This window comes from Chryseobacterium sp. DZ-32 (assembly GCF_059587025.1).
This window is the reverse complement of record NZ_JCAIOM010000013.1, coordinates 57,672-173,014: the sequence shown is the minus strand read 5'-3', so window position 1 is coordinate 173,014 and position 115,343 is coordinate 57,672. Positions and strand designations below refer to the sequence as shown.

Sequence of the window (115,343 nt, the reverse complement as noted above, 5' to 3'; positions counted from 1 at the left end):
CAGAAGATAAAACTCCTCTTTACAAAAACAGCTTTAAAGGAAGCGGAACTTTAAATACGGCTCAGCTTGCTGTTTCTTATAAAATCAATCAGGAATTATCCGTAGGAGCAAAAGCCAACCTTTATTTCGGAGACCTTAACGACCTTAATGAATTCCGCGCTTACAACAGTAACCTTGGGACTTATGTAGGTGAATATGTTAATGGCTATGAGACTAAAAACAGAGTCAGAAACTTTAATTTTACACTAGGTACAAGTTACCAGACTTTAAATACACGTACTGATAAGAAGTTCACATTGGGAGCTACTGCTACTTTTGGGAATACCAGTAATATGACGACACAGTACGTCAACAGTACCTACAGATATTCTGATGCTCAGGAAACCACCAAGCTTAGCGGATCGGAAACCATTATTGAGCAAAAAGAAACAAAATCCAAAAACCTTCTTCCGTTACAGGCTTCATTAGGGGTTGGATATGGTAGTGAAAACCATTGGTTTGTATCAGGGCAGCTGGACTATAAAAAAGGAGAAGACATCTCTTATTTCGGTAAGACTTTTGATTTCCAGGACACTTACAGAATTTCTGCCGGTGGATGGTACCTTCCTAACTATAATAACTTCAGAAACTACTTCTCAAGGGTGATCTACCGATATGGAGCATTCTACGAAAGAGGAAATCTTAAACTTGAAGGAAACAGCATTAATAAGTTCGGTATTTCAGCCGGGGTAATGCTACCGTTCAAGAACAGCAGTATCACAAGAATGAGTGGTCTTGAAATCGGATTGGAAGTGGGTAAAAGAGGAACTCTTAAAAACAACCTGATCAACCAGAATTTCGTCAACCTGAGAATCGGCTTTAATTTCGCTGATAAATGGTTCAGAAAGACTCTTTATAACTAAGATGAATTTTTCAGAAAAAATATCATATAAAAATATAGCATGCCTTTTTAGTTGTGCTATATTTTTTATATTGACATCCTGTGAGGAGGATCTTACCAAAAGAAATGGCAACCAAAGCAAAAATTTCCCTTCACAGATTATCAACAACGCCAATATTATACAGCGAGACTCCGGCTTTGTGACTTTAAAAGCCAAAGCCCCCATCATTGAAAAATACGAACTGATCGACAGCCCCTATGTGGTAGCCCGAAAAGGAATTGATATTGAGTTTTTTGATAAAAAGAAACCTAAAGTTCCGGGAAGAATTACCGCTAAATATGCCCGTATTTTCGAATATAAAAAGTTCTACGAAGCCAAAGGTGATGTAAGGATAAAAACGAATGAAGGACAGAGATTTGCCATGCAGAGTATTTATTGGGATCAGAAAAGAAACAGAATCTACACCAAAGATACGGTTTATGTTACCATGGAAGACGGTTCTACACTGGTAGGAGCCAATGGAATGACTGCCAAAGATGACTTTTCCGAATACACATTCTATAACAATTCCGGAGATTTCAGTTCCAAAAGAATTTCTGAAAATAAAAAATAAATCCAAAAAGAATGAAAGCTGTGGCTATTGGACTGATGTCCGGGACAAGTCTGGATGGTCTGGATATCTGTCTTGCTGAATTTGAAAAGCAGGACACATGGACTTTTAAAATCCTGAAAGCCGAAACACTCTCCTATTCTGAGGATTGGGAAACCCAACTTAGAAACTCCATTCATCTTTCGTCCGAAGATTTGCTGGAACTGCATTCAGCGTATGGTTTTTATCTCGGGCAGCAGGTTAAAGCATTTATTCATCAGCATCAGCTTGAAAATATCGACTTGATTGCCTCTCATGGGCATACGGTTTTTCATCAGCCTAAAAGAAAATTCACCCTGCAGATCGGTGACGGCAGAGCCATAAAGCTGGAAACCGGATTACCTGTTATCTATGATTTCCGAAGCCAGGATGTGTTGATGGAAGGAAACGGAGCTCCTCTGGTTCCTATAGGTGATGCATTACTTTTCTCCGGATACAGCGCCTGTCTGAATTTAGGTGGATTTTCCAATATTTCTTTACAATGGGATGGGAAAAGGATCGCTTTTGATATTGCTCCCGTGAATATTGTTTTGAACCATCTGGCCCAGCAGCTGCATAAAAATTTTGATGAAAACGGAGCGCTAGCCGCACAAGGAGAGGTAGATGAGACTTTACTGAACCAGCTTAACAGCCTGGATTTCTACCAGATTTCGCATCCAAAATCTTTGGGAATAGAATGGTGCCATCAACATATATTTCCCCTTCTTGAAAATATTGAAGCCTTAGATGCTCTGGCCACTTTTACAGAACATGCTGCCCAGCAGATTGCCAACGTCATCAATGAATATAGTATAAAAGACATCCTTATCACCGGAGGAGGCGCTTACAACACTTTTTTAATCGAAAAAATAAGAGCAAAAACAAAGGCCGAAGTGATCATCCCTGAAAAAGAGATCATCGATTATAAAGAAGCCCTGATTTTTGCCTTTATGGGCGTTTTAAAGATGAATAACGAGATCAATGTATTGTCTTCTGCCACCGGAAGTACAGCGGATCATTGTTCGGGAGTTATTGCATAAAAAAACTTTCCTGTAAAATAAAAAAACCTTCAAAAATGAAGGTTTTTATTATTTATAAGCTTCGATTTTATCCGTAAGCGTATTGATAAAGTTCTGTAGAGGCTTTTCTACCATCATTTTGATGAATGGATTGAATTTCCCTTCAAATAACATCTGAACTTCAGTCTGGTTTTCACTGATCGGGTTCAATGTCGCTGTTAATGAGAAGTCCAGACTTGAACTTGCAGATCTTAAAACAGCTTTCTGATCATCCACTTCATCTATTTTTAAAGCGATTTCAGGCATTCCCTGTAATCCAAATTTAAATCCGTTATCTCTTGTTTCAAATTTCTGAAGACCGTCCGGCATAAAATCTTTATAATTTTCAGGTGATTTCAGCAACTCTGTAAGTTCTTTAGATGATTTATTGACAATAATCTTTCGTCCTTCTAAATTCATTTTTTATTTTTGTATTTAAATTCTTAACTATTACAAATGTATAAAGTTTTTGTCAACGAAAAAAAATTATTACTATCTAAGCATCCTGAAGAACTTGAAAAAAAGCTTGGGTACGAAAATTATACCACTTTAGAGATCGCCCTGGATCTTCTGGAGAATACTTCTGTGCAGGAACTTAATGTGTATGGAGAGAATTTGGATGAAATCTGGCAGGAGTTTCAAAAGCTTTTCAGAATTATAGAGGCTGCAGGAGGTCTTGTTAATAATCCTGAAGGTAAGATTCTTTTCATCAGAAGATTAGGCAAATGGGATCTTCCAAAGGGTAAGATGGAAAAAGGAGAATCCAGAGAAGAGTCTGCCGTAAGGGAAATAGAAGAAGAAACAGGGTTGAGTGATGTTGAGCTTGTACAATTCATCAACACGACTTATCATATCTATGTAGAAAGAAACGGGGAGAAAATCTTAAAATGCACCCATTGGTTTGAAATGAACTTTGACGGCGAAGATACTTCCAAACCGCAGATAGAAGAAGGTATCACCGAAGTAGCCTGGAAAACGACCTCAGAAATTGAAAATGAAGTATTCCCGAGTACTTTTAAAAATATCAAACTGATCGTAAAAGAATTCTGGAATTTGAAGAAATCTTAAAAGCCGGAAGCTGGAAGAATGAAGCCGGAAGTTACTATCCGGCCAATTACTTCTTTAAGTTATTCATCAGTGAAATTTTATAAAGCTGAAGAAATAAGAGAACGGTCTTTAATTTCCTTCCTTCATGAACACTCCTCCCCCAGCGCCCAGCTTCCTTACTTTAAATAAAGTCGATCACTTTCTCCAGAGCAATTCCTCTGGAACCTTTCAACAATATATTGTCAGACTGAATGGTATTCTGCTTCAGGTATTCTGCTAATTCGGCCGTATTTTCAAAAGCAAACTCTGAATCATTAACCGCTTTAAAATGTTTTCCGACAGTAATGATCTCATCGAAATGAAGATCCTGAGCCAGTTTTAAGATGTTCTGATGCTCTTTCTCACTTTCATCACCCAATTCCAGCATATCACCGATGATAATGGTTTTGCTGCCTTCAAAACTGATAAAGTTATTTAAAGAAGCGGTCATAGAGCTTGGATTGGCATTGTAAGTATCAAGCACCAAAGTCCTGCCCTCTTTTTTCACCACCTGAGATCTCATATTGGTGGGGGTATACAGCTCCAGAGCATGTTTTATTTTTTCAAAGCTGATTCCGAAATGAAGGCCAAGACTGGCAGCAGCACAGAGATTGGTAAAGTTATACTCTCCTGTCAGTTTTGAAACGGCTTTTACGCCCTGATAGGTCAATCCTACAAAATGTTCAGCGGAAAAAGATTCAAAATTGTAATCCGATGTTTCTTTTCCAAAAGTAATTTTAGGTGAATAGTTTTCAGTCTTTTCAGCCTGGATCGGATCGTTTTCATTCACAACAATTGTTCTGTTGTTATTTTTAAGATAATCATACAGCTCAGACTTTCCTTTGATTACTCCCTCAAAACCTCCGAAGCCTTCCAGATGAGCTTTCCCAAAGTTGGTAATATACCCCAAATCAGGTTGTGAAATGGTACACAGGAATTCAATTTCCTTTTGATGATTCGCTCCCATTTCAATCACAGCCATTTCATGTTCCGGCTTAATGGAAAGGATTGTCAACGGAACTCCGATATGGTTGTTCAGATTTCCTGATGTATACTGAACGTTAAATTTTTCCGAAAGAACAGCATGGATAAGCTCTTTTGTAGTCGTCTTTCCATTACTTCCAGTAAGCCCGATAAAAGGAATATGAAGCTGGTTTCTGTGATAGATTGCCAATTGCTGTAAAAATTCCAGCGTAGACGGAACATAGAAAATGTTTTTATCTCTGTTTTCAAATTCCGGAAGTTCAACAATCACTGCCAGAGCTCCGTCATCAATGGCTTTTTCTGCCAGCGTAGCTGCATTGAAATTCTCACCGGAAAAGGCAAAGAAAATATCATTCTCTGCTATTTTTCTGCTGTCAATGGTTACTTTTGCCGCCTGCAGAAATAAAGGATAAAACTGTTCTATATTCATGTGGAAATATATATTTTTTTTAAGAATTGACATGCAACCGCCAAATCTACACGAGTATTTCAGGCTTTTCAGCCCAAGCGGTTTCATGGTTCAAAAATAAAAAAACCTTCCGAAAGTCCGGAAGGTTTTTTGTAAGTATTTTTTGATAAATATTATCTTCTAGTTCTACTCTTATCGCTGGCTTTAGCATCCTGTGCAACACGGAAACCTACCCAACCATAAGCTCTGTTTTGATTTTTATATCTTCTTTGTCCCGGATCCAGCCAGTATGCTGTATCCTGCCATGAACCTCCTTTTACTACTCTAACCTCGTTAGAGATTGCAGAAGTTCTGTCTTTGGTATCTTTTTGTAGTTTCACTCTACCGCTTCCATCTACAACGAAGCTTGTTTTAGGAGCGTTGTACATATCGAATCCGGCAGCAGAATCAGAAGCTCTGTAATATTCTAAAGAAGACTGTCTGTCACCATCTCTGTAGTTTCTGTAGTCAGCAATAGTTTGTCTTTCGAATTGTCCAGGAAGTCCTCTGTAAACTAATCTTCCATCCGCTAACGTATCATACTTGATAGTACCTTCGTCGATCATTTTATAAGTTCCGTCACCGTTTCTTACGATCGCCTGAGGCATGTTTCCTCTGTAGTAGTTGAAATCGTTGTAATCTTCATCGATGATAGGTCTGTAAACGTCAGCCGTCCATTCAGAAACGTTTCCGTACATACCGTAGATTCCTAAATCGTTAGATGGATATTGTCTTACGTCAGAAGTCTGAGCTGATCCGTCATTTTTCCAACCTGCGATACCAGAATAATCACCTCTACCCATTTTGAAGTTTTCAAGGAACATTCCTCTGTCTCTTCCTTTGGAACCTCTTAATCTTTCAATTTGAGGTTTTTTACCCAGATATTGGTTATATTCTCTGTTTTTAGCCATACCCAGAGCTGCATATTCCCATTCTACTTCAGTAGGAAGTCTGAACTTCTGTACCATTGCAGAATTCGGAGCTCTGTTAGCTGCAAGCAATCTCTGGTTTGTCGTTTTCATACCAGTTTTCTGCTGCATTCTTTTCTCATTGATATATCCCTGCATTTCAGGATCATTCGATTTGAATTTATCCATGTTGAAAGCAGTTCCTCCCTGGTTGTTGGATTCGTTGATATACAAATCTTTGGCAATAATACCAGCCTGCATCAAAGCTTTTTCATTGGCTCTGTCAGACAGCCATTCACAGTATCTGTTTGCCTGAGTCCAGGAAACTCCTACTACCGGATAGTAATCAAATTCCGGAGAACGCAGATACGTTTCGTTATAATCGTTTCTTGCTAATTTGTTGTCCCATAATAAGGTATCCGGCAAAGCACCGTTATAGATCTCCTTAAAACTCGGGTCACTTGGTGGGAATACATACTTCAACCATGTAAGGTATTCGCGGTATTCGTAGTTAGTAATTTCAGTTTCTCCGATAAAGAATGAACTTACCTGCATTCTGCGAGGTGTGTTATTCCAATCGTGCATAACATCATCTTTCACTAATCCCATTGTAAAAGTTCCACCTTCTACATATACCATCCCAGGCCAACCCTTCTGCTTCTGTTGCTTTCCTGCAAAAAACCAACCCTGTTTTTCGTTTGGTTTCCAACCTGTTTTGCTGACAAATTTTTTGGTACCGCCACCTTTGCTGGTTCCTGATCCGCCACAGCTGGTTAATGCAAGTGTAGAACTTAATGCTATTAATGAAAACAACTTTAGTTTTTTCATAGTCGATATAAATATTTTCAAAGTACAAAGAAAAAATAAATTATTCAATAAATCAAGTAAACATTTGATTTTTTTGAAAAACGTTAACAAATTAATTTTATTGTATCACAATTTAATTCTAAAATTTTCATTTATTTTGTAATTTAGCAATTTCAATAGTAAACATGAAACGAAAAATTACGATTTTATCTTTAATCGCTTTTGCATCAACACTTTACGCTCAAAGAAACACCATAGAATGGAATGGTTCTAAAATCCAGGATTTTGGTGACACAAAATTAAATCTTCCTAATTTTAAAAATGAAGGTTTTTCTTACAGCCAAAATAATGTTTTTATCGTAAGCAAGCAAAAAATCGGAGAAAAGCAATTAAAAATCTCAGACCTTGTCTGGGAAAGCGTTTCAAATCAGGATTTGTTTGAGCTGGATAAGGGCAGACTTCCTGATTATGATGTAGCAGATGTTTCCTATTATACTTTAGATGGTGAAAGCTATGCCAGCATTAGTATTGCTTTATTTAAAAATGTAAAAGGCCGTGTTCAGAGATTATCTTCGTTTAATGTTTCGGAAGCTTCTTCTTTTATCAATACAACAGGAACTGTTAATAAAATAGGAACCACCGGCAATCCTTTATCAAGTGGAAATTTTTATAAAATAAAGGTAGACAAGTCCGGAGTATTCAAAATCACTTCGCAGTTTTTAAAAGACAACGGAATCAATCCGGGTTCTGTAAATCCTAAAAATTTCAGAATTTATGGAAACGGGGGAATCATGCTTCCCGAATACAACCAGGATCCAAGATACGGTGCTTTACAGGAAAATGCCATTCAGGTGGTAGGTGAAGATGACGGGGTATGGAATGACAATGACTACGCTCTTTTCTATGCACAGGGTCCAGACGGATACAACCTTTATGATACTTCCAACGGGAACGGTTTTAAAAGACACGATACCCGGTTCAGTGAAAGAAGCAATAATGTCAAAAACATCTATGAGGATTTCTCCTATTATTATATCAACTTTGATAAAGGTGCGGGAAAAAGGGTTGCGACTGTAGACGGAAACCTTCCTGCCCAGCTGATTACAAGGTATGACAGTTACCAGGTGATCAACAAGGATCAGAAAAACCTGCTAAAAGTGGGTAGAACATGGGTAGAAGATACTCCTTTCACCAATGAAAAAACAGTAACATTTACTACCAATTCCCCGATACAGGCGAATGATGTCATACGATACAGAACCCAGGTGGTAGCGTACAATTCGCAGCAGAATACGATAGATTTTAAAATCAACAATTTAAATCCGCACCCGCTGCAGGTAATTCCTACAGACACCTCTTCGTATCAGTATACTTTCTATCCGGTAACTTATACTGGAACATTAACCAATCTTACCGGAAATCAGTTTACACTGGTTTATAATCCTGATATCTCCAAGAATCCGAATGGAACTTTCTATTTTGATTATGTAGAGGTTCAGTATAAGGAAAACCTTGCATTCAATGGTTCACAAATGAACTTCAGGGATTACTCAATTGTAAGTGGAAGCAATACAGACTATGGTTTCAGTATCAGTAATGCTGCTGCTATAGAACAGGTATGGGATGTAACGGATATTACAAACGCCAATAGAAGAGTGAATAAGGCAGGAGCCGGTTCCTTCAGCTTTGCGTACACTGCTGCTGATCAGAATTTCAACAATGAGTTTGTAGCTTTCCGTGCTGATGCGGCTTTCAGTCCGCAGTTTGTGGGAAGAATCTCGAATCAGAATCTTTCCGCAATACAAAACGTAGATTATCTGATCCTTACCGTTCCTGAAATGATGGGCCAGGCACAGAGAATTGCCAACTACCATCAAACCAAGAATAACTATAAGGTAGAAATTGTTGACATCAATAAAATCTACGAGGAATATGGCAGCGGAAGTAAAGATCTTACCGCGATAAGAGATTTCGTAAGTAAACTCAATACTCCACTGGGGAGACTTCAATATGTATTTATCCTTGGGGATGCTTCATACGATTATAAAAACAGGGTTCCGAATAATTCAAACGTTGTTGCCAGCTATCAGAGTGAGCAGTCTTCCGATTATGTATCCTCTTTTGTGACGGATGACTATATCGTAATGACCAAGCCGCAGAATACATTATTAATTGAAAACAACCTTCCGGATCTTCCGGTTGGCAGAATTCCGGCAGCCAATGCCAGTGAAGCCGGAGATATGATCAATAAAACACTGGCTTACTATAATTCCCTTCAGGGACAGTCGAGCCCGTTTGGAGACTGGCGTATGCGACTTGACTTTGTAGTGGATGATAACAACGAAGGGGGAAGCCCTTTCCACAATGTCATGAACAACTCCCTTGCCGGCATATTTGAACAGCCTGGCCAGCAGGAACTTAAAGAGTATAATGTTAAAAAATTATACATGGATGCCTTTACCGCCCAGAGTACTTCCGGGGGACGAAGATATCCGCAGGTAAACCAGGCCATTTCCAATGCTATCGGAAACAGCTTATATCTGTTTTATTTCGGACACGGAGGAATCAATGGCTGGGCACAGGAAAGAGTACTTACCAGCACAGAAGTTCAGAATGCCAACAATTTCTCTAATGTATACAGCAGATTCCCGTTTGTATCTACCATTACCTGTGAGTTTACATTATGGGACGAACCTTCAACCAACTCTGTAGGAGAACAGTTTATTAAGATGAAACAGGGAGGTGTTTCTACCATGATTACCTCCAGCCGTGCTATCGGGGTTGATTATGGACGTGATTTTACCAATACCTTTACTCAGAATATTTTTAAGTTAACCAATGACGACTTTAATACGCTGGGGAATGCCCACTTAATTGCCAAAAAACAAAAAGGACCAAACAGTAACCACTTAAAAGTAAACTTACTGGGTGATCCTGCCATGAAATTAAGCAGACCACAAAGACTCCTGGTTATTGATAATATTGAAACACCTGTTCCGGGACTGATCAGAGGGCTGGATTTTGTAAAAATCAAAGGACACATCAATAATCCGAACGGAACACTGAACAATACCTTCAACGGAAAGGTCAGCATCAATATTTTTGATAAGAGATTAAATAAAAAAACATTAAATAACAGTGGCGTTTTATCTCCGGTGTTAGAGTATACTGAGGAAGGAAGTGCTATTGTAAAATCTGCAGGAACTGCTGTAAATGGGGTTTTCACTGCTGAATTCTATGTACCTAAAGACATTAACTATGCTGTAGGCCAGGGAAGAATACTAGCCTATGCAGATAATAAGTCAACGGATGTTTTCAACAATCAGGCTGTACAGGTTGGCGATATTAATCCAAACGGAATCAATGATAATCAGCCTCCAAAAGTAAAACTGTATATGAACAACACCAACTTTGCAGATGGTGGAATTACCAATCAGAATCCAATGCTTCTTGCCTGTCTTACCGATGATACAGGAATCAATTCAACAGGATCCGGTGTAGGGCATGATATTACAGTATATCTTGACGGGCAGATTATCAATACTGTTGTTTTAAATGATTTTTATGCTCCGGGAGAAGGAAACGGATGTTTAAATCCTAGTCTTGCCGAATACCAGAAAGGAAATGTAACCTACCCTTTCAGAAATCTTGCAATAGGACAGCATCAATTAACATTTAAAGTTTGGGATATAAACAATAATTCTACAACTGCTACGTTAAATTTTGAAGTTAAAGATGAGTCTGACCAGCATCTGACAATAAACCGTCCGCTGAACTGGCCAAATCCATTTACCAACAAAACCTATATTCAGTTTGAACACAATTGTGATGATATTCTGGATGTGAACGTACAAATTTATACAATAACAGGAAGATTGGTAAGAACTTTGTCGCAGCCGGTGGTTGCAGAACCGTTCCTACAGGGCTTCAGAACCCCTCGTCAGGCCATAGAATGGGACGGAAGAGATGATTTTGGAGCTACTGTAGCAAAAGGTACGTATATTTTTAAGATATTTGCAAAAAGTCAAAATCAAGAAAAATGCAAAGGAAGTGCTACAGCTGTAGAAAAAATGGTACTTTTGAAATAATTAAACAGAACAATAGATAATAATATTAATAAAAAACTGATAATATATAAAAGACAACATATGAATTTAACTACTAAACTGCTATTAGGATTTGGTTTGAGTGCTGGTTTTTTAGGCTATTCGCAAGATTTAGGTAAAGTAAACCCAGTTCTTACCGGAGCTCCTTTCTTAAGAATTGCACCTGATGCAAGATCGGGAGGTATGGGAGATCAGGGGGTGGTAACCTCTCCGGATGCATTTTCACAATTCTGGAATGCGGCTAAATACCCTTTCAGCAGGACAAGTTCTTCCGTAGGTCTTAACTATACGCCTTACATGGGAAAACTTACCAATGATGTATTCTTATTATATGCTTCGTTCCATAAGTTTTTGGGGCAGGAAGAAAGATCTACAATTTCTGCGAGTATCTATTATTTCAATATGGGACAGGTAGACCTGACTCAATTGGTGGGTACAGAAATTGCTTCAATGGGTACATCAAAACCAAACGAATTCTCCATTGACGTTGCCTACGCTTTGAAACTTTCTGATTCATTCTCCGGAGCTGTTACCGGTAGATTTATCCGTTCAGACTTAGCCGGAGGATTCAACACAGATACAACACTTAAGGCTGCGAACAGTTTTGCAGTAGACGTTTCAGGATACTATACCTCTCCAAGATTCTCCAGTATTGGCGGATATGATGGTAAAATCAATGCAGGTTTAGCTATTCAGAACTTAGGTCCAAAACTGGATTATACAGGGAATGAAGAATCAAGATCTTATCTTCCTACTATGGCAAGATTAGGGGTTGGATACGATATGTACCTGGATGATATGAACAGAGTTGGAATTTCTGTGGAAGGTTCAAAACTATTAGTTCCTGGATCTGAGTATGCAGGAATAGACCCGAATACAAGACAGCCTATCTACCAGATCCCGAATGTAGGACCAATGGCTGGTATCGGAAAATCTTTCAAAAATAAAAACAGTATCATGTATAGTGGTGCTCTGGAATATTCTTATGACAATGCATTTTCTGTAAGAGGAGGTTACTTCCATGAAAGTGAAGAGCAGGGAGCAAGACAGTTTGCAACTGCAGGGGTTGGGCTAAGATACCGTTCTTTCGGACTTGATCTTTCTTACCTGATCAATATGTCTAAGATCAACAGTGCTTTGGATAACACGCTTCGTTTCGGTCTAACCTGGAACATCGGAGAAGAAACATCCAACAACGATCGTTAATAAAAGAAAAAGCGATAAAAAAAGCCTCATACATTATTGTATGGAGGCTTTTTTTATGTCAATTGTCAATGGTGAATCCGCTTCGCTTGTCAATTTTTTTATGCTGCAACCATTCACCATTCACTTTGCGAAGCAAAAATTCACTTTTGACCTTTAAATAATGTAATTGTATAGTCAAGAAGTTTTCCATCACCGTAGTCGCCATGGCCGGGAACTACAATTTTCACATCCGGATATTCTTTTTTTACTTTTTCAACGGTATTGGACCAGGCAAAAACATTGGCATCACCCAAATATCCTTTACCTGCCTCCAGCTCTTTTAACAAACAGCCTCCAAATAAAACATTCTCGCTTGGAAAATATCCCACAGCATTGTCTTTTGTATGCCCTTCGCCGAAAAATTTTGCTATGACATCTTTATCCCCGACTTTTAAAATAACAGAATCATTAAAACTGTTTTCAGGAATAACAAAATTATTTTCTCTGGCCAGCTCAATTGTTTTCACATAGGAATAGGATGAAATATTGTGCTTATGAAAAGTCATCAATCCTCCCAAACTGTCATCATGAAAATGGGTTGGAATAATGGCCTTAATTTTCGAATCAAGCTTTTCATTAATCCATTGTATCAGCTCTTCTGAACTTTTATCATTGGTAGGTGTATCAAAAACAACGGTTTCGTGATGATCTTTTACAATCAATCCATTACAGGGTACATTCCCGAAATCATTGGTCTGTTTAAAGGAGGTATGAATAAAAGAATTCTCTGAAATCTGAGTAATGATCAGGGTTTTTGATTCATATATTTTCTTTGCTTTAAAACTGTTTTTGCTCTGTGAGCTACAGCTTAACATGATCAAAGGAAACAAAATGGCCACTATATTTTTACTGATGAAATTCATAAAATGATAATTTACGCTTGAGATAAGCTAAGATAGGAATTCGTGGAACAGGATTTGTTAGCTGTTGTGTTAAAAAATGACGAATTGTAAGTGGCGAATCATTCATATGTTTCATCTGTCAATTTATTTTAAATAATACTACATCTTAATTAAAAAAAATATAATATTTAAGTTAATAAAAGTCTCTTATTTATGGCGATTTTCTTAAATTCAATAGCTATTTTTGTAATATGAACTATTCGGCGGAACTAAAAAAATTTGTAACCAGTCAGTATGTATATTCTGCGATCAGAATTACATTAGCTACTGTTCTGCCTTGTTTAGTCCTCGCCCACTTCGGGATTTTGAAAGAATACTTCCTTTTCCCACTAGGAACCAGCTTTGTAGCCCTTACCGACCAGCCAGGTCCATTTATCCGAAGAAGAAATGCTCTCACTTTTGCGATCTGCTGTTTTGTCTTTGTAGCACTTATTGCCAGTCTTGTGATGAATATTAAAGTGCTGGTCATTCTGGAAGTCATTGTCTTCGGGATGTTTTTCTCCCTGATTGGCGTTTATGGCCAGAGATTGGCTGCAGTAGGCTCATTATCTTTGGTAGTACTGGCCATCTTTATTGACGGGCATCTTACAGGAAGCAATATTTTTAAAAGTCTGCTGATATTTGCTTCAGGCTGTATCTGGTTTCTGTTGATATTCCTTATTGTAACTACCATTCGTCCTTATAAACTGGCAAGCCAGATGATTGGCGAAAATTATCTTCAGCTGGCTGAGTTTTTAAAGATCAAAGCCAATTATTATCAGAAAAATCCGGATTTTAATAAGCTGACCACTCAGGTTATTGCCAAGCAGATTGAAATAAAAAACCTTCAGGAAGATACCAGAGAAACCGTTTTCAAAACCAGAACTATTGTCAATGAATCTACGACCACCAGCCGCTTATTAATGCTGATGTTTCTTAATTCGATGGACCTTCATGAAAAACTGATGACCTCGGAAAGTGACTATCAAAAGTTACAGCAGAGCTTTGAAGACAGTATGATCCTGGTGAATATCCATGATTATCTTAACCTTCTGGCGGAAGAGATCACCAATATCGGAATCGCCCTGCAAAGTGGTACCAGAGCCAAGCCGATGTTTAATCTGGAAGAGGAATTAAAAAACTTAAATTATAATTATTTCGAACTCAGAAATAAACAGCTTTCTCCCGACAATCTGGAAAATTTCATGATCCTGCGCCAGATCCTGATGCGTATCTATGAAATCACGAAAGAAATCAACGAAATATATAAAGTATTTTCACAGGATATCAAGCTGGCGAAAAGTTTATCTACAGGGTTGGATCTTAAGAAATTTATGCCCAATGAACCTAAACTGAATGCTAAGGTTCTGAGAAATAATATTTCCTTATCATCTTCCCATTTCCGCCATGCTATAAGAATTACAACAGCTCTGCTATTGGGATACGTTTTTTCTATGTTCGATTTTCTGGGACTTGGACACACGTATTGGATATTAATTACCATTACAGCGATCTTAAAACCCGCATATTCCATCACTAAACAGAGAAACCTTCTCCGTCTCTATGGAACCATTGCCGGAGCAAGTATAGCTTATGCCATTCTCCATTTTGTCCATATTAATGGCGTTTTATTTGCGATCCTTCTGATCAGCATGATCATGTGTTTCAGCTTTCTGAAAGGAAGATATTTCTGGGCGGTATTATTTATGACAATCTATGTATTCCTCAGCTTTAATTTCTTAAACCCAGGGAAAGTCAATGTTATTTTTAAAGACAGAATCCTGGATACTGCTATTGCCGGGATCATTGCCTTTGCCGTGTCATATATTGTACTGCCGGTTTGGGAACATACGCAAAACCTGGATCTAATGAAGAAGTCTGCCGCGGACAACCTTATCTACTTCCAGAGCGTGATTTCCAAATTCCTACAGGGAAATTTCGATCTCGAAGATTATAAGGTAAAGCGAAAAAATGCCATTATTTCTTTGGCTAACCTTTCCGATAATTTCCAGAGAATGATTTCTGATCCTAAAAATCAGCAGAAAAAACTGGAAGTGGTTCACCAGTTTGTGGCAACATCTCACCTGATTACTGCCTATACGGCTTCCCTATCCCAATATGCAAAAAGTAATGAGCAGTATCCTGAAATAGATGCTGAAAGCTGGAGCAGAAAGATTGAGGCCGAAATGCAGCAAACCTCTACCCTTCTCAACGGAAATGATATTAACGAAACACTGAAAATGGAAAGCCGCCTTGAGCCGGAAGATTCCTCCATTGAATATATGCTCCTGAAAAGAAAAACAGAGATTGAAGAAAATGAAATTGTTGACCGAAGAGATCCTGATAAAATTTCACATTTAACCGAGCTTAAAAATATCCACGATATTCTTGAGCTGATCTATGATGTCGCAAAAGAGCAGAGAAAAGTGATCGAAAAATATAAAAACGAAACTGAGCCTACTCCTCCACAATCGTAAAGCAGTAATCGTCAAAGAATTCCACCCTGGCTTTGAATTCATCTGAAAACTGATCATCGTAAACACGGCAACTGATTTTATGAAGGTGCTTCAGCTCAAAAGGCTTTACTTCATAATTCTTTTTTAAAGACCAATATTTTGAGTGATGAATTTTGTACATGCTTTCTTTTACACTCCATATAATGGTATAGAAAGTATCCGCTTTGTCTTCCGGAATAAATCCACGCTCATTCTCATAGGTAAATTTATCAATCACTCTTAAAATCTTAGGATTGAATTTCTCAATATCAATTCCTATTTTATTTTTAGAAACAGCAATCGCTGCAAAAGGAAAAGAATGCGTAATAGATATTTCCGCATCGTAGGGAGAAAGAAAAGGCTCTCTTTCTTTATATAAAATTTTAGAATTAGGCTTTAATCCTTTCAGGAGCTTGCGAACCATCAGGACTTCCAGCAATTTTTTAGGATGATAATCTTTTACCTTCTCAGCATTTTCAGGCTCCAGAAGTTGGTTGATATCAAGTTCTTCACTTTCATCGTACTTCCAAACCAGAATGGTGGCATTATCATCTGAAAAATCTCTGTAGAGGGGCATTCTTTTTTTATTGGACAAAAATAGTGAAAAGATGCGGAAGTTGAAAGGAATGGAAGATGGATGCCGGAAGATGGAAGTTACTATTCATCGTAAAAATAATTTTCCGTTGAGGAAAAAACAAACTCTTTGTTTCCTTAATCTTTATAACTTCCAGCATCATTCTTCCATCTTCCAGCTAATTATTTAGACTGATGATTCACATCATTTCTGTGCTCTATAATTTCAAGTTTTGAATTTACAAAATAAGCACTTCCGAAACCATTTACATAAGAGCCTTTTACAGGCTGCAATGCAATTAAAATAAAATCTCCCATTTCGGAAATTACCTCTACTACTTTGCCATGAGTTTCTCTAAGTTTCCCAACAACAGCATTCCATACTTCAGAATCTCTTTCAATCTGAGAAGTGGCTGCTTCAATGGTCAGACGTTCGCGGGCATAGATCTGTTTGGTGGCAGATTCATCTTCAATAAACATAATGGATGTTTTTCTTCCGTCTGCAAGGTTTTTAGTATGTTTTGCCATGAAAGATACCAGAATATAGAATGTCTGATCAACCTGTACAAAAGGTGCATAGCTTGAATTAGGATTTCCTTCAGCATCAACAGTAGCAAGAATTACACTTTTTGAAGCATTGATCAGTTCCTGTACTTTGGGAGCAACAGGTTTGATTTTCTTTTCTGTATGGGTTTGATTCATAATATATTTGTTTATCAGATAAAATTAGTTATTTATATTAAGACTAAATAACATTAATCCATGTTTAATCTCATAAAACCGAACTTGGTTTGCCGTTTTTATATCTTAATTATAAATCGTAATTTTGCCTTTCGTTATCAATTGAATTTTAAAACTATTCATTACATATGAGTACTACAACACAATACGTTCCTTATAAAGTTAAGGATATCTCCCTTGCAGAATGGGGTAGAAAAGAAATTACCCTTGCAGAAGCAGAAATGCCAGGTTTGATGGCTATCCGTGAAGAATACGGACCATCTCAGCCACTGAAAGGAGCAAGAATCGCAGGATGTCTTCACATGACCATCCAAACGGCTGTGCTTATCGAGACTCTTGTAGCTTTAGGAGCTGAAGTTACATGGTCATCTTGTAATATTTTCTCTACACAGGATCACGCTGCTGCTGCTATTGCTGCTGCTGGAATTCCGGTGTATGCGTGGAAAGGATTAAATGAAGAGGAATTTGACTGGTGTATTGAGCAGACTTTATTCTTCGGTGAAGACAGAAAGCCATTAAACATGATTCTGGATGATGGTGGAGATTTAACAAACATGGTTTTTGATAAATACCCTGAGTTCACAAAGGATATCAAAGGTCTTTCTGAAGAAACCACTACAGGTGTTCACAGACTTTACGAAAGAATGAAGAACGGAACTTTAGTAATGCCTGCCATCAACGTAAATGATTCGGTTACTAAATCTAAATTCGACAACAAATACGGATGTAAAGAATCTGCTGTAGATGCAGTAAGAAGAGCTACAGACGTAATGCTTGCTGGAAAAAGAGTGGTAGTTTGCGGATACGGGGACGTAGGTAAAGGTACTGCTGCTTCATTCAGAGGTGCTGGTTCTATCGTTACTGTTACGGAAATCGACCCGATCTGTGCACTTCAGGCTGCTATGGACGGTTATGAAGTAAAAAGATTAGATACTGTGGTAGACAATGCTGATATCATCATCACTACAACAGGTAACTTCAATATCGTAAGAGGAGAACACTTCCTTAAAATGAAAGATAAAGCGATCGTTTGTAATATCGGTCACTTCGATAATGAAATCGATATGGCATGGTTGAACAAAAACTATGGTCATACTAAATCTGAAGTGAAGCCTCAGGTGGATATCTATACAATCGAAGGAAAAGAAGTAATCATCCTTGCAGAAGGTAGATTGGTTAACTTAGGATGTGCTACTGGCCACCCAAGCTTCGTTATGTCTAACTCTTTCTCTAACCAGACGTTAGCTCAGATCGAACTATGGAATAACTCTGCAGCTTACAAAAACGAAGTATATATGCTTCCTAAGCACCTGGATGAAAAAGTAGCTGCTTTACACCTTAAGAAATTAAGCGTGGAGCTTGAAACTCTTTCTCCTGAGCAGGCTGAGTATATCGGTGTAGACGTAAAAGGGCCATTCAAGCCTGAATACTACAGATACTAAGATCTTAACAAAACATGATATGATCCCGCTATTGGTAAGATAGTGGGATTTTTTTATGCAGCATATAAAGCATTTCTTATTTTTGTCGACTAAAAAAATAACATGAAAAAACTCTTATTTCTGGGGCTCGCGGGCTCTGTAATCTTCTTTAACAGCTGCAGCAGTAATGATGATAATGAGGGAAACAATACCTCTTCTAAAGTATTATTAAGCAAAGTCACAATAGTTTATTATGACAATCCATTGCAGCCGCAGACAAGCATACAAACTCTGGAATACAATAATCAGGGTGAACTTATCAAAACATCGTCAGCTTTAGGAACTTCCAAGTTTGAATACAGTAACGGAAAACCAACTAAAACCACATATTATAAACCAGATGGTACGGTAGACTATTACTCAGCATATAGTTACAATGGAGATCTGCTTACGACGGTTAAAGCCATTTATACTACTAATCCGGATTATAACAGAACCATTACTTATAATTATAATACCAACGGACAGGTAATTTCTTCATCTCTTTGCCAGTCACCAGCCTGTTCCAACCCCATCGTGGATACTTATACTTATGATGGAAACAATATTTCAACAGAAATTTCAGAAGGTGGAGGATCCAGCTACAGCACAAAAATTGTTTACTCATATGATGATAAACAGAACCCATACATCAATATCAACAAATATTTAAAAATTATGATGGGAAGAGCCTACGCTGTAAGTCAAAACAATTATCTGTCGGAAAAAATCAGCTATAAAAGTAATGGAGTCTGGACACAAAATCAAACCCGAACTTCCACCATTCAATACAACAGCGCTGGTTATCCTACTGAGGTGATTTCAAAAGAAGCCAACGGAAATCTTTCAGCGAAGTATACTTACGAATATATCACTCAATAATAAGGCTTTAACTTTTCAAAATTTGGAGAGTTTTTTTATCTGATATATTCGTCATCAATTAAGCCTGTTTTTATAAATAATGAATATATTTAATCCTTATTTAATAAAACTTTTAAATACATGAAAAACCAATTATTTATCGGGTTGATGAGCTCATTTTTATTCCTCAACTGCAGTAGCAATAATGACGAAAATAATGAACCCAATCCTTCTGATTCTCAAATATTATTAAGTAAAGTCACTACAGTTTATTATACAAGTCCCTCCGGGCCGCACACCAGTATTACAAAATTAGATTATAACAGTCAGAAACAATTACTTAAAATTACATCAGAAACTACAACCTCCGTTCTGGAATATGATGGTGCCGGAAAACCTTCAAAAATCACTTACCAGAAAGCAGATGGTACCGTAGCTTATTATAAAACCTTTACTTATAATGGTGATCAGCTTACGATGATCAAGAAAATAGATCCAGATACTCACTATAATACAACAATGACTTATACTTATGGTAAAGTTACTGCTACTTCTACTTGTGAGTCTTCCAGTTGTCCCATTCCGTCTACCATGTCATATACTTATAGTGGTGATAATGTTTCGGAAGAAATTTCGGTTAGTGATGGTATCGGCGGTCCACATACTAATAAAAAAGAATTTTCATATGATAATAAGGTAAATCCCTATTCTTTGATGGGCAAATATTTTAGAATGATTATGGGAGGAGCAGAGTTTTTAAGTCAAAATAATTATACCACAGTAAAAATAAGTGGCAAAGATGGCACTGGAAACTGGAGTCAAATTATGAATTTTACCTATCAGATAGAATATAATAGTAATCAACTGCCAACTCAGGTCATGGTAAAACTGGATAATAATGATTATGCAAAATATACTTACGAATATATCACTCTGTAAAACAAGGCTCTCCATTTTGGAGAGTTTTTTTATGAGCTGATTCCCGCTATCCGCTCATACTCCTCGCTCCAACCTGCCCCAGCCTCTTACCCACCAACTCTCCCACTCATGCTTCGGGGTAAACGCTGCTATCGGGGCTAGGAGAAGATGATGAATTATAATTGATAAATGATGAGTGATGAATGATGAATAGATTTATATTATTCAATGGTAACGGGTTATATCCTGAGTTTAGACGAAGGGAGCCTGAAACATACACCTACTTCATCCTTCTATCCAGTATTTTTCCCATATTTTCCCTTTGTCAGAGCTCTATTTATAAAAAATGAATATCTTAGCCCTCTTAAACAAAACATTAAACTATGAAAAAACAAAGAGTATCAAATGCATTTGTGGCTGCGTCGTGGGTAGCATTGGGAGCAGGAATGATCGGCTTTATTGTCGGTCTTGCAAGAGCAGAAATGCTGCTGAATGAGAAAGGATATTATTTTACCATCCTTCTTTATGGCTTATTTGCTGTGGTTTCGTTACAGAAAGCAGTACGTGACAGATTAGAAAACATTCAGGTGACCGATATTTATTATGGAATCTGCTGGTTTGCAACATTATCATCTATTGTACTACTGGCCATCGGACTTTGGAATGCCACCATCCTTCCAAGTGAAAAAGGTTTTTATGCCTTTGCCTTTCTACTGGCACTCTTCGGAGCCATCGCAGTGCAGAAAAACACCCGTGATAATATGATTCAGGAATAAAGCAAACTCTCCAAAACGGAGAGTTTTTTATTTAAATAATCTCATTGAAATTTATAAATTACTACAAACTTTACATTTAAGTTAAAAATATATTAAGTTTTTTGCTATTTTAGCTGTGCTTATTTCACAAACTAATGACATGCACAAAAATTTTCACTTTTTTCTCTCCATATATTATCATTTCATTTCGCAAAAAACACTTCCGGTAAAGTCATATAGGAACATGATCAAAATTCCATATCCGTTCAGCAACAAGTTCTGGCGGATAAGAGGATCTCTCCTTTCTATTTATTAAACAATAGCCCAAGACAACAACTAATACCCATAAAACGATAACCATGATTCTAAAGAAAATTCCAACACTCATTTTTCTTTTGTTACTATTTCTCGCAAAGGCACAAAATGAATTTATCACTATCTGGAAGCCGGCCTCTACTGTATTACCGGCGGTAAATGTAGACGCTCCCTATCAGGCAACCACACAGCAGATATGGTTTCCCGGGATTGGCGATAATTATGATATTTATTGGGAGGAAGTGGGCTATCCTCAGCACAATGGCTCCCTCCTCGATGTAACTTCCACAAAACAGGTTCTTATCGACTTTGGTACATCAATCGCAGAAAAAAATGATGCCAAATACAGGGTGAAAGTTACGAATGGTAACGGAATGTTCAGGCAGATAAAATTCGGAACTGCTCAATTATTTCCTGGTCCTGAGCAAATCATTCCTATCTGGCAGATCAATGGAAGTTCAGATAAAATACTGGAAATAGAGCAATGGGGTAATATTTCATGGACTACGATGAACGGAGCCTTCAGCCTGTGCAGGCTTATGGAGCTTACGGCAACCGATACTCCCAATCTTAATAATGTGGAGGATGCTTCTTTCATGTTTTATGGCACAACCAGCTTTAAGGGTGCCAGTTCTATGCAAAACTGGGATACATCGAAAATTAAGAATTTCAGCTTTATGTTTTCACTTTTATTTGATACGCCCCCAGCAGCCGGGCTGACTGAGCAATTCAACCCGCCTTATCTTGACAGCTGGAATATGTCTTCTGCTACCAACCTCAGCTATATGTTTGGAAACAGAAAAGTTTTTAACCAGTCTCTTAATAGCTGGGACGTTTCCAAGGTGACCGATATGAGCTGGATGTTCGGGCAGTGTTTAAGTTTTAATCAACGTCTGGATAACTGGGATACCTCAAGCCTTGAAGATATGCACTTTATGCTTCACATGATTCCTGTCTTCAATCAGCCTTTAAACTGGAATACTTCAAAAGTGACCAATATGGCTCATATATTCCATGGCTGTACATCCTTTAATCAGTCTTTAGAAAATTGGGACATGACCAAAGTAAAGAGAATCGATGATATACTGAATGGTGCAACGAATTATAATCAGCCATTAGGAAACTGGAATTTGGTTTCACTTATTAATGGTGCAGGCTCTTTAACACTGTCAGGACTTAATTGTGAAAATTACAGCAAAACACTCGTGGGATGGGCAGAAAACCCCAATACAGCGGACAATATCTCATTAGGTTCCTTAACAGTACTAAAATATGCTCCCAATGTATCAGACAAAAGAGATATTCTGATCAATAAAGGGTGGTCATTTGTAGGTGATACTCCAGGAAGTTGCTTATTATCTTCATCGGATATAAAGCTGAACAAAAAGCCTCTGCTTTATCCTAACCCTGCAGTGGATGATATTCACATTGATGGAATAGCTGATATTAAGGCATATAAAATTTATGATGCCAGCGGAAGACTTGTAAAAGAAGGAAATCCTAATAATGATATCATCAATGTAAGCACTCTGCCAAAAGGAAATTATGTGATACAACTTGTCATGAAAGAAAAAACGGTTTCTTCAAAATTCATTAAAAAATAACCATAAATTTTTCCCTATGTTACTCAGAAATTTTTTGGTAAGCTTTTGTATTACACTGGTATTCATGGCTAAAGCCCAGAATGAATTTATCACGATCTGGAAACCCGCTTCCACGATAACACAGCCAATTACTGTAAGTGCTCCTTATCAGGCAAGTTCCCAACAGATATGGTTTCCAGGAATTGGTGAAAACTATGATATCTATTGGGAAGAAGTAGGATATCCCCAACACAGCGGTTCCCTCCTCGACGTAACCTCCACAAAACAGGTTCTTATTGACTTTGGTACGTCGATCGCAGAAAAAAATGATGCCAAATACAGAGTAAAAGTAAGTAACGGAAATGGCGTTTTTCAACAGATAAAATTCGGAGATGTACAGGAAACTCAGCTTCCGGATCAGATTTTCCCGATCTGGCAGGTCAACGGAAGCGCTGATAAGATCCTGGAAATAGAACAATGGGGAAACATTGTGTGGACATCGATGAACAATGCCTTCAGCCAATGTAAACTTGTTCAGATCACGGCTACAGACATTCCCGACCTAAGTAATGTTGAAGATGCTTCTTATATGTTTTATGGTACAAAAAGCTTTACAGGCGCAAGCTCCATGCAAAACTGGGATACTTCTAAGGTTAAGCATTTCAGATTCATGTTTGCCCTGATCTTTGACACCGTTATCAGCTCAGTTTCTGATCAGTTCAATCCTCCTTATTTTAATACTTGGGACATGTCCTCTGCAACTGATCTCAGTTTTATGTTTGCGGGAAGAGCACATTTTAACCAGACCTTAAACAACTGGAACGTTTCGAGCGTAACGGATATGAAATGGATGTTTGCTCTTTGCCCAAACTATAATCAACCAATGGATAACTGGGATACCTCAAGCCTTGAAGACATCCGTTTTATGTTCCATTTTGATTCTGCCTTTAACCAATCTTTAAACCATTGGAACACTTCTAAAATTACCAATATGGCACATGCTATTCATGGCTGCACGGCCTATAGTCATTCCCTTGAAAACTGGGATATGACCAAGGTTACCAGAATAGACCAGATTCTTAAGGAAACACCCAACTTTAATCATTCCCTTGCAAGCTGGAATCTTGCCAGCGTTAATAACGGGGCCCAGGCTTTGATGCAGACAGGAATGGATTGTGAAAATTTCAGTAAAACACTGGCAGGATGGGCAGATAATCCTGATACTGCCAATAATGTTGATTTAGACATTGTAGCCCCTTTGACTTATGCTTCCAATGCAACAGATAAAAGGGATATTCTTATTAATAAAGGATGGACGATGTCTGGTGATACGGTAGGAAACTGTTTACTGTCCTCATCAGAAGTCAGACTGAATAAAAAACTTTCACTATATCCTAATCCCGCTGTGGATGATATTCATATTGAAGGACTAAGTGACATTAAAAAGTACAGAATTTTTGATGCAAGTGGAAGACTGGTACTGGAAGGAAATCCAAATAAAGAAATGATCAATATAGGATCGTTACCGAAAGGAAATTATATTTTGCAGCTCATTTTGAAAGATCAGACCATTTCTTCAAAATTCATTAAAAAATAAAATAAAAAGCCTCGCTGAAAAGTGAGGCTTCTATTTTGAGTTGAAATAAATTATTGATCAAAATGATTTGGGTGCTGTGCTTTAATATCATCCACAGTTCCCAGAACTTTATCTTTTAAAGAATCCTGGTATTTCTGAAGTTTTGCAGCGATTTCTTCATTACCGCTTCCTAAAATTTTTGCAGCTAAAATCCCGGCATTCAAAGCTCCGTTTAAAGCTACGGTAGCTACCGGAATCCCACCGGGCATCTGAAGGATAGATAAAACAGAATCCCATCCGTCTATAGAATTACTGGACAAAATAGGAACCCCGATTACCGGAAGTGTAGTACAGCTTGCCACCATTCCCGGAAGATGTGCTGCTCCTCCTGCTCCTGCTACAATTACCTTCAGACCTCTTTCCTGAGCAGTTTTTGCATAATCAAACATTCTTTCCGGTGTTCTGTGCGCTGAAACTACTGTTAACTCATAAGGGATATCGAGGCTTTTAAGAAAATTTGCAGCCTGTTCCATAATCGGCAGATCACTCTGACTGCCCATAATAATTCCTACCATCTTCAATTTTATTAGATGTTCAAAGATAAAAAATAAAAATGTAAAGAGGAAAGACTACAAAAAATCCGGGAAACGATTTATGATTATAATTCCTAAAATAATTTAATCTTTCAATAGATCTTCCATTTAAAATGTAAAGAATAAATAAAGATCTTTTTGGCTCAGATTTTTCATCTGTACTCCTATAAATTACAACATCTGTATCCATAACAATTCCTGGGAAAATAGATATATTTGTTGTTACACCACATTAAATTGAAAGATTATAAACTTACACTGGCTGTATGTACCGTTGCTATTGTCTGGGGTACTACGTTTTTATCGATAAGGGTTGCGGTAGAAACAATACCCGCCTGGTTTGTAGCAGGAATACGTCAATTCCTTGCAGCCATAATCATGTTCCTTATTCTTACCTATAGAAAAGAATTCAAATGGATAGGCTGGACAAGCCTGAAATACCAGTTTATCTTCTCTTTATTAATGCTTGTGATTGCAAACGGAATGACTACAGTGGCGGAAGAGGAAGTCACCAGCAGCCTTACTTCACTGATAAGTGCCTGCTCTCCTATCCTGGTGTTTTTCGGAAGTATGGCTTTAGGTCTGCAGAAATTCAGCTGGCGGGCTTTTACAGGAGTTGTTCTGTGTTTCAGCGGCATTCTTTTTATTTTCTGGGATGGTATCAATGATCTGAAAAACCCGGATTATGCGCTGGGTATATTATTTTTATTCATTGCCATTGCAGGATGGGCTTCAGGAACTATTTTCACCAAAAAACTGAACATCCAAAGCGGGAATATCTCACTGAACCTCTTTTACCAGTTTGCCTTTGCGGGAATTATCCAGATTATTTTTGCCTTCCTTTTTTCAGAAGACTATAATTTCGGAAACTGGAGCCTGAAAAGTATTTCTGCGATGCTTTATTTATCGTGCTTCGGCTCTGTAGCTGCATTTTTTGCTTTTCATTATGCATTGACCAAAGTTTCTCCGGTTCAGGTATCCATATTGGCTTACATCAATACGGTAATTTCCATTTTTTTAAGCTGGCTGATTCTTGATGAAAAAATTTCTGCCAAATTCATCATTGCTGCCATACTTATTATTGTTGGGGTTTTTGTGATCAATTACAATCCGGCCATGTTTAAAAAACAGAGAATCGAGTCGTAAATCAGAAAATAATATTCATTATTTCAACCCATCTATTCCGTTGCTTTTTAATGTATTAAATAGAATTAAAAGCAGATCCGTTATATGGGGATTTTCTATTTCCTTCATTTTTTCTTATATTGTATACTCCAACCGATACAATATGCTGAAAAACACATTTTTTTTATTGCTGGCTGCCACTTTTCTATTGGTAAGCTGTGATTACAAAGAGAAGGAAAAGAACCTGACAGACAGGGAAAAACAATTATTAGAGAAAGAAAAAGTATTCGCAAAAAAAGAATCCGAATATCAGTCTCTGCTGAAAATGAGAGACAGTATTTTTGCGAAAAAAGATTCTGTAGTGATCACCGCTGCATGGCCTGCAGAAATTTCCGGACCATGGAACGGTAAAGTAATCTGTACAGAATCCAACTGCAGCGAATATGCTGTAGGCGACCAGCGTACCGATATCTGGGAATTTGATAATGATTCTACCCAGCCTATTACCAAAATCATCAACAATAATAATCTGGTAAGGCTTTATACAGGCAAGTTTGAAAACAATGAGATCAGACTGTCCTTCAAAACCGATTCTACGGCCAAAAAGAATGTAGAAATGAGCGTTCTTCTTAATGATATTTCGGACAACAAGATCAAAGGAACCAGAACCATTACCTCTGATGGCTGTACCGCCAAGTTCTCTGTTGAATTAGTACGTTCCACAAAATAAACACATATGATTTTACTGAGTATACACAACCTGAGTCTTCCCATAGAAGATCCGGTACTGAAATTCCTGTTGGTACTGGTCATCATCCTTGCAGCACCATTGCTACTTAATAAAATTAAAGTTCCTCATCTCCTGGGACTTATCATTGCCGGAGCGATTATTGGTCCGAACGGATTCAATGTATTATCCAGAGACAGCAGTATTGTAGTAACCGGAACCACCGGGCTTCTTTACATTATGTTTCTGGCAGGTCTTGAGATCGACATGGGGGATTTTAAGAAGAATAAATGGAAAAGTCTCACCTTTGGTATCTATACCTTTACAGTTCCTTTTGTACTAGGATATCTGGGAGGATATTATATTTTACACTTCTCTATGCTGACTTCCATTCTGTTTGCCAGTCTTTTTTCGTCTCACACACTTATCGCTTATCCATTGGTGAGTAAGTTGGGAATTGCGAAAAATAAAGCAGTTAACATCACCGTTGGCGGTACGATGATCACGGATATTCTTGCTTTATTGGTACTTGCTGTGATTGTGGGAATGTCTCAAGGTGATGTGGGAACAGAATTCTGGGTTAAATTATCGGTCTCTTTTGTCGTTTTTGCCCTTATTGTACTTATTGTATTCCCTATTATAGGACGATGGTTTTTCAAAAGAGTGGATGATAAAATTTCACAGTATATTTTTGTACTGGTTATGATTTATCTGGCTGCTATGCTTGCTGAACTGGCTGGTGTAGAAGCTATCATCGGAGCATTCTTTGCCGGACTGGCGTTAAACAGACTTATCCCTCACACTTCTTCTTTGATGAACAGGGTTGAGTTTGTAGGAAATGCCATATTTATCCCGTTCTTTTTGATCAGTGTAGGAATGCTGATTGATTTTAAAGTTTTCTTTAAAAGCTGGGAAACACTTGAAGTTGCCGGAATTATGCTGGTTGCCTCTATCGGAGGAAAATATCTTTCTGCGGTTGCCACTCAGAAAACATTCAGGCTGACCAAAGAGGAAGGAAAACTGATCTTCGGATTAAGCTCTGCTTCGGCAGCAGCAACACTGGCTTCCGTAATGGTTGGATATAACATCATCCTTTCTGAAACCGAAACCGGAGAACCTGTAAGATTATTAAACGAACATGTACTGAACGGAAGTATTCTCCTGATCCTGATTTCATGTACCATCTCTTCATTTATTTCCATGGCGAGCGCTCAGAAAATTGCTGAGAGTGATAACGAAGATACTGTTTCCGGAAATACCCACGAAGAAGAAAATATTCTCTTAGCCATCAACCATGAAGCCACTGTTGAGAGAATGGTGAATCTGGGAATTCTGATCAAAGCACATTCCAATACAGAAGATCTTTTTGCTTTGAATGTCATCAACGAAGACAAAAATGAATCTTCGGTAAAGAATGCGGAGAAACTTCTTCACCAGGCAGCAGATGCAGCCGCAGCGGCAGATGTGAAATTACAGGCTTTAAAAAGATATGACAATGATGTCATCAACGGGGTCAATAATGTGATTAAAGAACAGAAAATTACAGATCTTATCATCGGATTGGAAGACGAAAAAGGATTCTCCCCTTCTTTTGTATATAATCTTTATAACGGTTATCTTCAGAATGATGATGTGAATGTACTGGTTTACCATGCTGCGCAACCGCTTTCCACCATTAAGAAGTATGCGGTGATGATTCCCGAAAATGCTCATCAGGAAGCAGGATTCTTCCATGCATTGCTGAGGGTATGGAATATTGCCAGAAATTCCGGAGCTACAGTTGTTTTTTATGCTCCTGAAAACATTATTGATATTCTTCAGAAAATCATTAAAAAAGCCAATATAGAAGCTGAATTCATTATCATGAGCACATGGCAGGACGGAGAAAGAACCGCAGCACAGCTGAAAGATGATGAAGCCTTGATTATTCTGATGGCCAAGCGCGGTATGAAGTCATATATTCCAAGAATGAGACTGATCCCTGAACTGCTGAACAGGAATCTGAAAGACAATAATTACCTTCTGATTTTCCCTTTCTCGGAGTATGACAAAAACAGCCCGGAAATACGTTCTGTAGGAAATCACGGGGATTTTGTGGAGATTGGAAATGTGATTCAGAAGATTTTTAAATAAAAAGGCTGGAAGAAGGAAGAAGGGTGCCGGAAGTTTCTTCTCTGCGAATAATTAATTCTTCGTTATGATTAAACAATTAAATCATCAATAGCGTCGGGCTCCATAGGAATAAAATTGGCTTTAACCGAACTTAATTTTAAGTTTTCGGCTAAAGCCAATTGAGTTGACAATTATTTTTAAACGGGCTAAAGCCCGTTCCTATTGAATTTTGTATTTTGGCAAAAAAATAACCTATGAAACAAATTATCGGATTTCTCTTCTTTTTTGTGTCCATCATTCTTTCTGCACAAAACCTTACCCTTTCGGATAAAGAACTGAAACAAAAACTGGATTCTATCAAAACTGAAGGAAACCTACTCTATTCTTACGAAAATGCATCATGGCATGCGGGAGATCTTGTAGGCAGCAATAAAAGACTTGCTGAAAATACAGGAAGCTATATCACGTACCAGAAAAACGATACCATCAAAACCTCCTTTCTTAATAAAGCAGGTAATATGATTATTGCAGAAGTGTCTTTCAAAAATAACCAGACAAAACCTGTCAAAGAAAATTTTAAAGAAAGAGGACTTAATGAAACTGAAAGTATTTAAAAAAATATCCGTTCTGCCATTATTCCGCAGTTATCCGATTCAAAGTATGCGGTAACGGTACCACAGGGATATAGTCTTAATATGATTATTATTCCGTTTAATGAAAACTATAAGGTGTATTTGATACCTGGTACTGCCCAGTCTGGTATAATTCCTTTCGGAAATGATTATCTTTTTGTTTCGGATAAAAAAGGGAATATTATTTCCCATAAAAAATTTCACTCAAGACTTATTCCAACCTCTACAGCCTTAGAAAATGGAGGAACGGTAACTATGTCTACCCACAGCCATTTAGTAACCAATCCTTTTATTTCTGCAACGGACATTTGTACGTTTAAACTCTATGCTCCACTTACATCGCTGGAAGAATTTTCTGTTTTATCAACCGCTTTAGGAAGTTATATTAAATACAATTATAAAAAGGATAATATTGAGGTGGTTAAAAATCCTTAATCATGAAAGCATTACATTATCAATAGGATCGGGCTTTAGCCCGATGTGAACAATCAAAATAAAATTGGCTTTAGCCGAAAACCTAAAATTAAGCTTCGGCTAAAGCCAATTGAGTTGACAATTATTTTTAAACGGGCTAAAGCCCGTTCCTATTGAATGAGTTCAAAAATAAAAGGGAGCTGTTTTTAAAGTTAAAACAGCTCCCTTTTATCTATCTTAAATCGATATTACTCAGCAATTACTCTTACCATTCCTTTTACCTGTACAAGCTTTTCCATAAGCTCTTCTCTGGAATCTGCAAGAACGTTGATATGTCCCATTTTTCTTCCCGGCTTGGTTTCAGTTTTTCCGTATAAGTGGATGTATGTTTCGGGAAGCTTAAGAACATCTTCCATTCCTTCATAGACTACTTTTCCGGAATATCCTTCTGCTCCTACAAGATTCAGCATTCCGCTGTAAGTGATGGCGTCAGTATCCGCTAATGGTAAATTTTTAACCACGCGGTACATTTGCTCAAATTGGGAATTAGTATTTCCTTCCTGACTCTGATGTCCTGAATTGTGAAGCCTTGGAGCAGTTTCATTTACCCATACTTTTCCTTCTTTATCAAGGAATAATTCGATGGCAAACAACCCCGGAGAGTTCACTGCAGCCAGAAATTTTTCAGTAATGGAATCAATCTGGTTCTGAACATCTTCCGTCAGCAGAACCGGACATACATTGAAATCCAATAGATTCAGTTTTGGATCGGCAACCATTTCCGTTACCGGGAAAATATTGGTTTCTCCTTTTTCGTTTCTTGCTACAATGACAGAAAGTTCTTTTTCAATATCAACAAGACTTTCAATGACAGAAGGTTCAGTCCATAGTTGCTGATAGTCTTCTTCCGTTTTGATCACCTGTACTCCTTTTCCATCATAGCCTCCGGTATTCATCTTCTGAACAAACGGCAATGGCATGATGATTTTCTCATCACTGTTCCATACTACCTGAAATTCCGGGCTTGGAATATCATGAGCTTTATAAAATTCTTTCTGAAGGATTTTTTGCTGAATTGTTTTGATGATATTGGCATTAGGAACCACTTTTATTCCCTGCTTTTCAAGTTCTGCCAGTGCATCAGCATTTACGTGTTCTATTTCAATGGTTACAACATCTTTATCTTTTCCGAAATTCAAAACTGTTTCATAGTCATTGAAATTTCCCTGTGTAAAATACGAGATATTATGACATGGTGCATCAGAGGCCGGATCCAGAGTATAAAACTCATCATCATACTTCAGTGCACTTTGTATCAACATTCTTCCCAGCTGTCCGCCTCCCAGAATTCCTATTTTCATTTTTTATTTTTATTAGATTTACTCTTATTGAATTTTATCAATTTTTAAATAGCCTAACCCCATTGGGTTCTCCTGATTTTCTTCATCAGACTTTTGAAGAATGATAGCATATTTTTCTTTCATATACGCAGGAAGAATATCGCTCACATTGAAAATATCATCAATATCCACTCCATGCTTATCATCAATATGGCTTACTGCACCTTCAAATCCCATGGTCTGATAGAATTCGGTAGCTTTTGCTCTTTTCACAATCTCTCCCATAGACTGTCCTACCATTAAGTGCTGCTCATGAAATTCTTCAAAGAAACCTGGCTTATAACCTCCCAGATTCAGAAAAAACAACTGGTTTTCTGATGTCTTCTCTCCCTTTTCTACAATTTTCACCTTGTAACCGTCTGCAAATTTCACTTCCTGGTAACAATCCAGGTGAATTTTTCCTTCTGCTTCCTTCCAAAATTCTTTCATATCAGGAATCAGATCTTTCAGATTCTCCGCAATTCCGAAGAAAACATCGTGCTGCTCTATATTTCTGCCTTTGGGTGTTGCCCCGAGGATGACATAAAATAATTTCATTACATTTTTCATGCATACAAAAATACGTTAAATTTATCTTTTTCAAATGTTTGGCAGACTATCACAATAATTTTATATTTGTAGTATTATTTGTAGTATGTCAGAAATCATCATACTCTTCCTTGGCGCAATTTCAGCGGGTCTTTTAGGTTCACTTACGGGTTTAGGAGGAGGAGTTATCATCATTCCTTTATTAACGCTGGGATTCGGCGTTCCAATGCATTACGCTATCGGTGCTTCACTTATTTCTGTGATCGGGACCTCTTCCGGTGCGGCTGTAGCTTTCGTAAAAGAAGGTTTTACCAATATGAGGATCGGAATGTTTCTCGAAATAGCCACCACAGCAGGCGCTATTATTGGGGCCCTTGTTTCAGGAATGCTTAACCCAAATACAATCGGAATTATTTTCGCAAGTATCCTTCTTTTAACCGTTATTTTAAATCTTAAAGGGAAACCTGATCACCAGGAACCTTTGGTAAAAGGAAGTCTGGAGGAAAAGCTGAAACTGTACGGAACATTTCCCGATAAAGGAGTATTGAAAAGCTATTCTGCAAGAAATACAGTTCCCGGATTTTTGATGATGATGTTTGCAGGAGCCATGTCCGGACTTCTGGGAATAGGTTCCGGTGCATTGAAAGTATTGGCAATGGACAATATGATGAAGCTTCCTTTCAAAGTATCTACAACCACCAGTAATTTCATGATCGGAGTAACGGCAGTGGCCAGTGCCCTGATCTATTTCCAGAGAGGAGAAATCATTCCGGTAATTGTAGCTCCCGTACTGATCGGAGTTGTGATCGGAAGTTTTATCGGTTCAAAAACGCTGATGGTATCGAAGACCAAAAAATTAAAAGTATTTTTTGCCATTGTGATTACCATTCTTTCCATTTATATGATGTATAACGGTATCAACAAAAGTTTCAGATAATGAAAAAGAATTTTACAGATGTAGATCTGAACCGTTCGGTAGGAAATCTTCTGAGACTGGGTGTTATTCTGTCTGTGGCTACATCATTGATCGGTTTTATCAAGTTATTTTTTGAAGGCTTTAAAATGCCCGAAAAATATACCAGCCTTGTCGTAGGTACTTCTTCTGAAAAGGTCTGGGGACATTTCTGGGACTCTCTATGTAAAGGAGAAGGTACAGCTATTATTCAGCTGGGTATTCTTTTGCTGATCTTCACTCCTCTGATGAGAATCGTTTTCGCTTTAATAGGTTATTTAAAAGAAAAAGACTACGTATATGTAGTCATTTCTTCTATTGTTTTAGCGATTATGGCGGTGAGTTTCTTTGCCGGTTACGCACACTAATTTTTTACATTTCATAAAACTCTAACGGCAGCTGGTCGGGATCCTGGGTAAAGAAAAATTCTTTTCCTGTGAATTCGTCTATGCGGATTTCTTCACAGATTAATCCTTTTTCTACCAGCTCATTTCTTTTTTCCATAACATTTTCTACCGAGAAAGCGAGATGCCTTAAACCACATGCTTCGGGACGTGACGGACGTTGGGGAGGATCGGGAAAGGAAAACAGCTCAATCACATAATGATCTCCTATAGCAAGATCAAGTTTATAAGACTGTCTTTCTTCGCGGTATACTTCACGGATGATATTCAGATCTAAAATTTCCGTATAAAACTTTTTTGAAACGGCATAATCTGAACAGATGATGGCAATATGGTGAATCTTCATTTTTATTTTAACCTGATTTTCAATTGAACTTTATTATTGTATTTCTTTACAGTTATCCTTTCTTCTCGTATCAATAATATACTGGATCTTCCATTCATTATTCTGTTTTACCAGCTGAAAACTATTTGCCCCGCAGTGTGATAATTTTCCTTTTAAATAAAAAGAATACGGGGTAAACACAGTTGCCAGATTGCCATCTGTATGAATGGCTTCTACTATAATTCTTTCATCCAGATCTCCTTTTGTAAATTTGGAAACCGAAGTGATGAAATCCGAAATACCATCACTTTTTACAGTACCGTCTTTTGTGATGGTTTGAAGTACTGCACTCTCTGCAAAAGCGGATTTTACCAACTCAGGATCTGCATTTTTCATACCAAGGAACAGGTTTCGGATAGGTTTTTCAATATCTGTATTCTGCTGGCCGAAGCACGAAATACTAATCAGAACAAGAAATGCCATTATTTTATTCATAGTATAGATTTAGATAATTAAAAATAGATAAAATAAAATTTAAATTGATTAACAAATTTTAAAATTCATTTTCCTTAAATTGTGGTCAAAATTATTTCAGAGCTTTTTATATGTGGATTATTTACCTGACTCTGGCCATACTTCTTATGGTCATGACAATACTGCCGAAAATTCAGCATTCCCACTGGATATTCAGAGTTCCTGAATTTGCCAAAATACAGGTTACCTACCTTATATTCTTTACTTTTTTATTAGGCTTTTTCACAGATTCTACAGAATATTTCTGGTATTATCAGGGCCTTCTGCTGGTCATGTTTATTCATCATGGTCAAACACTCATCAAATACACCCACTTTTATCCTGTAAAAAAACACAGACAGCTTCACAGATCTTCTGATAAACTGCATTTTATTTCGGCCAATGTCTATCAGTTCAATAAAGATTATGAGAAATTCATCGGACTCGTTAAAAAGTACAATCCTGATTTTTTCATGACGATGGAAAGCAATAGTGACTGGGAAAAAGCAATGAGACCTCTGGAAAAAAAATATTCCTACCAGCACAAAGTGACTCTTGAAAATACCTATGGGATGCATTTTTATTCAAGAGTGGAGATTAAGGAAGCAAAAACCCATTATTTCGTTGCTGATGACATCCCGAGCATTGAGATCCATATGAAAACCGCTGATGGTTTTTCTTTTGTTTTCTTTGGAGTTCATCCGCCGCCACCAAGTCCTACGGAAGAAGAAACATCAAAGGAAAGAGACGGCGATCTTCTAAGTACAGCCAAGCGTGTAAAAGATATTAAAAAGCCTGTTATTGTCGTAGGAGACTTCAATAATGTTGCCTGGTCGAGATCATCTGTCTTGTTCAGAAAAACAAGCCACCTGATAGATCCCAGAATCGGGCATTCTTTCGTTTCTACTTTTCATGCAAAATACCGTCTTTTAAGGTTTCCTATCGATCTGATGTTTCACAGTGAAGATATTTTTATTAAACAGCTGAAGACCTTGGAAAATTTTGGTTCAGACCACCTTCCGGTATACTGTGAGTTTTTCATAGATCATCACAATGATGAACAGGAAGAACTGATAGAAACAGCAACTGCTGAAGAGAAAGCTGAGGCTGAAATCATGATCGAGGAAGGAAAGAAAGAAGATGGCGAACGGGAAACTGTGGTCACTGAGGATTAAAAAAAGTGGGCTAAAGCCCACTCCTATTGTTTTTTTTTAATTTAAAATTTCATCACATCCTTCACTACTCCATTCTTCTGGGTGTGCTGTAATAATTCAGCCTCAATGAAGGTTTTAATCTGTTCTTCAGATCCGTTACTCGGGAACAGAAGATGAACATTCGCTCCGGCATCCAGGGTAAAGAATAATGGAAGTCCTGTTTCTCTTCTGAAGTCCCAGATTTTGTTGATGACTTCCAGTGTTCCTGTTTTCATCAGGATAAAGGCAGGATCGCTCATCATCATCATGGCATGCAGGGTAAGTGCTTCATGTTCTACCAATTTGATAAAGCTTTCCATATCTCCTTTTTTCAGGATTTCTTTCATGGGAACAAAATTTTCCCTTGCTTCCTGAAATCTTCTCTCTGCATAAGGATTCGTCTTCATCAGACCGTGACCTACTGTTGAAGAAACACTTTTCTGCCCTTCATGAATTAACAGAACCCAATCATTAAAATTCTTGAATACTTCATGAATTTCAGCATTGGGATACTGTACTCCGAACAAATCTGAACTTCCTTCTACCTCATCGGTTTCACCCCACACCACAAGTCCGTTATACAAGCTCCGGCATGCGCTTCCACTTCCTAATCTTGCTAAGAATGAAGCTTTTCTCAAAGATTCTTCTTCAGAAGTTTTTCCTGTAAATGAAACATCCAATGCCATCAGACATTTTGCAATCGCTCCAAATCCTGAAGCAGAACTTGCAATCCCGGAACTATGCGGGAATGTATTCTCTGTTCTGATGATATATTTTCCTTTCAGAATCCATGGAAGATACTGTTCTATATTTCTGAAATATTTTTCAATTTTTTCGGCAAACTTCACTTCTTCATTTCCAGCCAGAAAAGTTTGTACTGAAAAAGGCTCATTCGCAGTAAATTCCATTGAAGTATTGGTCTTACAATGGTTTAACGTGTAGCTGATGCTTGGGTTAGCAGGAATCTGATCAGCATATTTTCCCCAGTATTTAATCAGGGCAATATTAGACGGGCAACTTTCTGAAACCGTTTGGGTATAAATATTGAAATTTTCTTTTCCTATAAAATCCTGTGTTGTCATAGTTTACTTTAAATCATTATTTTGAACCACCCCGTCAAAAATTCTTTGAATTTTTGCCACCCCTCCAAAAGAGGGGAATTTTCACATCTTCAGTTGTAATTGACGTGAAAAGGGAGATTAAAATTTTTAATACATCTTCTCTATAATATCCGCATATTTTTTGATCACCACATTTCTTTTGACTTTCAGAGTGGGAGTAATTTCTCCTGTATTAATGTCAAATTCTGCCGGCATTAGTGTGAATTTCTTCACTTTTTCATAATCTGCCAGGTGGCTCTGTAATTCTTTGATTTTTTCTTTGTAAAGATCGATTACTTTCTCATTTTTTACAGCATCTTCCCAATTGGTAAAAGGAATATTATTTTTCTTAATATAGTCCTGTAAAAATTCGAAATTAGGAACGATCAGTGCTGAAACAAACTGTCTGCCTTCTGCAATCAGCATAATCTGCTGGATAAAATTATTATTGGTCAGAAGGTTTTCAATCTGTTGCGGAGCAATGTATTTTCCGTTGGAAGTCTTCATGAGGTCTTTGATTCTGTCTGTGATGATCAGGTTTCCTTTGTCATCAAACTTTCCGGCATCACCGGTTTTGAACCATCCGTCTTCTGTGAATACTTTCCGGGTTTCTTCAGGTTTATTGTAGTATCCTTTCATGATTCCGTTCCCTCTGGCCTGGATTTCATCATTTTCTCCGATACGCATTTCTACTCCCGGAAGAGGCTTTCCACTGGTTCCATGCTCAAAGTGAGTTAAAGGGAAAAGGGTCAATGTTGCAGTAGTTTCCGTTAATCCGTATCCAACAGTTACGTGAATGCCCACTGACTCAAAGAAACGGGTAACTTCGGGTGACAATGAAGCTCCACCGCAAGGTAAAAACCAAAGTCTCCCACCCATTTTATTTTTAATTTTACTGAAAACCAGCATATCAGCTACAGATTCTTTGAATTTTAATCCAAAAGGAACCGGCCTTTCATTTCTTCTTAATTCTGCGGTTTCCCATCCGGTTTTAAGCGCCCAGTCAAAGATTTTCTTTTTCAGAGCTGAACCTTCTTCCGCTTTTTCAAGAACTCCGGCATATACTTTCTGGAAAAATCTTGGTACTGCACACATGGCAGTAGGTTTTACTTCTTCCAGTGCTTTGGCAACATTTTTCGGATCTTCAAGGAAATACACACGGGCACCACCGTACAAACAAAGTAAACTCCAGCTTCTTTCAAATACATGGCTTAAAGGTAAGAATGCCAGTGAAAGTTCTTCTTCAAAGTTTTTAAACTTAAAAAATTCAAAATGAGAATCGAATGCCTTGATGAAATTTCCATGGGTAAGCATTACTCCTTTTGGAATTCCGGTAGTTCCGGAAGTATAGATTAATGTAGCGGTATCATCATTTTCTTTCTTACAGATCTCCAGCTCCGGCGAGGCTTTTGCGATAAAATCTTCAAGATAAAAACTATTGAACTCTTTCTTGATCCACACTGCTTTTTTAGAAACAATAATGGTTTCAAGATTGTTTTCTTCTTTATGTAAAAACTCAAGGCAGGCATCGTACTGCATCTGGTTTCCTACCAAAACGGCTTTAGCACCGGAATCGTTGATGATATGTTCTGCCTGTTCAGCATTATTCGTGGAATAAACAGGTACTGTAACAGCACCAATCGCCAGAGAAGCCAGATCCATGATCATCCATTCTGATGAATTGTCTGAATAAATCGCCACTCTGTCATTCTCCTGAACTCCGGATTCTTTTAAAGCATTGGCTGTTTTAAAAATAATTTCACTGAATTTTTTCCAGCTCAGCTCTTTCCAGGCATCTTTCTTTTTAAATCCGATGGCCGCTTTTATAGGATGTTTTTCTACATTTTTAAGGATAATTGCCTCTGCAAGATTCATTTCTTCAGCTTTTTGTCGTTAATATAATTGTTCAGGTGAAAGTCTATACTTTCTTTTACGGGAATAAACTGATAGTTCAGTTTTTCTTTGACTTTGTGATTGGAAATGGTGTTGAATGAAGAGATGGCCTCAATATTTGATTTGGTCACCATCCTTAGTTTTGGAATCAGCCATCCGAAAAGGGTGTTGGCTACTCTTCCGATATTGAGTACAGATTGTGAAAGAATTCTCGCATCTTTAAGTCCCAGGCGGGTTCTTACCTGTTTGGCAAGGTCCGCATATCTGTTATTTTCAGCGACAATAATAAAGCGTTCTCCGAAAAGGTTATTTTCCATTAATCCTATAGCCGTATTGGCAACGTCTCTTACGTCAACGTAGGCAGAGCCTCCTGAAAAGGTAAAGCTATTGTCTTCAAAGGTTGAGAAAAGCTCACCGCTGCTTTGGCTCCAGTTTCCGCTTCCTACGATCATGCCGGGATTAATGATCACTACATTCAGTCCTTCTGCGGACGCTCTCCATGCTTCCATTTCGGATAAATGCTTAGAGATGGCGTAGGCAGAATGTTCCAGTTTTGGATTAAAGTCAGAATCTTCGTCCAGTTCTCCTTTTTCATTGAAATTATCAAGAACGGCAACAGAACTTACGTGGAGAAATTTTTTAACGTCGGATCCTTCACAGGCAAACAAAAGATTTTCCGTACCCTTGATATTGGTATGGTACATTTCTTTTTCATCTTTCGGATGAAAACTTACTTTGGCAGCACAGTGATACACCTCATCTACGCCTTGCAGTGCAGTTTTTAAAGAATCGAGATCATCAAAATCTACGTTTACCCATTCAATTTTATTGAAAAAATCGTCAGGATTCTCCGTATAAAAGCTGTATGAATGCTTTACTTCGTTTAAATTGCTGCCCGGCCGTTTGGAAGCACGTACACTTTTCCCTCTTTTAAGAAGTTCCAGTACAATTATTCTTCCCAGAATTCCGGTAGCACCCGTTACAAAAATCATTAATTATTTTACTTGATTGCTGACTAAAATATAACAATATTTTCTATCCGGCAATGCTTCCGGATCGGTAAAAATTATTTGGAAAAACCGTTTTTGCAAATTTGCGATTTTTAAAGCATAATTCAACTTAATTTAACCAATATTATCATTCCGAATACCACAAACCTGAAAATTTAAATCACAAAAGGGTATCCAAGTGAAAAGTCCTGAAAGAATTGACAACTTTCAGGACTTTTTATATTTAAAATTCTTTATTGCTTACGCCATTACCTCATTATTTCTTCTTGGCGCTTTGTCGCAGAGAACATCTGCAATGCTTTTGGAAATAAGGTTTCCATCTGTAAGATTATCCAGCCAGAAGAACTCTCCTGCCGCATTGATCTCGATAAAATAATATTCGTCTTCAGGAGAAACAATCATATCTATGGCTCCATAGTCAACATTATAAATATCAAGCAGTTCAAGCAGTTTTGCTTCTACATCTGCCGGAAGTTCTGTTCTGCTCCATTTATCGATGAGATTAACCCCGTCTTTTCTCCAGTCTATTTTGGCATCTTCAGACTGCTGGGAATCTATTTCGAATGCGTAAACATCTCTTCCCACAATGGTAATACGAAGTTCTTTTTTCTTCTGAATCATCTGCTGAAACTGCATCGGACAATACAGCAATGAATCCAGTTCTTCCAGTTTATCTTCGCCAACAACATTGGTAAACACTACATTTTCTACTCCATCTTCATAAATGGCAAAACCGGTCTGCATTTTAGCCACTACATTCTGATGTTTTACAATAAATTTCCTTGCTTCATCAGGATTATTGGTAAGACAGGTTGCCGGAATGGTGAGACCTAATTTATCTGCAATTTTCAATTGTTCTTCCTTGCTGTCGAGTCTTCTGTAAACACTTGGTTTTCCCAGAGAATAAGCATCCACAGATTCGAAGAAACCAAAAAGGGTATTTCTGATTTCTCCCATAGCCGCACCGTAAAATTTAGAGTCCATTTCTTCCTTTAATCCTTTTCCGATATTGTAGGCTCTTCTGTACCAGATGGCTGAAATATCATCCAGACGATGTTTTGTTTCAGGCGTTTCAAGGTAGCTTACCCATTCTCCGTCCTGGAAAATAGTAGACAGTTTGTTTTGTAATGGATAAACGTCTACATCAAAGCGAATGACTTCACAATTATTTTTTTCAATGTATTCTGTTACTTTTTCAATGGAAAAGTTATCTGCGGTATGGGTAATTATTAAAATTTTATTCATGGAAATTAATTCTTTTGATAAGGTTATCGGCAATTTTTTCTGCAATGGGAAATCCCAGTTCTTTCTGAAGCATACCCCATTCTCCCTGAGGATTGACTTCAAGGAAATAATACGCCCCGTCTCTTCCTTTGATCATATCGATCGCTCCTATATAAAGTCCCATTTCTTTCATCATGTAAGTGAGATTGGCTTTAATAGCATCAGGTAATTCGTAGGCTTCCCAGAAATATCCTTCGCGGGCAACTCTCCAGTCTGCATTTTCACTGTTATTGATTTTTCCTGTGAAAAACTCACCATCTACATACACGATTCGTAATTCATATTGTTTTTCAATATAGGGTTGAAAAATCATCGGACAGTATGCAATATCTGAAAGGTGTTCCAGGGATTCTTCCTCAATAACTGTAGTGGAAATCATATTTTCCCCTGACATTGTTTTTGCGGTAACTCCGTGAAGCTTCGCAATGGCTTTTCCCTGGCAGTACTGATGGAAAAATGTGGTTATTTTTTCTTCATCATTAGAAAAAATGGTTTTGGGAATGGTTAAATTATTTCTTTGTGCAATTTTCAGCTGAAAGATCTTATTACCGTCGATTTTTTTTTCGTTTTCATAAGGGTTGATCCAGGGAATATGTTCTAAAGCCGTTATCAGGTTATACCTCAGGCTGCCATATTCGTTGAGAAAGATTTTTTCATAATCCTGATCCAGTTCTTCGGGTGCACTGATCCTCCAGGCTTTTCTGTGCCATACGCCTTTGATATCATCAGAATGGATGGTATTTCCTGATTCGTCAGTCAATTCAAATGAATCTTCATGAATACTGATTTTCTGAAGATGGTTCAGGCGGTCAGAATTCAGTCTGAAAAAGGGAATATTTTTAGAGGTAAGATATTCGAAAAAGAGATCAATATTATAAAAATCCTGTGAGTGGGTGATGCAGAGAATCATTTGCCGGTTTTTTATTAAAAAGGGAAACTTACTATTTAAGTTTCCCCTATTATTTTATTGAATATTCTACTTATTATAGTGGAATAGTGATTGTATCATCATCACCGTCAGATGGATATTTCAGCGTGTGCATCATATCATCTTTTGGAGAGGTTACCGTGTCTATTGTCGGCTTTGTAATCAAATCTGTTTCAGCAAGTGTGATGTCACTTCCTCCTTTTACAGTTTCGGGATCCTTCACCTGTTTTTCCAGGAATGATGCGAAAAACGGCTTCTTCTTTGAGTTGTTGCTTTTCATAATGTTTTAGTTTTGGTTGGATTATAATTTAGCTTATGCTTGTACATTATCATACTTCTAAAACATCCTCATCACCGTCAGAAGGATATTTCATGGTTACATTATCATTATCAGGCTTGGTAACATTATCCTTAAGAGGAGTCGTGATCTGATCCTGCAGGGCTGTAGTGATCTGATCTGCCAATACGGAAGTAATACCTCCACCTTTTACTGTTTCAGGATCTTTAACCTGTTTTTCTAAGAATGATGCAAAAAACGGCTTCTTTTTTGAATTTTTGTTTTCCATAAGTTAATATTTTTATTGTTTTTTGAAAATCCAAAGTACAAAAATTTCAACTCATGGAGAAATAATATATGTTTTTAATAAAATTTTAACATAATATTAAAAATCAAAGTATAAAATTAATTTAAACCAAGAAATCCCTTAACAACATTTGCAAAATCAACCGGATTTTCTGCCTGCACCCAGTGTCCTGCATTTTTCACCGTCACTATTTTAGCTTTAGGAAACTGCTGCCTGATACCGAATTCATCCTGTGGAAGGATGTAATTGGATTTTGCCCCTGCTATAAACAAGGTTTCACCTTCAAAAACTCCGAATTTGATGGCATTGGAAACAAACTCAGTATATTTTTCAGATAATGTTTTAAGGTTGAACCTCCAGCCCAGTTTTTTATTGTCATCCCAATACAGATTTTTCGTCAGAAACTGCACGGTAGATCTTTCGGGAATATATTGATTCAGGACAGCTTCCACTTCATTTCTTGAAGTTACCGTATTGAAATCAACCGTTTCCAGTGCTTTGATAATCCCTTGATGATGTGGTGGATATGCTTTAGGTGAAATATCTACAACAATCAGTTTTTCAACACGTTCAGGGTATTTTATGGCAAACTGCATCACTGCTTTTCCGCCTAAAGAATGCCCTAAAACATGAGCTTTCTGAATACCATAATGATCCATATAACGGGCAATATCATCTGCAAGGTCATCATGAGACATACTTTCTGAGTGAAAACTTCTTCCGTGGTTTCGAAGATCGATCAGGTGTACCGGAAGATATTCTCCCAGATCCTTTCCGAAACTTCCCCAGTTGTCGAGCATTCCGAATAGTCCGTGAAATACTAGAAGCGGCGTATTCGTTACATTTTCGCTGAATATTTTTGAGTTTAAAATTTCCATATTTTTAGAAGTTAGATGTGAGAAACTAGAAGTTAGATAAATCATGCATAATCTATTTATGCTATTTTTAATATAATTGAAGTTGTACTAACTCCTAATCTCTAACTTCTGATTTCTTATTCATTACCATTTTGCCAGTCTCTTCAGATAAGCCTGAACTGTATTTTCCAATCCCATATAAAGTGCTTCAGAAATCAAAGCATGTCCGATAGATACTTCCAGAAGGTTCGGAATGGTATCTGAGAAATACTTCAGGTTTTCTAAGCTCAGATCATGTCCTGCATTAATTCCCAACCCGAACTTTGTCGCTTCAACAGCAGTGTCGTAATAAGGTTTTATAGCCTGTTCTTTATTGGTAAGATAGTTTTTTGCATAAGCTTCAGTGTACAGCTCTATTCTGTCTGCTCCTGTTTTGGCCGCATATTCTACAAGCTCCGGTAAAGGATCAAGGAAAACAGAAGTACGGATTCCCACTTTTTTAAATTCTGCAATGATCTCTGTAAGGTAATCGAGATGTTTTTTGGTATCCCAGCCGGCATTGGATGTAATGGCATCATCAGCATCCGGTACAAGAGTCACCTGTTCAGGTTTCACTTCCAATACCATATCAATAAAATCCTGATGAGGATTTCCTTCAATATTAAACTCAGTCGTAACCAACGGCTTCAGATCATAGACATCTTTTCTTGTGATATGCCTTTCATCAGGTCTTGGATGGATGGTAATCCCCTGTCCTCCGAATTCCTGAATTTTTACAGCAGCTTCTGTAACACTTGGAGTTTCACCTCCTCTTGCATTTCTTAACGTCGCAATTTTATTAATGTTTACGCTTAGTTTTGTCATTGTTATTTTAGATGTTAGATATAAGATGTTGGAAGCTGGAAGCATGGAGTTGGAAGTAAATCCAGACTTCGTACTTTTATTGGTCTTCCACATTTATGATCATTTAAAAATTTAATTTAAAATTTGGGTTAAAAGAGACTGGAAATATCCACTTCCCTTTTCAATCTTCCTGCTTCTACACTTTCACGCTTACCTGCATCACCTGAAGTTCAAATTCTTTTGAAGCCACCAGTAAATGGTCAAAAATATCGGCCTGTATCTGCTCAAAACGTTCCCATTTGGAATCATTGGCAAAACAGTATACTTCAAGCGGAAGCCCTTGTGGGGTGATCTCCAGCTGGCGGACCATCCGGGTTCCGTTTTTATCAATATCAGGATCATTTTCAATATATTTCTGTGCATAATAGCGGAATACACCGATATTGGTAAGCTGTCTTCCATTCACAATTTTATCTTTATGTACAAGGCTTTCCTTTTCTTTTTTGATCTCTGATGTCCTTTCATCCAGATAATCTGAAATCAGGTTAATTTCCTTTAAACGCTCGACATCTTCATCCGTCAGGAACTTAAAAGAATTGATATTAAAGTAGATTGATTTTTTTATTCTTCTTGTATTGGATTCAGACATCACCTGCATATTCTTGATCTCAGTGGTCATCAGATCATAGGTTGGAATTGTGGAAACCGTTTTATCAAAATTGGTGATTTTAGTCGTCAAAAGATTGATCTCCGTGATATTCCCTTCAATACTATATTTGGGAATACTTACCCAATCCCCTACTTTTAAGTTTTTAGAAGTAGCCACGTGAAGACCTGTAACAAATCCTAAAATAGTATCTCTGAAAACCAATACCAGAACAGCTGTAATAGCCCCCAGACTTCCTACAATAGTGGTTCCTTTGATCCCGAAAATCACACAAAGTCCTACTACTGTAAATATAAAAAGTCCTAAAATCTTTACAGTTTCTGAAATGGCATTAAGTGCCATTATTTTGTAGAAATCCTGTTTAATACTGAAATAATTCCTGAAAGCGGTCAGTGATCTGTAAAGCATTCCCGCTACTATCAAGACCAACCCAAGATTGATACATCTTATAATAAAAATAGTGGTCTTCGGCAGCGCATTTTCCGGAAATATAGATCCCTGGATCCCGGCAACCGCAATCAAAGCAGCAAAATGGGCTACAGAATTGGTGATTTTCGACTGATAAATAGATTTTACGATCGGGAACTTCTGTTCATTATGAAATAACCTGAATACTGAATTGATAATGAATTTAAAAATAAAATCAGTGATTAAAAACAGGACAAGAAGTAAGCTCAGTTTTACAATGATATGAAAAACCCAGTCGAGCCCGGCTGGTGAAATCCGGGTGATATAGATGTAAAGCTGCTCGCTCAGCTCCTGTATAAAGTTTTTGGTTTCTTGTAACTGGTCATTCATTACAGCAAATTTATGAAATTAAGAATCATCATTTTATTATTTGCAATCAATTTTCATCCCAAAAGGTATTCATCAGAAAATATTTAATAAAAATTATAAATCTTCTACAGTCCACCATTACAATTGAAAAATAAACCACAAACAATACATTTAAGTAAAAAAAATTAAAACAAATTTCAATTTTAATGTATTAATATTAAAATTTTATTAAATTTGATTAAAACTAAACCCATCAAAATCAATTAAATATGAAACAAAACTACCTGTTGATCACGCTATGCAGCCTTCTGCTCTTAGCTAATTGTAAAGGAGACGACTCTGTTACTCCCGAAGAAAACCCCACAAAAGTAATATCCACAGGAACAGTGGAAGGCAGAGTATTGGCAAAAAACGGGACCAAACCGATTGGAGGGGCTCTTGTATTTACTACTGACGGCCAGAGCAATGTTTACCATACCTATTCCAATGCTGACGGAAGTTTCAGCTTAACAGCTCCTGAAGGCAAGACAACCCTTCACATTCAGACAGGTGACGGTAAAAATTTCAGAACAGAACTTCCTCTTACCATTAAGAAAGATGAAACAGTTACTGTAGCTGCCACAGATTCAAAATTGGATCAGATAGCAAAAATGGCTTATATAAAAGGGAGCTATGATGAAATTGAAGCCATTATAACCTCACTTGGATATACTGCCACTGAAATTACGTATCAGGATTTAAAAAATATCAATACGATTTCCCAGTATGATATTATTTTCCTGAATTGCGGATCCCGTACTTACCCCCAAACAGGAACTTCCACGCCATCCAATGATACCAGTGTTTATAACAATCTTTCCACCTTTGTAACTAATGGCGGAAGCCTTTACAGCTCAGACTGGGCTTCGGCTTATCTGGTAGGGGGAAATACAAATACTGAAAACTGTAATGCTCCGGGAGGTTTTATCAATGATAACCTTCTTTGTCTGCAGGATACAGGCACAGCCACCACTTATATGGGCTGTAACGTTTCAAACACGGCTTTGGCAACTGCATTAGGATTTAATACCCTGGATATTCAATATGATATGGGCGCATGGGAAAAAATTCAAAACTATGACCCTTTATTCTGGGATGTTCTGGTACAAAAAGGTAACGAACCTCTGATGATAAGAACAGGACATTATACCAATCCCTCAGCCCCACAAACTCCTGTAGGAACTTCTTTAAACAACAACCACATCACCATCTGTCATCACACAGCCAGTGGAAATAACATCACCATTACCATCAACCAGAATGCCTGGAACGCCCATCAGGCACATGGAGATACCATGGGATCCTGCACAGGAAACTCTACCAGCGGAAATATCTATTATACCACTTTCCATAACCACGCAAGCGGAAATATCGGTAAAGCAGGACCGATTCTGGAATACGTAATCTTAAATTTGTAATAAAATTTTATAACTCAGTTCTCAAAGTGGCTTTTTATAAGGCCACTTTTTTTATATTGCATGTATATTTTTTTAAAGAATGGATACAACGATTATTAATATTTTCTGCCTTATTTTATTATTTATAGGAATATTGGGAACTTTTCTTCCTGTATTACCTGGTCTTTTACTGAGTATCTGCGGACTGTTGATCTATAAATTCGGGACAGATGCGGATCTTCCGATGATTTATATATGGGCCTTCGGAATTCTTACGGCAGCTTCTGTAGTGTTAAGCTATGTGATTCCGGCAAAGACCAACAGAAAATACGGGGGCACTCGTTGGGGAAGTATTGGTTCTGTTATCGGAACCATTGTGGGAATATTTATTCCGATTCCATTGGGATTTCTGATAGGAATGTTTGCAGGGGTATTTATTGGTGAATTACTTCACGACAGTAAGGATATGAATAAGGCCTTACAATCTACCAAAGGAGCGCTGATTGGATTCATTTATGGAACCGGATTCAGCTTTGTGGTAGGAGTGGCAATGTTTTTGGTAGTATTACTTGATATGTTCAACATCATTTAATTAAATATAAGAAACTATGTTCCATAAAGCTATCATACTCAGTCTGGGGATATTTGCATTAACAGGATGCGATGCCCAAAAGAAATCCAGAATTAATACAAAAGCCGCTGAAATGTCTGCAGGTACAAAATCAACAAGTCCTGATAATCAGAAAGATGGTATTATCTACCTGAGTGAAGGAGAGAATAAGTTTTTAAGAGAATACCAGATGAATGTGACATTCAAAGGGGTTTCTGAAGACAGCCGTTGTCCTGAAGGAGTCAATTGTATCTGGGCGGGCGTTGCTCTTGCTCAGGTGGAAGTCATGGGAACTTCTACCCGGCCGATGATTCTGAACCTTGCCAGCGGAGATTTTCCGGCAAGAAATTACCACCAGTCGACAGAATTTAATGGTTACACGATTACATTACAGGACATTGCTCCTTATCCAAAATCACAGGACGGAACAAAAGCACTAGCCGGAAAATATAAAATCGGAATTACAATAAAAAAAGCTGAACCATCAGCTGATTCTACCACGAAATAGGCTTCTTCCCTTTGGAAACAAGATACTCATTAATTTTTGAGAAAGGCTTGCTTCCAAAAAAACCTCTGTGCACAGAAAAGGGTGAAGGGTGTGCCGATTTCAGAATAAAATGTTTAGCCGGATCTATGAGTTCGGCTTTTTTTTGTGCAAAAGCGCCCCACAATACAAACACGACATTCTCTTTTTTATCTGAAATTTCCTTAATAATAAAGTTGGTAAATTTTTCCCAGCCAAGGTCTTTATGGGAATTGGGTGAATGCGCACGAACCGTTAAGGTAGCATTCAACAGTAAAACCCCCTGTCTTCCCCAATCATCAAGTTCTTTGGAAGTTCTTACAACTCCCAGATCATCTTTTAACTCAATAAAAATATTTTTAAGGGATGGCGGTGCTGCAACCTGTTCGGAAACAGAAAAGCATAAACCATTCGCCTGATAATCATTATGGTAAGGATCCTGCCCAATAATCACGACTTCAACATCATCAAAAGCAGTAAGTTCCAATGCTCTGAAGATCTGATTTTTTGGTGGAAAAACTTTGGTTGTTGCATATTCATTCTTCACTTTCTCCCAAAGGGTTGTAAAGTATTCCGTACTTTTTATTGGGGCTAAAATTTCTGTCCAGGTCATAGTGCAAAAATAATAATATTAAAATAAGGGCTTACATTATACCTTAAATATCTTTACTTTTCTTTCAATCAGCATATAGGAAAAGTAAGACAGCATTAGTGAAAAAGTGATCAATAAAAGGGTATTAACAAGTGGCAGACCTACTATTATAAAATTCTGATTTTTAACGATATAATGTATAATATACAATGAATACGAGATATTCCCTAAAATATAAACAGGCCTGGTCTCCAAGAACATCTGAAGATAATTTTTTTCACCTGTATATAATTGTCTGATCATCAATGCTGATAAGAATGGAATAAAAACCAGTCCTCTTGTCGTAAACAATAATAGTAAGGATAGCACGAATACAGCATTTACAGGCCAGCGGCCTTTTATTTTAAATTCCGGGAGCAAAGCAACTCCGATTCCAAAAAAATAAGAAGCTATTGTTCTGATTAAAGAATTTACTCCGTAGGGAATATCAAGGTATTTTGAAGATTTCCACATACTGACAGCCCCCTCGTTAAAATACATATCAGGAAAATGTGGAAGTGCCACCCTTAAAAGCAGACCTGCAACAATCAGGATTTCACCACGGATTTTATAGCGAATGATCAGATAGAGCATGAAAGGAAATATCAGATAGCACATCCATTCTGTACTCAGAGACCAATAAACGATATTCAACAGACGGTCTGGATTAAAAAAACACTGTACCAATCCGGCATTGATAAAAAATGTAAACCATGAAATTTTTCCTGCCAACAGAATAATCAAAATCATTGAAATAAAATAAACAGGATAAATTCTATTGACTCTTTTTTTATAAAACGTCACTACTCTTTTAATTTCTAAGTTTTTAAACGTATCAGAATAGGAAACTGTTAGCAGAAAAGCACTTAATACAAAAAAGACATCAACAGCAAGGTATCCTTTTCCTATAATATGCTGAAGAATTTCGTTTTTAAAATCAAAAAAATGAAAAAAAGTCACCCATAACGCCATTACTCCTCTAAGTCCCGTTAAAGATTTTATTTCATTTTTCATATATAATTTCAATCGGCAATAAAGATAAAGAAAAACCAGCTAGATTTGATAAGGGCTGCGAGAGGCTTTTTGTAGTCTGAAAATAATATTATCCGGAAAACCTTCATCCGGCTTTCCTTCCTGCAAAATGAAATGATGTTTCAAAAGAAGTCCTTTTGAGCTTTCATTGAATTTGTTGGTAATGGCTACAATTTCCTGTAAATGCAGTTCGTCAAATCCAAAATCCAGAACGGTCTTCAAAGCTTCAGACATGATTCCCTGCCTGTGGTATTCGGGCAGTAATTCATAACCGACTTCCGCTGTTTTACGGTCTTCAGAAAAATTCCAGAGACAGATGGTTCCGATAAGATTATTGGGCTGATCTTTCAAAGAAATTCCCAAATAGACGGTCTGATTATTTTTAGTTTTTTCTTTAATGGTTAAAATAAACTGGAGTGCATCGAAATTATTTTTCGGTGAATTCCTTAGTACAAACTGATTGATCACTTCATTGCTCCGGATTCGTAAAATATCCTCAACGTGGCTTTCGTTGATATCTCTCAGTAATAATCTTTGGGTTTCCAGTTTCATATTTCAAATTTAATAAAAGAATATCAAGGTTTATTTTTTAGCGTTAAAACTTTAAATCCCGGTTAATTTATTCTGTAAATCTCTCAGATATACGTAATAATCAAAATTCTCATTAAATTTGCACTGTGTATATAGATAAAGAAGATTTAGACGAATTAGAGTTTCCGCAATTGCTCGCGGAAATCTCCCCATTTGCGTATTCTCCGAAAACCAGAGAAAAAATTCTTCAACTTCGTCCGATGGAAATTGACGAGGCGGAACTTTCATTAAAAAAAACGTCAGAATATCTGTCGAGTTTTGAAAGTTCAAATGCGATTCCGTTTGATGAATATGAAGATATTGAAAGTGAGCTGAAATTGATGCTGATCGAGAACTACCGTCTGGAAAATGCTGCTTTCATCAAAATAAAAACCATCACGGAACAGATCGGAAGACTTCAGAAATTCTTCCCAACCATGCCGGAAACGTTTCCTACTTTATTGGAAGAAATTTCTGTACTGGAATTCAGAAAAGAGATCATTGAGAAGGTGGATAAGGTTTTTAACCGTTTTGGTGAAGTAAAAAATGAAGCTTCTCCAGCTCTGAAAGGGATAAGAACTGAAATTCAGCTGGCTAAAAAGGCGATTCAGGAAAATTTCAACCGTGCGCTTACCACGTACGGACAGAGTGACTTTCTGGATGACATCCGGGAAACAATTATTGACGACCAAAGGGTTCTGGCAGTAAAGTCAGGATTCAAAAAAAGAGTTGCCGGAAGAACATTAGGAATTTCCAAAACAGGTTCCATCACATATATTCAGCCGGACAGTGTTGTAAAGCACTATTTCAAACTCCGTGAGAATGAAGAGGAAGAGAAAAAAGAAATTGATAAAGTTCTCCGTAAGCTTACAGCTGAACTGGCAGAATTTCAGCCTCAGCTGTGGAGATATCAGGTGTATATTTTTGACCTTGATCTTACGAGAGCTAAAGCGAAATTTGGTGAACTGATTAACGGCGTTCTTCCAAAAATCAATCATCATAAAACGCTGAGATTAAAAGATGCCTATCATCCTCTTTTATGGTTAAGAAACAAAGTAGAGAACAAAACCATTCACCCTCAAACACTTACCTTAACAGAACATAACAGAATCATCTGTATTTCCGGTCCGAATGCCGGTGGAAAGTCAATTACCCTGAAAACGGTAGGATTATTACAGCTGATGATTCAGAGTGGTATTCTGGTTCCGGTTCATCCAAAATCTGAAATGTTTTTCTTTGAGAAAATTATGACGGATATTGGCGATAACCAATCTATTGAAAACCACTTATCCACTTATTCATCAAGATTGAAGAAAATGTCAGGAATCATCCGTGAAGCAGACGCCAATACGCTATTGCTTATTGATGAGTTCGGTACAGGTTCTGATCCGGAGCTTGGTGGTGCCCTGGCAGAAAGTTTCATGGAGTTTTTCTATGATAAAAAGAGTTTTGCCATTATCACAACGCACTATACCAATATTAAACTGGTGATAGAACAGCTTCCCAATGCCCAGAATGCAGCTATGCTCTTCAATGAAGAAACACTGGAGCCGATGTATAAGCTTGAAGTGGGGCAGGCAGGAAGTTCATTTACTTTTGAAGTTGCAGAAAAGAATAAAATTCCAAGATTTATCATCCATTCTGCCAAGAAAAAGGTAGAGCATGATATTGTGAATCTTGATAAGACGATTGTAAAACTGCAGCAGGAAAAATTTGAGGTTGAGAAACTGAAATCCGATCTTGCCGAAAGAAAAGAATCCGTAGAAGATAAACGCGATAACCTTCAGAAACTGAATGACCAGCTTCAGCAGAAACTTTTCAATTTCCAGAAGCTGTATGAAGAGGAACACCGCAAACTTCAGTTCGGAAATAAGATTGAAGCATTCATCGACAGCTATACCAAAGGAAAATCCAGAAAGGATGTGGTAAAAGATTTTGTAAAGCTTCTTGAACAGGAAAAATTCCGAAAACTGGGAACAGATAAGGATGAATCCAAACGCCTGCAGGTTGTCAAAAGAAAAATCACTCAACAGCTGAAAAAAGAAGAAGTAATTGAAAAAATTGCTGAAACCAATGAAAAACTGGAAGAAAAGCGTAAAACCGATCGTGCTGTATGGATGAAAATCGGACAACGTGTCCGTATTACAGGAAGTACCAGTGTCGGAACCATTGAGAAAATTTCCAGAAACAAAGTGATTGTCAATTACGGAACTTTCAAAACCACAATTGACGCAGATGAACTTGAGAGAATTTAATTAATCTATCCGAAGATTTAGTTACGTAAATACAGAGAGAGCACTTTTCGAAGCTCTCTCTTTTTTATTATTTTTTAATGAAGCTTTTCATTCTCTCTTGTATAAAGGTTTTTAATATATTTGAATTCATAAAGTATTGAACATGGCAAGAAACTTTACTATTCTTTGGATCTTTTATAAAAAAATACAGATCCCCGCCTTATTGTTTTCATTACTTATTTCTTGTTTGCTTCCCTTCAGTATTGAAACATTTGGATTAAGTTTTCTTCTGATTTTACCTGTTCTTCATTATTTTATATATGAAGTAAGGCTTAAAAGCGAATATTACTTTTATGCCAATTCAGGCTTTTCAAGGATCTTTCTCTGGACAGGAACAATAGTATCGGGGATTATTGTAAAAATTATAACATTATTTTTATGAGCAGACTGCATGTTGATAGCGTAACCAAATCTTTTAATGAGAGGAAAATTCTGCAGGATATTTATATAGGATGCGAAACAGGACAAATCATAGGCCTGTTGGGCAGAAATGGAAGCGGGAAATCAACCCTGTTAAAAATTATCTTCGGAACTGAATATGGCGATACTCAGTTTATAAAATATGACAACACTATTCTGAAAAGCATTTCCGACAGAAAAAACAGAATTGCTTACTTGCCACAAGATCTTTTTTTACCCAAAAATATAAAAATAAAAAACCTGGTTCCTCTTTTTTGTAATCAAAAGAATACTGAGCTGCTTTTTACATCAGAATTCGTACAGCCTTTCCTTCATGAAAAGCCTAAAAACCTTTCCAAAGGTGAACAGAGAATTATTGAAACTTTGATGATTATTTATTCTGAAGCTGATTTTGTTTTACTGGACGAACCTTTCCATAGTCTTTTTCCGAAAATTTCTGCAGCATTGAAAGCTGCAATCATTGAACAGTCTGCGTATAAGGGATTCATTATTTCTGACCATAATTATCAGGAAGTTCTTGATATTTCACACCAAATATTTCTTTTGCGTGAAGGCTATCTGAAACAAATACAAGATTTAAATGAACTGCAACGGTATAATTATCTTCCGAAAAGCATTTAATTTATATATTTGAGGGATCAAAAAAATTTCATGATGACTTTCATAAACAAAGTATTCTATTTATCTGCTTTCAGTATCTTATCTGTTGTCTTTGTAAAAGGACAAACTAAAGTTCCTTTTGGAGTGGTAAAAGCTGAGGAAGGATATGCCAACGTACGTGTACATAAAGACGACTACCGAAAAATTGTTGATAAGATCCGTATGCGCAAAGGTGATGTATTTGTTTATGTAAAACCGGCTCCGGGAGAAACAGAATGGATCTGGATCAAATATCCTGAGAAACAGGATGACGACAAGCCTTTTGTGCGTTATGAAACTCTTGATAAAGAAGGAATGGTGAATAAAGGACGTATTGCTTATGTAGACCAGCTTCCCGCCTATACTCCATCCAAATCCAAAAATGGAAGATCCCTTATTTTTACCGATAATTCCGATCCTAAAATCCCTACCGCCCAAAGAAGCAAAGTAGTCATTGATATTTACCCTTCCAATGCAGGATACCGTAAAAAGGAAAAAGATGCAGATGGAAAAATTCTTACGATTGATAAAGTAAAACCATGGGGAATTGGAAATGACCTTCCTGAGGGAATGACCGAAATCAAATCCATCAGAGTACAGCAGCCCGGAAGAGGATCTGTTTTTGTAAGGGAAGCCATCAAAAACATGTTCCAGCCTACCATGGATTTTGAGAACATCGGGGTAACTTCTCTCGACAATGATAATATTTTCCTTTATATGATCAATGGTTCAGGGGAAAACAGATATACAACACTCTGGACAATTAAGAAGGGAAGAGTAATCAGCCAGATTATTTATCATAATCCGGAATAAATTCATTATTTTTGCATTCGAAAAGTTTTTACGCTTATTCATCACAGAAATTGGTTCTGCATCACTGCAGATTAAAAGGGAACCGTGTGAAAATCACGGACTGTCGCGCAACTGTAAAGTAACTGAAGTCTTTATCAAAGATCCACTGTGCGAGGCATGGGAAGGAGATAAATGATGTTACAAGTCAGGAGACCTGCCTTTTTCTTAAACATGTAACTTTCGCGATTTGAAGTTGTATTGATCTGATGGATTGTTTCAGGAATTCTATAAGTTCCTGTCATTATTCTGTTGTTTTAGTATCATTTCATTTCGCTTTAATTAATAATGATATATGACTACAGAAGAAAGAATTGAAGCATCCGAAACCAGAATCTTTAAAGCGGTTTTCCCAAACACAACCAATCATTACGATACCCTTTTTGGAGGTACTGCCATGCAGCTGATGGACGAAGTAGCTTTTATCACCGCAACCCGTTTTGCCAGAAAAAGAGTGGTAACCGTGAGCAGTGATAAGATCGATTTCAAAAAACCTATTCCTGCCGGAACTATTGTGGAACTGATCGGGAAAGTTTCCTACGTGGGAAAAACCAGTATGAAGGTTAATGTTGAAATTTACACTGAACAGATGTACTCCTATGAAAGAGAAAAAGCTATTGTCGGTGATTTTACTTTTGTAGCCATCGACGAATTCAAGAAACCAATCCAGATACTATAAACAATAAAGCTTCGGGCGGCCTTTGGCCGCCCGAAACTTTAAATATTTTCATTGACATTATTTCAATACCTTTTCTGTTTCCAGACTTCTGTTCAGTAAAAGTTCAAAAGCCTCTCCCATTTCGTCCGATGCTCTGCTGATTGCATTTTCAAGCATATTCCGGATCTGTCTTTCCGTCACTCCGGCTTCTGTCCAGCTCTTTCCTGTAGTATGGGAATTTAAAATAAACGGCATAATTCTATCGATTCCACAGGCAAAAATAGCATCCGGAGTTTTCTCTTCTTCAAACTCCAGCCACAGGTTAAAAAATTCTGTACGTAAAGGCTCATCCAGAATTCCAAAGATCTTTTGGGCTGAAGCTTTCTCTCTTTCAAACTTTCCGACCATAGCTTTTTCATCAAAAATAAAAGTGTCTCCGGCTTCTATTTCCACAAGATCATGAATGGAAAGCATTCTTATCACCCTTAACAAATCAATATCAGCACGGTTTTTAGCATACGGATAAAGGATCTGGGCAAGAATAATGATCTGCCAGGAATGTTCAGCCGTATTCTCTCTCCGGGAATCGTCTGCATTATAATTTCTTCGTTGTACATTTTTAAGCGCATCTACTGCCAGAATAAAATCTATCTCTTTCTGAATTTTCATCTTACTTTTTATTTCTGTTATATTGATCTGCCGGATATACCTTTGTTCTGGTAATCCATTTATTATTGATCTTTTCTTTCGTTATGACCTTTACCTGATCCTCATTGGTCATATCCTCCTCTTTTTCCAGCACTCTATCCAGTCCTTTGTTCGGAATAACGGCATATTCTGTTGTAAAAATCCTGCAACAACCGGACTTACCGTAGGAAATAAGACGCTTTCGTTTGGCGTCTGTTTCAAAAAAATCAAAACCGTTTGAGCCCAGGTCTGTAAGTTCTTCACTTTTTACAAATGCCATTTTTGTAGTATTGAATACATATACATCATAAGAAGCCGAACTGTAATTTCCCATATTTCCGTTTCTTATCGCTACATCTTCGGTCCCGTCAAAATTAAAATCATCTATAATTACACTACGCTGTTCCTTTGAAAGCGGAATCAATTTCCCGCGAACCAGTTTTTGGCCTTGTTCCGCATATACAACAAGATCATCAGAAACAAAAGTCTGTACTTTACTATTTTTATGGTCAAACAGTTCCACCGTTCCTTTTCCTCCACATCGGTCATCGTAACAGTTTTCTGTCTGAATGACTGCATCATAGTTCTTTGATACATTTTTAATTTCAAACTGATATTGCCCGAAACAGAGCGGTCCCAAAAGAAATACTGATAAGTGCCTGTACTTATTTAAAATATTCATGGTAATAGGAATGATTTGGGTCTTTTTTATTTCTAACAAAAATACGAATCATAATACCGATCTCAAAATCCATGTCTCATTATCTGTCAGAATTTCCCTTTCCATAAAACAGTATTCACAGATAAGAAGCTTTCTCCCGCTATCCGCTCATACTCCTCGCGCCTGCCTAAAGGTGGGCTGCTGTGGGGTAACCACTGCTATCGGGGCCATGATATGAGTAATCAGTAATGGGTAATGAGTAATAATAATTAATAAAAGTTCATTTTTTTCTCTTCATTTCTATCAATCTCATTAAAAAAAATTAAATTTTTCAGGCATTTTCAACCAAAATTCATTTTACTTAAAAATCATGATAAAAATTATCCATCTGATTATCAGTATTTTAAATTATTTATTTTAAAAATTTCACTACTTTGTATTGCATAATACCATTTTATTTACATATCTTTGTAATGTAAAATTAGAATAGGCTCAGCTAGCTAGGGGCTTCTTTCTAAAAATATAACTAATTAACAAAACTTATCAAAGATGAATACCGAAAATACCAAAGCGCAAATGCGAAAAGGAATTCTGGAATTCTGTATTCTAAGTCTCATCAATAACCGCGAAATGTATGTTTCTGATCTTATTGATGAACTGAAAAAAGGAAAACTGGATGTAGTGGAAGGGACCCTCTACCCTCTTCTTACAAGACTTAAAAACGGAGAATTTCTCTCTTACAGATGGGAAGAATCTACCGGAGGACCACCCAGAAAATATTATCAGATCACAGAAAAAGGAAAACTTTTCCTGGATGAACTTCTCAATACATGGAATGAACTGACAGCCTCAGTAAACCAAATCACCCAACAAAATTAAAAAACAAAGCTATGAACAAGACACTCTCAATAGGACTCGCAGGTTTTTCTTTTACCATAGAAGAACACGCATATATAAAGCTCAGCGATTACCTTAACGCACTGAGAAGCTCTCTGGATGCTTCTGAGGCTGATGAAGTAATGCATGACATAGAAATAAGAATGGTGGAAATTTTCAAAGATTCTTTAGGAAAACGTGAAGTGATCAACGATACCGATGTAGAAAGGGTAATCGCACAGATCGGAAGCCCTGAAAAAATCGAAGAGCAGGAAGAAGCTTATTATTCTGAAAAAACATCTGCCAGAAACTATAATTCAGGAACTCATTATACCGATAAAAAGCAGCTGTTCCGTGATCCGGAAAAACAAAAAGTTGCCGGAGTCTGCGCAGGCTTAGCTCAGTACGTAGGAATGGATATTACTACCATGAGAGCAATCTGGCTGGGAATCTTCGTATTAGGAATTTTTACAGCAGCCATTTCTTCTTCATTAATAGGTCTTCTATATGTAATCCTTTGGATCGTACTTCCAAAAGCTGAAACAGCAGCAGATTTCCTGAAAATGCAGGGAAAGCCTATGAACTTCGACAATCTTAAGAATGAGTCTAATAAATTGGTACAGTTTGCCAATGAATCTACTCAGAGGGTCGGAGAAATCTATAACGAAAACAAGCCGTACATCAACAATGCAGGAAGCGGGATCTGGAATGTATTTAAGTATATTGTAGGAGGATTCTTCGTATTGATGGCTGTAAGCAGCATTATCGGAGTATTTGTACTATTTGCCCTTTTCGCAATGGACACAGACTTCCCGGGAGCTAATGAGATCAGATTCTATATGGATGATCAGGGATTGGATAAAGTACTGGCTGCGATGATGGTGATCGGAAGTTTAATTCCGGCAATCCTTTTCAGCTTGTTAAGTATCAAAATATTCTCTCCGAAAACAAAACTGAGAAATATCGGATGGGTTGTAGGAGGTTTATTCCTTCTTCTGATCGGACTTGGAACTTACTTCGGTATCAGCATGGCTAAGAAAGATATGATCTACAGAGGAAGTAAGGAAGATGTAGAAAATGTTGCCATCAATACCACTTCAGATACAGTGTATGTAGATGTAAAACAGATCAACATTCCTCAGAGCTTCAAAGCGTATGACAATGATATTTATTCTGATAAAAAATCAGTGTATGAAGAAGATTATATTTCTGTAGATGTTACAAGAAAACCAGATATCAAAACACCGTATCTGATTATCAAAAAAGAAGGAAAAGGATATAACTTCCCTATCCAGCTTACAGTTCCTGTAGAAGTGGTCAACAATAAAGTATTACTTCCGAACTATATCAAGTATCCATATGAGCACAGATTCAGAGATTACAGCCTTGATTATGAACTTGTAGTTCCTCAGAAAATGGTGGTTATATCAATGAAAAAAGACCGTATCAACATGGATGGAGACTTAGACGGAGACGGAATCAATGATAATGATCAGGACAGTGATGAAGACAACAACGGTGTCAGAATCGAAAAAAATAAAATCACGGTAAACGGTTCCAGCATTGAGTACAACTCTGATGACAAAGACAGCATCATTGTAAACGGTAAAAAAGTTCCGAACAACCAGGCAAAGAAAGTTATTGATTCTGCAGTGTCCAATATTAAAAAATCAAATAAAGATATGGACATCAAAATCAAAGACGGAAAAAACGAAATTTCCATACAAACTAAATAATTAACTTCAGAGAGTGGTAGAAGGTGTGGGTGGATGGCAACCGTTTGAAATTCACACCCTTCTTCTCTCAGAAAAGTGAAAATAAAGCTCCATTTAGTTTCTTATGTGAAAAAAAAGTTTTAATTTCGTAAAGCTAAAATTTAATAACCAACCAATCAAAAACGCAGCCTTATCATGATACAATTTGCAATGGAATTCGTAATGAAAATCGTAGATTTAATTAGCGGTTTGTTTTAAGAGCGATAATATTTCAATATATTTGTAAAGTATAACCAAAGTTTGGTTATACTTTTTTGTTTTTAATCCGGGAAATCTATGAAAAAGCTATTAGGCAAAGCAATGTTAAAATTATTAGGTTGGAAGGTCGTCCTGCAGGGCGATGTCAACAACCTGAACAGGTGTATCCTTGTGGTTGCACCACATACTCATAATATGGAGTACATTTTGGGAAATTTCGCCTACTGGTCCTTGGAAAAACCTTTAAAAATTATCATCAAAGATGCACACACCAAAGCCTGGTATGGAAGTATCGTAAAAGGACTTGGAGGTATAGGAATCGACAGAAGCCAGAAAAATGACCTTGTGAATTTCGTGGCCGACCAGTTTTCAAAGGAAGATTTCAGTCTTGTTATTACTCCGGAAGGAACCAGAAGCTGGGTACCGAAATGGAGAAAAGGATTCTATCACATGGCTTTGGCAGCAAAAGTTCCTATCGTTCTGGCAGCAGGCGATTTTAAAAGAAAAATTGTGTATCTGGGTTACACCATTCCTTATGAAAGAATAGCCTCAGTACCTTTTTCAGAAATCATGCAGGAAATCCAGGACTATTATGTAAAAAATGACATTGTTCCAAAAGTTCCGGCCAACTGGAATCCCAATATTATGGGAACCGAGCTGGAAGCTAGAAGCTAGAAGCTAGAAGCTAGAAGCTAGAAGCTAGAAGCAAAATTAATCATCATTTATCAACTATTAAAATGAAAGGTCAGACAAAAGAAGAAATATTAGCATTCATCAATAACTGGGGAGACGTAACTCTTGCTAAAACGCTTGAAATCAAATTCATCGATATTGATCTGGAAAATGAAACCCTTAAAGCAACAATGCCTGTTCTCCCAAGAACCCACCAGCCGTTTGGCATCATGCATGGAGGAGCAAGCTGCGTTTTAGCGGAAACATTAGGGTCAAGCCTGTCTAATATTTTTATTGATGGTGAAAAATATTATGGAGTGGGAACCAATATCAACTCCAATCATTTAAGAAGCAAAAAAGATGGTATTGTAACCGCTACTGCACGTTTTATCAGAAAAGGCAAAACCATGCATGTCTCTGAAATTGAAATCCGTGATGAAAAAGGCGTTTTGATTAATCATACTACAATGACGAATAATATCATTCACAGATAAATTGCAACAACATAAAATAAAAAGAGCTTAAACTGAATTTAGGCTCTTTTTATTTTGACATCTTTAATACTAGTAATACCTTTGTAAAAAGGAAAATCACAACGGGAATTTCTATGTATTTCCATGATGATTTTTCAAAATCTTTCATAACTCATGATTTATTTCAAACTTCCTTTTGACGAGAGACTCCTGTCTGCTGATGAAAATAATACAAAAAATGCTGTCAACTTTTTTTCTTATAACGGTCTGGACCAAATCAGCTTCAGCGGAAAAATTTGTGAAATTGATGCTGCTGAATTTGCTCATACTTCTATTACCAATGAAAACCTGATCAGTGATTCTACAAATTCTTCTGCCGAAACAAAAGAAGAATACTGCGAAACATTACAGAAAGTGATCGAAGTGATTAAAGAAAATCACCTGCCAAAGCTGGTTTATTCCAGAAGAAAGATTTTCAAAGACTTTAGTTCCATCGATTATAAAGAGAGCTTCAAAAATGTATGTAAAAATTACCCCAATGCTTTCAGATATCTGTTTAATGATGGGAAAAATGCATGGATGGGAGCTTTCTCAGAAGTATTAGGGAAGTTTAATAAAACGACTCACGAATTTGAAACCATGGCTCTTGCCGGAACTCTTCCGGTATCTGAAGAATGGTCTGAGAAAGAAATTGAAGAACAAAAGCCGGTTACTGCCTACATTCAGGATATTCTTAAAAACTATTCTGACCATGTAGAACAATCGGAAACCTATGACCATATTTCCGGTAATATCAAACATTTACGAACAGATTTTAAAACCAGTATACAACCTGAAGATCTTGATAAAATTATCCAGGATCTGCACCCTACTCCTGCAATCTGCGGTATTCCAAAAGATTTTTGTAACGAAAATATCCGCAAATATGAAAAATTTCCACGTGAATTTTATGCAGGTTATATCAAGGTTGAAACGGATGAGAGTATTCTGTACTTTGTCAATCTACGTTGTGCAAGACTTTATAAAGACTCGGTACATGTTTTTGTAGGAGGCGGAATAACACCTCAAAGTGATCCGGAAAAGGAATGGAGAGAAACAGAACTGAAGTCTGAAGCGATATTGAAAAACCTGGTTATTTCCTGATATTTTTAGATTCTCCCATAAATTCCGCAGATTTTCAAGGATAAAATATATTTCCTTCTCTTGAATGGGCTAAAGCCCACTCATTTTGAATTAATCAGGTCAATTATTTATGTAAAATAGGCATTGATATTGATAGATTTGCCCACAGATCGCACAGATTTGGAAAAGATATCTATATATATTTTCTTTGCTGAGTGCAACGCCTTTGCGAACAATTTTAAAGCCATTTATCGTCCTTCTGCGGGCTTTGCGTGATAATATTAGGTTTTGGCTGAAGCCAATTGAATCATATGTTTTATTTAAACGGACTAAAGTCCGTTCCTATTGATACAAAAAAACAGTATTGCATTTAAGACACCTAATTTCTAATCCCTTATTCCTAATCGCTGCTACCTAATTCCTATTATCTACCACCTAAAAAACTAAAACCTCCTTCAAAAAGAAAGAGGTCTATATCTATATTGAAATAATCAATTTATTTCTTAACACCGATTCTGCTCCAGGTATCCATTACAAAAAGCAGGATAAGGCCTATGGCAGCAGCGCCAGCAGAGAATACAAACTTAATGTTATCTTCATCTCCAAGGATATCTGTCGCTTGCCAGTTGATAGCATAAAGATTGATGGCGATGAATACGATAAACAGTACTAAAAATACTTTATAAAACTTCTTCATGACTCTTAAAAATTAATATAATTCTGCACGAGTTGAGCAAAATTTGCGGTGAATAATTTAATTGAAATTGCCAAAAGGATAATTCCGAAAACTTTCTGAAGGATCATCAAAGTAGCATCCCCAATTTTCTTCTCCAGCCATTTCGCTGATTTCAGCACCAAATATACGAAAATTGTATTAAGAATGATTCCGCAGATAATATTAATATCATGAAATTCAGCTCGCAGAGACAGTGCGGTTGTTAGGGTTCCAGCTCCTGCAACCAGCGGAAATGCGATGGGTACAATGGATGCAGCCTTTGCTTCAGTGGTTTTATTGATTTCAATTCCTAAAATCATTTCCAGAGCTATGACAAAAATCACAAAAGCTCCGGCAATGGCAAAGGAATTTACATCCACTCCGATAAGCTTCAGAATCTTATTTCCTACGAACAGGAAAACGATCATAATTGCTCCCGCAGTAATGGCAGCCTTTCCGGCTTCAATCTGTCCAAACTTCTGCTGAAGGCTTACGATAATAGGAACTGAGCCGATGATATCGATAACGGCAAAAAGAACCATAAAGCTGGTAACAATCTCTTTAAAAGAAAAACCATCAAAAATTTCCATCTCTTTGTAATTAAAAATTTCGCAAAAATATGAAAATAAACTGACTATTTGCTAATTTGTGAATATAAATTAACAATAGTTTTCAAAAGTTCTTCCAAAGCTTCAGCAGATTTCACAGGATTGTATTTTTCCATCTGAACTTTCTGTTGCAGTCTGCTGTATTCATCTGCAACTGAAGAACCCTTGTGTTTTTCAAGAAAAGTCTTAAACTCAGGAGTAGAGCCTTGGAAATACTGGCTTCTTACTTCCTCATCCAATTCTTCCAACGTTGCAAAGAACTTTTCATACTCTCCGTTATCTTTAAGGTTTTCCAGATATCCAAAATAATCATTAATATCTGTTTTCATCAATTCTCTGATCTCTTTTTCTGTTTCAGCCACTGAACCTAAAGGTTTTGAAGGTACAGTTTCCCTAACTAATGTACGTTTTTTTTGCCAATTTTTAAATAGCAGATATGCAACAAATAAACTGATCAGAATAGCAATATTGGTCAGAAGAATATTCCAGTGGAATTTGCTTTTTTCTTTTACTTTAAAAGAAGTGGTTTTTAATACCGGAGTATTTACCGTCTCTAAAAGGTTATTGGTATATTCATTTACTTTCTCCACTGTAGAACGTGCTTCCAAAATCTGATCGTGGGAAAATGCGTTCAGATCCAGTGTTTTCTGTCCAAGATCTACATATTCTTTGCTTGCTGGATCAAAGAAAGCAAATTGTTCCGTTTTAATTGAAATTACTCCTGATTTTTTAGGAATAATCACATAATTAGCCAGGATTTCACCTTTCATTCCGGTAGTTCCCGGAGCAACTTTTGAGGTAATTTTGGGGGCAAAAACTTCATAATCCGGAGAAGCAGCAATCTTGGGAAGTTCCATATCAGGTAAATTACCTTCTCCTGAAACTTTCACCACTACATTCAGAGGCTTTTTGGCTTCCGGTTTTTCTTTGGAAGCATTGTATACGTTTACATTAAAGTTTCCAACAGCATTTTTAAAGCATTCGGGAGCTCCTTCAGGAAGCTTTCTTACGTTGATTCTGACTTTATTGGAAACAATTTTTGTTTTATTGGAATAGGTACTTACTGAAGCAGATACTCCGGGAACTTCCACATATCCTGCTTCATTAGGAAATACCATAAACATGGCCAGAACCTGCGAAGGCATATTTCCATATCCGGACGGATCTATCTCAGATTTATTAAAATTAATAGGATGCACGTTGATATTGTCCTGCTGCGGAAGGTGGATATTTTTCACCTTTCTCAGGTTATCCATATTTCTGGAATAGACTCTCAGAACAGCTACAGTAGGCTGATCCTGATATACATCCCTGTCATCAATTTCCATATTCAGATAAACATCATTGGAAGTATTTGCCGCCAGAGATCTTCTGTCGACAATATCACGGATATTGACATCAAAAGGTTCTGTTTTATAGATTCTGTTGTTGACGGTAACGAGAACGGAACCGATTTTTATTTTTCCTTTTTTCTTAGGTTCCAGAGCAATTCTGGAGACTTTTTGGGTAATTAAAGTATTGGTAGCAGGATCAATCACGGTATTCGTAACAGACCCGCTTCCTATAATATTAAATTTTGAAAGATCCGGAAGCTGGAAACCTGTCTGCTGTACAAGGTCACTTCCGTTAAGTTCAAGAACGATGGTCAGGTTGATGATATCCTTACCTGCATATTCGGTTTTATCTGCATCCATAGATAGATTTACCTGTCCGTAAGTAATTACGGATGCCAGCGTTAGCAATATGTAAATCAATTTATGCTGCATCACCAATCTTTCTCGTTGCTTTCAGGCATCGAATAAGAATTTTTGTTTAAAATTCTTCTGGCGGTTTCTTTTTCTTTTTCGTTTATTTTATCTAAGATCGCATTTTCAAGATTCTTGGGCATTCTGCCTTCATTATTTTGATTCTGCTTAGGATTGTCACCCTGGTCACTTTTACCTTCGTTTTGCGGGCCGTTACCCTGATCCTGTTTTTTGTCCTTGTCGCCTTTCTGATCATCTCCTTTGTTCTGATCATTTCCGCCGCCACCTTTTCCTGAGTTATTCTGTTCGTTTTTTTGCTGTTGTTTTTCTTTCTCTTTCAGTTTGGCAATCTCATAATTTTTTCGGGTTACCTCACTGTGGGGATCCTGCTTCAAGGCTTTTTTATAATAATCAGCAGCTTTTTCCGGCTGATTCATCTGCATATAAGCATTCCCTAAATTATGAAGAGCAGCTGCTTTATCAGGAAGTGTCTGTGAAAGTTTTTCTGCTTTTTCAAACTCAGCCTTTGCTTCTTCATATTTTTTACTTTTATACAATGCATTCCCCATATTATAGTGAGCGGTAAAATCTTTATCATTGGATTTTATCGCTTCCATATATTTCGAAGAGGCACCTTCATAATCTTTACCGTCAAATTTCTGATTGCCTTCATACACTAAATTCTTATAGCTTTCCTGCCCAAACATGAAGCCTGAGAAAGAAATGGCAACAATAAACGATAAAAATATGATTTTAGTATTCATCACTTGCAAAATTATTCCTTTATATGTTAAGAAACAGAGTTTTAATTGTTAAAGTTCGGTTAAAGTACTTGTAGAATTTCTTCTATAAATAAAGGAATTCTACACATTAAAATCTTTTTTAGGATTAAAAATATAAATTAAAAAGAAAAACAGAAGAGATACTGCAAGAAAATACTGATAATAATGGTTGGCATTTTGTGATTTTACCATAGTTTCCGCACCGGCAGATTTTTTATTTACTGCATCTACAATCCTGTCCGGAGCTTCATTGATATTATTTCCGTCAATATAAGTTCCATCTGTAGATTCCGCCATTTTCTTTAATGCTTCCGTCTGCCTTTTTGAAATCACCGTACCTCCGTTGGCATCGGTTTTATACCCCATCAGCTGTCCGAACACATATTCAGGAACCGGTGCACCTTCATCTGTACCTACTCCTACAGAAGTAATGCTTATTCCTTCTTTATTAGCTAATCTGATGGCAGCATTATCATTTCCTTCATTATCTTCACCATCACTCAGCAGAATCACTTTTCTGGATCCTTTGCTTACATTTTTAAATTTTTCAGCAGCAGCCTGCATTCCTTTCAGAAAATCTGTTCCCTGAATCTGCATAGAGCTGGTTTCAATACCGCTGATATAAGTTTCCGCAGAATTATAATCCGTTGTAAGAGGCATAATAGACATGGCATTCCCTGCAAAAATCACTATACCTACTTTGTCATTATTCATTTTCTTCATGGTAGCCAGCATCAGATTTTTAGCTTCTGTCAGACGGCTTGGATCTATATCTTCAGCATTCATAGAATTGGATACATCCAGCATAAAGATGACATTATTCAGTTTCTGGGTACTTTTTACCTCTTCTGAGCCATTCAGAAGATCAATGATAGAGAATATCAGAAATAATGTTCCCAATAAATATAATGCAGGAAAAAACTTTGTAAATCCTGATCTTTTTTCAAATAAATTCTCATGAAACTGGCTCGCAGCAAAAATTTCTCTCTTTTTATTTCTCCATTGTAGAAAACGGATCAAAAACGTAGCTAACAGCGGCAGAAGCAACAGTAAAAATAAATACCAATAATTTCCTAAAGACCAACTCATCAGCTTAAAATTTTATAAAACACCCATCTCAACAATGCATCCAGCACCAGCATGGCCAGTGCAACCCAAAGGAATATTTTGAAATACTCTTCATAATTGTACAGCTTGGAAACCTTTACATCAGATTTTTCCAATTGGTTGATTTCATTATATACTTCTTCCAGACTGCTGTTTGAAGTAGCTCTGAAATATCTGCCTCCCGTTGTCTGAGCTATTTCTCTCAAGGTATTTTCATCTATCGTCACCTCTGTTTCAGTAAAAATAAGATCACCAAAAATATCCTGCGATGTCGGCATCAGTGCATAACCATTGGTTCCAATTCCGATTGCATATACCTTTATATTATTATTTTTTGCCAGTTCGGCAGCAACCTGTGGTGGAATCGCATTCTGAATATTGCTTACCCCATCCGTCATCAGGATCACCACTTTACTTTTGGCTTTACTTTTAATCAAATGATTCACTGCAACGGAAAGTCCTTCTCCTATAGCCGTTCCGGGTTCAAGACCTGCAGAATTCAGATTTTTAATTTCATCAATAACCACTTGATGATCTGAGGTAACCGGAACTTTGGTAAAAGCTTCTGCAGCGTAAGCTACCACGCCTATTCTATCATTAGGACGTTTCTGAACAAATTTTACGGCAATATCTTTCAGGGCGGTAATTCTGTCCGGGCTCAGATCCTTCGCCAGCATACTTAGAGAAACATCAATGGATAACATAATATCGACTCCCTTTGTATCATCTCTATCCTGAGAAATGGTAAACGTTCTCGGCCTTGCCATGGCAATAATCAACGCAGAAAGAATGATATATTTTGATATTTTCAGCAAAAAAAGCACACCCTGGATACTCCCGCTGTGATCCATATTTTTTATGGTAGGAACTTTTATACCTTTTCTTTTATTTTTTCCAATATCTTTAATTAAAAGTGGAATAAACAGCAGAAAAAGCAGCAAAAACCATGGGCTGTAAAACTCAAAATTAAACATCCTTCCTTAAGTTTTCGAATTCTAAATCTTTGGATGATCTTTTCACAAAATCTCTGATATTGGCAAAATCTCTTTCCATGGTTTCCTGATCAGGAAATGTTTTGGCAAATTTCACCAGGTCTCCCCTAAGAAATACGTCTTCTATTATTTTTTCGTTGTCCTGCGAGATTGTATTATTTTTTTTCATGACCTCAATAAGATCATCGGTAAGAAGTACATCTGCAGGAAGGCGGTATTGTTTTGTAATGAAGGTTCTGGAAATATCGATCAGTTCAACATAAAACGAACGGAAGTTTCCTCCTTCAATATATTTTTTCTTTTTAAGAGAATCAAGTTCTTTTAAAGTCTGATTGGTAGCAACCACAGGAGAACTCTTCGATTTTCTTCCCCATTTTACAAACATAATAATGGCAATAACCAGGGCAATACCAGCCAATGCAGCAAGGATATAAAACTTATAAAGCTCCCAGTAATCTTTGGGTTCAAGTTTCACCTGCTTATTATTCATAATATCATTAATCTGATCTGCTTTTTGAGCCGTATTAATAACATCTATTTCGTAAGGAATCGTTTTAAGTATTCTGTCACCTACTTTGAATTCCAGTTCCGGAATGGTAAATTTTCCTTCTTCAAAAACAGCAAATTCTATCTTCCTTTCATAGGTGTTAGCCGTTTGTCCGATACTGTCTTTGGTTTCTTCAAAATGAAAAGGGAGCAGCTCATTTTTGGCTGCTGAAGTTACCTGCTGCTCATTAAGATTATCAATCTTTATGGTAAGATGATTGATTTCTCCGAGAGCAAGAGTTTTCTTTTCTACGTTAGAGGATAATATCTGTGAAAAAGCATTTGCACAGATCAGAAAAGATAATATTAAAAGTATTTTTCTCAATGTTAAATAATAAGGCAAAACGCCTGATGTTTTTAAGTTACGGGCTCAGCCCGATGTTATTTTTTCTGAAAGTAATTATACAATAATTTTGAATAATCCGAACCGGTATTGATATTCATAAAACTGGCAGAGCTGTTGGCAAAGTCTTCTTCCAGCGCTCTGAGTTTTTGTTTTTGAGCTTCTGCGAAGGTATACCGCCATCTTGCACTGGAAGTATTGGCCCAGATCTCTTTTCCGGTTTCTACATCAAGTAATCGGGCATACCCAACGTCAGGGATTTCATTATCTTTTTCATCATAAATCCTCATTCCCAGCAACTGATGTTTCTTTGAAGCTACTCTCAGCATTTTGGAGTCATAGGCATCCTCAAAATCTGAAAACAGAAATACCAGAGATTTTCTTTTAAAAATTCCCATCATATATTCCATTGCCTTGTCTATTTTAGATTCTGCCGGAACATAATCTGCAGTGAGAATATTACTGATAATGGAAAGAATGTGTTTTCTTCCTTTTTGAGGAGGAATGACTTTATATACTTTATCAGCAAACAGGATCAATCCTACTTTATCATTATTACCAGCTGCTGAAAATCCTAAACTGGCGGCAATTTCAGCTACATATTCCCTTTTCAGCTGGACTTTTGTTCCATAATCCATGGAAGCGGAAATATCCACAAGAATCATCATTGTCAGTTCCCTTTCTTCTTCCATTACTTTTACGAATGGTTCACGGAAACGTGCGGTTTTATTCCAGTCGATTCTTCTGATCTCATCTCCAAACTGATAAGGACGAACTTCAGAGAAAGTCATCCCCTGTCCTTTAAAAGCGCTGTGATATTGCCCCATCAAAGCAGCCTCCGTCTTTTTTCTGGTACGGATTTCAATCTGCTTTACTTTTTTTACAATATCTTTTATCTGCATAGACGAATTCAAATTCAAAGTTTAATGTTCTAGTTTCGGAATCCGGGTTTTGGGTTAGTCATTAAACTCAATGGATACGTTCGACCACTCATTATCAAACTTTGTGTTGTATTTTTTATAAAAATTGATGGCTGGCTCATTCCAGTTTAATACCTGAAACACCATTCCACTGTAATTATTGGTTTGACCATATTCCAGTGTTGCATCAAATAATTTTTTTCCAATCTGCTTTCCTCTTAGCTTTTCAGTTACTACAAGATCTTCAAGATACAGCCTTCTTCCTTTCCAGGTTGAATATCTGTCGTAATACAGGGATATTCCAACTATTTTTCCTTCATATTCCGCTACAAAAGCTCCCCAAACAGGAGAAGTACCAAAACCATCCTGAGTAAAATCCTCTAAAGTCACGGTTACTTCATGCAGTGCTTTTTCATATTCTGCCAATTCTTTTATCAAATCCAGCATAGCAGCACAGTCCTGCTGAACTGCTTTTCTTATGATCACATCACTCATTATGGTGCCTGTATTTTTGCTAAAATTCTATTGATAATTTCCTCAGTTGTGATCTCTTCCGCTTCTGCTTCAAAGGTCAATCCCATTCTGTGTCTCAATACATCTTTTGCCAATGCTTTTACATCTTCCGGAATGACAAATGCTCTTCCTTTTAAGAAGGCGTAGGCTCTTGAAGCAATAGCAAGGTTGATGGATGCTCTTGGAGAAGCTCCGAAGCTGATATAATTTTTAAGTTCAGAAAGACCGTAATTTTCCGGATAACGTGTTGCGAACACCATATCCAGGATATATTTTTCAATTTTCTCGTCGAGATAAATCTGATTGATCAGTTCTTTTGCATCTACAATATCCTGAAGGGAGATTACAGGCTTAACCGTTGGCTGGTGTGAGGTTGAAACCATTCTCATCACCTGTCTTTCATCTTCAAAAGCAGGATAATCTATGGTACACTTCAGCATAAAACGGTCGCTTTGTGCTTCAGGAAGCAGGTAAGTTCCTTCCTGGTCAATAGGGTTTTGTGTCGCCAATACCAGGAACGGTTTTGGAAGCTTCATGGTTTCGTCACCAATCGTCACCTGTTTTTCCTGCATGACCTCCAGAAGCGCTGACTGTACTTTTGCCGGCGCACGGTTGATCTCGTCCGCCAAAACAAAATTCGCAAATACCGGCCCTTTTTTTATAGAAAAATCATTGTCTTTGATATTGAAAATCATCGTTCCCACTACGTCTGCAGGAAGTAAATCCGGTGTAAACTGAATCCTTGAAAAATCTCCATGAACAGCATCTGCCAATGTTTTTATCGCTAAGGTTTTAGCCAGTCCCGGTACTCCTTCAAGAAGAACGTGTCCGTTTCCCAAAAGCCCTACCAAAAGACGGTCTACCATGTATTCCTGCCCAATAATAACTTTGTTGATTTCCTGTCTCAGAAGAGTAAATAAGTAGTTTTTTTCTTTTACTTTTTCCGTCAATTGGCGGATATCTTCAGCTTGATATATCTCTGACATAGCTCGATTTAAAATAAGTGGTAAATTTCTGATAAATACTTGCATTAATCAACATAATAAATGCCATTTTTGAGTTAAAGTTTGTTAAAAAATCCGGCATTAACAATATTTTCAATGCTATAATACTGTATTTCTTATCTATATATAAATCCAGAAATTCAAATTATTACTATTAAACCATTCTTTATTTTTTTCATATTATCGAAAAAAAATGTCACAAATTACTTCTGCAACATTTTTTTAATTGTTTGTCTAAATTATCAATCAAGAGCTGTTTCTTAGTATTTAAAGCTTGGTTATAGTAATGGTAAATATATTTTCAGGAGCATCAGTAGTATCTTCATAAGCACCGACATTTATAAAATAATCAGTTCCTCCCGTAGTGGTAATAGTAAGGGTTTCTGCTGTACCATTGCCACCAGTATCTACAGTTCCTGTACATGACAGATTACTGCAGCTGCCACTATATACAGCTATCTGCGGATCATAGCTACTTCCGGAAGGCATAGTCACCTTAATCGTATACTGACTGCCATCACCCGTAAACTTAAACCATGTACCATCATTCATTCCTGCATCTCCACTACTTGTACATACCGTTATATTTCCGGCATTATTAGTTGTAGATATAGCATCATTCTGAGTGTAGGTGTAAGGAAATACTGATGCCAGCAATGCTCCCGCACATGCGTCATTTACAGGTATTGGAGGAACAGTTTTAAAAACAAGTTCTGAACATCCTGAAGATTCAATACCTCCTGAAACTGATGTTATTCTTAAATAGCAAGTTGTTCCGGCCGGAAGAGCTGCAGAAGGGGTAAAGCTATTTCCGGATACGATCTGCTGATTAATAATATCTGAACTTCCTGAACTTGTCCCCACTGAAACTTTGTAGGATGCAGCACCTGAAACAGGATACCAGTTGAAATCAGGAAATAGAGAAACGTTTTGAGCATTATTTACAGGATAAATAACAAAAGGACAGGCAGGGCTGACATTTGGTGTAAGACCTGAAATTGTAACTGCTGATTTATAATCTGCACTTATTCCTCCAGGAGGAGATGCAATATCCACTACAGCGCGGTCTCCTTTATAGTACAGTGTTGAATATGGAAAATGAGGATAGACATGGAAAGCTTCATCAAAATTATTAATATCAATATTCGGAGAGTTTTCTTTTGCTGCAACAACTAAATTATCAACATTATTATAAGTAAATGGCGTAGTAAAAACAACTTCGACTTTATTATTGTTTTTGGTGACAGCTCCCGTAAATACCTGTGTCAGTTGCGAAGCAGGAATCCAGTCTGTGCCGGAAGAAAAGACTGTTTTTGAAGTATGCCCGAGATATACGGTCCAGTTTGAAGATTCAGTAATAGTAGAGGAAGAATCCACATAAAATGTAAGGCCGGTAATAGAACCTGCCGTACTGGCATTTAATTCCTGTTTACGATATATCTGCTGTACATAGGAATAGGAAAAAAAACTGCTTACCGGAGCAACACCAACATTTGAACTACCAATATTGATATTGATTTGCGCATCCATTATCGCAAATATAAAAAATAAAGCTAAAAGTAAAATTCTTTTCATCATTAATAACATTTAGGTAAAATATAGTGCTAATTTAATAATAAATACTTTGATTACACCAATAATAAATATATTTCATCACATAACCCTATACTAAGAAATAATTTAAACAAAAACAAACTAAAATTTAAAAACAATAAACATTTAACAATAATACAAGACAATTACACAAAATAAGATAAATTAAATTTGATTTTAATAAATATTTAATACATTTACACTAAACATCAATACTATGTATAAAAAGCTATCCTTTTGCAGTTTTTTCATTGCCAATTTCGTTTTCGCCCAAACGACCATGACCAATATAATTTCTGATGCTGTCTACTATGATGGCTATGCAGCTACGGTATCCAATCCTACGCCCGTGGGTTTGACCAGATTGAATAACTCCAGGTACACCAGAAAGCTTACTGACGCAGAACTAGACTCTTTCAAAGCTAAGATTGCGATGCGGGTAACAATCGCTGCATTGTGTGACAATTATGACCGTCTCGGAGAAGTCTTTTTAGCAATGGTACCTAAAAACCAATCTATTTACACCATCAATGATTCTAATGTCAAAAGAATAGAAGTAGGCAGATATATTACTCCTTTTATGAATAAAAACAAAACACCCTCTGAAGTTCCTTACACCTATGATGTCAGCAATTTGTACAGCATATTTCATGATACAACATTGCGTGGCATGTACGATCTGTATATGGAACTGGATGTTTTCGGGGTTCCTTATGCAGCACAGACTCAGGTTTCAGGCTGCACAAACAGAACTGATGTTTTTTCAGGCACCCTTACTTTTTTCTCAACGGATACAGGAGCAGCACCTACAGACAGCAATAATCTTTTACCTCTTCTAACTTACAGCAGTCTTAATAACTACAACAGCACCGATGTTACCGGAGAAACGGTTAGAATTGTTACTTTTAATCTGCCAAGCCCTGTTACAAATGCCCGTTTTTTTGTAATTTCTACTCCCCATGGGGCCAACAGTGGCGGTGAAGAATATGTCAGAAGACAAAACTATACCTATATAGATGATGTACAGGTTCTCACCTATACTCCAGGAGGTATTTCATGTGAACCGTACCGTGTATACAATACTCAAGGAAACGGAATCTATGGTTCTACTCCTAAAACTTTTGCTGACTGGACTTCATGGAATAACTGGTGTCCGGGAAATTCTGTTCCCATCAGAAAATTTACATTACCGAGCTTAACTGCGGGGAATCACACCTTGAAACACACAATTCCAACTGCCGTTTTCAACCAACAGCAGGGAGAAGTAAGGTTATCGGTTTATATGCAGGGGAAGAGCAATACAGCACTGAATGCAAAAGATATCAGAACAGTTGACGTGAACATATATCCCAATCCTACTACGGACTTTGTCAATGTAAAATCAAAAGCAGAAGTCAATTCAATCAGTGTTTTTAATACAGAAGGCCGAAAACTTTCCGAAACTTATAACGAAAACAAAATAAATCTTTCGTCATACAGCACAGGGGTTTATTTTCTACATATTGTTTTAAAAGACGGAACGACCTTTACCCACAAAATAATCAAAAAATAATTGCGGGCAGATTTTTCAGAAATAATGAAAACATACCCTCCCTGAAGCTTTTCACGGGAGGTTTTTCATTAATTATCACATATTAATACACATCTAAAACACTCTGTTATCAATAAAAATTAGCCAAAGAACAACCTTAATTTGCTCTTTTTTCAAATAGTTAAAAAATTTTAACTTTAATCCTCTACCCAAAAAAATTGTCATTTCCAGTTTATTAAACTATTTTTGGTGATTAAAAATTTTGCAAAATGAATTATCATTTTCAAGCACACAGACAGGTTAGAAAGAACCTTTTAGATATCCTTCAGAATACCTCTCATGAAGATCTGATCCTGATTCCGGATGGTTTCAACAACAATATTTACTGGAATATTGCCCATACTGTTGCCACACAGCAGCTACTGCACTATTACCTGAGCGGAAATCCTTTCCGTATAGATAAGTATTGGATTGAAACATACAAGAAAGGGACTTTGCCCAACTTAAATGTTCAGAAATCAGAAGTGGAAGATTTAGAATTTTTACTTACCGAAACTTCAAAGATTTTAATGAAGGATTATGACAGTGATTTCTTCTCAGACTACACTCCTTACACCACAAGTTTCGGAATGGATCTGAAAAGCATTCAGGATGCCATCATCTTCAACAATATGCACGAAACCCTTCACTATGGATATGTGATGGCACAAAAAAGAGCAATTTTAGGAGAGAAAGGGAGATAATGAATCTTGCTACGCAAGTCAATGGTCAGAAGTGAATAGGCATCCAACCAATTGACTTACAAAGTAAAATTCACGATTGACCATTCACTCTATAACTATATAATACATTTTCAATGAAAGACGATTTTATTTTCGGGCTGCGTCCCGTGATTGAAGCAATTGAAGCGGGAAAAACGATTGACAAGATCTTTGTGCAGAATGCACTTCAGGGTCCTATTTATGCTGAATTAAAAGCCATTTTAGCGAAAAATAAAATCCGTCCCAATTATGTTCCGGTTGAAAAACTGAACCGTTTTACAAGAAAGAACCACCAGGGTGTGGTTGCTTTTATTTCGGACGTACCGTTTCATAAAGTGGAGGATATTGTTCCACAGTTATTCGAACAGGGAAAAACACCTTTCCTTTTAATTCTGGACAGACTTACCGATGTAAGAAACTTTGGAGCCATCTGCAGAACAGCGGAATGCGTAGGAATAGATGCAGTTATTATTCCTGAAAAAGGAGCTGCTCCTATCAATTCCGATGCGATAAAAACTTCTGCCGGAGCGATCTATAATATCAAAATATGTAAGGAAAACAATCTTGCCCACACGGTAGACTTCCTTCAGCAAAGCGGAATTTCCGTATATGCAGCCAGCGAAAAAGCGCAGAAGTTAATCTATGATGTTAATATGACTGAGCCATGTGCTATCGTTATGGGAAATGAGGAAACCGGAATTTCTAAAGAAGTATTGCATCATGCTGATGAAAAAATAAAACTTCCTATTGAAGGAAAAACACAATCCCTGAATGTTTCTGTAGCATGTGGAGCGATTTTGTATGAAGCGGTAAGACAGAAAATGTCCGTGATACCTAATCCATAACCATGAAAATACAATCACTTTTACCTTTATTTTTTGTCCCGTTGGCTTTTAATGCCCAGACAAAAAAAACAGCAACAGACAACTGTCTTGCCACTGATCTTGATAAGATGGTTCAGAAAGAAGCTGTTGCTTATATGCAGGATCCTGCACGTGTAGGAATTTCAATAGGCATTTTTAAAGATGGTAAAAGTTATTTTTATAATTATGGGACAACAGAAATAGGGAAATCAGAACTTCCAACCTCCCAAAGTCCATATGAGATTGCATCCATCACAAAGACCTTTACCGGAACACTTCTGGCTCATGCTTTAGTAGATGGTAAAATCAAAATGGATGATGATATCCGGAAATATCTGGATGGAAATTATCCTAATCTTGAATTTGAAAAGCACCCGATAACAATCGGTAATCTAACCAATCATTCATCAGGATTGCCTCAGTTTTTACCGGATCAGTCTGAAACATTCAAAAAACCGATGGACTCTGTTGCCCTCGCATTGTCGGATTTTTATAAAAACTATTCAAAAAAGAATTTTTATGAGGATCTTCATCAGGCTAAAGTGGATTTTGTACCCGGAACAGAATATAAATATTCCAATGTCGGAACACAGATTGCCGGGGATATCCTGGAAAAAGTATATCATACAAGCTATGAAAACCTGCTTTCAGAGTATATCACAAAGCCTCTGAAAATGAATCATACTATTATTGGTACGAATTCTGCACAGCTATTGACTCGTTATAACGAAAAAGGAAAGATAATGCCCAGAAATTTCACAACCATTTTTGCTCCTGCAGGAGGAATCATTTCTACTACAGGAGATCTTGTGAAATACATGCAGTATCATCTGGATGAGAACAATAAATATGTGAAAGCATCCCATACTCTTTTTGTAAAAAGTGAAGGAGATGCTATTGGATTATATTGGAGATTGCACACCTATGAAGATGGAACTCAAACCGTTTATCATACAGGAGGTACATTTGGTTTTTCAAGTGTTCTTCAGATATATCCATCAAAAAACATGGGAGTCGTAGTACTTTCCAATGAATCGGATGGAGAATCTCAGGGAAAACTGCACGACATCGCAGATAATATATTAAGAAACAGTAGTAAAAAATAAAGTTAAAAAAATCGAATGAAGAATATTGCAGCGCTTGCGCTTATATCATCAATAGCTCTTGTATCTTGTAAAAAAGAAACAGCAAAAATAACGAAAGTAGATCCTAAAACCGGAAAAACAGTAACGGTAGAAGTTCCTGCTGATTCTGTAGCGAAAGTTTCAGAAAACCCTGCTATCAAAGATTCTGCGGGAGTTATTACACAGACTTTCAAGCTGGAAAAAGGTAAAACATATCCTCTTACCACTTATCAGAGAGATGTGAAGACTATGACTGACCCTCAGGGGAAATCCATCACCGCTACCAGCGAATCTACAGATGAGATGAATTTTGTAGTGGATGACATCAAAGGAAACGTATATGAAATGACGCTTAACCTTGTAGCAAAGAGAAGTTCTCAGTCGGCACAGGGAAAAACGGTAGTAGTAGACACCAAACTTCCTCTTCCTAAAGAAGATGATCTTAAAATGATCTGGAATGTAAACAAAGCGCTTACCGGAAACAAACTTCAGATGAAGATGGATACAAAAGGGAATGTAATTTCTATTACAGGATTTGATGCTGTTTACACAAAAGTAGGTAACGCAGTTGGTACACTTATCAAAGATGCCAATGAAAAAGCAAGCGTAGTAGCAAGCCTTAAGCAGTCTTTCAACGAAAAAGTACTGAAAGACCAGTTCCATAAAAACCTGATGATTATTCCTAAAAAAGGAGTTAAAATCGGAGAAAAATGGTCAACTTCTGAAAATGCTGACGCCAGCGGAGCTGTTAAAGTAACCTCTAATTATGTAATGAAAAGCTTAGGAAACGGAGCTGCAGAAATTGCAGTAACCGGAGGTATTCCCAAAAAAACAGAAAAGAAAACTCAAGGACCTATCACACACAGCCTGAGCAGTGAGCTTGTTCAGAACGGAACCATTAAGTTTGACGAAAGCACGGGATGGATTACCAACCAGAATATCAACGTAAAAACAACTCAGATAGAAACCATTTCCGATGGAAAACAGTCTCAGTCTATGAAAAGTATTTCCAATTCTTCGGTAATGGTAAACCCATCTGCTAAATAACTTGAATAAACATTCAGGGTTTAAAGTTTACATCTTAAACCCTGAACTTTAAACAAAAAAATTATGAAGTACATTCTTGAGTTAGTACTCACTGCCATTATTATTTTCTTTGTCTGGAATATTCTGAAAAGAATTTTCTTTAAGACATTCTATAGTTACCGTTTTAATAACAATAATCAAAACAACGGGCAGCAGGACATCAACAACTCGAATAAGAATAACAAAAAGAACCTTAAGTGGGATGCAGAAACGGTAGACTACGAAGAGGTGAAAGAGAGTAATGACAAAAGGTAAAAATTCCAAGAAATAAAAGATAATAACCAGCATGGCAAAAAATAAAAACTTAATTTATATTGCAATTTCATTAGTAGTATTTATAGTTTTAGCATTTTTATATTCCACTCCTGTATTTTCAGGGAAACAGCTTTTCCAGCATGATATTGTACAGTACAGAGGAGGAGCAAAAGAACTGCTTGACTACAGAGCCAATACCGGAAATGAAACCTATTGGAGTGACTCCATGTTTGGGGGAATGCCGACTTATCAGATGGGAAGCCAGTTCAAAGGTGATATCATCAAAAAAATAGACAGCAATCTGAATTTCCTGCCAAGGCCGGTTAATTATCTCTTCCTGCTGTTTGCAGGTTTTTTCCTTTTGGGAATGGTAGTGGTCAGAAACTGGAAATATGCTCTTTTGGGAGCTACTTTCTTCGGACTTTCCACCTATTTTTATATCATTATTGCAGCCGGACATAATGGTAAAGTAAATACCATTGAATATTTCGCACCGCTGTTAGCCGGAATTTTACTGGTGTATATCAGGAAACAATACATCTGGGGGTTCATTGTCACTACCCTTTTTATGGGTCTTCAAATTGCTGCAAACCACCCACAAATGACCTATTATCTGTTCATTGCGTTAGGATTCTTATTCCTTTCTGAATTGATCAGAGCCATCCAGAAAAAGACACCGATGAAGCACTTCCTTATTTCATCAGGGATTATCGCAGCGTCATGTGTTATCGGGGTTGGAATGAATTCACAAAGAATCATGGCCAATTCAGAATATGTAAAAGAAACGGTTCGTGGAAAGCAGATTTTAAATAACGACAGCCATACTTCAGGAAAATCCGGAATGGACAAAGAAAGTATGCTGATGTGGAGCTACGGGCAACTGGAAACTTTAAACCTTTTTATTCCAAGATTAATGGGAGGCGGAAGCCAGGAACCTGAAGGAAAAGAAATCATGAACAGAGTTCAGGAGCTGGTGCAGGAAAATGTAGGTTCACAGACTGAAATGGACAGAATTTCCAAAGGTTTTAGCGGGGTTACTTACTGGGGAGACCAGCCGGGAACTTCAGGACCTGCCTATCAGGGAGCAATTGTTTGTTTTCTTGCTTTATTAGGATTCTTTTTTGCCTCGAAAAAATACCGTTACTGGATTTTAGGAGCTTCCATTCTGACTATTTTACTGGCCTGGGGAAGTAACTTTATGCCATTATCGGATTTCTTTATCGATTATGTACCGTTCTATAATAAATTCAGAGCTCCTTCTTCAATCTTAGTGGTAGTAGAGTTATTATTCCCATTAATTGCCATTTTGGGATTATACAGATTCTTTACAGATGAAAAGTTGACTGAAGAGTATAAGCAGAAAATTCTGATGTATGTAGGAGGTGGAACGTTAGGATTTTTATTGATTCTTTTAATCTTTGGAAAATCATTGTTAGGTTTTGCTACAGAAAACGAGAAAACCTACTTCCCTCCTTTCCTGCTTGATTATCTTGTAGATGAAAGATATAAATTATTCAGAATAGATGCCATAAAAGCATTCATTTATGTAGCGATTACTGCGGCAGCTCTATTCTTAACTTTAAAGAAAAAGCTTAATCAGAATATTGCTTTGGTAGTGATTGGGCTTGTAAGTTTATTTGATCTTTGGTCGGTAAACAAACGTTACTTAAACGATGAAAACTATGTTGATAAAATCTTCGCTGAAAATCCTTTCCAGACTGAAAGTTCAGACCTGTTGGCTGAAAAAGTGCAGGGAAATCCAAATCTTGAATCTATTTTATCCAATGTCAACATCAACAAAACATTGGAGACTATTGCTGAGAAAGACAAAACACACTACAGAATTTACAACCAGACATTAGGAGTTACCAGCGAAACCAATACCTCTTATTTTAAGGCTTCCATCGGCGGTTATCACGCTGTAAAATTAAGAAGATATGACGATGTACTGAATGAATACATCAATAGTATTGATAGTATAAAAACACCTAATGTATTAAACCTGTTGAATACCAAATACATGGTTTTCGGAGGTCCTGAGCAGCCACAGGTTGTTCCTAATCCTAAAGCTAATGGCAATGCATGGTTTGTAAGCGATTTAAAATTTGTAGATACTCCTAATCAGGAAATAAAAGCGATCGGGACTATTGACAACAAGAAAACAGCTGTCATTGCTTCATCTGACAAATCATATTTTGATAACAAACCTGTTCAGGCAGATTCTACAGCATTTATCACTCTTACGAAATATCAGCCTAACGAACTTGAATTTAAATCTCAGTCGAAAACACCTCAATTGGCCGTATTCTCTGAAGTTTATTATCCTCATGGATGGAAAGTGTTAGTAGATGAGAAAGAAGTTCCTTATATCAAAGCAGATTATTTGCTTCGTGCCGTACATGTTCCAGCAGGAAACCACCATATCAGAATGGTTTTTGAACCTGAAGTGATTGAAAAAGGAAAATGGCTTTCTCTTTTTTCATTCGGATTATTTATCCTGTTGGCTGCATTTGGGCTTTTCTGGATGAATAAGAACAAGAAAAAAGAGATTGTAGCTGAACAGAATGCTTAAACAATATAAATAGTGTTGCGCAATGAGATTCTTCACTGCGCTACGCTTGGTTCAGAATGACAAAGACCATTAAGTAAAAAATGGAACAGAAGAAAATATTGATTATCACCTATTACTGGCCTCCTGCGGGAGGTCCTGGTGTTCAAAGATGGCTGAAGTTTGCAAAATATCTACCTGATTTTGGTTGGAAACCGATCATCTATACTCCGGAAAATCCAAGCTATCCATTGCTGGACGAAACACTGATGAAAGATATTCCGGAAAATATCGAGATGGTAAGAACCAAAATCTGGGAACCTTATCAGCTTGCTGAAAAACTGAATAAGAGCAATAAAAAATTCAAAGCCGGACAATTTGATGTAGGCAAAAACCAAAGTTGGAAATCTAAACTTTCAATTTGGGTAAGAGGTAATTTTTTCATTCCTGATGCCAGAGTTTTTTGGGTAAAACCATCCGTTACATTTCTGGAAAAATACCTGAAAGAAAATAAAATAGACACCATCGTTACTTCCGGTCCGCCACACTCTCTGCATCTGATTGGTTTAGGGCTTAAAAATAAAATGCCGGACCTGAAATGGGTTGCTGATTTCCGTGATCCATGGACAGAGATTTCCTACTACAAACATCTGAAATTAACTAAAAGTTCAGATAAAAAACACCGGCAGCTGGAAAGTGCTGTATTTAAGAATGCAGACATCACTTTGGCTACAAGTTACACTGATGCTGAAAACTTCAGAAAGGCCGGAGCTAATGCATTTTGTATTACGAATGGATTTGATGAAAGCGATTCAAGCAAAAAAGCAGTTGAAAATAAAAATTCACAAATTGAAAAAGCATTTACGCTAAGCTATATCGGAGTTTTGGAACAGCTGAGAAACCCTGAAAATCTTTGGAAAGCACTCGACGAACTGGTGAAAGAAAATGCTGAATTTGCGGCTGATTTTAAGTTGAAATTTGTAGGACGAATAGATGATAAAGTCCTCCACTCCATTGAAAATTCAAGTCTGAAAAATCATATTCTGAATCTTGGATATCTTGCCCATGGGAAAGCTGTTGAAGAAATGCAAAACTCGGATATGCTTCTTATTACCAATTTCCCGAACGAAGCTTCAAAAGGAATTATCCCCGGAAAAATATTTGAATATCTGGCTTCAGGAAAGCAGATTCTATCTTTCGGTCCGGACAAAGCGGATGTCGCAAAAATTCTGGAAGAAACGCAGGCAGGAAAACATTTCAGTTATCAGGATACAGAAAACATTAAAAAGTTTATTCTTGAAAAATATGAACTGTGGAAAAATGACAGCCTTATTGAAAATACCCAGCATATTGAACAGTTTTCAAGAAAAAATCTTACTCAACAGCTGACTGAAGTTTTGAAATAAAAAAGAAAGGAAGTTAGAGGCTGGAAGTTTATTCCAGTCGCTAACTTCTAACTTCTATATTGTCCACTGGTCATTCACAACGGCAATCAGATAGTATTTACCCTCAAATTCTTCAAATACGAAACGAACCGTTTTCCAATCCATATTACCGGATTTTTCGGTTCCTTTGATATAATTTTCCGTGAAATCAGCTTTAGGATAAATCTCTTTTAAATTATTCAGGGAATTACCTCCTCCGATAAATTTATTCACTGAATATTGTGAAGCTGTAAAGTCTTTAGAAAAAACCCATTTGCCAAGATAATCGTTGATGGTTGCTTTATAAGGATCTCCTGAACCATCCTGTTTCCCCCATGTAAACAAGGTTTTAGTAGGCTGGTATTTTTCAAAATCTGCTTTAGAAAAATGTTTATCTTCTTTCAGATTAACAAAAGCATACATTGAAAAACGGATCCCTTTTTGCGGGTGAATGAAGGAGGCAAAAGCAGTATAATCTTTATCTTTCAGTGCTTTCAAGACCTCATCATTAGCCAGCTTTAAAGCGGCTTCTTTATCCGCATGGGTCTGAACCGTACCTGCAGTGTCTGTTTTATTTTGTGCAATAGAATCTATTTCGTTCGGAACAGGTTTCCCGGCCTCTTTTTTACAGGCTGTAACAAGGCTCAAAACGAATACCGCGATCAGTAATTTTTTCATATTTTACATTTTGCAATAGGTAAAAACACCAAAACTGATGCCAAGCGATACATAATCTAAAGAGATAAAGACGATGAAGATTAAGAGGTTTCGGCTTCTCATTTTAAAAATTACATCGTACATTTGTTAGATGGAAATGTTGGATATTCTGATTATCGGGGCCGGACCCATCGGTTTGAACTGCGCCCTTGAAGCTCAAAAAAACAATCTTAGTCATGTAATCATAGAAAAGGGAACTATTGTCAATTCATTGTACAATTATCCTTTGTACATGCGTTTTTTCTCCACTGCTGAAAAGCTGGAAATTGATGAGATTCCCTTTATTTCTACTGCTCCAAAACCTGGAAGGCAGGAAGCTCTGGAATACTATCAGGGAATTGCCAGACAAAAAAGCCTGAATATTAACCTGTATGAAAAAGTTCTGAGCGTTTCAAAGAAGGATGAGATATTTGAGATCAAAACCACCAAAGCAAATTATCAGGCTAAAAATGTAGTCATCGCTACGGGGTTTTATGATATTCCTAACCTGATGAATATTCCCGGTGAAGACCTTCCTAAAGTTAAGCATTATTATACGGAACCTTACCCTTACGCAAAGCAGAAAATTGTGGTGGTAGGCTCCAGTAATTCTGCTGTAGATGCAGCCCTGGAAACGTACAGAAAAGGAGCTGATGTAACGATGATTGTCCGTCATGCTGAGATTTCCAAAAGTGTAAAATATTGGGTAAAACCCGATATTGAAAACAGAATTGCAGAGGGCAGTATTAAAGCTCATTTTAATGCAGAAATGATCGAAATTAAAGAAAATTCTGTTGTTTTTAAAGATGAAAACGGAGCTATTCATGAAATTGACAATGATTTTGTACTGGCCATGACAGGCTATCTTCCTGATTTTGATTTTCTGAAAAATTCAGGAATAGAACTCAATGGAGACTGCCTGAATCCTTTTTACCATCCTGAAACCATGGAAACCAATATTTCCAACCTCTATCTTGCCGGTGTGGTATGCGGAGGAAAAGATACTCACCTTTGGTTCATTGAAAATTCAAGGATTCATGCCAATATGATTATTAATTCGATTCTTTCCATATCTTCATCGTAAATGATTACAGATATTAAAAAAAGTTTCGGGCAATTTCTACGAAATTGCCCGAAACTTTTTGCTTTTAATCAAAAGCGCTATATCATCTCTTTTTCTACCTTATTTTTATCCTTAAGCATCCATGGAACGATAAAATAAAAACCAATAGCGATAACTGCCGCCAGAACTCCTGTTCCGATCCATAATGTATTGAAACCTAATTTTTCTGCTATCAGTGTTCCTATATAAGGTGTTACAATAAACGCAATGGAAAATGACATTCCGTTCAGTCCCATGTAAGCGCCTTTATTGTTCTCTCCCGAACGTAATGCCGTAATCGTTGACATAAAAGGAAGTGTCCATATTTCTCCCACGCAAAGCAATGTCATAGACAGCACAAGGGTAATCAGACTGTAATCGAAAGCGAGCATGGCATAGGAAATACCACACAGGAAAGTCCCGATCAGCATAGTAAAAGCTAAAGTAAAATACTTCTCAGCAATCTGTACCAGTCCCATTTCGAGCAGTACAATCAGAAAACCGCTGTATCCCAGAATATATCCGATATTCTGCTGGCTCAGATGAGCTGTATCCTTATAAAATATCGTCAGGGTACTGAACAGCTGGAAGAAACATATGGAAAACAGCATACAGAATACACAATAAATAAGGAATTTACTGTCGCGGTAGGGTGAACTTTCTTTTTTAATAATAATAGCTTCTTTTACCTTTTTTGCTTTCAGTTTAGCTAATCGCGCCCGGTTTTTAAAGAACCAGATATACATCAATCCTGCCAGCAAAGCAGCCAATGCATTGCTGAAAAACAGAAATTCATAAGAAATAGCCGACAAAATACCACCCAGTGCAGGACCAATAGAAAACCCAAGGTTAACGGCCATACGATTGAGCGAGAAAGCACGGGTAATATTTTCAGGTTTTGCATATTTGGTAATCGCCACCGAGTTTGCGGGACGGAACGTTTCACTTACAATACTTTGGGCTAAAATAATTCCCGCCAGACCAGCTTCTGTAGTAAAGAGCGGAATCAAGCAGAATAAAGGAACGCTGAGCAGCAAACTCAGACTCTGCACCCTGTACTCTCCTATTTTATCCGTAATCATACCTCCAAGCCATGATCCGATAACCGAACCTATTCCAAAAAAGCTCAGTACAATTCCGGAATTTTCAATACTGAAATGCAAATGATTCGTCATATAAACTCCCAGAAACGGAAGTACCATAGAGCCGGCCCTGTTGATGAGCATTACCAACGCCAGCATCCAACTCTCCTGCGAGAGTCCTTTGAAAGAACTCGTATATACGTTAATTAATCTCACAATAATATTTTGGGGAAATTTGACAGTGCAAAATTAGATAAAAATAACCCAAAAGTCTTTGTTTAAACCCTATTTTTATCAATAACCTTCAACAGACAATCAACTTTATCTTAAAAAACAGTTTTATCTGCTATATAAAAACAATAAACTTTTATAAAAATCGTAAATTGCAGTAACAACAGATGCTTTTATACTAAATTCACTTAGAAACATAATAAAATTTTAACCAATACTGAAAAATGATAACCTACGAAAATTTACATGATACGCTATCTTTTTACAGTATTGACTGCTGCCAATCCTATTACATTTCTTCCGGAAAACCCATTTTTGAATTTCCAAAAGCTCCTTTCAGAATGGATTATTATGCACTATGTATATGTACTGCCGGAGAAATCAATATTGAAATAGACCGTCAGAAATACAAAGTAGATGCTGACAGCTTTCTTATTGCAGCACCTTCTACCATTGTGAAATTTGGAAAAACCAGTGATGATTTTACGATGAAACTGCTGTTCTTCGACAAGAACTTTCTGATTAAAAATATTTCCAATCCTTTTATCATTGAGAAAATGAATCTTTTCTCCAAAGGCTCATACAGTATTGTAAAAACTACGGCAACCAATTCTTCACTTCTGCAAAATCTTCTGGATTACCTCGATAAAAAATCGAAAAAGCAGGGAAAATTTACAGAGGAGATTATCCGTACCATTATTTTCAATCTTCTGCTGGAGACTGCTGAGATTATGGAACAGGAAAATGCTGCAAATCCGGAAAAGGAAGAAGGAAAAAAAGACCTTTATCTCAAATTCAGTAAACTGATCCGTGAAAATATCACCAGGGAAAGAACGGTTCAGTTTTATGCGGATCAACTTCATGTTTCCAATAAATACCTCATCGAAATCATTAAGAAATCAAGCGGAAAAACACCTCATGAAGTGATTGATGAAGCATTACTGAAGGAAGCGTATGTCATGCTTGGAAACCCTGAAATCACCATATCGGAGATCGCCTTTGAGCTTCAGTTTAACTCAGCATCAGCTTTCGGCCGTTTCTTTAAAAAACATACGGCACTTTCCCCTTCGGAGTACAGAACTAAAGAAAATATTCAGTCATGAGAATTTGGGGATAATAATTCTGAACTTGGGGATATATATCGCTTTCTGAATAGAGGTACCTTTATACTGTTAATTAAAAACAATAAAAGATGAGTACGATCAATTCAAAATTCGATAAAGTTTTAAATGCCTCTGAGCAGTTTGGAAATGTAAACCACGAACCGGATTCAAGCAAAGAAGTTCAGATTAACACTCCTGAAAAGACGATGCCTTTTTCCGACCAGATCGGAAACTACCAGCGTAATAAAGGCATCCCTTTACAATCTTACGAAAACAGTAAAATCTATATTGTTGGAAGCGGAATTGCCGGCATGTCGGCAGCGTATTATTTTATCCGTGATGGCCGTGTACCCGGCAAAAATATTATTTTCCTCGACCAGCTGAATGTGGAAGGCGGATCTTTGGATGGAGCTGGTAACGCAAAAGACGGTTACATCATCCGTGGAGGAAGAGAAATGGATATGACTTATGAAAATCTATGGGATATGTTCCAGGATATTCCTGCTTTGGAACTGCCTGCTCCTTATAGTGTATTGGATGAATACCGTCTTGTTAATGACAACGACCCGAATTATTCCAAAGCAAGACTCATTCATAACCAGGGACAGATCAAGGATTTCAGCAAATTCGGACTTGAGAAAAAAGATCAGCTGGCGATTGTAAAACTCCTGTTAAAGAAAAAAGAAGAACTGGACGATCTTACGATTGAAGATTATTTTTCTGAATCTTTCCTGAACAGTAATTTCTGGTTCTTCTGGCGTTCTATGTTTGCCTTCGAAAACTGGCACAGCTTACTGGAACTGAAACTGTATATGCACAGATTCCTTCATGCCATTGACGGAATGAAAGACTTCTCATGTCTGGTATTCCCCAAATATAACCAGTACGACACGTATGTAACTCCATTAAAAAACTTCCTGGTGGAAAAAGGGGTGCAGATCCAGTTTAATACTTTGGTAAAAGATCTTGATATTCATATTAATACGGAAGGAAAAACTGTAGAAGGAATTATCACTGAACAAAATGGCGAAGAAGTAAGAATACCGGTTGGTAAAGACGACTACGTTATTGTAACTACCGGATCTATGACAGAAAGTACGTTCTACGGTGACAACAATACCGTTCCTGAGGTTACGATAGACAACAGCAGTGCAGGACAAAGTGCAGGATGGAAGCTTTGGAAAAATCTTGCTGCAAAATCTGAAGTATTCGGAAAACCTGAAAAATTCTGTAGCCACATTGAAAAATCTTCATGGGAGTCTGCTACCTTAACCTGCCGTCCTTCTGCTTTCACAGAGAAACTCAAAGAACTGTGTGTAAATGATCCTTATTCAGGAAGAACAGCCACAGGAGGTATTATTACCATTACAGATTCTAATTGGGTAATGAGTTTTACCTGCAACAGGCAACCGCACTTCCCTACTCAGCCGGATGACATCCTTGTAGTTTGGGTATATGCTTTACTGATGGATAAAGAAGGTAATTATATCAAAAAAACAATGCCTCAGTGTACCGGAAACGAGATTCTTGCTGAGCTTTGCTACCACCTTGGAATAGCAGATCAGCTGGATAATGTCACTGAAAATACCATTGTACGTACTGCATTCATGCCATATATCACGTCTATGTTTATGCCTAGAGCGATGGGAGACCGTCCGAGAGTGGTTCCTGAAGGATGTACCAACTTAGGTCTTGTAGGACAGTTTGTAGAAACCAATAACGATGTTGTCTTCACTATGGAAAGCTCTGTGAGAACTGCGAGAATAGCTGTTTACAGCCTTCTTAATCTTAACAAACAAGTGCCGGATATCAATCCGTTACAATATGACATCCGACATTTATTAAAAGCTACCCAGGCTTTGAATGACTATAAACCTTTCTTAGGAGAAGGGATTTTAAGAAAAAAATTAAAAGGAACTTATTTTGAACACATCCTTGTAAACCGTCCGGAAGAAAAAGAAGAACATGAATCTTTCTTAACCAGATTTCAGGAATGGGTAAAAGGAGTAAAAGACTAAAAATAAATCTCATGGATTTTAAAAATATAACGATAGCGGGAAGCGGCGTATTGGGATATCAGATCGCTTTCCAAACGGCCTATCACGGTTTCAAAGTTACCGTATATGATATCAATGATGAAGTATTGGAAAAAGCCAAAGGTAAATTCACCGCTTTAAGTGAAGCTTACAAAAAAGATCTCAGCGCAACGCAGGAACAACTTGATGCTACATTCAAAAATATCAGCTATTCATCTGATCTTGCTGAAGCAGTAAAGGATGCCGATCTTCTGATAGAAGCTGTTCCAGAAGATCCAGCCATCAAAACGGAATTCTATCATAAACTGGCTCAGGTAGCACCTGAAAAAACAGTATTTGCAACGAATTCTTCTACTCTTCTTCCAAGTCAGTTTGCTGAGGATACAGGAAGACCGGAGAAATTTGTAGCCCTCCATTTTGCCAATGAAATCTGGAAGCACAATACCGGAGAGGTAATGCGGCATCCGGGAACTTCTCAGGAGGTATTTGATTCTGTAATCAGATTTGCGAAAGCAATTGGAATGGTAGCACTATCTATCCAGAAGGAACAACCCGGGTATATTGTCAATTCATTATTGGTTCCGCTGCTTGGCGCTGCAGTCAATCTCTGGGTCGATGAAGTATCAGATATAGAAACAATTGACAAGACATGGATGGTAGCTACCGGAGCACCAGCAGGGCCTTTTGGTATTCTGGATATTGTAGGAATTACGACGGCTTATAATATCAATAAGATGGAAGCTGAAGAAACTCAGGATCCGTTAAAGATAAAAGCTGTAGAAAAATTAAAAAAAGAATATATTGATAAAGGAAAACTGGGAGTATTGACCGGGGAAGGATTTTATAAATATCCAAATCCCGCCTATCAGGACAAGGATTTCCTGAAGTAGAATCTTAAATTTCAGATTTTTAGCTATTAAAATAAATCAGGACTTCAATGCAAGTCCTGATTTTTTCTTATCAATTATTCTTAAGATTAATTCTGATTTAATTTTGTCTGTTGGAATTCGCAGGCGCAAGTTTATTTTTTAACCCGTTTTTAAGACGCAAAGATTTTATCTACGATAAAATTGATATTTGTTGATCCCTGGAGCTTAGAACATTTATCAATTAATTAGTATAACACATGCCGGAAATCTTCGATTTCCTCGCGTCTTAAAAATATTCAGAATGAATGAATTTCTTTGCGCCGTTGCGTATTCCAACAAAAACAACAAAAAGCAGGACTTCATTTGAAGTCCTGCTTTTTGTTTTATGATCTATTCCTGAAAGTTATTCAGGTTTATAAGAATCTTTCAATGTTACTGTTCTGTTGAATACCAAGGTATCTTCAGTAGAATCCTGATCTTTTGTAAAATATCCGATTCTCTGGAACTGTAATGGTTCTCCTACAGCAACTTCTTTCAGGCTCGGTTCAGCAAATCCTTTCACTGTAGTTACAGACTCAGGATTGATGAAGTTCAAGAAGTCTACATCTTTTTCCGCATCAGGCTGTTCCACTGTAAACAGTTGGTTGTAGATTCTTACTTCTACAGGAATAGCATGTTTTGCAGATACCCAATGTAAAGTTCCTTTTACTTTTCTTAAACTTTCCTCTGTTCCGCTTCCTGACTTACTCTTCTCATCATACGTAGCGTAGATCGTTGTAATCTCACCATTTTCATCCTTCTCCACTCTTTCAGCTTTGATGATGTAAGCAGACTTCAAACGAACTTCTCCTCCTAATTTAAGTCTGAAGAATTTATTGTTAGCTTCTTCCTTGAAGTCTTCACGTTCAATATAGATTTCTCTTGAGAATGGTACTTCTCTTGTCCCTGCATCTTCCTGTTCAGGATTATTCTCAGTTTCTAACCATTCTTCCTTATCTTCCGGATAGTTTTCGATCACTAATTTCACTGGATCTACTACTGCCATCACACGCTTGGCAACCTTATTCAGGTCTTCACGCACGCAGAAATCAAGCAGCTGAATTTCAATAAGGTTTTCTCTTTTCGCAACCCCTACTTTTTCAATAAAGTTTCTGATAGAAGCCGGAGTAAATCCTTTTCTTCTCATCCCAGAGATAGTAGGCATTCTAGGATCATCCCATCCGGTTACGACCCCTTCAGCAACCAGTCTCTGCAGCTTTCTTTTGGAAGTAATCATATAGGAAACATTCATCCTTGCAAATTCTCTCTGCTTGTTTTTAACCTTTCCTTCTTCATACACCTGGTCAAGATACCAGTTGTACAACGGTCTGTGATTTTCAAACTCCAGAGAACAAAGGGAATGTGAAACCTGTTCGATATAATCGGATTCACCATGAGCCCAGTCGTACATAGGATAAATTTTCCAGGCTGTACCTGTTCTGTGGTGAGGTTTATTCAAAATTCTGTACATCACCGGGTCACGCATATTCATATTAGGCGAAACCATGTCGATTTTTGCACGAAGAGACATCGAACCGCTTTCAAACTCTCCGTTTTTCATCCTTTCGAATAAATCTAACGATTCTTCAACAGGACGGTTTCTGTATGGAGATTCAATTCCCGGCTCTGCAGGATTTTTTCTTTGCTCGGTAATCACTTCAGAAGGCTGCTCATCTACATAAGCTTTTCCTTCTTTAATTAACTGAACTGCCCAATCGTAAAGCTGCTGGAAGTAATCGGATGCATACAAAACTTTATCCCATTTGAAACCCAGCCATTCAACGTCTTTCATAATAGAGTCTACGAATTCCTGTTCTTCTTTTTCAGGGTTCGTATCGTCGAAACGAAGGTTTACTGGAGCATTGTATTTTTCGCCCAGCCCAAAATTGATGCAGATGGCTTTTGTATGCCCTACATGCAGGTAACCATTAGGTTCAGGCGGAAAACGGAAACGAATCTGCTCTCTTTTCAGACCGTTTGCCAGATCATCTTCTATAATTTGCTCAATAAAATTGAGTGATTTTTTTTCTTCTTCCATTAAAGTAGCTTTTATTTTTTAGCAAAAAAAGTTTCACAAAGTTACGGAAAAATAAGCTTTTGTAAAAGTGGTAATTTAAATGCCTTACCTATTGTATTTCAATATTTTTCACTAATTTCGGAAAGCTAATACCATTTTAACCATTAACCGTTATGGCTGTTTATATCTTAAGCAACCGGAAAATTATCCGGCATAAAGGTGAAAGAGTAGACTCTTTTTCCAATGAAGAATACTCGATTCCTAATTTCAGAATCGCCAGGTGCGATTTTGAGAATTATAAGGAGCCTTCAGCACAAATCAAAAAGAAAAAGGATTATACCAACAGAAATATTTTAAATTACAAGCTTTTTTCTGAACCCGAAAAACAGGGTTATGAAGAAGTTCTGGAGGTCCTACTGAGCGAAAAAGGAATTAAAAAATCCTCTCTTACAGCCAATAATCTTGGCGGAACCCAAAGAATGTTTTATGAACTGTACAAAAACATGTCTTCTACCAAAGACAGAAGTGATGTCATGATATTCATCCATGGTTATTTATATGATTTTGATGATGAATTAAAAGCTATACTTGATCTGAAAAAAATATTTATTGATAATCCAGCCTCTCCTGTGGAGCATATTTTATTTGTAAGCTGGCCCGCCTCCGGCAGTATAATCCCGTTGAGTTATTTTGATGATAAAGCTTCCAGCATCAATTCGGGAACATCTTTGATGAGATTGTTCTATTTCTATACTCAATTTTTAAAAGATATTTTTTCCAACCGGGATCTTGCTCCCTGCAATCAAAGAATACATCTTGTGGCTCACTCTATGGGAAACAGAGTGCTTCAAAGTATGTTATACAGCCTTAAAAGGGAAAATATCCTTCGTGTTATCGACCAGGTTCTCCTGTTAAATGCTGATGTGAGCTATAAAGTATTTGAAGATGCTGAGGATTCATTTAATAAGCTGCCCTTACTGGCTAACAGGATTTCTATTTACTTAAACAGACAGGATATTATTCTGGCGGCTTCTCAGTTTACGAAAAATATTCTCACCCCAAGGCTGGGTAAAAATGGTCCGAGCGGTATTGATCAATATAAAGATATTGTGTCTGTCATCGACTGTACCTTTGTAAAAGATGATCTGCTTAACAATTTTAAATATGAAGCAGGAAACCATTGGGGATATCTTTCCAGTTCGCAGGTACAGCATGATATTTTCCAAAATTTATATGGAATTGACAGAAATCTTATTTCCAACAGGTCTAAAGATAATGAAAACATTTTCACAATTTTTTCTTAACAAATAATTAAAATAATCTCCAAAAAATGAATTATACGTTAAAAATCAGCTAAAAAATAGCAGTATGGCACAATGATTGCTAATTCATTTGTTAGGGAATTACAATTTTTAATTATGGGACAGATTAAAAAAAGGTTTTCTAATATATTAAACTATATAAAGAAAGCCATTTTCGTAAAAGATGTGATTTAATTGAGTAACAACCTCTAAATCAACAAAATATTCGATCTATAACTGCCAGGTCCTCCTACAGACCGGATTAAAAAAAATTCAAATATTCTGAACAGGAAGGGATTGCAGGTGAAAAACTGAAACCAACCAAATCCATATTCAATACTATCTAAATATTTAAGGGGAATTGTTAAATAATATTAAATAATTCCCCACATGTTGTATAATTCAAAAAAGTTATCGACATTTACTTACCAATCAAATAAAATCAATAACATGAAAAATCTAAAGAAAATCAAAAGAGGAGAATTGAAAAAAGTCAAAGGGGGAAGACCACCGCTTGGGTGCAACAACTGGGATCCGGCAGCGATGTGCTGCAGAGCATGGGCACCTGATTACTGTGGGCAAACTACATGTCCGGATTCACCTCCACCATTATGCTAATTAACTTTTTCAGTTATATTTTGAACCAAAGCAGCTCATTTCTGAGTTCTAAAACGGATTCAAAATTATTGACAAATAAAGCTCCAGTGCCTAAACCTTGAGGCATTGGATTTTTTTTGGTAAAAGTATACTGAGCAATGGCATTCAATCCAATATTACTTTCTAATGCTGAAGTAATCCACCAGCTTATATTCTGATTTTCTGCAAGGGAAATCCATTCATCAGAACCTGAAAAACCTCCTACTAATGCAGGTTTCAAGATAATATATTGCGGCTTGATTGTTTCCAAAAGCTGTTTCTTCTTTTCAGGATCTATCATTCCAATCAGTTCTTCATCCAATGCAATCGGAGTAGGTGTTTTTTCACATAACTCAGCCATTTCATCCCAATTTCCGGCCTTGATAGGCTGCTCAATGGAATGGATATGAAGATCAGCAAGCTGCTGTAAAACCATCACCGCCTCGTTTTTACTGAAACCTCCATTGGCATCCACACGCAGTTCCAACTGATCTTTGGAAAACTTTTCTCTTAATTTCTGAAGAATAATATGCTCAGATTTCCAATCCACACCTATTTTTAATTTGATACAGTGAAAGCCTTTTTCCAGTTTTTCCTGAATCTGTTCTTCCATATATGTTGCGTCGCCCATCCATATCAGACCGTTGATGGTAACGGCAGACTTTCCTTCAGTAAATTCACTTGGAAAATATAGGCTGCCTCCATATTTTAGATTCTGAATGGCCTGTTCATATCCAAACCAAATTGAAGGAAACTCTTTCAGTTCCTGCTTCAAAAAAACGCTGTCCTGATTAATATTTTCACAAAGCCACTTCAGTTTTTCTTCATAATCAGGCCTGTCATCAAAACTCAGTCCTCTGAAAACAGCACATTCCCCTACTCCTTTTCTTCCCTCTTCGGAAATTGTCAGAATGAAGGTTTCTTTATCAAGCAAAACGCCGCGAGATGTTCCACTCGGGCGCTTAAATTGTAATAAATATTGTAAGTAAGTTGCTTCCATTTATTTTACGCTGTCGATACGCATAAACTCTTCTGCTTTTTCCACCATGTCGATACTTCCACAGAAGAAAGGAATTCTCTGGTGAAGTTCTGTAGGTTCTATTTCAAGAATTCTTCTGAATCCATCGGTTGCTTTTGCTCCTGCCTGCTCTGCCAGGAAGGCCATTGGATTACATTCGTATAAAAGTCTTAATTTACCATTCGGAGCTTGTGAATAAGAAGGATAAATATAAATACCTCCTTTCAGCATGTTTCTGTGGAAGTCTGCTACCAAAGAACCGATATATCTTGAAGTATATGGGCGGTCACCTTCTTCCATCTGGCAGTATTTAAGGTAGTTTTTTACACCCTGAGGAAATTTGATATAGTTACCTTCGTTAATAGAATAGATTTTACCCGTTTTTGGGAAAGTCATGTTAGGATGAGAAAGATAATATGTTCCTAAAGATGGATCTAATGTAAATCCGTTTACTCCATTTCCTGTTGTGTAAACAATCATGGTAGATGAACCGTAAATAACATATCCTGCAGCAATCTGGTTGATTCCTTTCTGTAAAAAGTCTTCCAACTGTACCGGTGTTCCAGGTTCTGTAACTCTCCTGTAGATCGAGAAAATAGTTCCTACGGAAACATTTACGTCAATATTGGAAGATCCGTCCAAAGGATCAATTAATACAACATATTTACTCAAATGTCCGTTTTCACCACATTTAATATCAATAAAGTCATCATTTTCTTCAGAAGCAATACCACAAACAACCTCTCTCTGAGACAAAGCCGTAATAAAAATTTCGTTAGCGATAACGTCTAATTTCTGCTGCTCTTCTCCCTGAACGTTTTGGTTTCCTGCAGCCCCTGTAATATCTACGATTCCGGCTTTATTTACTTCTCTGTTTACCACTTTCGAAGCCAATCTTATTGCACTTAGAAGACGAGAGAATTCACCTGTAGAATACTGAAAATCGTCCTGTTTATCTATAAGAAATTCTCCTAAAGTCTGTAATGGTTGATTTGACATATTTTTCTTTTTACGTTTTGCCCAAATTTCGGAAAATTTATTGCATTAAGAAAATTTAATTAAAAAAGAGATTAAGTACTGTATTTCAACACAATACAAATAAAACATAACATAACACCTGGTCATTATTAAAAATTACACCTCCAAATTTGTTTGCTAAAACCCACAAAAAAATAAATTATTTCATTATTTGTTGATTTTAAGGAAATCTTAATTCTATCTCTGCGCCAGGCTATTTCATATCTCGTTGTAAATTTATAATTTTGACGTCCGTAAAAAACTCATGTAATTTTTTATCTAACAATTTTATTTTTAACAATTTAATGAAAATTTTCAAGTTTGGTGGAGCATCCGTAAAAGATGCTGACAGTGTAAAAAATGTGTCCATGGTTCTAAAAAGCCAGGGATTTGCCAAATGCTTGCTGGTAATTTCAGCAATGGGCAAGACTACAAATGAGTTGGAAAAAGTTGTAGAACTGTATTTCAAAAAAGATAACTATCAAACTGAGATCGAAAAGATAAAACGAAAACACATGGAGATTGCGGAAGGACTTTTTCCTGAAAATCATGCGGTTTTTGCTGAAATTAATCTCTTCTTTGATGATATTGATTCTTTTTTAAGAAGAAATAAATCTCCCAACTACAACTTCGTATACGATCAGGTGGTAAGTTGCGGAGAAATGATCTCTACTAAAATTGTGAGTGAGTATCTGAATGAAATTCAATTTACAAATCAGTGGCTGGATGCCAGGGATTATATAAAAACGGATAATTCATACCGGGAAGGTACGGTAGACTGGACAAGAACGGAAGAATTTATTTCCCATCTTAATCCTGAAATCTGCTATGTAACTCAGGGATTCATCGGTTCTGACGACAACAATTTTACGGTAACATTAGGAAGAGAGGGCTCCGACTACTCCGCCGCCATTTTTGCTTACTGCTTAAATGCTGAAGCAATGACGATATGGAAAGATGTTCCGGGAGTAATGACCGGAGATCCGAGAAAGTTCAGTGATGTAACCCTTCTTTCCAATATTTCTTATGAGGAAGCTATAGAAATGGCTTATTATGGTGCCAGTGTAATTCACCCTAAAACATTACAGCCGTTACAGCAAAAAAACATTCCTTTTTATGTAAAATCTTTTGTAGAGCCTACCAAAGAAGGAACAAAAGTGGGTGCTTCTGATAAAAATCAACAGGAAGAATCTTATATTCTGAAAGAAAATCAGGATCTTTTGAAAATCTCTACAAGAGATTTCTCTTTCATTGCAGAAGATCACATGAGCCTTATTTTTGGATATTTATCCAAATACAAAATTAAAGTTTCCCTTATGCAGAATTCTGCTATCTCTCTGGCACTGTGCCTTGAGGATAAATTTAATCATATTGATGAGCTCAATGAAGAGCTTCAAAAAATTTTTAAAACCGAAGCAATTAAAAATGTATCTTTATTCACAGTAAGAAATGCGAAGAAGGATCACATTGATAAATTTTACCATGAAAAAAATGTATTATTGGAACAAATCTCCAAGAATACTCTTCAAATGGTAACACAATAATATTAATTGCGACTAAACACACATGAGTTTAATTTCGAAAAACGATCTGATCAAAGCTTCCGGCTTAAATAAAATTGGGTTTCTCAAGAACCCGGTAGCATCTGCTGTGATGAGCATTGCTAAAATAAACGAAGTAAATAAATTATACGATAAATTAAAAGACAAGGAAGGCAAAGACTTTTTCGACTCATTTGTGAGAGAAAGAAACCTAAGCTATGTAGCTTTTGAAGAGGATCTGGCAAAGATTCCGAAAACGGGACCGTTTATTCTCGTTTCCAATCACCCGCTGGGTGCTATTGACGGTATTCTGATGTGCAAGATCCTGACAGAGGTTCGTCCGGATTTCAAAGTAATGGGGAATTTCCTTTTGGAAAAGATCAAACCTATGGAACCGTATGTAATCGCTGTAAATCCTTTTGAAAACAGAAAAGAAGCTTACAGCAGCTCTTCGGGAATGCGTGAAACACTCAAGCATTTACAAAACGGAGGCTGTGTAGGTATTTTTCCGGCAGGAGAAGTTTCCAACAAAAACAACCCTTACGGCGAAATTTTAGATAAAGATTGGGAAAAGACGGCACTTAAGCTTATCAGAATGGCCAAAGTGCCGGTAGTTCCTATGTATTTCCATGCCAAGAACAGCAGACTTTTTTATCAGATAGCCAAACTTCACCCGAATTTACAGACTCTGATGCTTCCTGCAGAAATGATGAATGACAGGGAAAAACCTATCAGAATCAGAATCGGACGTCCTATTACCGTAAAGGCAATGGATGATATGGAAACGATTGAGGAATTGGGAGAGTTTCTGAAACGTAAGGTGTATATGATGAAATCTTACTATGAAAAGAGAAAATCTCTTGCTCAAAGCATCAATCTTCAGAATTTATCGGTAAAGTTTCCTTTATTGAAGGAAGAAAACATTGTTCAGAATATCATTGATGAAACTCCTCTGGAAGACATTATTAAAGATGTTGATAAACTGAGAGGAACTGATAAAATGCTTTTCAGTAACGGAAATTATGAGATCTACTTTACGACTTACGAAGAAATCCCTTCTATTATGAGGGAAATCGGACGTCAGAGAGAGCTTACTTTCCGTGCAGTAGGTGAGGGAAGTAATCTTCCATTTGACCTTGATGAGTATGACAAACATTACCACCATCTTTTCCTATGGGATAACGGTGAGAAAAAACTGGCTGGTGCTTACAGAATGGCATTGGGTAGAGAGGTAATGAAGAAATACGGCATCAAAGGCTTCTATACAAGCTCTTTATTTGAGTTTGAACAGGACATTCATCCTTTCTTCAAAAAAGTGATTGAAATGGGTCGTGCTTACATCTGCCAGGAATATCAGCAGAAACCTCTTCCACTCTTCCTTTTATGGAGAGGGATTGTGCATGTATGTCTGAGAAATCCTGATCATAAATTCCTTATGGGTGGCGTGAGTATTTCGAACAAATTCTCTGAGTTCTCAAAATCGCTGATGATTGAGTTTATGCGTTCCAATTATTTTGATTCCGCAGTAGCTCAGTATATCACTCCAAGGAATGAATATAAAGTAAAGCTTCGTGACAGAGATAAAAACATTTTCTTTGAGGAAATGGAGTCTGATTTGAATAAGCTGGACAAGATTATTGATGATCTTGAACCTGAATTGAGACTTCCTGTTCTGATCAAAAAATACATTAAACAAAATGCTAAAGTAATTGCTTTCAACGTAGATCCAAACTTCAACGATGCGATCGATGGATTGATGTATATCCGAATCAGTGATCTTCCGGAAAACACGATTAAACCGGTATTGGAAGAGATGAGTGAACAGATCAGAAAAGAGCAGGAAAATAATTCAGCTGATAATCAGTAAGTTTTTAACTTTATTCAAAAAAAGTACGATGAATACTTGCTTTGTATACTAAAACTTACTACTTTTGCATCACTTTAAAACAACGAAGTAAGTCAAACAAAAATATATTGGTTTCTTAGCTCAGTTGGTAGAGCAATGGATTGAAAATCCATGTGTCCCTGGTTCGATTCCTGGAGAAACCACTTTAAAACCTCTGATTAGTCAGAGGTTTTTTTGTTTTTATGGAGTAATGATCAAGCACAATTATTAGGGCTATACAAAAAGTTTAGTTAATGTGTCCGATATATTCTGCCAACAGCTGTAGGTAGACAAATTCCCACACAAAATATGGGAATTTCCATCTGTAGCTTCCAAAGTATTTATCAAAATTCGATTTCAATACCTGCATTTTTGTGATAAAATTCTTTCTTTTAAAGGACATGAACTGTTTTTAGAACTTCCATCTTACAAAAGCTTCCATGGCAGCATAGGTAGCAAGTCCCATTTTATGGTAGGTCTCTGCCGTTTCTCTGTTTCTTTCTTCTGCTCTCTGCCAGAATTCTCTCATATCTGTCCCTTGAAATACTACTCCATCTTTTTGAGATTGATGTTTGAAAATCCCATAGCGTTTTTCCAAAATTTGATCCGGACTTAATGGTACTGCCATTTCTATTTCTTCTATAGACCATTCTTTCCATGCTCCTCTGTATAGCCATAACCAACAATCTTTCATGTATTCCTTGGATTTTAAATTTTTAACAGATTCAAAAACAGCATCCAGACACACTTTATGTGTTCCATGAGGATCTGCTAAATCACCTGCCGCATATATCTGATGTGGTTTTACGCTATCTATAATATCTGTTACAATTTCTATATCCTCTGTACTCAATGGTTTTTTTTCTATTCTGCCTGTTTCATAGAATGGCATTTCCAAAAAATGAATCTGGGTGTCTGGTATTCCCACGTAATAACAAGTAGATCTTGCTTCCCCTTTTCTTATTAAGCCTTTTATATGTCTTACTTCAGGAATATCTATATCACTGTTTCTCTTATTTTGCAAAAATTTGATGGCTTTGTCAAAAATCTTTTGCGCTGCATTATTTTCGATGCCAAACATTTCATTGTAATCACACACAAAATTTGCAAACCGCAATGCTTCAGAATCTGCTACGGCTATGTTACCGGAAGTTTGATAAGCTACATGAACTTCATGCCCCTGTTGGTGCAGCCGTATGAAAGTTCCGCCCATACTGATAATATCGTCATCCGGATGCGGACTGAATATCAGGATTCTTTTCTTGGCGGGGGCTTTCCTTTCCGGCCTGTTACTGTCATCTGCTCCCGGCTTACCTCCCGGCCAACCCGTTATGGTGTGTTGTAATTTATTGAAAATCTCGATATTGATATTATAAGCAGGACCTTTGTCTGCTAACAAATCGCTCATTCCGTTTTCTATATAGTCAGAATCGGTAAGCTTTAATATAGGTTTCTCTATTTTTTGGGCTAATCCCAAAACTGCTTTTCGGGTTAATGCATCAGTCCATTCTATTTTTTCTACCAGCCATGGCGTATTAATTCGGGTAAGTTTATGAGCTGCTGCCTGATCCAATACAAAAGTTGCGTTTTTATGTTCCTGCAAATAAGAAGCCGGCACCAGGTTGGTAACAGGACCTTCTACAGACTCTTTGATGATATTTGATTTAGATTCACCCCACGCTAATAGTATTACTCTTTTCGCCTCCATTATTTTCTTCACTCCCAATGTAATAGCTGTTCTGGGGGTATTTGATAGCCCCAAAAACTCATTGCTTGCTGCTACTCTTGTGATATGATCTAAAGCTACAAGACGGGTTTTGGAATTTTGTAGGGAGCCCGATTCATTAAACCCGATATGACCATTACCGCCAATACCTAGAATCTGCAAATCTATCCCACCTAAGGCTTCTATTTTAAGTTCGTACTCTGTACAGTAATCTGCTATTTCCTCTTTAGATAATGTTCCGTCAGGAATGTGATAGTTTTCAGGAAGAATATCTACTTTATCAAACAACAGTTCTTTCATAAAACGAACATAACTATGTACGGAATCCGGTTCCATAGGATAATATTCGTCAAGGTTGAAAGCAATTACGTTTTTGAAACTCAATGCTTCTTCTCTGTGCATGCGTACCAATTCAGCGTATAAGCTCTTGGGTGAGGAGCCGGTAGCCAAACCTAAAATGCAGGGTTGTTTTTGAGACTGCTTTACACGGATAAGGTCTGAAACCTCTTTTGCTACTGATTTTGAAGCTGAAAGTGAATCCGTGAAAATAACCGTTTCTATCTTTTCAAATCTTTTTTCAAATCCTGTAGAAGAATCTATTGTGCTTTTTAACATAGTAATTTGGTTTTGGAAAGTGATAAAATTAAATTATATATAGAACTTGTATTTCTAATTTCAATAAAAAAACAAATAAAAGAGATACTTCATATATACATCATATCATTATATAATTAATTATCAATACTTTAAAGTTAAAAAGATAAAGTCTATTTGTGGCGTTCGGAAGATTGGCAATATCTATTTATATGGAGTTCAACTGTATTCTCAAACTGTTTCCGGTAGAAATCATAGGTACATTCAAAGCAAAAATGTTCGGGAAGTTCACAAAATGATTAAAATTTCAGTTTAGTAATCAACTCCATTATTACGATACATAACAAACTCTTTATCACATTTATCCAAAAAGCTAACGTATAAAAAATGTGATTGAGAATCTGAGTCAATGATTCTTCCAAAAATATTTTTGATTTTTTTATTAAAATCTTCAGTACCAAGAGTATTATAGCCATTTGAATTTAATAATTCATGAGCTACTATGGCTGTTGCTTCCAATTCTTTAGTCTCAAATTGAATTTTTGGTAGTCCTGCACCAATAGTGTAGGTTGATCCCTGTTTAAGTTTTTTTTAAGACATTTTCGACGATACTATCACTCTTGTATTTTGTACCAATAATAGAATGAATATCTTTTTTTTCTTGCCCGTTATTATTACCACTAACGAATAGTAGAGATACCATCAAAACATTTAGTATTTTCATCGTATAAATTTGTGTTTCACAATTAAAAAGAAGCACACCCATTTCTGACTGTGCTTGATATATTATTTTTTAGGATGTTGTTTTCGCCATTCTATAACATTCATAGGTTGATTATCTGGACCGCAAGTACTATTGTACTCACATTCTTCGACAAAATATTCATCATAGTCTGCATTATCCCACCATTCTTTAAATTTTGGAAGGTTGAAATAATTATTTTTCTGTAGAATATCTACTTCTTCCTGATCTAAAAAGAATCTTAACCTTCCCATCATCTTAGAGTTATCTCCATATCCAGAAACAAATCTTTTGTCATACTTATATTGTTCAGCAAAATAAACAATATTCGCTAGTATTTTAACTTTATCTTCCTTTGAAACACCCGTTTCTTTGTTATTAAAATCAGCAAAATATTCAATATATCCTTTGATATAATCAAGTAAAAATCTATTTTCATTTGACATATCGTTTGTTATATCCGGAGTATAAATCTCTTGTAAAATTTTAAAAGTATTAGCATGTATTTTTACTGTTTCATCACATTGCTTTACCCAAAACAAATTCCCATAATCAGACGGATCTTTTTTATCAAACTTTGTTCTTTCAATAACCCACTTCAATAAATCCATATCCTGAGTGTAGCCAAAAGTTTTTACTAAAGCCTCCATAAAATATGAATCATTAAGAGTAAGCCATTTATAACAAGCTTTATTATCATTGAACAGATAGAGGTTGCGGGCAAGAATTGTTTTAATATTTCTTTCACGAATCTCTTTTAAATCTGTAAAATCTTTCCAGTAATATATTTTCACCTCTACTGCATGATTATTATTCTCAGCATCTTTTTCAAACTGAAATAATTCAGGATTTTTAGTATAATCCATTATTTCAGGAATACTGTATAAATCTGAAATGAAAGATCCATTCTTAAAAATATAAGTACTATATGGATTTACATCGATACTGTTTGAATTTTTATACAATTTCAGGTCCTTCGAACATTTATCTTCAAAATTGATATGTAAATACTTTGACTCTGATTTAGGATCAATTACTCTTTTGAAGATCATATTAATTTTAGTAATGAATTCTTCTGCACTTGGTTTTTTATATCCATTATCATCTAATTCTTTTGCTATAACAGATTCTGTAGCTTGTAAATCTTTCAATGCAAAGTTATAGGTTGGATAATCCGTCTCACTTTTCTCTCCACTTACACCAGCTGCCAATTGTGATTTCAGAACGGATAAAAATGAGATATCGGGATTTACAGCTGTATTTTGGGAGTGAAAATTATTTAACAACAATACCGCCAGGAAAAATAAAATTCTTTTTATCATCGTTGTGTTTTTAATAAAAGCACAGCTTTTAAACTGTGCTCTCAATATTTATTTCTTAGGATGTTGTTTTCTCCATTCTGCATAATCCATAGGTTGGTATCCCGAACCGCAACTTCCTTCATATTCGCACTCACCTACATAATAAGCATCATAATCCGCACTATCCCACCATTCTTTAAATTTTGGAAGACTGAAAAAATTATTTTCTTTTATAACCTTAAAATCATCATCATTCAAAAAATAACGAAGTCTAGCCATCATCTTATTATCATCATTAAATTTTTTATCATAATTATATTGTTCAGCAAAATATGCCAAGTTTGCCATTAGTTTTAATTTTTCGTTTCTTGTAAGGTCAGTGGATTTATCACGTCCTAAAAATTCTAAATAGCTTTTGATATTATCAATAATAAATCTATTTTCAGATGGGTCATTTGGTATATGGAGTTTTTGAAGAAGCTTGAATGTATCTGCATGCAGTTTGAATTTTCCATTACACACTTTAACCCAAAAGAGCTTACCAAAATTCCGGGGATCCTTTTCATCAAATTTCGTTCTTTCAATAACCCATTTTAATAAATCAGGATCTTTTGTGTATCCGAAAGTTTTAACTAAACTTTCCATGAAACTTTGATCATTTAAAATAAGCCATTTGAATTGTGGCTTACTATCATTAAAAAGGTACATATTACGTGCAATAATATATCGTGGAACTTTAATTTTAAAAGAATTATCACCATTAATATTTATTAATTCCTTTAATAAAAGTATTGGAAAAATAAACTGATTATTAGTATTGATAAAAGTATTCTGAGTAGTTGAATAAAGTTCATACTTACTTTGTTCAAGTGTCCCAGGATTACCATCAAGGTGATTACCAAATACTGTTATGTACCCATTCGTTTGATCAATACTCACGCATTTATTAGAACTATGACTGATTGAAAAAATAGTTTCAATCTTATTGTTGAAGGATTCAGCTTTTGGTTCAATATAACCATTACTGATCAGATCATCATAGATAATAGAAGAAGCTAATTTTAGATCTTCTACATTCAAATTATAAGAATCATCATATTCCACTTCATCAGACTCAATTTTCTCTTGTAGTTTAATATGTTTTTTAATGTTTTCAACTAAATTTTGTGAGTTTGTATATTGCTTATTTATAGTATTCATGCTGTTATCTTGTCCCATACTATTACAAGCAATGAGTAGTAGAATAATTGTGAAAATATTTGAAGTTTGCATCACTAATTGTGTCTAAAAATTAAAAGAAGCATATTTAATTATGAATTTAATCCGGAGCGCCTACACTATCAAATCCTTCTGCATAACTAATTACTTCTTTTAAATTTGGAAGATTATAATAATTATTTTTCTGCATTTCTCCTTTCAACTTAGGCCATTTAATCTCACTTCTTGAATCATCTTCAAAATATGCTCCTAAAATATTCCATCTAAGATCCCAACCATCCTGATTCCTATGATTTTTTTTGAACAGGAAATCATAAGTATTTGCAAGATAAGCTACCATTTTAATTTTTTCATTCTCTGAATAATTATTGTATTCATCTGTTTGTAATAATTTGGAAACAAACTCCATTAATCCATATAAATCTTTAGGATTAGAGCTCTTTTGATAAGTATCAGTCAAACTCTGCAATATCCCATCCCGTATTTCTAATTCTTTATTACAATTTTTGGCAAATATAAGTTCACCTATTTTATATTGATCTTTAGATTGAATATATTCATTAATAAGCATTTCATTAAATTTAGGTTCTTTATCATAACCGAAATTTTTAACCAATAATTTTATAAAGTTTTTATCATGAGTTACTAACCAAATGATATATGTTTTGTTATCATTGAACAAGTACATATTTCTGGCAATAATTCTTTGATTATTTACTTTTCTTTGCTCTTTTAGATTTACCACATCTTTCCAGTGTGGAATTTCAACGTCGACTTGTGAGCTTGATTTTCTAATAATTTTACTAGATTCGATATCACTTAATGTGGGATATTCTTTTTGATAATCAATAATTTCAGGTAAATAGTAAAAGTCGGTGAAAAGTTTTCTTTTTTTGTCAATATATCCTCCTTCATAATCAACACTATTATTACTATAAGTTACAAAACTTCTGTCACATTTATCAAAATAGTTTACGTATAAGAATGGATTACTTGAATTAATACCTATTATTCTTCCAAAAACAGTTTTAATCTTATCAATAAATTCGTTATTAGATATTTCCTTAAATCCATTTGAAAATAATATTTTTTGTACAGTTTCAGCTGATGCATCTAGTTCTTCAATATCAAATGGTATTTTAACTAGTTCAGCTCCTGCTTCATCAATTGATTGACTTGCCCCCTCCTGCAACTGCTTCTTGAGAACTTTTGGTATTATAGTATCATCATTCATACTTATTATTGCTTTTTGATTATTTTCTGAACTGGACTTTTTTTCCTGGCAGCTTAAACTGCTCATTATTAATAAGGAATATATTGTTAGTCTAATTTTACTTTTTATATTCATAGAAATTATATTTTATTATCTGGAACTTTCTTTAGAGTTTTCAGCATTTACATCATACTTTGGAAGTTGTTTGTCTTTGTCAGATATTGTATATTTTTTAGGCTTAGTAATCGCAATAATTGATTTACTCTTTTTATCAACAGAGCCCAAAATTATTTTTTGATGCCCTGCCGTTTTTTCGCCATTCCCCTGATTTCCTCCCAAATATACATATCTTGTACCATCTAAATTTTCACCGGCTATCAATGCCACGTGTGAGAAATCAAAAACTATTAAAGCTCCTACAAAAGCTTCACAATCTTCTCCATTTTCCCATGTACTTCCTTTCCACCCAAAAGCTGCTGCACTTTTGGCAGTATTAATCCTTTTATAATCCTGAGTTTGATCGAAACACCATGCTAGAAATGCTCCACACCAAGGATTTGTATAATCATAACCTAGCCCCGCAGCAGAAGACACATCAAAGTATTCTGTAATCTTTTCCTTTAAAGGACTATCAATTTCTCTTAGTCCTTTATATTTTTCATACTCTTTCCATGCAACTTGAAACCATGGAGCATCTCCTACCAAGTTCAATCCTGCCCCTTTTCCACACTCTTCCACTCTAAATACTGCTTTCATAGAATCACTAGCTTTAACTTCCCAATTATCTAGCTTACCTCCACGATACCAAATTTTTCTGTGTAATCTTGATGGTGTAAGTTTATTCAATATGTCAACTACAGAATCAACTACCACATCATCCGGTGATTTGCCTGTATCATCCGCTTTAAAATACATAGCGTCCTTATACCAATCTGCCATCCCAGTTATTGCAGCTTCCTTAGGGCTATAATCTCTATCTACCCCGTCAGCAATCATAACCCCAGAATCGCTAGCTTTTTCATCTATTTTTTTCTGAATTTCTTTGTAATTACCTTTTCCTGTTATTTGTAGCAATCCCCTGCCTCTAAAATTCCAGGTATCATCAACAGATTCATTTCCAAGCCTGCCTCCATATGCTATTTCTGCAATTTTCTTTTCATTAGATTTATATCCATTTTTTGAGCTTCTACCATATTCATATGCTAGATCATTAGGTGGACTTTGTTTACCTAGTTCAGGATTTGCTCTAAAATTTTTAAAATGTTTTGGTAGATCTTCCGCTGCATAATCCAAACTCTCACCATGGAGACCTCCTTTCAAACTGGTTCCTGCTTCTTGTAATGATTGTGCAAAAAAATGAGCTTTTCTTGCACAAGTGTTTAATTCGAAAATATTTCTGTATTTGTTTAAAGTTAATGCTAATTCTTGCAAATCTTCATTCTTAGCATTTTTATACACTCTTTTGAGGATATCAACTGTAATTTCAGCTTTACATCTTGGGCAACCATTTTCACCCTCTTTTTGTACCTCCGCCATTTCCACCACCACAGGCATCACATCATTATCAATAGCTTCGGGGGTCTCTTTCTGAGATACTTTAAGACAGCCACTTTCGTAGAAGATAAACTGCTTTCTTAGTTCCAGCATTTCTTCTTTTGTAAAGGGGGTTCCGTCTTTTTTATACGCTTTAATCCCCAGTTTTTCCATATCCTCTGTTCTAACCAGATCGGCCGGAAGTGTACTGTTGATCGTAAACTGGCTTTTTTCTATTTTCCAGACTTTCTTTTTGGGATCTGCGGGATCCTGTACCTGGCGGGAAACCTGCGCGATGTAATAGTCAAAGTTTTTCGGTGGATTTTTCCATTCTTCTTTTGCGGTGAAGGCCACTTCCAGCAGGCCGTCTTTTCCTGTTTTTTCCTCGTTATAACTTTGTTTGCTTTCGTGGGTATAGGTGATATGATCTTTTTCGTTTAATCCTTCTTTGGGAATCTCCTTCAGCACATCAATCTTCAGAGTTTCTTCCGTCATATTAACGGTATGAACCCAAAGCTTATGGGTTTTGCCATAGAAAGTCTGCATCCGCTGAATATCTTTACCATCTTCGGTAGAGAACATAATCGATACAATTTTCTGTTCGGAAGTGATGGTCAGTTCTTCATTGGAATCCAAAACTTCAAGATAAGTTGTGGTGCTGTCTACCACCACAGGTTTCGTTCCCTGAATGGTAATATTTCCCGGAAGTACAATATCCGCAGATGAAGCTGCCTGAAGCTCTACCGTGAATACCAGACGGTAAGACGGGTTCGGATTTTCTGTCGTTTTAGGGATAGCAGCCAGCAATTTTTTCTTGTAATCATCATTCGTGATGATAAGGAATGAAGCTTTGCCTTCGTTATTAAGAGTAACTGTTTTCTCTTCCAGCATGTATTTATCTTTCTCTTTATAGAAATCATCACCTTCGCCTTTTACCCAGATTTTTACTTTTAACGTCTGATTCTGCAGTCCGTCAATTTCAATAAATCCATAGGTTTCCTCTCCGAATCCTGTTTCGGTACGTTTCACACCGGTTCCATAAGCCCACAGCGCCCTTTTTACAGCAGGTTCAGAAACTTTTACTTTCGCTTCTATTTTCTTTCCATCGGTATAATCTCCTGTTAAATAGGCAGAAATAGTGTATTCGCCGAGATCATTGAATGTAATGGTCCCGTCTCCGTTATTGGTCACTGTATCAGGAACTTCTATTTTTATGGCTTCATTGCCAACCAGCGCAGCAATTCTTGCCGTTGCCGTATATTTTATTTTTGTTCCTTTCGGAATATTAGCTGCCGGAAGGGTAAATTTATCTATGACATTTTGAATCACCTCAAAATTAAAACAGTCTGATCCGGAAAAACCAGGCTGCTTTCCCGCTCCCAAAGGATTAGCATAAGCTTCGAGTATATATTTCCCGAAATATTGATTGCTGCCCAGTTTTGCATCATTATACAGAAGTTCAGCTACCTTTTTATTGATTGTACCTGTTCTGAAGGAAGGAGAGTTTTCAAATAAAGCTACTCTTCCTATACCTTCCTTTTTAAGATACCAATATACGGAAGTGCCCGAAGGCATATAATTGACATTAAACTTCGAAGCCTGCACTTTAATGGTATCACTGAATCTCACCAGACCCGGTTCTCCTTTTACTCCCATGACACCCAGACTGTTTTCAATCTTAATCTCCACAGATTGCGGTTTGGGATCTGTGGGATCTGTAAATGCTTCTACCGTATATTTACCGGCATTTTTAAAGGTAAGAATGACACGATCGCTAGCACCCGTTACAGAAACAAGGTGTGATGAAGAAGCTCCGGAAGAACTGTTATACAGAACAGCTGTTCCCTGCTTTACAGTCCAGTGAACGGTATTTACAGGCATAAAGAATCCTCTGTTCAGTATTTTTGCCTGATCTGTTGTACTGTTGAGTTTACGTTCAATGGATAGAGGTAAAGGAATATTAATCAACGTTGAAGAACCTGGACTAACAATTTTCTTAACAAAATCCTGTATAACTTCCACATTGAGAGAGCATTTGGCATCGCCTGCTTTTTTACCATAAGCTTCCAGCCGGTACTTTCCTTCTGTAAGTCCATCGAATATTTTACTCATGGATTGGCTGAAACTGCTTCCCAATCCAATAAATGTTTTTATTTTATCTTTTGTTCCTTCCCCTTTGAACAACGCCCAGATGATTTTTTTCTCATCACCTTTGAACTGGGCTTTTAAGTCCAGGTTATCACCACCAAAAGGGTTCATAATAGGAAGAAGCGGGCCATTCATTCCTTTGATATAGTAATAAGTACCACTTAATTTATCACTCGGTATCGGTCTTACCATTGAAATGGATGACACTGCTATGCTTGCCTGAGAAGCAGAGGATGACGGCCATTGTGGCGAAGTATTGGCTACTGAAAACTCATCAGCTTCTTTGACATCTATCTGTGAAACATTATTGGCCTGCCCGGTGGTTGCAAAAGCAATTGTTCCGGGAACACCATATCCCGGACAGTTCCCTGTAGAAGCATCCAACAGGATTTTCATACTCTTATTGAATTCTACGTTTTCGTAGTAGTCTTTATATTTGATATTGCATTTGCCTTTACAAGGATAGGTTTTCCCGTCTGAACCTTTGCAGTTCCCGAATCCGTTTCCGCCTCCGAAACTATCTGCTTTATCATCAAGATAAGTCGCTACAGGTTTATTTTGTGCAAAATATTTGTTTTTGCCCAGTTTTTTTTTCTGGCTTTTCACTTCCATCGGAACGGCCGTACCATTGGAGTTGTTGGTTACAGAGCTGCTGCAGTACGCAGTGGCTCCTTCTATAATGATGTATCCTTTATCCGCCATGTCATTTGTTCATAAAGATTAAGTCATTGTGATCGTTTCCCGGTATACTGTTTTTTCTCCATCTGACAATATAAAGTCAGCGCTCTTTTTGGAATACTGTTTTTTTCGGGAATTATATTCCATTTGTATATTTAATTTTACCTGATACGATCCCGTCTGATACAGGTATTTTTTGTCCAATTCTTCTTTTATATGAACCGGAACTTTGATTTCAGAGGTAAAAAAGGCTTCAAATCCATATTCTCTCTGTTTGGCAATGATAATTCCAGTACATTCTACATCCCCGATTCCTTTGATATTCCAAACAATGGATTCATCATTTCTTTCTCCATTATCAACATAATAAGGAGCGAACAGCAACAGGTTCCAAAAGGGCTCTTTCAGTTTATTTTTATAAAAGACCGCTTCATCTTCAAATGTGGTCAGATATTGGTTTCTGAAAACATCTGCATTCTGGTATTTTTCCTGAAGTCCGGCTGTTTTGAATTTCCAGTCTCCAATATTTTTCTGATGATCTGCAGCGCCAAGAAAACTACCCTTTTCATCCACTTTTATTTCCACAGGATAGGAACTCTGCTCCAGCACATGTAGGATTTCCATAAATTTATTTTCTGATGGGAAAGGAGAATCTTCCATTTTCTCTATCTCCCAGTTTTTTGTATGGTCCTCATTTACCTTTTCCTGAAGGGTAATTTTAAAAGATGAATAGAATCCTTTTGCTTCTCCAAACTGTATCTCAAGAGCATTTTCCACCTGATATTGGTGGGTTTCTGAAGTATATTTCTGAAAAGGCTTTACTCTTGTTTCTACCATACTGTTTTGTTATTACCGGCTGTTTAAAAGTCATTCCATTCACGATACAGCTCATTTATTTTATGAATCATTAAACTTATTATCCATCCTGAGATCCCACCAATCAACAGATATCTCAATGTTTTCATACTAAAAACCGAATGGAAAATAAATCCAGTTAAATGATCCTTTGATAAAGCAGAATCCACTCTATCACTTACTGAATCCCATATTGAGAATAATATTCCTATAAATCCTCCTGCAGTTATTATTCTTTTCTTCATATTTCCGGAATAAAAATTTTATTAATTGTATTACTTATGATTCAGTGCTTTATTTCTTCTCAGCTATTTCATCCGGGATATTAGTAATTTCATATGATGTTTGTAAATCAGTGTATATCCTTTTTGAGTCAGACAAAAGCTTAACATCTGCTTCATTATATTGTTTTTTAAAAATCGGATAGTGAAGATCTGAAGTAAACTTGTTAATAGTTTTATTTTTATCATTTATGATATAAAACCTTAAACTTGCATAATAAGGCTGATCATAGCCAACATTGACCGCTATATCCTGATGATACTCTCCAAAATAAATATTTTCATTTTCCAGAGTAATTAATATCCTGTTTCCTTTCAGATCAATACCGTCTGAATGGTTTATTTTAAAGGTTATTTTTTTGCTAAGCTGATGTACATTTTTATTAAATGATTGGGGAATCTCTCCTACAAAATTTTTAAATGCGGTTGTATCAATAATGACAGAGCCGCTTTCTAAACTATAATTTTCCCTATATCCGCCCAAATCTTTATTTTTATTACAGCTTATTAAGATTAGGGCTGTAAAAATTAATGTGAGAAGAGTTTTTATTTTCATAATTATTTTGGTAAAAATTTTTCATAAGTTGCTGGTACACCAACGGGCCAGGTACCTGCTTTTACATCCAAATATGCCCCATCCGGATTCCAGATTGCTTTATCTAATTTTATTTCTTTTTTTCTGTATTTATTATAAGTATCCATATCTTTTGGATCCGACTGATACGTATCTTTTAAATCTGTTTTAAAGTTTTCCCAAGTTGAACCACCCTCATCATGATCAGAAGCATAAGTATCCCTATGATTCTGTGTTCCCCATGCATCTTCATACAGTGATCTCCTCATATAGCCATAGACTGTTATTTTCCCATGGTTAGCCATTTTTTGTGCCAAGCTTTTATCTTTAAAAGCATTTGTAGTTGTCTCCGAACTTGTTCCGATACCGGTTCTGCATGCATAAGAATAAAATACAGATGTATTTCCATCTAAAAACACAGCCGGATTAACTTTTGAAAAGCTTTTGGCATCAAGTTCTTGTTTATCCGCATTTTTACCCTCATACCCAAATGCTATTACTCCCTCATTGGTTGCGTTTCTTACATAACCATGAGAGTATGCAAAAATTTCCTTTACTCTTCTTTTATTATCAAAAGCTGCACTATCCCTATTCCCAGAATTAATAATATTAATAACATCATCTATCGTAGTAACTCTTATTACTGTTAAGCCATTATTATGCTTAATTAAATCATTGGTTATTGTTGATAACTGATTTTCAGAATATCCATCGGTAAACAGGGCTACTTTTACAAAGGGGTAATTAGGATATTTGGTACGGACTTTTCTGACTGCCTCTCCTGGAAACATCAGTTTATTTGCAATATTTGTTGAGTGCTGCTCAGTACCTATAATTATTACTATCTCTTCTTTTATTAAATATACTTCTGCTTTTACATTCGGGCTATATTCTTTAAAAAAGGCATATACTCTCAGCTTAGCGATATTCCTATCCTTCGGTACTACATAAGAAATCTTTTCTTCGCCTGTTACCTGTGGGGCATTGGCTATATTTGTATCATCATACTGTATCGCCCACTTAAGAGCTTTTAATTCTGATTTCGAAGGAGTTCTGCTATACTGTGTTGCTTTAAAATAATACTTAACTCCCTTTTTTATAATCTTAACTTCTTTTGTACATTCTATATCTTCATAACATTTCACTGCCTTCACAAGTAATGACTGAATTTCGCCTTTCCCCTGGTATTCATCAAATTTTTTCCCACCTTTTTTCCCATAAAAGGTGTTCTCCTGAGGAGATTTAAAATCCAGAGTTCCCTTGGAAGCATCTTTCATGATATGTTCTGCTTCCTTATAGGATTTCCCAAAGACATTTCTTATAATATTTCCGCCTTCGCCTGCCATATTACTGCATTTTTACCTGTTTACCGCTATTGATAAGCACTTCCCTGGCACTTTCTACATTAATGGCATCTTTTGTACTGATGTAAGAGCCTGCTTCCATATTTTCTGTAATATTTTTGGCTGTAGATTTTCTGCCAGCTTCTGCGGTTTCAATAATATTGCTTGCTGTCAGATTATAATCATCATTAGCCGTTTCCGTGATATCTTCCCCAGCCATAATATTGACATTCCTCTGAGCAGAAGCAATGATATTTTTACCTGCATTGATCTGCACATTTTCCCCGGCTGTGAAGGTGATATTTTTTGGAGCATTCACCACAATATTTCCTTTTCCATCCATGAGATAAGTATTACCACTTGGATCTTCAATAAAGATGCTTCCTTCCTGATCGTTAAAGATCACTTTATTACCACTTCTGGTCTGAATCGATTTAAGATGATTATTGATGCTTCCTCCCAATGCAACCTGTCCGTGGAACATTCCTCCCATCGCAAACGGAAAATCGGGATGATGGTATTCAAAACCTACCATTACCTGATCTCCTACTTCCGGCACAGCAACAAAACCTCTGTTTTGAGTGACCATATCTGTTCCTCCTGCATCGGGGCTCATCATTCTGATAAAATGAGTGGTATCAGGATGTTGCTGCCAGTCGAATCTCACCTGTATTCTTCCCTGATTAAGCGGATCTGTATTGGAAATAACGGTAGCCACCTGCGGCTCGGCTTTAGGCTGTTTAAAATCCGGTTTTGGCATAAAGCCAGTGCCTTCAGCAATAGCTTCAAAACTTCCTGTATAATATCCTCTGGCATTGACTTCGTGTGAGACTTCGGTAATTGTAAGTTTTGTAAAATAGGAAGTCTGGCTGGTATCCGGTTTCCGCATTTCCATATCTGCAAGGCATCCCGGATATAAAAACGGAACAGTTGTATTTCCTGAAACCGTAAATACTTCTACAGCAGCACTGCCTGCAGCACTTTTCTGAGAATCGCTTACATCCACAAACATATTGGCATTAATGGGAGCCGGAGAAAGTGAACGGGTTTTAAAGATATTATTGTTCAGTTCATATGCTTTGGAGGGTATTTCGCCCAAATGTCTGATATTATTTTCAGAGCCTTCCATTTTGGTATGGCTGCTGCTGTTATAACCGAAAAATTCAGGATTGGTATGAACTGCATTGAGTTCTACCTGCACATCTGTTGCGTTGCTTCCGTATACAAGCCGGATCGGTTTTTCTGAAGGGGGAAGTTTGCCGAAATGAAGCACCTCGCCATCGTAGTAGAACTGCTCTCCGTAGGCTTCGGCTGTTCTTGCAAGATAGTTATAATGGGTTTCATTATATTGTGAGCTATAATTGATATAGCTTTTATTCTGTGTATCTACTCTGAAATCAAATTTCTCTGATCCCAGGGCTTCTTTAAGTATTTTGTTGGCAATAATTCCTGTATTCACAGCCTGATCACCTCCAAAACTTTGAGTATGGGGAGCTGCATCCATCAATATGGTAGGACTCTGGCCTCTCAGCACAATATTTCCAAGGCTCATTTTTTCCTGGCTGAATGCAGCTTTGGTGATAACTCCTACAAAAGTTCTTTCCGGGCTTTCACTTTCGTAATCTTTGTATTTGAAAACAATGGTGATTCGTTTTCCCAAAAACTGGCGTGCCCGTTCCAGGGTATGGTTTTGAGCTTCCCCGAGAGAATCATGAGCTAAGATCAGCTCAAAATTGTGGTGTCTTCTGGCACTTTGCTGCAGATGGAAATGTTTGAAGTGTTTGATAATTTTGCCTTCAATCACAATATCCAGTTTCACCACACGGTTGATTCCGGGAATATGATTCTCAGAAATCTTATCTGAATTCGAGATATTTTTATTCATAGTGATTAGGTTTTTTCAGAACTTTATTTGAAATAAACAGTCGTTCTATAAGGTTAAAAAAGGCAGAACAGCATCCCTTGAAACGGGTGTACTATTCTGCCTGATATTTAAATTCTGAATGTGCTTAAGAAGGCCATGCTCCGAAGTATGATGAATTCCCCAGGTCTATCTGTTCTGCACTTACCACAAAACTGATATACATACTGTTGTCATCCACAGCATCGAAATCTACTTCATGCTGGATTACATAACCGTTGTTCCACTTCAATGTTGTTAATGTTCCTTCTTCGTGAGATTTGTTGAAAGTAATCTCTCCTACTGTAGGCTTATATTTTCCGTTCAGTAAACTTTCCAGGATGTCTGATTTTTCAGTAGCTTCTACTGTGATTTTGATAAGAGCATTGGAAGGATCTGATGCCACACGCCCTGAAACGTCCGTAGATCTTGATACACTGTAGTTAAGCTTTAACAGTTTTTGCCCTTCACCGTTGTTGAATTTTAAAATTCCTCTTGAATTTCTTTCTGCCATGATTGTAAATTTTAATGGTTAATATATTGTGATTGTTTGCTTTCTATATCACCAAATATAGATGTATTTACAAAAAGCAAATTGCATTTATTATTAAATTTCGAAAAGTGTAGTAATAATACGACTAACACCCGTTAGGCAAATTAACTCTTATAAATCAGGTGTTTGCTGCTTTTTATCACTGAAAATCGGATGATTGTATTGACTGTTTAAAGAAACAAAACTATATTCCAAAAGCAACTGTAAGAAAAATCTTAAATACCAGGGCAAAAAATCTTTTAATAAAACGCTGTGAAAATAACTTAAAAAAAAACAGAAAAAAATTAAAGTACCAAAATACTGATGAACAGTACATTGAATACTGAAACCAGCTTTAGCAGGATATTTATTTGAA

At 36.7% G+C, this 115,343-nt stretch carries 104 protein-coding genes, 1 tRNA gene and 1 riboswitch (1 of these 106 only partly in view); of the genes, 50 read left to right on the top strand and 55 right to left on the bottom strand.

From position 1 onward, the window contains the following. The 3 genes in view from bamG to AC59HC_RS15895 are tightly spaced (at most 11 nt apart) and all read left to right on the top strand, a layout consistent with a single transcriptional unit that may run on beyond the window. A protein-coding gene (gene bamG, locus AC59HC_RS15905; protein WP_137905272.1) for a BamG family beta-barrel-assembly machinery protein crosses the window boundary here: on the top strand, positions 1-902 show its 3' portion. The gene continues 412 nt to the left of window position 1, outside the view; the window shows 902 of its 1,314 coding nt (coding positions 413-1,314); its start codon lies beyond the left edge, outside the window; it ends in the stop codon at positions 900-902. 1 nt (position 903) lies between these two features. Beyond that, positions 904-1,494, top strand: a complete 591-nt coding sequence (gene lptC, locus AC59HC_RS15900; protein WP_110011447.1) for an LPS export ABC transporter periplasmic protein LptC — start codon at positions 904-906, stop codon at positions 1,492-1,494. 11 nt (positions 1,495-1,505) lie between these two features. Next, positions 1,506-2,549 (top strand): anhydro-N-acetylmuramic acid kinase, encoded by a 1,044-nt coding sequence (locus AC59HC_RS15895; RefSeq protein ID WP_496558974.1) that lies wholly within the window; start codon positions 1,506-1,508, stop codon positions 2,547-2,549. Between the two features lie 48 nt (positions 2,550-2,597). Here AC59HC_RS15895 and AC59HC_RS15890 read toward each other — a convergent pair whose 3' ends face one another. Next, entirely contained in the window at positions 2,598-2,987 is a 390-nt protein-coding gene (locus AC59HC_RS15890) for a hypothetical protein (protein WP_034699917.1), read from the bottom strand. A gap of 36 nt (positions 2,988-3,023) precedes the next feature. Between AC59HC_RS15890 and AC59HC_RS15885 the strand changes: the two genes are divergently transcribed. Further along, positions 3,024-3,635 carry an NUDIX hydrolase gene (locus AC59HC_RS15885; RefSeq protein WP_062674523.1) on the top strand — a complete coding sequence of 204 codons (612 nt, stop codon included), beginning with the start codon at positions 3,024-3,026 and terminating at the stop codon, positions 3,633-3,635. Between the two features lie 160 nt (positions 3,636-3,795). Here the strand turns inward: AC59HC_RS15885 and AC59HC_RS15880 are convergent, their stop codons facing one another. Beyond that, positions 3,796-5,067 carry a UDP-N-acetylmuramoyl-tripeptide--D-alanyl-D-alanine ligase gene (locus AC59HC_RS15880; protein WP_496558973.1) on the bottom strand — a complete coding sequence of 424 codons (1,272 nt, stop codon included), beginning with the start codon at positions 5,065-5,067 and terminating at the stop codon, positions 3,796-3,798. Positions 5,068-5,219: 152 nt separating this feature from the next. Beyond that, positions 5,220-6,821, bottom strand: a complete 1,602-nt coding sequence (gldJ, locus tag AC59HC_RS15875; RefSeq protein WP_110011788.1) for a gliding motility lipoprotein GldJ — start codon at positions 6,819-6,821, stop codon at positions 5,220-5,222. A 164-nt stretch (positions 6,822-6,985) separates the two neighbouring features. Here gldJ and porU point away from each other — a divergent pair, with 164 nt between their 5' ends. Both porU and porV read left to right on the top strand, forming a co-directional pair. Continuing rightward, the gene (gene porU, locus AC59HC_RS15870; RefSeq protein WP_496558972.1) at positions 6,986-10,888 is read left to right on the top strand and encodes a type IX secretion system sortase PorU; all 3,903 of its coding nucleotides are present in this window, start codon (positions 6,986-6,988) and stop codon (positions 10,886-10,888) included. 60 nt (positions 10,889-10,948) lie between these two features. After that, positions 10,949-12,112, top strand: a complete 1,164-nt coding sequence (porV, locus tag AC59HC_RS15865) for a type IX secretion system outer membrane channel protein PorV (RefSeq protein ID WP_062674515.1) — start codon at positions 10,949-10,951, stop codon at positions 12,110-12,112. A 140-nt stretch (positions 12,113-12,252) separates the two neighbouring features. Here porV and blaCHM read toward each other — a convergent pair whose 3' ends face one another. Beyond that, positions 12,253-13,014, bottom strand: coding sequence for a CHM family subclass B1 metallo-beta-lactamase (gene blaCHM / locus AC59HC_RS15860; RefSeq protein ID WP_343640058.1), 762 nt, complete (start codon positions 13,012-13,014; stop codon positions 12,253-12,255). 230 nt (positions 13,015-13,244) lie between these two features. On the opposite strand from blaCHM, the gene AC59HC_RS15855 reads away from it, so the two are divergent. Then, positions 13,245-15,509: an FUSC family protein gene (locus AC59HC_RS15855; protein WP_411413950.1), complete on the top strand. Its 2,265-nt coding sequence runs from the start codon at positions 13,245-13,247 to the stop codon at positions 15,507-15,509. Here AC59HC_RS15855 and AC59HC_RS15850 read toward each other — a convergent pair. Together AC59HC_RS15850 and AC59HC_RS15845 are read right to left on the bottom strand one after the other, a co-directional pair. Next, positions 15,490-16,104 (bottom strand): 4'-phosphopantetheinyl transferase family protein, encoded by a 615-nt coding sequence (locus tag AC59HC_RS15850; RefSeq protein ID WP_216444137.1) that lies wholly within the window; start codon positions 16,102-16,104, stop codon positions 15,490-15,492. The genes AC59HC_RS15855 and AC59HC_RS15850 overlap by 20 nt on opposite strands. A 179-nt stretch (positions 16,105-16,283) precedes the next feature. Beyond that, positions 16,284-16,802 (bottom strand): pyridoxamine 5'-phosphate oxidase family protein, encoded by a 519-nt coding sequence (locus AC59HC_RS15845; protein WP_216444136.1) that lies wholly within the window; start codon positions 16,800-16,802, stop codon positions 16,284-16,286. Positions 16,803-16,969: 167 nt separating this feature from the next. Between AC59HC_RS15845 and ahcY the strand changes: the two genes are divergently transcribed. From ahcY to AC59HC_RS15815, 6 genes are all read left to right on the top strand, one after another. After that, entirely contained in the window at positions 16,970-18,283 is a 1,314-nt protein-coding gene (ahcY, locus tag AC59HC_RS15840) for an adenosylhomocysteinase (RefSeq protein WP_123843016.1), read from the top strand. A 102-nt stretch (positions 18,284-18,385) separates the two neighbouring features. Then, positions 18,386-19,183 (top strand): hypothetical protein, encoded by a 798-nt coding sequence (locus AC59HC_RS15835; RefSeq protein ID WP_496558971.1) that lies wholly within the window; start codon positions 18,386-18,388, stop codon positions 19,181-19,183. Between the two features lie 120 nt (positions 19,184-19,303). Next, on the top strand, positions 19,304-20,101 hold the full coding sequence (locus AC59HC_RS15830; protein ID WP_202838967.1) for a hypothetical protein: 798 nt from the start codon (positions 19,304-19,306) through the stop codon (positions 20,099-20,101). Between the two features lie 362 nt (positions 20,102-20,463). Next, positions 20,464-20,856 (top strand): inner membrane protein YiaA, encoded by a 393-nt coding sequence (gene yiaA / locus AC59HC_RS15825; protein ID WP_089790546.1) that lies wholly within the window; start codon positions 20,464-20,466, stop codon positions 20,854-20,856. Positions 20,857-21,194: 338 nt separating this feature from the next. Continuing rightward, entirely contained in the window at positions 21,195-22,754 is a 1,560-nt protein-coding gene (locus tag AC59HC_RS15820; RefSeq protein ID WP_496558970.1) for a BspA family leucine-rich repeat surface protein, read from the top strand. A 16-nt stretch (positions 22,755-22,770) separates the two neighbouring features. Then, positions 22,771-24,330, top strand: a complete 1,560-nt coding sequence (locus AC59HC_RS15815) for a BspA family leucine-rich repeat surface protein (protein WP_496558969.1) — start codon at positions 22,771-22,773, stop codon at positions 24,328-24,330. Positions 24,331-24,380: 50 nt separating this feature from the next. On the opposite strand, the gene purE is transcribed toward AC59HC_RS15815, so the two are convergent. Beyond that, entirely contained in the window at positions 24,381-24,884 is a 504-nt protein-coding gene (purE, locus tag AC59HC_RS15810) for a 5-(carboxyamino)imidazole ribonucleotide mutase (RefSeq protein WP_330747223.1), read from the bottom strand. A gap of 255 nt (positions 24,885-25,139) precedes the next feature. Here purE and AC59HC_RS15805 point away from each other — a divergent pair, with 255 nt between their 5' ends. The 5 genes from AC59HC_RS15805 to AC59HC_RS15785 all read left to right on the top strand — a co-directional run bounded on the left by AC59HC_RS15805 (position 25,140) and on the right by AC59HC_RS15785 (position 29,933). Next, complete coding sequence (locus AC59HC_RS15805; RefSeq protein ID WP_227942036.1) at positions 25,140-26,048, top strand: DMT family transporter; 909 nt, start codon at positions 25,140-25,142, stop codon at positions 26,046-26,048. A gap of 142 nt (positions 26,049-26,190) precedes the next feature. Beyond that, positions 26,191-26,757: a hypothetical protein gene (locus AC59HC_RS15800; RefSeq protein WP_202838963.1), complete on the top strand. Its 567-nt coding sequence runs from the start codon at positions 26,191-26,193 to the stop codon at positions 26,755-26,757. Positions 26,758-26,763: 6 nt separating this feature from the next. After that, positions 26,764-28,887, top strand: coding sequence for a cation:proton antiporter (locus tag AC59HC_RS15795; protein WP_227942038.1), 2,124 nt, complete (start codon positions 26,764-26,766; stop codon positions 28,885-28,887). Positions 28,888-29,120: 233 nt separating this feature from the next. Further along, positions 29,121-29,480 carry a hypothetical protein gene (locus AC59HC_RS15790; protein WP_496558968.1) on the top strand — a complete coding sequence of 120 codons (360 nt, stop codon included), beginning with the start codon at positions 29,121-29,123 and terminating at the stop codon, positions 29,478-29,480. Between the two features lie 81 nt (positions 29,481-29,561). After that, a complete protein-coding gene (locus AC59HC_RS15785) occupies positions 29,562-29,933 on the top strand; it encodes a hypothetical protein (protein ID WP_496558967.1) in 372 nt (123 codons plus the stop codon). A 227-nt stretch (positions 29,934-30,160) separates the two neighbouring features. Here AC59HC_RS15785 and AC59HC_RS15780 read toward each other — a convergent pair whose 3' ends face one another. Then, on the bottom strand, positions 30,161-31,273 hold the full coding sequence (locus tag AC59HC_RS15780) for a 5-(carboxyamino)imidazole ribonucleotide synthase (protein ID WP_123279428.1): 1,113 nt from the start codon (positions 31,271-31,273) through the stop codon (positions 30,161-30,163). Between the two features lie 24 nt (positions 31,274-31,297). Then, positions 31,298-31,849 carry a DUF1543 domain-containing protein gene (locus AC59HC_RS15775; protein ID WP_062674812.1) on the bottom strand — a complete coding sequence of 184 codons (552 nt, stop codon included), beginning with the start codon at positions 31,847-31,849 and terminating at the stop codon, positions 31,298-31,300. Positions 31,850-31,946: 97 nt separating this feature from the next. On the opposite strand from AC59HC_RS15775, the gene AC59HC_RS15770 reads away from it, so the two are divergent. Together AC59HC_RS15770 and AC59HC_RS15765 are read left to right on the top strand one after the other, a co-directional pair. Next, positions 31,947-32,777, top strand: coding sequence for a sulfite exporter TauE/SafE family protein (locus AC59HC_RS15770; RefSeq protein ID WP_076597404.1), 831 nt, complete (start codon positions 31,947-31,949; stop codon positions 32,775-32,777). Then, positions 32,777-33,160 carry a DUF1634 domain-containing protein gene (locus tag AC59HC_RS15765; protein WP_034699869.1) on the top strand — a complete coding sequence of 128 codons (384 nt, stop codon included), beginning with the start codon at positions 32,777-32,779 and terminating at the stop codon, positions 33,158-33,160. Before AC59HC_RS15770 ends, AC59HC_RS15765 begins: the two co-directional genes overlap by 1 nt. Before the next feature lie 4 nt (positions 33,161-33,164). Here AC59HC_RS15765 and gloA2 read toward each other — a convergent pair whose 3' ends face one another. Both gloA2 and AC59HC_RS15755 read right to left on the bottom strand, forming a co-directional pair. Continuing rightward, complete coding sequence (gene gloA2 / locus AC59HC_RS15760) at positions 33,165-33,542, bottom strand: SMU1112c/YaeR family gloxylase I-like metalloprotein (protein ID WP_429813325.1); 378 nt, start codon at positions 33,540-33,542, stop codon at positions 33,165-33,167. A 33-nt stretch (positions 33,543-33,575) separates the two neighbouring features. Then, positions 33,576-34,016, bottom strand: a complete 441-nt coding sequence (locus AC59HC_RS15755) for a nuclear transport factor 2 family protein (protein ID WP_330747229.1) — start codon at positions 34,014-34,016, stop codon at positions 33,576-33,578. Between the two features lie 110 nt (positions 34,017-34,126). On the opposite strand from AC59HC_RS15755, the gene AC59HC_RS15750 reads away from it, so the two are divergent. Continuing rightward, positions 34,127-35,209, top strand: a complete 1,083-nt coding sequence (locus tag AC59HC_RS15750; protein ID WP_496558966.1) for an endonuclease/exonuclease/phosphatase family protein — start codon at positions 34,127-34,129, stop codon at positions 35,207-35,209. A 41-nt stretch (positions 35,210-35,250) separates the two neighbouring features. Here AC59HC_RS15750 and AC59HC_RS15745 read toward each other — a convergent pair whose 3' ends face one another. The 10 genes from AC59HC_RS15745 to AC59HC_RS15700 all read right to left on the bottom strand — a co-directional run bounded on the left by AC59HC_RS15745 (position 35,251) and on the right by AC59HC_RS15700 (position 45,191). Further along, positions 35,251-36,309 (bottom strand): diphosphomevalonate decarboxylase, encoded by a 1,059-nt coding sequence (locus AC59HC_RS15745; RefSeq protein WP_395974544.1) that lies wholly within the window; start codon positions 36,307-36,309, stop codon positions 35,251-35,253. 126 nt (positions 36,310-36,435) lie between these two features. After that, positions 36,436-38,202, bottom strand: a complete 1,767-nt coding sequence (locus AC59HC_RS15740; RefSeq protein ID WP_496558965.1) for an AMP-dependent synthetase/ligase — start codon at positions 38,200-38,202, stop codon at positions 36,436-36,438. After that, positions 38,199-39,212, bottom strand: a complete 1,014-nt coding sequence (locus AC59HC_RS15735) for an NAD-dependent epimerase/dehydratase family protein (RefSeq protein WP_496558964.1) — start codon at positions 39,210-39,212, stop codon at positions 38,199-38,201. Before AC59HC_RS15735 ends, AC59HC_RS15740 begins: the two co-directional genes overlap by 4 nt. 258 nt (positions 39,213-39,470) lie before the next feature. Further along, positions 39,471-40,475, bottom strand: coding sequence for an MvdD family ATP-grasp ribosomal peptide maturase (locus AC59HC_RS15730; protein WP_496558963.1), 1,005 nt, complete (start codon positions 40,473-40,475; stop codon positions 39,471-39,473). Then, complete coding sequence (locus AC59HC_RS15725; RefSeq protein ID WP_411413942.1) at positions 40,468-41,424, bottom strand: MvdC family ATP-grasp ribosomal peptide maturase; 957 nt, start codon at positions 41,422-41,424, stop codon at positions 40,468-40,470. The genes AC59HC_RS15730 and AC59HC_RS15725 overlap by 8 nt, the downstream gene beginning before the upstream one ends. 73 nt (positions 41,425-41,497) lie before the next feature. After that, entirely contained in the window at positions 41,498-41,722 is a 225-nt protein-coding gene (locus AC59HC_RS15720; protein WP_110010111.1) for a microviridin/marinostatin family tricyclic proteinase inhibitor, read from the bottom strand. 49 nt (positions 41,723-41,771) lie between these two features. Further along, entirely contained in the window at positions 41,772-42,008 is a 237-nt protein-coding gene (locus AC59HC_RS15715; RefSeq protein WP_202838953.1) for a microviridin/marinostatin family tricyclic proteinase inhibitor, read from the bottom strand. Between the two features lie 116 nt (positions 42,009-42,124). Continuing rightward, a complete protein-coding gene (locus AC59HC_RS15710) occupies positions 42,125-42,904 on the bottom strand; it encodes an alpha/beta fold hydrolase (RefSeq protein WP_496558962.1) in 780 nt (259 codons plus the stop codon). 123 nt (positions 42,905-43,027) lie between these two features. Next, entirely contained in the window at positions 43,028-43,747 is a 720-nt protein-coding gene (locus tag AC59HC_RS15705) for a pyridoxine 5'-phosphate synthase (RefSeq protein WP_202844327.1), read from the bottom strand. A gap of 175 nt (positions 43,748-43,922) precedes the next feature. Continuing rightward, positions 43,923-45,191, bottom strand: a complete 1,269-nt coding sequence (locus AC59HC_RS15700) for a mechanosensitive ion channel family protein (RefSeq protein ID WP_202838951.1) — start codon at positions 45,189-45,191, stop codon at positions 43,923-43,925. 248 nt (positions 45,192-45,439) lie between these two features. Here AC59HC_RS15700 and AC59HC_RS15695 point away from each other — a divergent pair, with 248 nt between their 5' ends. The 3 genes from AC59HC_RS15695 to AC59HC_RS15685 all read left to right on the top strand — a co-directional run bounded on the left by AC59HC_RS15695 (position 45,440) and on the right by AC59HC_RS15685 (position 47,724). Beyond that, positions 45,440-46,627, top strand: a complete 1,188-nt coding sequence (locus AC59HC_RS15695; RefSeq protein ID WP_202838950.1) for a carboxypeptidase-like regulatory domain-containing protein — start codon at positions 45,440-45,442, stop codon at positions 46,625-46,627. Positions 46,628-46,706: 79 nt separating this feature from the next. After that, positions 46,707-47,198, top strand: coding sequence for a DUF456 domain-containing protein (locus AC59HC_RS15690; protein ID WP_343640118.1), 492 nt, complete (start codon positions 46,707-46,709; stop codon positions 47,196-47,198). Between the two features lie 16 nt (positions 47,199-47,214). Further along, positions 47,215-47,724, top strand: coding sequence for a hypothetical protein (locus AC59HC_RS15685; RefSeq protein ID WP_343640120.1), 510 nt, complete (start codon positions 47,215-47,217; stop codon positions 47,722-47,724). Here AC59HC_RS15685 and AC59HC_RS15680 read toward each other — a convergent pair. Genes AC59HC_RS15680 through AC59HC_RS15670 form a run of 3 tightly spaced genes read right to left on the bottom strand, consistent with a single transcriptional unit; the run spans position 47,711 to position 49,954 of the window. Then, a complete protein-coding gene (locus tag AC59HC_RS15680; RefSeq protein WP_227942919.1) occupies positions 47,711-48,352 on the bottom strand; it encodes a uracil-DNA glycosylase in 642 nt (213 codons plus the stop codon). The genes AC59HC_RS15685 and AC59HC_RS15680 overlap by 14 nt on opposite strands. 36 nt (positions 48,353-48,388) lie before the next feature. After that, positions 48,389-49,384, bottom strand: a complete 996-nt coding sequence (locus AC59HC_RS15675; RefSeq protein WP_202838946.1) for an acyltransferase family protein — start codon at positions 49,382-49,384, stop codon at positions 48,389-48,391. 39 nt (positions 49,385-49,423) lie between these two features. Further along, positions 49,424-49,954 (bottom strand): GNAT family N-acetyltransferase, encoded by a 531-nt coding sequence (locus tag AC59HC_RS15670; RefSeq protein ID WP_496558961.1) that lies wholly within the window; start codon positions 49,952-49,954, stop codon positions 49,424-49,426. A gap of 125 nt (positions 49,955-50,079) precedes the next feature. On the opposite strand from AC59HC_RS15670, the gene AC59HC_RS15665 reads away from it, so the two are divergent. The 4 genes from AC59HC_RS15665 to AC59HC_RS15650 all read left to right on the top strand — a co-directional run bounded on the left by AC59HC_RS15665 (position 50,080) and on the right by AC59HC_RS15650 (position 54,853). Beyond that, positions 50,080-52,227 carry an endonuclease MutS2 gene (locus tag AC59HC_RS15665; RefSeq protein WP_202838944.1) on the top strand — a complete coding sequence of 716 codons (2,148 nt, stop codon included), beginning with the start codon at positions 50,080-50,082 and terminating at the stop codon, positions 52,225-52,227. A 417-nt stretch (positions 52,228-52,644) separates the two neighbouring features. Continuing rightward, positions 52,645-53,307 carry an ATP-binding cassette domain-containing protein gene (locus tag AC59HC_RS15660; RefSeq protein ID WP_496558960.1) on the top strand — a complete coding sequence of 221 codons (663 nt, stop codon included), beginning with the start codon at positions 52,645-52,647 and terminating at the stop codon, positions 53,305-53,307. Positions 53,308-53,337: 30 nt separating this feature from the next. Further along, positions 53,338-54,138: a hypothetical protein gene (locus tag AC59HC_RS15655; RefSeq protein ID WP_202838942.1), complete on the top strand. Its 801-nt coding sequence runs from the start codon at positions 53,338-53,340 to the stop codon at positions 54,136-54,138. A gap of 34 nt (positions 54,139-54,172) precedes the next feature. After that, positions 54,173-54,353, top strand: a riboswitch (cobalamin riboswitch). 116 nt (positions 54,354-54,469) lie between these two features. Further along, positions 54,470-54,853 (top strand): acyl-CoA thioesterase, encoded by a 384-nt coding sequence (locus AC59HC_RS15650; protein ID WP_002977578.1) that lies wholly within the window; start codon positions 54,470-54,472, stop codon positions 54,851-54,853. 57 nt (positions 54,854-54,910) lie between these two features. Here the strand turns inward: AC59HC_RS15650 and AC59HC_RS15645 are convergent, their stop codons facing one another. Both AC59HC_RS15645 and AC59HC_RS15640 read right to left on the bottom strand, forming a co-directional pair. Continuing rightward, positions 54,911-55,501: an HD domain-containing protein gene (locus AC59HC_RS15645; protein WP_137905730.1), complete on the bottom strand. Its 591-nt coding sequence runs from the start codon at positions 55,499-55,501 to the stop codon at positions 54,911-54,913. A gap of 1 nt (position 55,502) precedes the next feature. Next, a complete protein-coding gene (locus AC59HC_RS15640; RefSeq protein WP_496558959.1) occupies positions 55,503-56,201 on the bottom strand; it encodes an XAC2610-related protein in 699 nt (232 codons plus the stop codon). A gap of 528 nt (positions 56,202-56,729) precedes the next feature. Here AC59HC_RS15640 and AC59HC_RS15635 point away from each other — a divergent pair. From AC59HC_RS15635 to AC59HC_RS15615, 5 genes are all read left to right on the top strand, one after another. Next, positions 56,730-57,059: a PadR family transcriptional regulator gene (locus AC59HC_RS15635; RefSeq protein ID WP_002977573.1), complete on the top strand. Its 330-nt coding sequence runs from the start codon at positions 56,730-56,732 to the stop codon at positions 57,057-57,059. Positions 57,060-57,070: 11 nt separating this feature from the next. Next, positions 57,071-58,792 (top strand): PspC domain-containing protein, encoded by a 1,722-nt coding sequence (locus tag AC59HC_RS15630; protein WP_227942927.1) that lies wholly within the window; start codon positions 57,071-57,073, stop codon positions 58,790-58,792. Positions 58,793-59,107: 315 nt separating this feature from the next. Further along, entirely contained in the window at positions 59,108-59,704 is a 597-nt protein-coding gene (locus tag AC59HC_RS15625; RefSeq protein ID WP_496558958.1) for a 1-acyl-sn-glycerol-3-phosphate acyltransferase, read from the top strand. A gap of 62 nt (positions 59,705-59,766) precedes the next feature. Further along, entirely contained in the window at positions 59,767-60,195 is a 429-nt protein-coding gene (locus tag AC59HC_RS15620; RefSeq protein WP_496558957.1) for a PaaI family thioesterase, read from the top strand. Positions 60,196-60,348: 153 nt separating this feature from the next. After that, entirely contained in the window at positions 60,349-61,317 is a 969-nt protein-coding gene (locus AC59HC_RS15615; RefSeq protein WP_496558956.1) for a chorismate-binding protein, read from the top strand. A gap of 475 nt (positions 61,318-61,792) precedes the next feature. On the opposite strand, the gene AC59HC_RS15610 is transcribed toward AC59HC_RS15615, so the two are convergent. From AC59HC_RS15610 to AC59HC_RS15560, 11 genes are all read right to left on the bottom strand, one after another. Further along, positions 61,793-61,993, bottom strand: a complete 201-nt coding sequence (locus AC59HC_RS15610; RefSeq protein ID WP_110010130.1) for a hypothetical protein — start codon at positions 61,991-61,993, stop codon at positions 61,793-61,795. Positions 61,994-61,998: 5 nt separating this feature from the next. Then, positions 61,999-62,601, bottom strand: coding sequence for a MarC family protein (locus AC59HC_RS15605; protein ID WP_062674416.1), 603 nt, complete (start codon positions 62,599-62,601; stop codon positions 61,999-62,001). Positions 62,602-62,645: 44 nt separating this feature from the next. Further along, entirely contained in the window at positions 62,646-64,385 is a 1,740-nt protein-coding gene (locus AC59HC_RS15600; RefSeq protein WP_496558955.1) for a BatD family protein, read from the bottom strand. Beyond that, positions 64,385-65,128 carry a tetratricopeptide repeat protein gene (locus AC59HC_RS15595; protein WP_202838936.1) on the bottom strand — a complete coding sequence of 248 codons (744 nt, stop codon included), beginning with the start codon at positions 65,126-65,128 and terminating at the stop codon, positions 64,385-64,387. The genes AC59HC_RS15600 and AC59HC_RS15595 overlap by 1 nt, the downstream gene beginning before the upstream one ends. Before the next feature lie 99 nt (positions 65,129-65,227). Then, positions 65,228-66,235, bottom strand: coding sequence for a vWA domain-containing protein (locus AC59HC_RS15590; RefSeq protein ID WP_395974563.1), 1,008 nt, complete (start codon positions 66,233-66,235; stop codon positions 65,228-65,230). Then, the gene (locus AC59HC_RS15585; protein ID WP_496558954.1) at positions 66,235-67,227 is read right to left on the bottom strand and encodes a VWA domain-containing protein; all 993 of its coding nucleotides are present in this window, start codon (positions 67,225-67,227) and stop codon (positions 66,235-66,237) included. The genes AC59HC_RS15590 and AC59HC_RS15585 overlap by 1 nt, the downstream gene beginning before the upstream one ends. Next, positions 67,220-68,116 carry a BatD family protein gene (locus AC59HC_RS15580; RefSeq protein ID WP_227942933.1) on the bottom strand — a complete coding sequence of 299 codons (897 nt, stop codon included), beginning with the start codon at positions 68,114-68,116 and terminating at the stop codon, positions 67,220-67,222. Before AC59HC_RS15580 ends, AC59HC_RS15585 begins: the two co-directional genes overlap by 8 nt. Before the next feature lie 56 nt (positions 68,117-68,172). Beyond that, positions 68,173-69,036 (bottom strand): DUF58 domain-containing protein, encoded by an 864-nt coding sequence (locus tag AC59HC_RS15575; RefSeq protein ID WP_076597442.1) that lies wholly within the window; start codon positions 69,034-69,036, stop codon positions 68,173-68,175. A gap of 54 nt (positions 69,037-69,090) precedes the next feature. Beyond that, positions 69,091-69,549, bottom strand: coding sequence for a GNAT family N-acetyltransferase (locus tag AC59HC_RS15570; protein ID WP_343640155.1), 459 nt, complete (start codon positions 69,547-69,549; stop codon positions 69,091-69,093). Continuing rightward, positions 69,549-70,553 carry an AAA family ATPase gene (locus AC59HC_RS15565; RefSeq protein WP_202838932.1) on the bottom strand — a complete coding sequence of 335 codons (1,005 nt, stop codon included), beginning with the start codon at positions 70,551-70,553 and terminating at the stop codon, positions 69,549-69,551. Before AC59HC_RS15565 ends, AC59HC_RS15570 begins: the two co-directional genes overlap by 1 nt. 285 nt (positions 70,554-70,838) lie before the next feature. Continuing rightward, entirely contained in the window at positions 70,839-72,149 is a 1,311-nt protein-coding gene (locus AC59HC_RS15560) for a hypothetical protein (protein WP_496558953.1), read from the bottom strand. A 232-nt stretch (positions 72,150-72,381) separates the two neighbouring features. On the opposite strand from AC59HC_RS15560, the gene AC59HC_RS15555 reads away from it, so the two are divergent. The 8 genes from AC59HC_RS15555 (at position 72,382) to AC59HC_RS15520 (ending at position 81,738) form a co-directional block, all read left to right on the top strand. Continuing rightward, positions 72,382-73,716 carry a peptide-N-glycosidase F-related protein gene (locus AC59HC_RS15555; protein WP_429813260.1) on the top strand — a complete coding sequence of 445 codons (1,335 nt, stop codon included), beginning with the start codon at positions 72,382-72,384 and terminating at the stop codon, positions 73,714-73,716. Positions 73,717-73,964: 248 nt separating this feature from the next. Further along, a complete protein-coding gene (locus AC59HC_RS15550) occupies positions 73,965-74,438 on the top strand; it encodes a DinB family protein (RefSeq protein WP_110010139.1) in 474 nt (157 codons plus the stop codon). Positions 74,439-74,551: 113 nt separating this feature from the next. Then, entirely contained in the window at positions 74,552-75,301 is a 750-nt protein-coding gene (gene rlmB / locus AC59HC_RS15545; protein WP_062674398.1) for a 23S rRNA (guanosine(2251)-2'-O)-methyltransferase RlmB, read from the top strand. 2 nt (positions 75,302-75,303) lie between these two features. After that, positions 75,304-76,425 (top strand): serine hydrolase domain-containing protein, encoded by a 1,122-nt coding sequence (locus AC59HC_RS15540; protein WP_496558952.1) that lies wholly within the window; start codon positions 75,304-75,306, stop codon positions 76,423-76,425. A 15-nt stretch (positions 76,426-76,440) separates the two neighbouring features. Beyond that, positions 76,441-77,490, top strand: a complete 1,050-nt coding sequence (locus AC59HC_RS15535) for a DUF6263 family protein (protein WP_110010141.1) — start codon at positions 76,441-76,443, stop codon at positions 77,488-77,490. Between the two features lie 63 nt (positions 77,491-77,553). Next, entirely contained in the window at positions 77,554-77,784 is a 231-nt protein-coding gene (locus AC59HC_RS15530) for a hypothetical protein (protein WP_110010142.1), read from the top strand. 31 nt (positions 77,785-77,815) lie between these two features. Then, on the top strand, positions 77,816-80,356 hold the full coding sequence (locus tag AC59HC_RS15525; protein WP_496558951.1) for a YfhO family protein: 2,541 nt from the start codon (positions 77,816-77,818) through the stop codon (positions 80,354-80,356). A gap of 80 nt (positions 80,357-80,436) precedes the next feature. Continuing rightward, positions 80,437-81,738 carry a glycosyltransferase family protein gene (locus AC59HC_RS15520; RefSeq protein WP_137905740.1) on the top strand — a complete coding sequence of 434 codons (1,302 nt, stop codon included), beginning with the start codon at positions 80,437-80,439 and terminating at the stop codon, positions 81,736-81,738. Between the two features lie 54 nt (positions 81,739-81,792). On the opposite strand, the gene AC59HC_RS15515 is transcribed toward AC59HC_RS15520, so the two are convergent. Further along, a complete protein-coding gene (locus tag AC59HC_RS15515) occupies positions 81,793-82,434 on the bottom strand; it encodes a hypothetical protein (RefSeq protein ID WP_202838928.1) in 642 nt (213 codons plus the stop codon). Positions 82,435-82,564: 130 nt separating this feature from the next. Between AC59HC_RS15515 and AC59HC_RS15510 the strand changes: the two genes are divergently transcribed. Then, positions 82,565-83,536, top strand: a complete 972-nt coding sequence (locus AC59HC_RS15510) for a YpdA family putative bacillithiol disulfide reductase (RefSeq protein WP_496558950.1) — start codon at positions 82,565-82,567, stop codon at positions 83,534-83,536. A 77-nt stretch (positions 83,537-83,613) separates the two neighbouring features. Here the strand turns inward: AC59HC_RS15510 and AC59HC_RS15505 are convergent, their stop codons facing one another. Then, positions 83,614-84,795, bottom strand: coding sequence for an MFS transporter (locus tag AC59HC_RS15505; RefSeq protein ID WP_110010204.1), 1,182 nt, complete (start codon positions 84,793-84,795; stop codon positions 83,614-83,616). Between the two features lie 296 nt (positions 84,796-85,091). Here AC59HC_RS15505 and AC59HC_RS15500 point away from each other — a divergent pair, with 296 nt between their 5' ends. The 3 genes from AC59HC_RS15500 (at position 85,092) to AC59HC_RS15490 (ending at position 88,896) form a co-directional block, all read left to right on the top strand. Then, positions 85,092-85,970 (top strand): AraC family transcriptional regulator, encoded by an 879-nt coding sequence (locus tag AC59HC_RS15500; protein ID WP_120231945.1) that lies wholly within the window; start codon positions 85,092-85,094, stop codon positions 85,968-85,970. Positions 85,971-86,059: 89 nt separating this feature from the next. Then, complete coding sequence (locus AC59HC_RS15495) at positions 86,060-87,988, top strand: oleate hydratase (RefSeq protein WP_496558949.1); 1,929 nt, start codon at positions 86,060-86,062, stop codon at positions 87,986-87,988. Between the two features lie 11 nt (positions 87,989-87,999). Next, entirely contained in the window at positions 88,000-88,896 is an 897-nt protein-coding gene (locus AC59HC_RS15490) for a 3-hydroxyacyl-CoA dehydrogenase (protein ID WP_496558948.1), read from the top strand. A gap of 382 nt (positions 88,897-89,278) precedes the next feature. On the opposite strand, the gene AC59HC_RS15485 is transcribed toward AC59HC_RS15490, so the two are convergent. Further along, a complete protein-coding gene (locus tag AC59HC_RS15485) occupies positions 89,279-90,952 on the bottom strand; it encodes a glutamine--tRNA ligase/YqeY domain fusion protein (RefSeq protein WP_110010149.1) in 1,674 nt (557 codons plus the stop codon). 152 nt (positions 90,953-91,104) lie between these two features. Between AC59HC_RS15485 and AC59HC_RS15480 the strand changes: the two genes are divergently transcribed. Then, a complete protein-coding gene (locus AC59HC_RS15480; RefSeq protein ID WP_110010150.1) occupies positions 91,105-92,235 on the top strand; it encodes an alpha/beta hydrolase in 1,131 nt (376 codons plus the stop codon). A gap of 447 nt (positions 92,236-92,682) precedes the next feature. Next, positions 92,683-92,850 carry a bacteriocin-like protein gene (locus AC59HC_RS15475; RefSeq protein ID WP_171006348.1) on the top strand — a complete coding sequence of 56 codons (168 nt, stop codon included), beginning with the start codon at positions 92,683-92,685 and terminating at the stop codon, positions 92,848-92,850. Between the two features lie 13 nt (positions 92,851-92,863). On the opposite strand, the gene menC is transcribed toward AC59HC_RS15475, so the two are convergent. Then, positions 92,864-93,868, bottom strand: coding sequence for an o-succinylbenzoate synthase (menC, locus tag AC59HC_RS15470; RefSeq protein WP_496558947.1), 1,005 nt, complete (start codon positions 93,866-93,868; stop codon positions 92,864-92,866). Next, entirely contained in the window at positions 93,869-94,885 is a 1,017-nt protein-coding gene (gene fbp, locus AC59HC_RS15465) for a class 1 fructose-bisphosphatase (RefSeq protein ID WP_047378567.1), read from the bottom strand. 323 nt (positions 94,886-95,208) lie between these two features. Between fbp and AC59HC_RS15460 the strand changes: the two genes are divergently transcribed. From AC59HC_RS15460 to AC59HC_RS15450, 3 genes are all read left to right on the top strand, one after another. Next, positions 95,209-96,447, top strand: a complete 1,239-nt coding sequence (locus AC59HC_RS15460; protein WP_496558946.1) for an aspartate kinase — start codon at positions 95,209-95,211, stop codon at positions 96,445-96,447. Between the two features lie 22 nt (positions 96,448-96,469). Then, on the top strand, positions 96,470-98,311 hold the full coding sequence (locus AC59HC_RS15455) for a bifunctional lysophospholipid acyltransferase family protein/GNAT family N-acetyltransferase (protein ID WP_496558945.1): 1,842 nt from the start codon (positions 96,470-96,472) through the stop codon (positions 98,309-98,311). Positions 98,312-98,420: 109 nt separating this feature from the next. Continuing rightward, positions 98,421-98,493: transfer RNA gene (locus AC59HC_RS15450), tRNA-Phe, on the top strand. Positions 98,494-98,576: 83 nt separating this feature from the next. Here the strand turns inward: AC59HC_RS15450 and AC59HC_RS15445 are convergent. From AC59HC_RS15445 to tssD, 13 genes are all read right to left on the bottom strand, one after another. Beyond that, complete coding sequence (locus tag AC59HC_RS15445; RefSeq protein WP_496558944.1) at positions 98,577-98,732, bottom strand: hypothetical protein; 156 nt, start codon at positions 98,730-98,732, stop codon at positions 98,577-98,579. Positions 98,733-98,741: 9 nt separating this feature from the next. Then, the gene (nagB, locus tag AC59HC_RS15440; protein WP_496558943.1) at positions 98,742-100,670 is read right to left on the bottom strand and encodes a glucosamine-6-phosphate deaminase; all 1,929 of its coding nucleotides are present in this window, start codon (positions 100,668-100,670) and stop codon (positions 98,742-98,744) included. A 291-nt stretch (positions 100,671-100,961) separates the two neighbouring features. Beyond that, positions 100,962-101,168 carry a hypothetical protein gene (locus AC59HC_RS15435; RefSeq protein ID WP_202838919.1) on the bottom strand — a complete coding sequence of 69 codons (207 nt, stop codon included), beginning with the start codon at positions 101,166-101,168 and terminating at the stop codon, positions 100,962-100,964. A 267-nt stretch (positions 101,169-101,435) separates the two neighbouring features. Then, the gene (locus AC59HC_RS15430; RefSeq protein ID WP_496558942.1) at positions 101,436-102,713 is read right to left on the bottom strand and encodes a hypothetical protein; all 1,278 of its coding nucleotides are present in this window, start codon (positions 102,711-102,713) and stop codon (positions 101,436-101,438) included. Between the two features lie 48 nt (positions 102,714-102,761). Continuing rightward, positions 102,762-103,964, bottom strand: a complete 1,203-nt coding sequence (locus AC59HC_RS15425) for a hypothetical protein (protein WP_429813227.1) — start codon at positions 103,962-103,964, stop codon at positions 102,762-102,764. A 46-nt stretch (positions 103,965-104,010) separates the two neighbouring features. After that, complete coding sequence (locus AC59HC_RS15420; protein ID WP_411413919.1) at positions 104,011-105,258, bottom strand: hypothetical protein; 1,248 nt, start codon at positions 105,256-105,258, stop codon at positions 104,011-104,013. A gap of 15 nt (positions 105,259-105,273) precedes the next feature. Further along, entirely contained in the window at positions 105,274-109,506 is a 4,233-nt protein-coding gene (locus tag AC59HC_RS15415; RefSeq protein WP_496558941.1) for a hypothetical protein, read from the bottom strand. 18 nt (positions 109,507-109,524) lie between these two features. Further along, entirely contained in the window at positions 109,525-110,319 is a 795-nt protein-coding gene (locus AC59HC_RS15410; RefSeq protein WP_482400074.1) for a hypothetical protein, read from the bottom strand. A gap of 23 nt (positions 110,320-110,342) precedes the next feature. Continuing rightward, positions 110,343-110,582 (bottom strand): hypothetical protein, encoded by a 240-nt coding sequence (locus AC59HC_RS15405; RefSeq protein ID WP_202838916.1) that lies wholly within the window; start codon positions 110,580-110,582, stop codon positions 110,343-110,345. 49 nt (positions 110,583-110,631) lie between these two features. Continuing rightward, on the bottom strand, positions 110,632-111,174 hold the full coding sequence (locus AC59HC_RS15400; RefSeq protein ID WP_202838915.1) for a hypothetical protein: 543 nt from the start codon (positions 111,172-111,174) through the stop codon (positions 110,632-110,634). 2 nt (positions 111,175-111,176) lie between these two features. Beyond that, positions 111,177-112,538: a hypothetical protein gene (locus AC59HC_RS15395; protein ID WP_202838914.1), complete on the bottom strand. Its 1,362-nt coding sequence runs from the start codon at positions 112,536-112,538 to the stop codon at positions 111,177-111,179. A 1-nt stretch (position 112,539) separates the two neighbouring features. Continuing rightward, positions 112,540-114,420: a type VI secretion system Vgr family protein gene (locus AC59HC_RS15390; protein WP_496558940.1), complete on the bottom strand. Its 1,881-nt coding sequence runs from the start codon at positions 114,418-114,420 to the stop codon at positions 112,540-112,542. Between the two features lie 124 nt (positions 114,421-114,544). Continuing rightward, a complete protein-coding gene (gene tssD / locus AC59HC_RS15385; RefSeq protein WP_047421063.1) occupies positions 114,545-114,949 on the bottom strand; it encodes a type VI secretion system tube protein TssD in 405 nt (134 codons plus the stop codon). Positions 114,950-115,343: the final 394 nt, after the last annotated feature.

What these genes read in the sequence shown, in the direction of transcription:
- AC59HC_RS15615 (WP_496558956.1), top strand. Translation starts at nt 60,349, where the DNA reads ATGATTTATTTCAAACTTCCTTTTGACGAGAGACTCCTGTCTGCTGAT.
- AC59HC_RS15890 (WP_034699917.1), bottom strand. Translation starts at nt 2,987, where the DNA reads ATGAATTTAGAAGGACGAAAGATTATTGTCAATAAATCATCTAAAGAA.
- AC59HC_RS15490 (WP_496558948.1), top strand. Translation starts at nt 88,000, where the DNA reads ATGGATTTTAAAAATATAACGATAGCGGGAAGCGGCGTATTGGGATAT.
- gldJ (WP_110011788.1), bottom strand. Translation starts at nt 6,821, where the DNA reads ATGAAAAAACTAAAGTTGTTTTCATTAATAGCATTAAGTTCTACACTT.
- AC59HC_RS15800 (WP_202838963.1), top strand. Translation starts at nt 26,191, where the DNA reads ATGCTGAAAAACACATTTTTTTTATTGCTGGCTGCCACTTTTCTATTG.
- blaCHM (WP_343640058.1), bottom strand. Translation starts at nt 13,014, where the DNA reads ATGAATTTCATCAGTAAAAATATAGTGGCCATTTTGTTTCCTTTGATC.
- AC59HC_RS15410 (WP_482400074.1), bottom strand. Translation starts at nt 110,319, where the DNA reads ATGGTAGAAACAAGAGTAAAGCCTTTTCAGAAATATACTTCAGAAACC.
- porV (WP_062674515.1), top strand. Translation starts at nt 10,949, where the DNA reads ATGAATTTAACTACTAAACTGCTATTAGGATTTGGTTTGAGTGCTGGT.
- gloA2 (WP_429813325.1), bottom strand. Translation starts at nt 33,542, where the DNA reads ATGAAGATTCACCATATTGCCATCATCTGTTCAGATTATGCCGTTTCA.
- AC59HC_RS15895 (WP_496558974.1), top strand. Translation starts at nt 1,506, where the DNA reads ATGAAAGCTGTGGCTATTGGACTGATGTCCGGGACAAGTCTGGATGGT.
- AC59HC_RS15400 (WP_202838915.1), bottom strand. Translation starts at nt 111,174, where the DNA reads ATGAAAATAAAAACTCTTCTCACATTAATTTTTACAGCCCTAATCTTA.
- AC59HC_RS15495 (WP_496558949.1), top strand. Translation starts at nt 86,060, where the DNA reads ATGAGTACGATCAATTCAAAATTCGATAAAGTTTTAAATGCCTCTGAG.
- AC59HC_RS15445 (WP_496558944.1), bottom strand. Translation starts at nt 98,732, where the DNA reads ATGTCCTTTAAAAGAAAGAATTTTATCACAAAAATGCAGGTATTGAAA.
- nagB (WP_496558943.1), bottom strand. Translation starts at nt 100,670, where the DNA reads ATGTTAAAAAGCACAATAGATTCTTCTACAGGATTTGAAAAAAGATTT.
- AC59HC_RS15390 (WP_496558940.1), bottom strand. Translation starts at nt 114,420, where the DNA reads ATGAATAAAAATATCTCGAATTCAGATAAGATTTCTGAGAATCATATT.
- AC59HC_RS15425 (WP_429813227.1), bottom strand. Translation starts at nt 103,964, where the DNA reads ATGCAAACTTCAAATATTTTCACAATTATTCTACTACTCATTGCTTGT.
- AC59HC_RS15395 (WP_202838914.1), bottom strand. Translation starts at nt 112,538, where the DNA reads ATGGCAGGCGAAGGCGGAAATATTATAAGAAATGTCTTTGGGAAATCC.
- AC59HC_RS15775 (WP_062674812.1), bottom strand. Translation starts at nt 31,849, where the DNA reads ATGAAATTATTTTATGTCATCCTCGGGGCAACACCCAAAGGCAGAAAT.
- ahcY (WP_123843016.1), top strand. Translation starts at nt 16,970, where the DNA reads ATGAGTACTACAACACAATACGTTCCTTATAAAGTTAAGGATATCTCC.
- AC59HC_RS15650 (WP_002977578.1), top strand. Translation starts at nt 54,470, where the DNA reads ATGACTACAGAAGAAAGAATTGAAGCATCCGAAACCAGAATCTTTAAA.
- AC59HC_RS15605 (WP_062674416.1), bottom strand. Translation starts at nt 62,601, where the DNA reads ATGGAAATTTTTGATGGTTTTTCTTTTAAAGAGATTGTTACCAGCTTT.
- AC59HC_RS15780 (WP_123279428.1), bottom strand. Translation starts at nt 31,273, where the DNA reads ATGAAAATAGGAATTCTGGGAGGCGGACAGCTGGGAAGAATGTTGATA.
- AC59HC_RS15570 (WP_343640155.1), bottom strand. Translation starts at nt 69,549, where the DNA reads ATGAGTGATGTGATCATAAGAAAAGCAGTTCAGCAGGACTGTGCTGCT.
- AC59HC_RS15725 (WP_411413942.1), bottom strand. Translation starts at nt 41,424, where the DNA reads ATGATTCTCTGCATCACCCACTCACAGGATTTTTATAATATTGATCTC.
- tssD (WP_047421063.1), bottom strand. Translation starts at nt 114,949, where the DNA reads ATGGCAGAAAGAAATTCAAGAGGAATTTTAAAATTCAACAACGGTGAA.
- AC59HC_RS15655 (WP_202838942.1), top strand. Translation starts at nt 53,338, where the DNA reads ATGATGACTTTCATAAACAAAGTATTCTATTTATCTGCTTTCAGTATC.
- AC59HC_RS15740 (WP_496558965.1), bottom strand. Translation starts at nt 38,202, where the DNA reads ATGAATCTTGCAGAGGCAATTATCCTTAAAAATGTAGAAAAACATCCT.
- AC59HC_RS15645 (WP_137905730.1), bottom strand. Translation starts at nt 55,501, where the DNA reads ATGAAAATTCAGAAAGAGATAGATTTTATTCTGGCAGTAGATGCGCTT.
- AC59HC_RS15750 (WP_496558966.1), top strand. Translation starts at nt 34,127, where the DNA reads ATGTGGATTATTTACCTGACTCTGGCCATACTTCTTATGGTCATGACA.
- AC59HC_RS15880 (WP_496558973.1), bottom strand. Translation starts at nt 5,067, where the DNA reads ATGAATATAGAACAGTTTTATCCTTTATTTCTGCAGGCGGCAAAAGTA.
- AC59HC_RS15530 (WP_110010142.1), top strand. Translation starts at nt 77,554, where the DNA reads ATGAAGTACATTCTTGAGTTAGTACTCACTGCCATTATTATTTTCTTT.
- AC59HC_RS15635 (WP_002977573.1), top strand. Translation starts at nt 56,730, where the DNA reads ATGAATACCGAAAATACCAAAGCGCAAATGCGAAAAGGAATTCTGGAA.
- AC59HC_RS15770 (WP_076597404.1), top strand. Translation starts at nt 31,947, where the DNA reads ATGTCAGAAATCATCATACTCTTCCTTGGCGCAATTTCAGCGGGTCTT.
- AC59HC_RS15405 (WP_202838916.1), bottom strand. Translation starts at nt 110,582, where the DNA reads ATGAAGAAAAGAATAATAACTGCAGGAGGATTTATAGGAATATTATTC.
- AC59HC_RS15735 (WP_496558964.1), bottom strand. Translation starts at nt 39,212, where the DNA reads ATGATTTTTGTAACGGGTGCTACCGGAATTCTGGGAAGAATAATTGTA.
- AC59HC_RS15640 (WP_496558959.1), bottom strand. Translation starts at nt 56,201, where the DNA reads ATGAATATTTTAAATAAGTACAGGCACTTATCAGTATTTCTTTTGGGA.
- AC59HC_RS15600 (WP_496558955.1), bottom strand. Translation starts at nt 64,385, where the DNA reads ATGCAGCATAAATTGATTTACATATTGCTAACGCTGGCATCCGTAATT.
- AC59HC_RS15850 (WP_216444137.1), bottom strand. Translation starts at nt 16,104, where the DNA reads ATGCCCCTCTACAGAGATTTTTCAGATGATAATGCCACCATTCTGGTT.
- porU (WP_496558972.1), top strand. Translation starts at nt 6,986, where the DNA reads ATGAAACGAAAAATTACGATTTTATCTTTAATCGCTTTTGCATCAACA.
- AC59HC_RS15835 (WP_496558971.1), top strand. Translation starts at nt 18,386, where the DNA reads ATGAAAAAACTCTTATTTCTGGGGCTCGCGGGCTCTGTAATCTTCTTT.
- purE (WP_330747223.1), bottom strand. Translation starts at nt 24,884, where the DNA reads ATGGTAGGAATTATTATGGGCAGTCAGAGTGATCTGCCGATTATGGAA.
- AC59HC_RS15550 (WP_110010139.1), top strand. Translation starts at nt 73,965, where the DNA reads ATGAATTATCATTTTCAAGCACACAGACAGGTTAGAAAGAACCTTTTA.
- AC59HC_RS15420 (WP_411413919.1), bottom strand. Translation starts at nt 105,258, where the DNA reads ATGAATATAAAAAGTAAAATTAGACTAACAATATATTCCTTATTAATA.
- yiaA (WP_089790546.1), top strand. Translation starts at nt 20,464, where the DNA reads ATGAAAAAACAAAGAGTATCAAATGCATTTGTGGCTGCGTCGTGGGTA.
- AC59HC_RS15685 (WP_343640120.1), top strand. Translation starts at nt 47,215, where the DNA reads ATGTTCCATAAAGCTATCATACTCAGTCTGGGGATATTTGCATTAACA.
- AC59HC_RS15815 (WP_496558969.1), top strand. Translation starts at nt 22,771, where the DNA reads ATGTTACTCAGAAATTTTTTGGTAAGCTTTTGTATTACACTGGTATTC.
- AC59HC_RS15535 (WP_110010141.1), top strand. Translation starts at nt 76,441, where the DNA reads ATGAAGAATATTGCAGCGCTTGCGCTTATATCATCAATAGCTCTTGTA.
- AC59HC_RS15710 (WP_496558962.1), bottom strand. Translation starts at nt 42,904, where the DNA reads ATGGAAATTTTAAACTCAAAAATATTCAGCGAAAATGTAACGAATACG.
- AC59HC_RS15790 (WP_496558968.1), top strand. Translation starts at nt 29,121, where the DNA reads ATGAAACAAATTATCGGATTTCTCTTCTTTTTTGTGTCCATCATTCTT.
- AC59HC_RS15830 (WP_202838967.1), top strand. Translation starts at nt 19,304, where the DNA reads ATGAAAAACCAATTATTTATCGGGTTGATGAGCTCATTTTTATTCCTC.
- AC59HC_RS15730 (WP_496558963.1), bottom strand. Translation starts at nt 40,475, where the DNA reads ATGAATAAAATTTTAATAATTACCCATACCGCAGATAACTTTTCCATT.
- AC59HC_RS15625 (WP_496558958.1), top strand. Translation starts at nt 59,108, where the DNA reads ATGAAAAAGCTATTAGGCAAAGCAATGTTAAAATTATTAGGTTGGAAG.
- rlmB (WP_062674398.1), top strand. Translation starts at nt 74,552, where the DNA reads ATGAAAGACGATTTTATTTTCGGGCTGCGTCCCGTGATTGAAGCAATT.
- menC (WP_496558947.1), bottom strand. Translation starts at nt 93,868, where the DNA reads ATGGAAGCAACTTACTTACAATATTTATTACAATTTAAGCGCCCGAGT.
- AC59HC_RS15855 (WP_411413950.1), top strand. Translation starts at nt 13,245, where the DNA reads ATGAACTATTCGGCGGAACTAAAAAAATTTGTAACCAGTCAGTATGTA.
- AC59HC_RS15515 (WP_202838928.1), bottom strand. Translation starts at nt 82,434, where the DNA reads ATGAAAAAATTACTGATCGCGGTATTCGTTTTGAGCCTTGTTACAGCC.
- AC59HC_RS15475 (WP_171006348.1), top strand. Translation starts at nt 92,683, where the DNA reads ATGAAAAATCTAAAGAAAATCAAAAGAGGAGAATTGAAAAAAGTCAAA.
- AC59HC_RS15785 (WP_496558967.1), top strand. Translation starts at nt 29,562, where the DNA reads ATGATTATTATTCCGTTTAATGAAAACTATAAGGTGTATTTGATACCT.
- AC59HC_RS15690 (WP_343640118.1), top strand. Translation starts at nt 46,707, where the DNA reads ATGGATACAACGATTATTAATATTTTCTGCCTTATTTTATTATTTATA.
- AC59HC_RS15485 (WP_110010149.1), bottom strand. Translation starts at nt 90,952, where the DNA reads ATGGAAGAAGAAAAAAAATCACTCAATTTTATTGAGCAAATTATAGAA.
- AC59HC_RS15575 (WP_076597442.1), bottom strand. Translation starts at nt 69,036, where the DNA reads ATGCAGATAAAAGATATTGTAAAAAAAGTAAAGCAGATTGAAATCCGT.
- AC59HC_RS15455 (WP_496558945.1), top strand. Translation starts at nt 96,470, where the DNA reads ATGAGTTTAATTTCGAAAAACGATCTGATCAAAGCTTCCGGCTTAAAT.
- AC59HC_RS15555 (WP_429813260.1), top strand. Translation starts at nt 72,382, where the DNA reads ATGTATAAAAAGCTATCCTTTTGCAGTTTTTTCATTGCCAATTTCGTT.
- AC59HC_RS15510 (WP_496558950.1), top strand. Translation starts at nt 82,565, where the DNA reads ATGGAAATGTTGGATATTCTGATTATCGGGGCCGGACCCATCGGTTTG.
- AC59HC_RS15610 (WP_110010130.1), bottom strand. Translation starts at nt 61,993, where the DNA reads ATGAAGAAGTTTTATAAAGTATTTTTAGTACTGTTTATCGTATTCATC.
- AC59HC_RS15585 (WP_496558954.1), bottom strand. Translation starts at nt 67,227, where the DNA reads ATGTTTAATTTTGAGTTTTACAGCCCATGGTTTTTGCTGCTTTTTCTG.
- AC59HC_RS15755 (WP_330747229.1), bottom strand. Translation starts at nt 34,016, where the DNA reads ATGAATAAAATAATGGCATTTCTTGTTCTGATTAGTATTTCGTGCTTC.
- AC59HC_RS15630 (WP_227942927.1), top strand. Translation starts at nt 57,071, where the DNA reads ATGAACAAGACACTCTCAATAGGACTCGCAGGTTTTTCTTTTACCATA.
- AC59HC_RS15670 (WP_496558961.1), bottom strand. Translation starts at nt 49,954, where the DNA reads ATGAAACTGGAAACCCAAAGATTATTACTGAGAGATATCAACGAAAGC.
- AC59HC_RS15520 (WP_137905740.1), top strand. Translation starts at nt 80,437, where the DNA reads ATGGAACAGAAGAAAATATTGATTATCACCTATTACTGGCCTCCTGCG.
- AC59HC_RS15675 (WP_202838946.1), bottom strand. Translation starts at nt 49,384, where the DNA reads ATGAAAAATGAAATAAAATCTTTAACGGGACTTAGAGGAGTAATGGCG.
- AC59HC_RS15480 (WP_110010150.1), top strand. Translation starts at nt 91,105, where the DNA reads ATGGCTGTTTATATCTTAAGCAACCGGAAAATTATCCGGCATAAAGGT.
- AC59HC_RS15505 (WP_110010204.1), bottom strand. Translation starts at nt 84,795, where the DNA reads ATGCTGGCGTTGGTAATGCTCATCAACAGGGCCGGCTCTATGGTACTT.
- lptC (WP_110011447.1), top strand. Translation starts at nt 904, where the DNA reads ATGAATTTTTCAGAAAAAATATCATATAAAAATATAGCATGCCTTTTT.
- AC59HC_RS15885 (WP_062674523.1), top strand. Translation starts at nt 3,024, where the DNA reads ATGTATAAAGTTTTTGTCAACGAAAAAAAATTATTACTATCTAAGCAT.
- AC59HC_RS15745 (WP_395974544.1), bottom strand. Translation starts at nt 36,309, where the DNA reads ATGACAACACAGGATTTTATAGGAAAAGAAAATTTCAATATTTATACC.
- AC59HC_RS15660 (WP_496558960.1), top strand. Translation starts at nt 52,645, where the DNA reads ATGAGCAGACTGCATGTTGATAGCGTAACCAAATCTTTTAATGAGAGG.
- AC59HC_RS15720 (WP_110010111.1), bottom strand. Translation starts at nt 41,722, where the DNA reads ATGAAAAGCAACAACTCAAAGAAGAAGCCGTTTTTCGCATCATTCCTG.
- AC59HC_RS15765 (WP_034699869.1), top strand. Translation starts at nt 32,777, where the DNA reads ATGAAAAAGAATTTTACAGATGTAGATCTGAACCGTTCGGTAGGAAAT.
- AC59HC_RS15590 (WP_395974563.1), bottom strand. Translation starts at nt 66,235, where the DNA reads ATGAGTTGGTCTTTAGGAAATTATTGGTATTTATTTTTACTGTTGCTT.
- AC59HC_RS15595 (WP_202838936.1), bottom strand. Translation starts at nt 65,128, where the DNA reads ATGAATACTAAAATCATATTTTTATCGTTTATTGTTGCCATTTCTTTC.
- AC59HC_RS15845 (WP_216444136.1), bottom strand. Translation starts at nt 16,802, where the DNA reads ATGAATCAAACCCATACAGAAAAGAAAATCAAACCTGTTGCTCCCAAA.
- fbp (WP_047378567.1), bottom strand. Translation starts at nt 94,885, where the DNA reads ATGTCAAATCAACCATTACAGACTTTAGGAGAATTTCTTATAGATAAA.
- AC59HC_RS15560 (WP_496558953.1), bottom strand. Translation starts at nt 72,149, where the DNA reads ATGATGAAAAGAATTTTACTTTTAGCTTTATTTTTTATATTTGCGATA.
- AC59HC_RS15795 (WP_227942038.1), top strand. Translation starts at nt 26,764, where the DNA reads ATGATTTTACTGAGTATACACAACCTGAGTCTTCCCATAGAAGATCCG.
- AC59HC_RS15430 (WP_496558942.1), bottom strand. Translation starts at nt 102,713, where the DNA reads ATGATAAAAAGAATTTTATTTTTCCTGGCGGTATTGTTGTTAAATAAT.
- AC59HC_RS15500 (WP_120231945.1), top strand. Translation starts at nt 85,092, where the DNA reads ATGATAACCTACGAAAATTTACATGATACGCTATCTTTTTACAGTATT.
- AC59HC_RS15715 (WP_202838953.1), bottom strand. Translation starts at nt 42,008, where the DNA reads ATGGAAAACAAAAATTCAAAAAAGAAGCCGTTTTTTGCATCATTCTTA.
- AC59HC_RS15565 (WP_202838932.1), bottom strand. Translation starts at nt 70,553, where the DNA reads ATGTCAGAGATATATCAAGCTGAAGATATCCGCCAATTGACGGAAAAA.
- AC59HC_RS15700 (WP_202838951.1), bottom strand. Translation starts at nt 45,191, where the DNA reads ATGAATGACCAGTTACAAGAAACCAAAAACTTTATACAGGAGCTGAGC.
- AC59HC_RS15415 (WP_496558941.1), bottom strand. Translation starts at nt 109,506, where the DNA reads ATGGCGGATAAAGGATACATCATTATAGAAGGAGCCACTGCGTACTGC.
- AC59HC_RS15460 (WP_496558946.1), top strand. Translation starts at nt 95,209, where the DNA reads ATGAAAATTTTCAAGTTTGGTGGAGCATCCGTAAAAGATGCTGACAGT.
- AC59HC_RS15525 (WP_496558951.1), top strand. Translation starts at nt 77,816, where the DNA reads ATGGCAAAAAATAAAAACTTAATTTATATTGCAATTTCATTAGTAGTA.
- AC59HC_RS15680 (WP_227942919.1), bottom strand. Translation starts at nt 48,352, where the DNA reads ATGACCTGGACAGAAATTTTAGCCCCAATAAAAAGTACGGAATACTTT.
- AC59HC_RS15820 (WP_496558970.1), top strand. Translation starts at nt 21,195, where the DNA reads ATGATTCTAAAGAAAATTCCAACACTCATTTTTCTTTTGTTACTATTT.
- AC59HC_RS15620 (WP_496558957.1), top strand. Translation starts at nt 59,767, where the DNA reads ATGAAAGGTCAGACAAAAGAAGAAATATTAGCATTCATCAATAACTGG.
- AC59HC_RS15540 (WP_496558952.1), top strand. Translation starts at nt 75,304, where the DNA reads ATGAAAATACAATCACTTTTACCTTTATTTTTTGTCCCGTTGGCTTTT.
- AC59HC_RS15705 (WP_202844327.1), bottom strand. Translation starts at nt 43,747, where the DNA reads ATGACAAAACTAAGCGTAAACATTAATAAAATTGCGACGTTAAGAAAT.
- AC59HC_RS15695 (WP_202838950.1), top strand. Translation starts at nt 45,440, where the DNA reads ATGAAACAAAACTACCTGTTGATCACGCTATGCAGCCTTCTGCTCTTA.